The sequence below is a fragment of the Bacillus altaicus genome, assembly GCF_042136375.2.
GTDB classification, from domain to species: Bacteria; Bacillota; Bacilli; order Bacillales; family Bacillaceae_G; genus Bacillus_A; species Bacillus_A cereus_U.
This window is the reverse complement of the sequence record NZ_CM143394.1, coordinates 3,972,549-4,086,637: the sequence shown is the minus strand read 5'-3', so window position 1 is coordinate 4,086,637 and position 114,089 is coordinate 3,972,549. Positions and strand designations below refer to the sequence as shown.

The following is a 114,089-nucleotide window of genomic DNA, read 5'->3' as shown; positions in this document are numbered from 1 at the left end:
TATAGTGCTAGATTTAAAAATGTATGTAAACGGTGAATGGATAGAGTCTAGTAATCAAGAGAAAAGAACGATTATTAACCCTGCGAATGGCAAGGGTATAGCATATGCACCTGAGGGAACGATTGAGGATGCAAAATACGCGATAGAAGTGGCAAGAGCGGCTTTCGATAGCGGAATTTGGTCAGAGACATCCACTGCTGAAAGGGCATCGTATTTATTTAAAATAGCAGATGAAATTGATAAAAATATGGAAGAATTAGTGTACCTTGAAACAATGGATAATGGAAAAACGTACCGTGAGGCAGAAGGAGATATTGGAGATGCAGCGGCTTGTTTTCGCTATTATGCCGGATTGATTACAAAGCCAGATGGTCAAACATATCATGTAGCCGATCCGATGCAAGCGATGGTTGTAAGAGAGCCAGTTGGTGTTTGTGGATTAATTGTTCCATGGAATTATCCGCTATTGATGAGTGTATGGAAAATTGCACCTGCTTTAGCAGCTGGAAATACAATTGTGTTTAAACCTTCTGAAGTGACACCAATCACTGCAACAAAGCTATTCGAAATCCTTGAAAAAGTCGGGCTACCAAAAGGTGTTGCCAATATGGTAATGGGGGCCGGTCCAATAGTAGGAAATGAAATTGCAGCGAGTAATAAAGTGGATATGATTTCCTTTACAGGTGGAACAAAAACAGGTAAGCACATTATGAGAACAGCGGCAGATAATATGAAAAAGATTTCGTTAGAACTTGGAGGGAAATCTCCAAATATTATTTTTGCAGATGCAGATTTTGAGACCGCTATTGATTATGCTCTATTCGGTATTTATGCAGGTAGCGGACAAGTATGTTCAGCTGGATCAAGAATCCTTGTAGAAGAAAAGATTTATGATAAATTTGTTAATAGTTTTGTAGAGCGAGCACAGCAAATTAACGTTGGACCTGGTGATAATCCAGAATCGGAAATGGGGCCACTTGTAAGTCAAGAACATATGGAAAAAGTATTACGTTATATTGAAATTGGGAAAGACGAAGGTGCAAACGTTGCTTGCGGAGGTAGACGAATAATGGAGGATGGAAAAGGTGAGGGTTTCTTTATTGAACCAACAGTCTTTGTCAATGTAAAACCTGATATGCGCATTGTCCAGGAAGAAATCTTCGGTCCTGTTGTAGTAATTCAAAAGTTTAAAGACGAACAGGAAGCAATTGAGTTGGCAAACGGTACAGACTATGGCTTGGCTGGAGGTGTATTTACGGTTGATGGTGCAAAAGCAATGCGTGTGATTCGTAAACTTCGCGCAGGAATTACGTGGATTAATAGCTATCATCCAACATATAATGAGGCACCTTGGGGCGGATATAAGCAAAGTGGTATAGGTCGTAGTCTAGGAACGTTTGGTTTAGAAGAATTTCAAGAAATTAAGCAGATTAATATAAATCTAGAAGTAGAACCTATTGGTTGGTTTGCAAATAAAAAAAATGTAGGAGTGAAATAGATGGGAACGAACGTAGAAAATAAATTGAATGAGCAAGATGTAAAAGGTTCAAATGTAAATGAGTATATTACGAAAGTACTACAGTTAATTGAAAAAGAAAAGGTTACTGAAGAAGAGGCAAACTGGATTCAAAAAGAAACAGTAGACGGATTTAGAGAGCATGTAAACCCTGGTTTTCTTGCTTATAGAAAAACAGTAACAAAAGATGGACAATTTGCAGCAGTAGAATGGTCAGATGAAGGATCTTGCTTCATGGATATTAATGGTAAAAAATATATTGACTGTTTAGGTGGATTTGGAATTTATAATGTTGGTCACCGTAATCCGAAAGTGGTAAAAGCTGTGACAGATCAATTAAAACGTCAAGCATTGCACAGCCAGGATTTACTGGATCCACTTCGAGCAATGCTTGCAAAGATTTTAGCGGACATTACACCTGGTGATTTGAAATATTCCTTCTTTACAAATAGTGGAACAGAAAGCGTAGAGGCAGCATTAAAACTAGCAAAAATGTATAGTGAACGAACAACTTTCATTGCTACAACTCGTGCCTTCCATGGTAAGAGTCTTGGTTCCTTATCAGGAACGGCAAAAGGAATGTTCCGTAAGCCATTCTTACCATTGATTCCGGGTTTTCGTCACGTTCCATTTGGCGACATTGAGATGATGAGAAAAACATTTGAGACATGTGCATTAGTAGGAGAAGATGTTGCAGCAGTTATTTTAGAACCAATTCAAGGAGAGGGCGGTATTATTTTACCTCCAGAAAATTATTTGAAACAAGTACGAGAGCTTTGTGATGAGTTTGGATCACTCCTTATTTTTGATGAAGTACAAACTGGAATGGGACGTACAGGAAAAATGTTTGCTGCAGAATTATATGATGTTGTGCCGGATATTATTTGTCTTGCGAAGGCGTTTGGTGGAGGGGTAATGCCAGCGGGAGCTATTGTTGCGAAAGAAACAGTATTCAAGAGTTGGTTTGAAAATCCATTTATGCATACAACAACATTTGGAGGAAATCCTCTTGCATGTGCTGCTGCAATTGCAACAATCCATGTATTATTGGAAGAGAAATTACCGGAACGAGCTATGGAAGTTGGGGAGTATTTCTTAAATGGATTGAAACAAGCAGCAGAAGGGCACGAAGATAAAATCTTTGAAATTCGTGGACAAGGTTTAATGATTGGGATTGAATTCCATAAAGACGAGATTGGTTATGAAGTGTCAAAGGCGATGTTTGATCAAGGAATTCTTGTTGCGGGAACATTAATTAACTCAAAAACAATTCGTATTGAACCATCCCTTACAATTAGTTATGAAGAAGTAGATACAGTTATTAATACGTTTAAATCTGTGCTAACTCAAGTAAAAGTAAAATAAATTTCGTATAAGGTTATATGTGAATTCAAACGATTGAAACTATAATTAGAATAGATTTACTTATATTTTATTACAGGAAGGCAGTGTAACGAAAAGTTATACTGTCTTTTTATTACATTTTTTGTAAGTATTTACATATAATATGTTTTAGTGTACTATTTAACTAACACACTAAGACAGGAGGGGAGAAATGAAAATCGAGTTTTCTCCAAATACACCAATTTATATTCAGGTAATGGAATGCATAAAGAAAGAAATTGTAACGGATCATTTATTGCCTGGCGATAAAATTCCCTCCGTACGTGAATTAGCGAGTGAATTACAAGTAAATCCAAATACGATTCAGCGAACATTTCAAGAACTAGAACGGGATGGAGTTGTTGTAACACGTAGAGGAATGGGGCGATATGTAACGAATGAAGGGGAGAAAATTATGGAGCTACGAAAAGATATGGCGAAAGAATTACTTCATTCTTTTATAGATGGAATGGACAATTTAGGTTTTTCCGAAGAAGAAATTCTTTCCATTCTTCGTTCTTCATTAAATAAGAAAAGGGAGAAGAACGAATGACAGAGCTATTAAAAATAGAAAATCTATGGAAGCGATACGGATTGAAAGCAGTAATCCGGGAATTAAGCATAGAGATTACAGAAGGAAAAATCGTTGGGCTTGTTGGAGATAACGGGAGCGGGAAAACGACATTATTGAAAATGATTGCAGGGCTGCAGCATCCTTCAGAAGGTAGCATAGCAATTAACGGTAAAAGAATAGGGTTAGAGACGAAAGAAATCGTTTCTTTTATGTCTGATAAGCCAGTCTTTGATGATTGGATGACTGTAAAAGATGCATTATTTTTCTATCGAGATTTTTATAAAGAGTTTGATATTCAAAAAGCGGTAGATACGATTGCAGAATTTAAAATACCGTTAGAAGAAAAAATTACAGCATTATCAAAAGGTATGGTTGAAAAGCTGCAAATTATTTTAACGTTTTCTCGAAAAGCGAAGTTATATGTATTAGATGAACCACTTGGCGGGATTGATCTTGTTTCTAGAGAACATGTACTTGAGCTAATCCTTAAATTTTATCGTGAAGATTGTACGCTGCTTATATCGACTCATTTAATAAGAGAAATCGAAAATATATTTGATGAAGTAATCTTTTTGAAAGATGGAGAAATAATATTGCATGAAAATGTGGAAGAACTACGATTTCAAAAGGGTAAAGCAGTACATGAGCTGTTTAAGGAGGCCTATGGGAAATGAGTCAGCTTTTTCGGTATCTGTATAATTGTAATAAGAGAAAGATAGCCATTATTTACTTCGGATTTATTACAGTTTCATTAATTCTTTTATTTAATATGAAAGGAGTTTCAGGAGTTAGAATTTCAGGTAGGCAAGATATAATCATTATTATATTTTTTATCGTACTAAGTATAAATGGATTTGCAATTCTTCTAACAGGTATATCGTCTTTTCGAAAAATGCTAAAAAACTCTATGCTACGTTATACTTCTATTTCAGCACAAAAGTATATATGTGCAAATGTTTTATTTTGTGTACTACTCTTTATGATTTTGCTAGGAATAGGAATCATTTTTCTATACTATTTTTCTTTAAATATTTACAATGGAAAAACAGATTTAGGTGTTCAGCAAGCAATCCACAGTTTATATGATTATGGAATATTACATCATATGTTATCTATTTTCTTATGGGGACTAGATTTTATTAATATGCTAGTTTCTATTTATTTAATTATAGTAATTGTAAAACTATTCAATGTGAAATCATCGATGAACAAGATTGTTTGCGTAGTTTTATTCGTCGTTTTTATCGCATTTAATGGGGGAATAACGTATATTTTTCAGCAAATAGAAAAGTACGTGTTTGCTATAAATAATATTGGATTTATAGATCAAGATGGTTTTTTAAATACATCATTCTATTCTGGTACAGAGATTACAGTTTTAAATCTATGTTTTAATTGTTTATTAACAATTATATTACTAGTAGTTACAGGTCGTATCATCGATAAAAAACTAGAAGTCTAAAGGAGGAGTCAGCATTGGGAAACGTAGTAGTGAAATTAGAAAATGTTCGAAAAAAGATTGGTAAGACAGAAATTATTCGTGGCTTATCATTTGAGGTTCAAGAAGGAGAAGTATACGGGTTCTTGGGACCGAACGGTAGTGGTAAGACGATGACAATTCGTATGATGACAGGTCTTATTTCGATGACAGAAGGTGATATTACAATTTGTGGCCATAGTATTCGCACAGAGCGTGAAAAGGCGCTAGAGCAAATTGGAGCGATTGTAGAAAATCCCGAGCTATATGATTATATGACAGGAATGCAAAACTTAAAGCAGTTTGCAAACATGGCAATTACCCCAATTAGTAAAGAGCGTATCGCTGAAATTATAAAGCTTGTTGATTTAGAGCATGCGATTCATAAAAAGGTGAAAACATATTCACTTGGAATGAAACAACGCCTAGGAATTGCACAAGCGTTACTTCATCAACCCAAAATATTAATTTTAGATGAACCGACAAATGGATTAGATCCAGCTGGTATTCGCCAAATTCGTGACTATTTACAACGATTAGCGAAGGAAGAAAATATTGCAGTCATTGTATCAAGTCATTTATTAAGTGAAATTGAATTAATGTGTGACCGCGTCGTTATTATAAAGCAAGGTGAGTTTGTGCAAGAGTATAACTTACATGAACAAGCGAAGCATGATGAAACGGTAGTTGTAGCGTTTGAAGTAGATCAAGTTCAGAAAGCAAATGAAATCATTAAAGGTAAGGAACAAGGGAATGTAATTGTGACACCTATAATGAAAGAAGAGATTCCGCAAATTGTAAAAGAGCTAGTAAATGCTGATGTACTCGTATACGGTGTTACTGTTCAGAATAAAACGTTAGAGGATGAATTCTTAGCGATTACAGGGGGAGTGAAAGCGTAATGTTTAAATTAATTCAAAATGAATTTTTGAAGTTACATGCGAAAAAAGGTATGTACATTTTAATAGGTGTAATTGCAGCATTGGAGATTTTGGGAGTTTTAGCGATGCTGAAATGGGGAGGAGGACATGAGTTTAAAGGATCATATTTAGACTTTGTAAGTTCAGAGATTGGTTTAATTACCTTATTTGCAACAATTTTTGGAATTACGATTGCTTCTCGTACAATTACTGATGAGTTTCAAAAAGGTACAATTAAGCAGTTATTAATCCGTCCAAGAAAACGAATTACAGTTTTGTTCTCTAAATATATTACAGTGTTACTTACTATATTATTTATCATATTTGCTAGCACGTTAATCGCAATGATTATTGGCGGAATTGTAATGGATGGTGGTAAAACAGAATTAACGTTAGGAATCGTAATGAAGTCTATTTTATATCAAGTACTTTCACCGTTCTTCTTTGCAACGCTTGCATTTTTCTTAGCAAACGTATTTAGAAATTCTGTATTACCATTAATTATTACGATGTTCCTATTTTTCTTACAAGGACCAATTAATATGGTACTAATGATGTTTGCAAAAGGTGTAGCGAAATTTGTGGTGTTTTTCCATTTAAATTTAAGTGTGTACGACAGCAATAAATTAGTAAGTGGCGGAGTAGAACCGCCATTTACAGAATTTACGTTTACAACTTCATTGTTACTTGTAGTTGCATACTTTGCTGTATTACTTGTAGCATCAAGTGTATTATTCCAAAAACGTGACGTATTATAAGAGAAAAAATCCCCGTTAACACGGGGATTTTTATTAATTAGCTCTTTTTTTAATCGTTTCACGTTCACAGCATTCTGTATTTTTAAGCTTCTTTTTGGTTTATAAAATGCAGCGAACACATATTTATTTAAGGATATAACTGTCACTAAGTTGAAGAATAGATCAGCTAAATCCTATACTACTTGAATTGTAGTAACTGAACTTAAAAATACCATGTCAATTATAGCAATACGTTTATCAATGAAGTCGTTTTAATAGATATGTTGTTTGAAAGAATCTGAGAAAAATAGGAAGATTTTCAACTATATTCATATTATAATTTAGTTATTCGGCCATTTGTGGGAGAAGGGCTACCCATAAAACACTGAATAAATGTCCACTTTATATCATCTCTGGAGGTGTTCAATATGCAATATGCATTTTCACGTATAAGGCTACGTAGTTTTTTTGGATGGATGATTATAGGGATGTTCCTGACGATGATTCCATTAAGTTTATCAAATGCTTCTGACAATACGATAGAGTTCCTGTCACAAATATCAATCTTTTTCGCATTTCCACTATTGTGGCTATATTTAAAAACAAGTAAAAATAATGTTGTTTTTAAAAGTTTTTTTGATAAGCCCGGACGTTTACATTGGGGGTTAATTGTATTAGCAACGATAATGGGAATGATTTTTTCAGTCGGTATATCTCAAATTCAATTTTATATTTTAGCACATACTGTACCTAATTTCTTAGTTACCATGTTAGAAGATGGAAATGTAATTAATACGAGTAACATATACATGACAATATTTACTTTCATTTCAGCATGTGTATTAGCCCCAATAATGGAAGAGGTTATTTTTAGAGGGTTTTTCTTACAACGAATGGCTTACAAATGGGGGATTAAACGTGCAGTTATTATATCCTCTCTTATTTTTGGACTAGGCCATTTTGATGTTATCGGTGCTTTCATGTTCGGTGTTATTATGTGCCTTCTATACATAAAGACAAAAAATATATGGACGAATATTGCTGTGCATGCTCTAAATAATTTGATTGCAACGAGTATGCAATTTGTAGGTGGAGATGGAAGTGACGCAATCTCGATTACTGAATTACAAGCACAAAGTAATTTATGGATCGGCATTGGTCTTGCGGTTGTCGGGTTACTTTGGTTAATCCCTTACATTTGGAAACAATGGCGTACAGTAAAAGAAGTTGGTGTGCCACCGATTCGTTTCATAAATGAAGAAAAAGTAGTGAATACGTCAGAAGAAAATGAAATATATAGCCAAGTGATAGTAACAGATAGATTGATGGCTGTAGAACTAACTGATGAAGCTGTAAATAAGCTTCGGTTAGAAGAAAATGATTATGTAACAGTTTCTGTAGAAGAAGATAAAATTGTTATAAAGAAAGCGCATAATAGATAATTAAAAAGTAGCTCCTAAAGAGCTACTTTTTAATTTGTAATAATCTCTACACGAAAATTATTACCATTTTTTACATATTTAATATCTGTAACGATCCGAACGGTTTTTAGAAGTTCAACTTTTTCACCAATTCGAGGGATGGTCGGAACATTGTCCCAAATACCAAGCAAGTCATCTAATTGTGCCGTTTTTTCATAAAACCAGATTTTCAATGTAAAGCCCCTTTCTCGAACTTTGTGTATTTTAATACATGATATATCATTTTTATTCTCAATGTAAGAGGTTTTTACTCTTTTTTGTGAATAAAGATGAATTAATCTTCTGGGAAGATATGTTCAATATCCGGAGTAAGAGCTACTTCTGATAATACGATATGAGAAACTGTCGTTGCATATGAAGAAACATCATTGATAAATTCTTCAAGTTCAACGAGTGAAGGAACAGAGATTTTTACAATGTAGCATAAGCTTCCTGTTACTCGGTAACAAAAACTTGCAGATGGGTAAGACTGAATAAACTGTTGCATACGTGTTGTATCACCATTTTTTAAAGTGATTTCTAAAATACAATCTAAAACAAGTCCTGCTTTTTTATAGTTGATATCGATTGTGTATTTTTGAATAATTCCTTCACTTTCAAGTTTACGAACACGTTCTGTAGTAGACGGAGCGGATAAGTTTACTCGTTTTGCCAATTCGCGCATCGAAAGGCGACTATCAGTATATAATTCATTTAAAATTTTTCGATCAACACGGTCTAATTGCATTTGTAAATATACCTCCAGTAAAATGATAATTTTTGTAAAGGAAAAATATAAATTAAGATTCATATGAAATGTAAAGTGAACTTTATTTATTTTACAATAAAAAAGAAGGGAATAGGAGGGGAAATGATGGAGAGAATTACATTATCAAATATAGGAGATACAAAGTTTCAAAAATTATTAGGGCATAATCCGGATATATTAAATTCGTGGAGTACGTTAGAGAATACACTGTATAGTACAGGGACCCTTTCCACAGAGTTAAAGGAGCAAGTAAGAAGAACATTAGCGTTTGGGAATGAATGTCCGTACTGTATGGCAAAGGGAAAGCCGGATGATATACAAAAGATAGAAGAAATTAGCGTAGCCGTTACTTTTGCACATGCATTTGTTCATAAGCGAAAAGCGATAGATGATAATATGTTTCATGTATTAAAACAATATTGGACTGAAAAAGAAATTGTAGAGCTTTGTGCCTATATTTGTTTTATTACTGCGTCACAGCAACTTGGTTTTCTGTTTCAATTACAGCCCAATTAACTAGGAGGATAATATGCTTAATCACGCAGCACTTATAATCATTGATGTACAGGAAGCATTTAACTTACCGTACTGGGGCACAAGGAATAACCTTTTTGCGGAAGAAAATATAAAAATTTTGTTAGAAGAATGGAGAAAAAGAGAATTACTAGTTATTCATATTCAGCATGTGAATAAAGAAAATGTGGAGTCAATGTTTCATCTAGATGCAGAAACAGTACGTTTTAAAAAAGAAGTGAGGCCATTACCAGGTGAGATTATTATTCAAAAGGTTGTTAACAGTGCGTTCATTGGAACAAATTTAGAAGAGATATTACGAGTAAAAGATTATACTTCTTTAGTAGTTGTAGGGTTAACGACAAATCATTGTGTAGAGACGACAACACGGATGTCAGGTAATTTAGGATTTACAACGTATGTAGTGAGTGACGCGACGGCTACTTTTAACCGCATCGGTCCAGGTGGCACAGAGTATAGCGCAGAGGATATTCACAATATGACGCTTGTAAACTTGCATGATGAATTTGCTACTATTGTGACGACGAAAGAAATATTAAAAACTATTTCGATAAAATAATTGCAGAATTATGTAGAAAAAAATAAGAATATTTCGTATAATCTAAGTATAATCATTTTGAAAATAGGGGTGTCATCATATGGAGCAAATTCCAGTAAAGAAAATAGAAGAAGTACTCGTTTTAGCAGGAGATGATAAACAAAAGCAAAAGGAATTTTATGAATTGCTCTTAACAACGGAGTTTTATGTTGCTGGTTCATTAGAAGCAGAGGACGGGGCAACAGAAGGCACACTTCGTTTACGTCATTTCCAAGGAGAGGGTAGATGGATTGTTCCATTCTTTACACAATTGGAATTTGTAAAAGCTGTGTTGCCAGAAGGGACCCCCCTTATTACGATACGTGGAAAAGAATTATTGGGTAGCATCGAGAAAGATGCGACAGCTGTATTAAACGTTGGAACAGATATGAGTAAAACATTTATTCCAGAAGAAATTGCAGAGATAGCATCAGGACGAATCTTTAATTATTATAAGTAAAAGGAAAAGCTTAGCGGCTTTTCCTTTTTAATTTGAACAGGGAGTGTCTATACCAGAAGAAATAGAAACAGTTTTGTTAGTTGTATTTATTGTTGCTGTAGCTCCGAGGGGAATACCGATATTTGGACTTATATGTCCAATCGGTAAACCGAATAAAACAGGTATATTATATGGCGTGAAATATTCATATAATATTGTTTGCAATGATTGGGACGGTTTAGAAGGGTTGCAGCCGTGACAACTTGTAAAAATAACGCCACTGCATTCATTAAACTGTCCAGATAAAAGTAGTTGATTTAACATCCGGTCAATGCGGTACGGTTCTTCACCAATATCTTCAAGCAATAAAAGTTTATTTGAAGTATTTATCTCATAGGGCGAGCCAATTATACTTGTTAACACAGTTAAATTCCCTCCAACTAATGTGCCTGTAACTGTACATAGAGAGGTAGGTACGATACATTCTGATGCATATAAGATAGATGAATACGGATGGAATAGTTGATTGAAAGAAGATAAAGAGAGAGAATCGATACCTTTTCCTAATTCTTCAATCATTGGACCATGAAAAGTTACAAGCTCTGCATAACGTGAAAAGGCAGTATGTAAAGCCGTAATATCGCTATATCCCCAAAAAATCTTTGGATTCCGTTGAATAATTTCATATTGAATGTAAGGGAGTAAACGAGCGCTGCCGTAACCACCTCGTGCACAAAAGACTGCTTTGACCTCAGTATTTGTAAATGCTTCATGTATATCATCAAGACGAACTTGATCACTTCCAGCTAAATATCCATACTTTTCATAAACACTCTTCCCAATTATTACGAATAAACCCATCTCTTGTAATACGTTCACACCTTTTAATACATTCGCAAGTGTTGGTGGGCCAGACGGTGCAATAATCATTACTGTATCACCTTTTTGCAACGCATTTGGATAAATCATTGTTCTCAGCCTCCTTCTCTTTCAATATATTCGCTTGAGCGAAAGTTCAATCCTTGTAAAAGAAGGGGAAAGCATGTCATATAAAGAAGGTATAGGGAAAGTAGGAGGGAAAATGATGTTTACAAGCCGAGTAATAGATATATTACAAATTAAGTATCCGATCATTCAAGCAGGTATGGCAGGAGCGATTACAACGCCAGAACTTGTTGCAGCTGTGAGTAATAGCGGAGGATTAGGTACGCTTGGAGCAGGGTATATGAGCCCAGAACAAATCCGTGAAGCGATTTATAAAATAAGGGAACTAACAAATAAGCCTTTCGGTGTTAATTTACTTTTAACGAAAGAGATACAGATAGAAGAAGAGAAGGTAAACGAGGCGAAAGTATTAATTAGTGGAGTGAATAGAGAATTAGGTATAGAGGAAGAAAAGACTTTAAAACTTCCAAAAAGCTATAAAGAACAATTACAAGTATTATTAGAGGAAAAGGTACCAGTCGTTAGTTTTGTATTTCAAACGTTAGAAAAAGAAGAAATAGATGATTTGAAAAAGGAAGGGATAAAAGTTATCGGAACAGCTACCCATGTAGCGGAAGCGAAAGCACTTGCTAAGTTAGGGGTAGATATTATCGTCGGGCAAGGTAGCGAGGCAGGAGGGCATAGAGGAACGTTTATTGGGAAAGAACAAGATGCGATGATTGGTACATTTGCATTAATCCCGCAATTAGTAGCGGAAGTACCTCATATCCCGATTGTTGCAGCAGGTGGTGTAATGAATGGGCAAGGGCTTGTTGCGGCATTTGCGTTAGGGGCAGAAGCTGTTCAAATGGGATCAGCCTTTTTAACGAGTGAAGAAAGTATTACGCATGACGTGTATAAAGATGCGATTTTACATAGTACAGATACGAGTACAACGGTAACCCGTGCGTTTTCCGGGAAATATGCACGGGGTATTCGTAATGAATTTATAGAGAAACATGAAGGAAGAGAAGAGAATTTACCGATGTATCCAGTGCAAAACGTATTAACTTCAAAAATACGTCAAGAAGCAGCGAAGCAAAATAAGGAAGAGTATATGTCGCTTTGGGCGGGACAAGCATCATCATTAGCACGAACGGAATCAGCTCAGCACGTAGTGAAACGTGTCATGAAAGAAGCGGAGAACGTAATTGAACAATTACAAGATGTATATAGAAAAAGACCACTTGAATAATTCAAGCGGTCTTTTCGTTAGTTTGCTTTATAAAATTGTTGGATAGCTTCGTCGATGTAAACCCAGCCTTTCCAACCTAAGTGCATATGATCTTTTAAGAAGTACTTATCATATTCATGATTTGAGAAATCAGCAATTGGATAACCAGCTTGTTTAATTTGCTCATGAACTTTATTGTAGTATAATTCGCGTTTTTCTTTCGAGAAGCCAGCGTAATCATACCAAGGACCTTTTACAGGAACAGAAATGAAGAGCGGTTTTGCACCAGATTGTTTTAATAAATCAAGTACAATTTGTAAATCTTCATATTCTGGTGATTGGTCATAAGCATCATTTTTTAAGTAACCTTCACGTTGCTTTAATTTCTTCTTAATTTTGCTATTGAAGTAATCATCTTCGATACCATATTCGTTAGAGCCTGATTCTACGGCACCTGTTTGATCAGCATGCTTACGAGCTTCTTCCCAGTTCATTTGTTTCAATGATGGATCAAGCTTTTCTTTATGCGGCTTAATATTAAACATAACTGTAAATAAATCTTTACGATCTAGAATGTTACGATAAATATAAGCGAAAGGTTTAGCAGCAAGTGCTTTTACTTTATACTTTGTATCATCGTAGGCGATACCTTCAAGCGAAATTTTTAATAAAGTTTCTTTTTTAACAATCTCAAAGTTTAATAAGCGTTTTGCAATTTGTTTTTTCATTTCAGGTTTTAAATCATCGTTGAAAATGAAGTGGTAACCTTGTTGTTTTGAAAAGTTAGGTGCAAAGTGTGTCTCATCAATACCTTGTGGTACAAACCATTGCGGAGAAAGAACGAATATCATTTTCTTATCTTTCAATTGATCCATTGTAGATGCGAAGTTTAATACATGTACAAGGTCTTGTGTTCCGCCGCGCCCAAGTAGGAATGGTGTGAATCCTTCAGGCTTTACTTTGAAATAATTCGATGGATGGAAAGCATCCATACGTGCGAATTCCGATGAACCGTACATCGGAAGATATTTCGGGTCTGCTAACATCTTTTGCTGTAAAATCATACTTTGAATCTTTTCTTCTTTTAAAGAAGTCGCAGCTTGTTCTACTTTCTCATCACTTAAAAGTGGGAGTAGGAAGCGCGTAGGAATAAGTAAGAATATAGCAAAAAGGGCCAATGCTAAAAGCATCGGACCAAATTTTACTTTGTTCATCGGATTTCTTCTAACTTTTTAATAACCATATTTGGTGTAGCCCACTCATCGCGGTCAAAATCAGAAATAGAAACTTCAATCTCTAAACGCTCTTGGAATTCTACTAATAAAGATACTACAGCGAAAGAATCAAGAATACCTTCTTCAAATAATTGAACATCTAAGTTTTCTTTCACAATATCGTTTTCACATACTTCTTCTAAAATATCTAATACTTGCTCTTTGAATTCTGCCATTTTTAAAATCTCCTTTATATCCGAAATATATTATATGTGCAACTTCTTAATAGTATAAGAAGGGTGCATTAAAAGTATCTGTTAAGGTGTCCAGAGAAGATCAGGAAACCGAAACATACAACGTGGAACGTAATTACAATCGCAAGGACATGCGTAAATTTATTATTTGGCCAAAACTTATGCTTCTTGTTTTTTCGTTCGAAAATATCGAAAAAGATAAACAAGGCAGCGTGATAAAGACCATAAATAATGTATTGATACACATGCTCACCAGTAATATGCCATATTCCCATGATGAAAAAGTTTAAAAATGCACCGATATACGAAATTGTGTAACGGTTTTTAATTAACTTTTTCTTCGTTGCAAAAAAGACGAAACGCATGTAAATAAAGTCACGGAACCAGAATGATAAGGTCATGTGCCAGCGATTCCAGAAGTCTTTAATGTTACGACTAATGAATGGTTTATTAAAGTTTTCTGGAATTTTAATTCCCATCATATAACTTACACCAATTACAAATGAGCTATAACCAGCAAAGTCAAAGAATAAATATAAGCTATAGCTATACATGTAAATCATATTTGATAGGATTGTATCTTGCTGAGCGAATGCCGGATCCATAAAATATTGCTTTATTAAGTAAGCAATAATAAATTTATACAAGAAACCTTGGAAAATACGGTTTAGCCCTGTATATAGTAAGTTTTGATATTCTTCTGCACTAGGTGGCTTTTGAATATCTTTTTGGAATCTGCGGTAACGATCGATAGGTCCCGTTGAGATAGCCGGGAAGAATAAAATGAATTCCCAAAAATTAAAGAAGGAAAGTTCTTTAATTAAGTTATCACGAACTTCAAATACCATTTGTACTGCTCTAAATGTTACATAGGACATTCCTAAAAATACAACAAACTTTAGCTCAGGTACAAACGGTGCGATTTTCGCCAAAATAAGCGGTAAAATCGATAAAATAACAGCTATACAAAACGTGAATGTACTATTATTTTGTTTTCTTAATAATAAATAGCCTTTAATAAGGGCGTATTGCCAAATAATAAATGCTGCTAACATCATTGCTTGCTTCGGTTTATCAGAGAAGATAATAACGAGCATTACTAATGTTAAAACGGCATTATATTTACGCAACATTTTACCTTTTAATCCAGCTATGATAGTAGGTATTAATAAAATGCCTACTATAGCGAAAAAATAAAATGATCCATATGCGGTCATGCTGTAACCTCACTCAATAATTTTTTGCGATCTACCTTTCCATTTGGTGTCATCGGAATAGAAGATTGATACATGAATTTACGTGGAATCATGTAGTTCGGTAATCGCTCATTGAGTTCTTTTTTAATTGCAGATGTTAATTTGAATTCTTTTTCAAACGAATGTTCTCCAGGAACAACAACCGCTAATAAATAATCGTATTTCTCACCTTTTTTAATTGGAACAATAACTGCTCCTTCTACGTAAGAACACGCACGAAGATGATGCTCAATTTCTTCTAATTCCATTCGATAACCATGAAGCTTAATTTGGAAATCAAGACGACCATGATAGAATAGAAGACCATTTTCTACATAGCCAGCATCGCCTGTTTTATAGGCACGCTCACCGTCAATCATAGTAAATGCTTTTTCTGTTAATTCAGGACTTCCTAAATATCCAACGCTTACACTTGGACCGACAATTACGATTTCACCTTTTTCACCGTCAGATGCAATTGTACCATCTTCTTTCATAATAAGAAGGCGACAGTCTGATTTACAGTAGCCAACTGGAAGTGATTTGTATTGATCAAGCACTTCTTCTGTAACGTGAATACCTGTTACAGCAACAGTAGCCTCTGTTGGACCGTACGTATTCATAATTGTTGCTTTCGGGAAACGCTCAATTAATTTTCTAGCCACTTCATTTGGTAACACTTCACCGCAGAATAAGAATGTTTTCATGTTTGGTAGCATATTCTCAGAGAAAGATGCTTCCATTAAACACATTTCAGCGAAAGATGGTGTCGAAGTCCATACTTGAATATCCGATTGCTCTAAAGAAGCAAACAAGTCTTTTGGACGTGCAATCATATCTTTATCGATTGCCCAGAGTGTACCACCTGTTACTAATGATGGGTAAATATCCATTACAGATAAATCGAATGAGAAAGGTGCTTGGTTTAAGAATACTTGCCCTGTTTGTAAGTTGAAATCTTCTACAGCCCATTTTGTAAAGCTAACAAGGCAGTTATAAGTAATCTGAACCCCTTTCGGATTACCTGTACTTCCTGATGTGTAAATAATGTAGAAGTTCTCATCACCTTTTACCGCATGTTCAGGATTTGGAATGTTCCCTTTATGAGTAAAGAAAATATCTTTTAAGTTGTCTTCACTTACAATGCGAACTGGTAAATCAGTTACAGTTACTTCTGTTCCTGATAAAAGTAATTTCGCACCAGAATTTTCAGCGATACGTTGTACACGATCAGCTGGGATAGATAGATCTACAGGAATGTAAGCATGTCCAGCTTTTACACATCCTAAAAAGTTAATAATCATTTCAGGTTGCATATGGCCATAAACCATAATTGGTGAACGATCATCTGGATACTCAGAAGAAATCCAATGTGCTAACGCATCAGAATCTTCCTTTAATTGTTTGTACGTAATTTTCGCATCTCGCCAAACAAAAGCGGTTTGATCAGGCGTTACTTCAGCCCACTTTTCAATTTGTTCTAATAACTTCATAACGTTCCCACCCTAAAATTCGTTGTAAATAAATGTACTTGTGTTTGTATCATGGAATCCATACAACCAAAGCAATGCAAATAAAATTGCAAGGTAATAAACCGTCTTTGCAACCCATTGTGTGAGTGGTTGAGACCATATCTCTTTTAATCTTTCCATGTCTTTCCCTCTCTTAATGAAATAATAGCTCTTTGTAGGTATCATGTCCTACATTATTGTGAAAAAAACAAAATCCCACATTTTAGGTAAAAATAAGACAAAAGGCTCTTTTCTGATATTAGCACTAAATACTAAAAAAGAAAATCCCTAACTTAGCAATTATATTACATTCAGCATGAATTTGTAATGGGTTTGACATGTAAATAGGAAGTGGATTGTGTGAATACATAAAAGTGGGTTGTGAGAAGGCATGAAAATATAATATTTGTTTTGTTATTCCTGAATTGGAGGGGGCTAATAATCACTGGTTACTTAGTACAGTTTCAAGGTATAGAGCCTTTTAAAAGGAGGTAATTATTATGAAAAGAGAGTGGAGGAGTTTTATTTCAGAAGAAAATATCATGAAATGGAGACGGCATTTTCATAAGTATCCGGAATTATCGTTTCATGAAAAAGAAACTTCGCAATTTATATATGATACATTATGTTCATTTTCTTATTTTGAAGTAACAAGACCGACTAAGTATAGTGTACTAGCAATTAAAAGGAGCGTGAAAAAAGGAAAAGTAGTTGCTGTTCGAGCGGATATAGACGCATTACCAATTCAAGAAGAGACACTAAAGCCATATGGATCGGTTAATAAAGGTGTAATGCACGCATGCGGGCACGATGCACATGCAGCTATTTTATTAAGTACAGCAGAGACGATAGCAAATATGAAGGAAGATTTTGTAGGCGAAATTCGTCTGTTCTTTCAGCACGCAGAGGAAGTGTATCCCGGTGGCGGACAAGAAATGGTGGAGGCCGGTGTTATGGACGGCGTCGATTATGTAGTAGGTTTGCATGTTATGTCTGGATTAGAAAGTGGGAAGATAGGAATTGTATATGGCCCTATGATGGCAGCACCAGACGTATTTACAATTGAAATTTTAGGAAAGGGTGGTCACGCGGCACGACCAGAAGAAACGATAGATCCTATTGCTATCGGAGCACAAATTATTACAAATTTACAACATATCGTATCAAGAAATACAAGTGCTTTTATGCATAGAGTAGTGTCAGTTACACAATTTCATGGGGGGATGGCCGATAATATCATTCCAAACACAGCAGCTTTAATGGGAACTGTTCGATCTTTTAATCAAGCATTAAGAGAGGAAGCAAAAGAGAAAATTGAGCAAATTGTGAAAGGAATTACAGAAGCACATGGAGGGGATTATACATATACGTATCGTTACGGATATGATCCAGTTGTTAATAATGAGTACATTGCGAAAATAGTAGAAAAAAGTGCGATAAAATTGTTCGGAAATCAGCGTATTGTGTATCTTGAACCTTCTATGGGAGGAGAAGATTTTTCAGCGTATTTAAGAAAAGCACCTGGTTGTTTCATTAAATTAGGAACAGGGAATAAAAATATTGATACTTGTTATCCACATCATCATCCGAAATTTGATGTGGATGAATCGGCTTTAATTAATGGAGTGGAACTATTTTTAGAGACAACTATAAGACTACTAGAAACTGATAAAGCATAAAAAAAGGCAACTGCGCTCTATCGCAGTTGCTTTTATTTCTTCCGTCAGAGAGGGCTGAGAAAGAACTATGCTCATTTATAGTATATGAATAGCTAACGGACAAGCTTGTACATTTTAACTATTTTTTAAAAAATAGTTATTGACTTTGATAATCAATTTCAATTAATCTAATGGTATAATTGAAATTGATAATTGTTATCAATGAAACAGATGAGGAACCTGAATGAGAAAAACATTTCACCTTTTACGAAGGGAATTAAAAAATAAAGATGTTAATAAGCATATTGAATGGCAACGAAATATAATTCGTTCTGAATATGTAGATGAGAAGAGTACACTTCCAACAGAAAAAGAGATACAAGGTAAAAGGAGAGGTTCAGTTGAGTAAGTTAGTAATGATTTTTGCAAGTATGAGTGGAAATACGGAGGAAATGGCTGATCATATTGCGGGTGCAATTCGTGAAACAGAAAATGAAATTGAAGTCATTGATATTATGGATTCACCAGAAGCTTCTATATTAGAGCAATATGACGGTATTATTTTAGGCGCTTATACTTGGGGAGATGGTGATCTTCCGGATGATTTTTTAGATTTTTATGACGCAATGGATTCTATTGATTTAACTGGGAAAAAAGCGGCAGTATTCGGGTCATGTGATTCAGGTTATCCAAAATACGGGGTAGCGGTTGATATTTTAATAGAAAAGCTGCAGGAGCGCGGGGCAGTAGTTGTGTTAGAAGGATTGAAAGTAGAATTAACGCCAGAAGATGAAGATGTAGAAAAATGTTTACAGTTTGGAGCTGAATTTGTAAAACACCTTTCTTAATGGCAGAAGGGAGATGAAGAGCAATTGCATGAAAAAATCGCAATCAAAACGATGACAGATTACCATTTGTATGATTTTATGCGTTGTCCACACAAATTTTATTTCCGTCATATAAAAAGAAGAGAACCATCTTCATTTGAATGGCAACAAATAGCACAAATAATTGTAAATCAAATTATTAATGAATATTACACGGTACCTGCCGGGCAACAAACAAAAATTTTTCTTTTAATACTTTTAGAAAAGTATTGGAAAAAAGTAAGGGTTAATATGTTTGCTTCAAAGGCGGAGTATTATATTGTTTTAGCGAAGCTAACAGATCACTTATTACAGTTTGTTGAAAGAGATGAGAGTCAGGCGCCGCCGTTATTTTTATATGAGAAGTTTCAAACATATATGGAAGAGTTAGGTGTTCATATTTCATTGACATTTGAAGTTGGTGAGTGGAGTACAGAATCATTTACAATTAAAAAGTATGTTATTGATGCAAATGAAGAAATGCTAGCTCTTTGTCAGAAGTTAATGACTGTGTTTAGTTATAAAGCTTTCGGCATTCTTCCAGGAAAAATCGAAGTGATTAATTTAATAGAAGGAACTAAGTATGAGTACATTCCAAAACAGGAAGATATTATAACTGGAATGGATGATTTATTTAGAATGAAAGAAATGCTGCAACAACCTGAGCACTACACAGAGCGTAATTTTCGTTCTGAGTGCATGAGCTGTGCCTTTCGTAGTGAATGCCAAGAGGAAGAAGTAAAGGAAGAAGCGGCGCAGAAGAAAAAAATCATACATTAAAGGATGCAATTTTGCATCCTTTTTTGTTATTGACATGAAAAGCTTTTCATCATTTACGGTATATTTGTAGTAGATTTTAATAAGGGGAGGAATAGTCAATGAAAGATGAAACGAAAGTATTTCAATGGTTAAAAGAACAGAATGCTCCTTTTGGAATTCAACTGCAAATTTTACAGGCGTTTCAATTGTATAAAGTTATTGTTGAAATGGATAAAAAGTTAATGATGTATGAAGAGAGAGAGTATAGGGAGAGAATTTAATCTCGTCCCTGTAATATTGCCTTCAATTGTTCTTTACTCTTGTTTAATTCTATTTCGTTATTTGTTTCAATGTTATAAATGAGGTTATGTAGTAAAGGGCTGTATTGATAAAAGGTAGTGATGCGGTGAATGAGTAATGGATCGCGGTGAGAAACAAGTGCACTGTAGTGTTTATATACAGATGTAGTAAACTCATGACCGAAATCATAATATAGCCCAGCAAAATCAAAAGCGGGATCGCCAATTTGAGCATCTCCAAAATCGATAACACCTGAAATGGTTTTGTTCAGGTTGTTAAATAAAATGTGATGATGTGTAAAGTCAGCATGAATGATTGTATTTTGAAAGGTAGATTTAGCTATATAGGCAAAGAAATTTTCGAATAAACGATTTAAGGCTGACTTCTGTAATGAAGTAAGACTGTTAGTAAGATATTGATTTAATTTTGTGTGTAGTTCTTTCCAGTAGGTAAGTGTTTTTTCGATAGGGAATCCTAACGTTGCAACATGCTTTAAAGGAATACTATGTAAAGCCGCAAGGAAAGTGGCTAATTGTGTAATAATTACTTCAAGTTCTTCTTTCTCTAACTGGGCAACTATTTCAGTTTTTAACGGTTTACCATGAATGAGAGGATAATAGCTACAAAATGGAACAGTATCACAATTATTATTATACAATACGCGATACTTAGGGATTTCGATTCTTTGTAATGAATGAGAAAGAATGGTACACAGCTCCTTTTCTAACGGAATTCGCTTTGCATATTCAAGTTTTCTCGGAAAACGAAACAGTAGCTCGTCATTTATAATAACCGCTATATTATCCCAGCCCTCTTCATTTTGCGCATATGAATGTATAGAAAGACCCGGCAGAGCTTCTTTTATATATTGTTTGTAAGAGTCCATAATCGTTCCTCGTTTCTAAGTTAAAGGTAGGTTATTCCACTTCATAATATCAGAATTTTCTTTCTATATGTTAAAATATAACTATCATTATGGAGGAGGGCGGGGTGTATTATGAAGAAAAGAATAGTAATCATTTCTCTATGTATCACTTTTGGATTGTTTTGGTCATATAAAGAGACGGTTTTTGCCACCTTTAAACCGATAGATCGCTACGAGTTAAATAAGGAATTAAAGAACAAAAGTATAGACACTTTAACTCATAAAGAAAAGAAAAAGGTAGGAGAACACTTTGTGACAGCGCAACTAGCAGTGTTTGAGTTTAATAATAAAGAAGATGTGAAACGAAAAGGTGAAGAAATATTTGTAAATAGAGGGTATGAACAGTTAATAGAAAATTATTACCCAAATCGTTTTCGGGATTTAGAGTATAAATTTACAAACGAGGAGATACGTGAAGAGACAGATGAAAGTTTTCGCTATCATGCTGTAGCGTACGTTACTGGTATTGAAAATGGCAAGAGAAGTGAAATGAAATTAAATTATGACATGAAAATTGTAAAGGTTAATAATTTATTCATGGTGTTAGAACAAAAACAATATGTACAATAAAAAACCCTCTAGAAGCAGAGGGACTTTAAAGATTTTCATTTTGTTGACCAAGTTCTTTTTGAGCAATGTATAAATTTCCTTGCTCAACTTGTTTCAGTGTATGAACAGAATCTCCTGCATATCCTTTTTCTGTTTTAACAGTTCTTTTTGAACGATTTGAATCTTGTTTCTTCATATAATAGACCACCCTTCCTTAAAAATAGACGAAAATGATGAGCACGAGTAATACAGCTGCGAAAATGGTAATGCCCATTAAAAAAGAAGTATTTTTATATTTAGGTGGCTTATGTACATCTTGCCGATATCCAGGTGAAATTTCAGGGGCGAATTCTTCATCGAATGATTGTTTCTTTTGTTTTTCGTCCATATGTATCCACCTTTCTTTTTCATTATGTTACACGTTACAAGAAAAAATATGCATGAAGAAAACAGCCGCTATATCATTAGCGGCTGTTTTCTTCATGCATATTTTCTTTGTACTTGAAAGAGACGGATAAGCAGGAAGATTGCTCCAAATGCTAGACCGATAATAAGACCGATCCAATAACCTTTTGCTGCCCAGTCAGTATAAGTTGCAAATATGTAGCCAAGAGGTAGACCTATTACCCAATAAGCTATTAATGTCATAATTAAGGCAACATTTACGTCTTTATAACCACGAAGTGCTCCTTGTACTGGAGTTGCAATCGCATCTGAAATTTGAAATAAAATCGCGAATATAAGAAATTCTTTTGCTAAATGATGGACATTTGCATTTGTCGTATAAATAGAAGCAATTTCATCATCAAAGAAATAAAGAAGGATTGAATATAAAAGAGCGAAAGCAAGAGCTAATCCAATTCCGATAAATCCATATTGTTTCGCATTATTGTATCGTTTTGCTCCAACTTCAAATCCAACTGCTATCGTCATTGCCATTGCTAAACTTAAAGGAGTCATATATAACAAGGAAGCAAAGTTCATAGCTGCTTGATGTGCTGCTATTGTTGTCGTACTAAAATTACTCATCATAAGTGTTACCGCAGCGAAAATACTCGTCTCAAAAAAGATAGCAAATCCGATAGGGACGCCAAGTTTCAGGAATTCCTTCCAGCTTGTAAAGGAAGGGCGGTATAACTGTTTAAAGATATTGAAAGAAGCGAAAGGCTCTTTCGTACGAATAATAATGACGGTAATAATTAAAATACACCAATATGTTGCTGCAGAAGCGATTGCCGCACCAACACCACCGAGTTTTGGAAAGCCAAAGTGACCAAAAATTAATAAGTAATTTAATACTACGTTAATTGGTAATGATAGTAATGTAATAATCATCGTTGTTCGAGTTTTTCCTAACGCATCAATAAATCCACGTAAGACGGTGTAAGTAAATAAAGGGATAATTCCAATCGCGATAATACTTAAAAATTGTGCTGCAATACGTTCCACAGGTTCTTCTAATTGCATGCCATTTAAAATAGGTGAAACAGCGAAGAATCCGATAAGGATAACAACAAAACTAGCACAAATTGCTAAATATACTGCTTGTATGACAATGTGGGGAACGTCCTCCTTTTTCTTTGATCCAACGAGCTGTGCAACAATAGGAGTAGTAGCCATTAAAATTCCTGTTAATCCGGTACTAACTGGAAGCCATATACTTGTTCCGATAGCAACACCCGCTAAATCAATAGGACTCGCATGTCCTGACATTGTCGTATCAAAAAAGCTCATTGCAAATAATGACATTTGCGTTACAAAAATCGGGAAAAAGAGTAATAAAAATTGCTTTAACTTTTGTGAGAATGAAGTAGTTTCTTTCATAAAATCCCCTTTCAACGTAAAAAACAAACTCTTATTATCATACAATTTAATCAAAAAATAGAAAAGAAATAAGCGTATACAACAAATGAAATCAATAAAAAAAGGATGCACTTTGAAAAGGGATAAGGTATTATGATAAGGTGTGAAAAAATTACATATTCGTTATTAAGGAGGCACTACTTGTGGCTGATTGGTTAATTGGAATAATCATGGGTGCTGTTGAAGGGTTAACAGAGTTTTTACCAGTTTCATCAACAGGACATATGATTTTAACAGGTCATTTACTTGGATTTGACGACGATAGAGCGAAAGTTTTCGAAGTTGTTATTCAATTGGGATCGATTTTAGCAGTTGTTGTTATATTTTGGAAGAGATTGTGGTCTTTAGTTGGTATAGGAAAAGTAACAGATGGCCCATCGTTAAATTTATTACATATTATTATTGGGATGATTCCTGCCGGCATACTTGGCGTATTATTCCATAGTGCAATTAAAGAAGTTTTATTCGGTCCAGGACCGGTTGTTATTAGCTTAGTAGCTGGTGGTATTTTAATGATTGTTGCTGAGAAGTTTTCAAAACCAAGTACAGCAAGAACGTTAGATGAAATCACATATAAACAAGCATTTACAATCGGAATGTTCCAATGTTTAGCGCTTTGGCCAGGATTTTCTCGTTCTGGATCAACAATAAGTGGTGGTTTATTAGCTCGCGTGTCGCATACAGCAGCAGCTGAATATACGTTCATTTTAGCAGTACCAATGATGGTAGCTGCAAGTGGCTTAGATTTAATCAAGAGCTGGGATATATTAAGTGCAGCTGATATACCGTTATTTGCAACTGGATTTATTACAGCATTCGTTGTTGCGATGCTTGCAATTGTTTCATTCTTAAAATTATTAGGTCGTGTAAAACTAACACCGTTCGCTTATTACCGTTTCATTTTAGCTGCGGTATTCTATTTCTTCATTATGTAAAATAAAAAACCTGCCGAACTCGGCAGGTTTTTATTTTACTACTTTTTCAATCATACTTTCCATTACATGTTCCCAAAGAGAAGTATCATCAGCTAATGTAGCACGGAAATTAGCATACATTTCTTTTTGTTTTTCCTCGAATGTTGGATCTTCTTTTTCAGGTAATGTAGCGCGCATTGAAGTTACTAATTCTTGTACTTTTGGAGCGCGTGGTCCAAAGACGGCTTGTTCCTTTCCATCTTTATCAATGAAAATAAAGATTGGAATCGCACGTGCTGTTCCATTTGTTAAATATTGATCCATTAATTCTAAGTTTTCATCGCGAATTAATAATCTCATATCAATATTTGCAACTTCAGAAATTCGTTTCATAACAGGTACACATAAAAGAGCATCGCCGCACCAATCAGCTGTTAATACGATAACACGCCAGCCATCATTTTGGCGTTCTTCTAATATAGGAAGTAATTCATTTGGAATTAAAAAGTTATTGTAAATGTGTAGTAGCTCGTATTGGTTTACTTTCATTTCATTCACATATGTATCAAAGGACATACCTTTATCAGCCCATTGCTGTAAATTCATAATTAACACCTCTTTAGTATGATTTGTTTTCATTGTACCAATTTTTATATAGAAAAGCTTGTATTCTTACTCTTTCTTATCGCTTAATAATTTGTTTAAGACGAACAGGAATAGTACGATGCATAATTCAGCCATGTTGGACATTTGTACGCTATCTATTCAATCATCGGCAGTATGAATGACGAACCAATCTAGCGTAATTTCAATGATTGAGAAAAGGGCAATCGAGAGCCAATTTGGCATGTTTGTCATCATTGAATATAGCAGTGCTTTAAAGAAGATCAAGATAAAGAAGGCAATACCATCTAAGAAAAGGATAAATAAAAAGAAGAGTAGTAGAGCTGTTCGTGATGAGTATTCTATACCTGTAATGTGAAAGATTCCTACATATACAAAGAATATAAAGGCAAAAAATATAATGAGAAAAAGAGAAATAATACTAATGATAATTGTTTTATCTTTTAGGCTAAAATTAGAGAACTTTTCCTCCTCATCCATTAGATTCACTCTTTTTTCTGGAAAATCAATTTCATTGTAACATGAAATATATATTAAAAAACTACGAATTATGGGAAAATAAGGTGACAAAAAGTAAGATTTCATGTAAAATTATTAATAAGGTTTTTATTTAACTAAATGAAATAAAAGGGGCTGTCAAAGTTGTCTCAAAATCGAGAGCAATTAATGGAAGAACTATCGACAAATGTTTTTTCTATGTTTCGCACGTTGCGTAATGATATTGGAAAAATATTTGGTGGTTACATACCGTGGAATGAGTTCATTGTCCTTAGAATATTGAACCGTACGAATAAAGAAATGGTATCACGTGTAGCTAATGAGTTAAATGTGTCGAATAGTCATATTACAGCTGTTACAGAAAAATTAATTAATAAAGGCTTTGTAACTCGTTCACGTTCTACATCAGATCGCCGAGTTGTATATTTAGAGATTACAGAACAAGGGAAAGAGTTAGTTGCGAAAATGGAAGGTGAGAAAAAGAAATATTTACAAGAAAGATTCTCCTCACTTTCAGAAGACGAAATGAATGTAATGATATCTATTTCTAAAAAACTTATTTAAGTAGTTATAAACAAGAAAACGCTTACTTAACAACAAAGAAGACCTTCCCTATATACGGAAGGTCTTCTTTCGTGTGTAATAGATGATAAAAAATAAAATGTGTATGAAAAAAGATAGAGCGCCATACTACTAATAAAGGAAGGAGGGGGAAATATGACAAATCGTAATGGTAGTAAAGGTAGCGGAAATCAAGGTTCACCGAAATCAGGGCAATTTCAGCAGGAGTTTAGTGCTGAATTTGAAACAGGTAATGATAACAAAGGAAAAGAATATCGTTCGAAAAAAGGAAGCAAGTCAAAAAAGGAGTGAACATTTTCACTCCTTTTTGATTTAAGATGCTGCAGATTGATCCGTATTATATTTTTCTTCTGATTTTGAAACAATCATTGCGCAAATTGTATCGACCGCATTCTAGACATGTCTAGAATGCGGTCGATACCGATAATTAAAGCAATACCTTCTACTGGTAGATTTACTTGATTTAAAACCATCGTAAGAATTACAAGTCCAACACCTGCAGTACCGATACTAGCTAGTACAGCAGTTAATACAACCATTGCTAATTGCTGAAATAAGCGAAGAGAGTTGAATTATGTATTTGGAAAATAAAATAGACCATCACATGATGGCCTAGGGAAGGGGACAATTTATGTCAATTTAATTAGGGATGGAAAGCTGCCCAAAGACACTGGGGAATGTCTTATAAATTAGGGAGGAACAGCTCCAATACGTATACTATAAAAGGTGGATATGACCTAGATGTGAACATAGAGTGAAAGAGAGAGGGAGTTTTAAATAAAAGATAGAAAGAACAAAAAAATAAGACCATCACATATAGGATGGTCAAGGGAAGGGGACAATTTATGTCAATTTAATTAGGGATGGAAGCTATTCAAAGACACTGGGGAATGTCTTATAAATTAGGGAGGAATAGCTCCGATACGTATACTATAAAAGGTGGATGTGACCTAGATGTGAACATGGAGTGAAAGAGAAAGGGAGTTTCAAATAAAAGATAGAAAGAACAAAAAAATAAGACCATCACATATAGGATGGTCAAGGGAAGGGGACAATTTATGTCAATTTAATTAGGGATGGAAGCTATTCAAAGACACTGGGGAATGTCTTATAAATTAGGGAGGAACAGCTCCGATACGTATACTATAAAAGGTGGATGTGACCTAGATGTGAACATGGAGTGAAAGAGAAAGGGAGTTTCAAATAAAAGATAGAAAGAACAAAAAATAAGACCATCACATATAGGATGGTCAAGGAAGGGGACAATTTATGTCAATTTAATTAGGGATGGAAAGCTGTTCAAGACACTGGGGAATGTCTTATAAATTAGGGAGGAACAGCTCCGATACGTATACTATAAAAGGTAGATGTGACCCTCGTGTGAACTTGGAGTGAAAGATATGGGAATTTGAAAAGGGATAAAATAGTTGTTGTAAGAGTTATAGTATAAGTGGAGATATAATAGAAAATATTCTTTTGTAAAACGATAGGAGTCTGAATATAAATAAAAGTTGAAATCTATGAAAAAAAGGATTATGCTCAACTATATTATGAGAATATAAGGTTTATCCTGCTACTTGTAGGCTCTTAAAGAGTCTTTATTTATGAGGGGATAAAAGCTTCACTTGATAAAGGGAGTTAGTGATATGGAAGTAGCAAAAAAACAAGGGTTGTATAATCGCTTTATACGATTAAATCCACCACAAATTTTAGCATTAGGCTTTTTTTGTTTAATTGTGGTCGGAGGATTGTTATTAAAGTTACCGTTTGCAACGAAAGTACATATTAGTTGGGTAGATGCCTTCTTTACAGCTACGTCGGCAGCGACTGTAACCGGTTTAGGAGTTGTAGATACTGCAAGTACGTTTACGATGTTTGGTGAAATTGTTATTATGTTTTTAATTCAAACGGGTGGTCTCGGTCTTATGACGATTGCCATTTTAATAGTTTGGGTATTAGGTAAAAAAATCGGTTTACGTCACCGATTATTAATTGGAGAAGCATTTAATCAAACAAATATTGGTGGTCTTGTGAAATTAGTGAAACGTGTCTTTATTTTTTCTATTTGTATTGAGCTAATTGGAGTTATCTTTTTATCGATTCGCTTTATTCCAGAGTTTGGTTTTGGAAAAGGTTTATACTATAGTATTTTTCACGTTATTGCGTCATATAATAATGCCGGCTTTGCGCTTTGGCCAGATAATTTAACAAGATATGTAGGAGATCCTATTATTAATATTGGGATTTGTTCTTTAATTGTAATAGGAGGGTTAGGATTTACGGTATTAATTGATATATGGTATAGCCGTAGTTTCCGAAAATTATCACTGCACTCCAAAATCATGATTGTTGGAACGATAGCACTTAATGTTATTGCGATGATTGTGATTTTTGTATTGGAATATAATAATGTGAAGACTTTGGGACACTTATCTTTAAATGAAAAGTTATGGGCTTCGTTCTTCCAAGGAATTACACCTCGTACAGCCGGTTTTAACACGGTAGATTATGGTGGGATGGAAGAGTCATCGATACTATTTACGATGGTATTAATGTTTATTGGTGCGGGCAGTGTATCGACAGGCGGTGGAATTAAGTTAACGACATTTGTTATTTTAATTACATCAGTTCTTTCTTTCTTTAGAAAGAAAGAGGATTTTGTTTTATTTCAGCGTACGATTAAAATGTCGACAGTAACGAGAGCGTTAGCAATTGTCGTTGCTAGTCAAATACTTATTTTTACAGCGGTATTTGTATTAATGCTTACAGAAGACTTCAGTTTTATTCAGTTATTATTTGAGACAATTTCAGCGTTTGGCACAGTAGGGTTAACAATGGGGATTACTGCGAAGCTATCGGCGTTTGGGAAATGTATTATTATGTTTGTTATGTTTTGTGGATTAATCGGACCGTTAACACTTGTGTTCTCTTTGGCACGACCAGCGAAACAAAAAATTAAATATCCATCAGAAGATGTATTTACAGGATAAGGTATCCCGCATGAAGCGAGATACCTTTTTCTTTTTAAAAAAGAGAGAACAATAAACCAATAATCGCCGCTCGGAATAAAATCGCAATAAGTGCAGCGATACCACCAATAATCGCTGCGGTGCCACCAGTTACAGTAGCTCCACGATTATAAGCGTAAATACCAAGTAGAACAGACACAAGACCAAATAGTGTTGGGAATGTGAATAATGATAATATTGCTAAGGCAAGAGCAATAAAACCAGCAGTCGATCCAGCTGCAGACGATCTTACATCATCGTTATCTTTATCATCATAATCGATACGCTGTGGTGCAACTTCAGCTGCGTATTCTTCTTTATAATCACTATCTATTCGATCTCTTTTTTTATATTCATCAAATTTCTCAGTCAAAGTAAAGACTCCTTTCATAACAAGGTTCAATAGTAGTATGTTTCTCTTTACTGTTTTTATCCGAACTTGTCCAGGGAGTAATATCCAATTGGAAAGTGAAAAATGTTTTTTCAAAATAGGAAAACTTAGTATGACTTCCTCTATTTTGGAAAGTATAAAAAAGAATAATGAGGAAAGGGTGTAGTACATAATGGAACATCCAATTGAAAATTTAATGAAAACAGCAATGACAAATTTAAAAGAGATGGTAGATGTAAATACGATTGTTGGAAGTCCGGTTTCAACAGCTGACGGAAATGTAGTATTAACAGTATCTCAAGTGGCTTTTGGTTTTGGAGCTGGTGGAAGTGACTTTAAAGGGGATTTTATTTCTGAAAAACATAACGGCGGACAAGGGCAGCATAAAGAGAACAAGCAAAGTCATCCATTCGGAGGCGGAAGCGGGGCTGGGGTTTCCATTAGCCCAGTGGCTTTTTTAGTAGTTGGTTCTAACGGTGTACAAGTATTGCATCTCAATAGTGGTACACATTTAATTGAAAAAGCGTTAAATACTGTACCAAGCACTGTGGATAAATTTGTGAATAGTCGTCACAAGTGAACTTGCATTTTTTAGGAATTATGATATATTAGAAAAAGTGCGCTTTAGGATGATCGGAATAATTGAACTGTAAATATATATGATGTGTGGAATAAGGGAGAGGAATTTATGATTAATATCAAAAACTTAGTAGTTGGCTTATGTATGTTAGTAAGCGGTTTTGTTGTATATGTAATAAAAGAAAAAGCTCCATTCTAAAACAGACAAACCGTTAATGTCTGTTTTTAATTTGTAAAAAATATTGACAAGTTATTGTATTGGTGTTAAAATTTTAATTCGTGTCTCGGTTAAAGCTAGTATAAAGTAAATAAATCTTATGAATATAATACGAAAAGTTTGCGAAAGATCGGGTAGTCTTACCAACAACTTTTGTGAACAAACCCTATAAATTGTATATGTAAGCTTTATATGTATACTAGTGAATCAAGGAGCGGTCAGTGGAACCGTAATGATGAGAGAGAGGTAGGGCTTTCATCCAGTATATGTTACTTTCCCGTTAGGTGAATATAAAAAAGAGGGCTCCTTTTGAAAAGGAGCCCTCTTTCTATAAATAAATTGAAACTATAATCAGTGAGACCATTCCCGTTAAATGTTAGCTCGCAAATAATGTGATAAAAATGATTAAGTGCGGTTTTCAACTTGCTGACAAATTTCATCTGTTGTTAAACCATGTGCTTTAATTACAGATCCTTTTATCGATGTATCTGCAATGCCCATCATATTAGAATCTTGCCCGGTTACAACGCAACAATCGCACCCATGAGCATCATTTTCAGAGTTAAGTGAAACGACTTCATGTCCTTGTTGCTGAAGAGCTTGTTGAACATCTGTTAAAGAGTTCTCAACACCAATTCTAGCCATAATTTTCACCTCCTACCATCTAGTTGCTAGTATGCTCAAGTCCATAGCATATATTTATGAAAAGATGGTAGGAAGAGAATATTTGTTTAGTCGTTATATACACCAGTAAGCATTTGACTAACGAATTGATCATTTAATGTATCTTGTGCTGAACTGTTATTAGATTGAATATCGATTGAAGCTGTGTAGTTGTTATGTTTCCTACTATTTGGTTCTACTTCAACGTAATTATCGAATTTACAAAATCCTTTCGTATCCATTAGATCAAATAGTTGTAGCATTTCTACTACCTCTTGTCTCGTTCCTTTAATTTGTACACACGCCATTGTTATTTCCTCCTTCAATTTGACAAATTGTTTTTTAAAAATAGGATTATGATTACTAAATGAAAAATATGAATGTTATTTTTAGACAGCGTTATTTTTATTATTTTCCCCCTTTTTCACCAAAAGTCGTTGTATATTCCCGGATTTATAAAATCGGACGTCCGTTTATTGAATACAATAGATTCGTATCAATTGGCGAAAACCCTTCTTTTAAACAAATATTTTTTTTAGTAGAATTTGACGAAAAAAATTTTTTGACTTTTTGTAAACGTTAACAATGTTATTAAATCAATATAAACAAAGATGTACGTACGATTAAAAATTAAAAATTTTCTAAAAATTCACTTGATTTATTTGAAAAGGAGAGTAGACTAGGAAACAATAAAAAACTCATAGAACATAGGGGGCGCTTTCAAGTGAACGAGCAGTGGATTTTCTTAAATGGAGAATTTGTTCCAAAAGACGAAGCAAAGGTTTCAGTATATGATCATGGCTATTTATATGGCGATGGAGTGTTCGAAGGAATTAGGGTATATAGCGGTAATGTTTTCCGTTTGAGAGAGCATCTTGTCCGGTTATATGAATCAGCGAAATCCATCATGTTAGAAATTCCATATACGTTAGAAGAAGCGATGAAAATCGTTGTTGAAACGATTCGACAAAACAAACTATCTAATGGATATATCCGCCTCGTTGTATCAAGAGGACCTGGGAATTTAGGATTAGATCCCGATTCTTGTACGAAACCAAATGTAGTAGTTATTGCAGAGCAATTGTCTTTATTTCCACAAGAATATTATGAAAAAGGGATTCCGATTATAACAGTTGCAACGCGCCGTAATCGCCCGGATGTTTTATCGCCGCAAGTAAAATCTTTAAATTACTTAAATAATATTTTAGTTCGCATTGAGGCGAAATTAGCTGGAGTACAAGAAGCACTTATGTTAAATGACCAAGGATATGTAGCTGAAGGCTCTGGAGATAACGTATTTATTGTGAAGGGAAATAAATTAATTACACCACCAAGTTCTGCTGGAGCGTTAGAAGGTATTACACGAAACGCGATTTTAGAAATCGGCGAAAAACTTGGATATGACGTAAGAGAAGAATTATTTACAAGGCACGATGTATATGTAGCTGATGAAGTGTTTTTAACAGGAACAGCTGCTGAAGTAATTGCTGTTACGACAGTAGATGGAAGAACGATTGGTTTAGGGAGAACAGGGCCACATACGAATCGTTTATTAGAAGAATTCCGTAAATTAGTTGTAGAAGATGGAGAGAAAATTTACGAAGAAAATAAAGTTGGATAATAGCTCTTTATGAAATGATAAAGCGTTGATAGGGAGGAGTAGTTGACTGTGAAGCCTCACAGAGAGTCGGTGGTTGCTGGAAACCGATGGTTCACGTCAACGAACATCACCCTTGAGTGCTAAGCTGAAGCGTTTGTTTAGGCTTAGACGGTAGCTCCGTTATTAGCTAGACTCATATCCCGAGTCACTGAGGCAAGAGTAATCTTGCGAAGAAGGGTGGTACCGCGAAATCTTTCGTCCCTTCAGCACATAGCTGGAGTGTGGACGTAGGATTTTTTTATTTTATAAATGGTTTAAAAAAGGGGGCTTATAAGAAAAATGTCTTCAAAAACGGAAGAGAAACTGGCAACTGGTGCACAGCTATTGTTAGAAGCGCTAGAAAAGGAAGAAGTAGAAGTGATTTTCGGGTATCCAGGTGGTGCGGTTTTACCTCTATATGATGCGCTTTATGATTGTGAAATTCCGCATATTTTAACGAGGCATGAGCAAGGTGCAATTCATGCTGCTGAAGGATATGCAAGAATTACAGGGAATCCAGGAGTGGTAATTGCAACAAGTGGACCGGGTGCTACAAATGTTATTACTGGTCTAGCTGACGCGATGATTGATTCATTACCGCTTGTTGTATTTACAGGGCAAGTAGCAACAACGTTAATCGGAAGTGATGCTTTCCAAGAAGCAGATATTATGGGGCTTACGATGCCGGTGACAAAACATAATTATCAAGTGCGAAAAGCATCGGATTTACCCCGAATTATTAAAGAAGCATTTCATATCGCTAGAACGGGAAGACCGGGCCCAGTCGTAATTGACCTTCCGAAAGATATGGTAGTAGAGCAAGGCGAGAGATGTAGCGACGTACAAATGGATTTACCAGGATACCAGCCTAATTATGAACCGAATCTACTACAAATAAACAAATTATTACAAGCGATTGAGGTCTCAAAAAAGCCATTAATTTTAGCTGGAGCAGGTGTATTGCATGCGAAAGCATCGAAAGAATTAACAAGCTTTGCTCGCAAATATCATATTCCAGTTGTTCATACATTACTTGGTCTTGGTGGGTTTCCGCCAGACGATGAACTATTTCTAGGGATGGGAGGAATGCACGGTTCATATACCGCAAATATGGCGTTATATGAATGTGACTTACTTATTAATATAGGTGCAAGATTTGATGATCGTCTTACTGGGAATTTAGCTTATTTTGCTAAAGAAGCGATTGTCGCACATATAGATATTGATCCAGCGGAAATTGGGAAAAATGTGCCGACTGAAATCCCTATTGTTGCGAGTGCGAAGCAAGCATTAGAAGCTATACTCACTTTTAAAGAAGGGGAAGTAGATCACAATGATTGGCTTTCGTTATTGAATAGTAGAAAAGAAAAATACCCTCTTTCTTACAAAGAACATGCAGAACGTATTAAACCTCAATATGCAATTGATATGCTATACGAGATTACGAAAGGAGAAGCGATTGTAACAACAGATGTTGGGCAACATCAAATGTGGGCAGCTCAATATTATCCATTGAAAAACCCAGATAGATGGGTAACTTCTGGAGGATTGGGAACAATGGGCTTTGGGTTTCCAGCAGCAATAGGTGCACAAATCGCAAAGCCTGAAGAACTAGTTATTGCAATTGTGGGTGATGCTGGATTTCAAATGACCTTGCAAGAACTTAGTGTGTTAAAAGAGCATTCTTTACCGGTTAAAGTTTTTATTTTAAATAATGAAGCTTTAGGGATGGTAAGACAATGGCAAGAGGAATTTTATAATAGGCGATATTCGTACTCCTTACTTTCATGCCAACCAGATTTTGTCGCACTTGCCAATGCATATGGCATAAAAGGTGTTCGTATTGAAGACCCACTTCTTGCAAAGCAACAATTACAGTATGCAATTGAATTAAGAGAGCCAGTCGTAATTGATTGCCGCGTACTTCAATCTGAAAAGGTTATGCCGATGGTTGCCCCAGGGAAAGGGGTTCACCAAATGGAGGGAGTGGAGAAAAGGTGAAGCGAATTGTAACAGCGACAGTTCGAAATCAAAGCGGTGTGTTAAATCGAATTACAGGTGTTATGACACGTAGACATTTTAATATTGAAAGTATTTCAGTAGGTCATACGGAATCATCGGATATTTCGAGAATGACGATTGTTGTACACGTTGAAAATGAACAGCAAGTTGAGCAGTTAATTAAACAACTTCATAAGCAAATCGATGTACTGAAAGTATCAGATATTACAGAAGAAGCGATGATTGCTAGAGAACTTGCACTTATTAAAGTAGCGACGTCTGTAGCAAGAGCAGAATTATATAGTTTAATTGAACCGTTCCGAGCCGCTGTAATAGACGTTGGAAAGGATTCCATAGTGGTGCAAGTAACAGGTACTCAGGAGAAAGTAGAAGCGTTAATTGAATTACTTCGTCCATACGGTTTGAAAGAAATTGCTAGAACAGGTGTAACAGCATTTACACGTAGTATGAAAAAACAAGATAAACAAGTTATGTTAATTCAATAATTATTTAAAAAATAGGGGGAAATGAAAATGGCGAAAGTTTATTATGAAAAAGACGTAACGGTAAATGTATTAAAGGAAAAGAAAGTAGCAATCATCGGATATGGATCGCAAGGCCATGCGCATGCGCAAAACTTACGTGATAACGGATTTGATGTAGTAGTAGGACTGAGGAAAGGGAAGTCATGGGATAAGGCGAAAGAAGACGGTTTTTCTGTATATACAGTAGCGGAAGCAGCAGAAAAAGCAGATGTAGTAATGATTCTACTACCTGATGAATTACAGCCGGAAGTATATGAAGCTGAAATTGCACCAAACTTACAAGGCGGCAATTCTCTAGTTTTCGCGCATGGATTTAATGTTCACTTTGATCAAGTAAAACCGCCAGCTAATGTAGATGTATTTCTAGTAGCACCGAAAGGTCCAGGACATCTAGTACGTCGTACGTTTGCGGAAGGTGGAGCTGTTCCTGCATTATTTGCAGTATATCAAGATGCAACAGGAGTTGCGACTGAAAAGGCACTTTCATATGCAGATGGAATTGGAGCGACGAGAGCAGGTGTATTAGAAACAACGTTTAAAGAAGAAACAGAAACAGATTTATTCGGAGAGCAAGCTGTACTTTGCGGCGGAGTGACTGCACTTGTAAAAGCGGGATTTGAAACGCTAGTTGATGCTGGCTATCAACCTGAACTTGCATATTTTGAATGTTTACATGAACTGAAACTAATTGTTGACCTTATGTATGAAGGCGGACTTGAAAATATGAGATACTCAGTTTCAGATACAGCGCAGTGGGGTGACTTCGTATCAGGGCCACGTGTTGTTACTGAAGATACAAAGAAAGCGATGGGGGAAGTATTAGCAGAAATTCAAGATGGTACGTTTGCAAGAGGTTGGATTGCAGAGCATAAAGCAGGAAGACCAAATTTCCAGGCGACAAATGAGAAAGAAAATGAACATGAAATCGAAGTAGTTGGACGTAAATTACGTGAAATGATGCCTTTTGTACAGCCCCGAGTAAAGGTAGGGATTAAATAATATGAAGCAGATTTTGTTCATGGATACGACGCTTCGTGATGGCGAACAATCACCAGGAGTTAATTTAAATGAACAAGAGAAATTACAGATTGCGAGGCAACTAGAGAGACTTGGTATTAATGTAATGGAAGCCGGATTTGCAGCGGCTTCTGAAGGTGATTTTCAATCGGTAAAACGTATCGCAAATACCATTCAAAATGCTACGGTTATGAGTTTAGCTAGAGCAAAGGAAAGCGATATTCGAAGAGCATATGACGCAGTGAAAGGTGCTGTATCTCCTCGTTTACACGTATTTTTAGCTACGAGTGACATTCATATGAAATATAAGCTTTGTATGTCGAAAGAAGATGTATTAGATAGCATTCAGCGCTCGGTTACGCTCGGAAAATCATTATTTCCAACAGTACAATTTTCAGCAGAAGATGCGACAAGAACATCGAGAGCATTTTTAGCTGAAGCAGTAGAAGTAGCGATTCGTGCAGGAGCGAATGTAATCAATATTCCTGATACAGTTGGATATACGAATCCAGAAGAATATTATTCTCTTTTTAAATACTTAAAAGAATCCGTTCCTTCGTATGAAAAAGCAATTTTCTCTTGTCATTGTCACGATGATCTTGGGATGGCAGTAGCGAACTCGTTAGCTGCAGTTGAAGGCGGAGCGTTACAAGTAGAAGGAACGATTAATGGAATTGGAGAAAGAGCAGGAAATGCAGCCTTAGAAGAAGTCGCAGTTGCTCTCCATATTAGAAAAGATTTCTATGAAGCAGAGTCTTCTATGACGTTAAAAGAAATTAAAGCGACAAGTACATTAGTAAGTCGTTTAACAGGTATGGTTGTACCAAAAAATAAAGCGATTGTTGGAGCAAATGCGTTCGCTCACGAATCAGGTATTCATCAAGATGGTGTTTTAAAAGAAGTGACGACATATGAAATTATTGAACCGGCGCTTATAGGTGAATCTCAAAATCTATTTGTACTTGGAAAACATTCTGGACGTCACGCATTTACGGAAAAAATGAAAGAATTAGGCTACGAATTTACAAACGAAGAACGAGATGCGGTGTTTGCAGCATTTAAAAAATTAGCTGATCGAAAAAAGGAAATTACAGAAGAAGATTTACGTGCGCTTATGCTTGGTGAAGCAGCATTTTCGGCACAACAATATAGCATTACGCAATTGCAAGTACACTTCGTATCAAATAGTACACAGTGTGCAACAGTTGTACTAAAAGATGCGGAAGGGAATATGTACGAAGATGCAGCAACTGGTTCTGGAAGTATTGAAGCGATATATAATGCAATTCAAAGAATTTTAGGATTAGAATGTGACTTAGCGGATTATCGCATACAATCTATAACACAAGGTCAAGATGCACTTGCACATGTTCATGTTGAATTAAAAGAAGGAACTCATCAAGTATCAGGTTTTGGTGTTGCGCAAGACGTATTAGAAGCATCGGCGAGAGCGTATGTTCATGCGGCGGGAAAATTAAAATCTTTTATTACTCTTGTGAAGTAACTGTTTGATAAGTGAGGGACTCGTCCCTTACTTATCAAAATATATTTCTGAAAAATCAGATAAAAAAGGGGTGTTTTAATTGGAGAAACGTATCGTTTGTTTAGCGGGTGATGGTGTTGGTCCGGAAGTTATGGAAAGCGCGAAGGAAGTATTGCATATGGTAGAGAGGCTATATGGACATCATTTTCATTTACAAGATGAGTACTTTGGCGGAGCTGCTATCGATTTAACTGGGCAACCATTACCACAGCGAACACTTGCCGCTTGTTTAGCGAGTGATGCGGTTTTACTTGGAGCGGTTGGTGGACCTCGGTGGGATGATGCGAAAGAAAGGCCAGAGAAAGGATTATTAGCTTTAAGAAAAGGACTTGGTGTATTTGCGAATGTTCGCCCTGTAACAGTAGAAAGCGCAACTGCACATTTATCGCCATTAAAAAACGTAGATGAAATTGACTTCGTTGTCGTTCGTGAACTAACAGGTGGTATTTATTTCTCTTATCCAAAAGAAAGAACGGAAGAATCGGCAACTGATACACTTACGTACCATCGTCATGAAATTGAACGTATCGTGTCGTATGCTTTTCAATTAGCGAGTAAGAGAGAGAAAAAAGTAACGTCTATTGATAAAGCGAATGTTTTAGAATCTAGTAAACTATGGAGAGCTGTTACGGAAGAAGTAGCTCTTCGTTATCCTGATGTTGAATTAGAGCACATTTTAGTAGATGCAGCTGCTATGGAGTTAATTCGGAATCCAGGACGTTTTGATGTAATTGTAACCGAAAATTTATTTGGTGACATTTTAAGTGACGAGGCTTCTGTATTGGCAGGGTCATTAGGAATGCTTCCATCAGCGAGTCATGCGGAAAACGGGCCGTCTTTATATGAGCCTATTCACGGATCAGCACCAGATATTGCAGGGAAAAATAAAGCGAATCCAATTGCGATGATGCGTTCAGTTGCGATGATGCTCGGACAATCATTTGGATTAACGAGAGAAGGGTATGCAATTGAATCCGCAATTTCTGCAGTTCTTAAATCTGGAAAAGTTACAGCTGATATTGGGGGAGATGCGACGACAACTTCATTTACGAAAGCGGTTATTCAAGAAATGGAAGAGCAAGCGCTAGTAGGGAGAGGACGATAATGGGCAAAAGATTACTAGATAAGCTTTGGGAAAGACATGTAGTTGCAACGAATGAAAATGGATTGGATTTATTATATATCGATCTTCATCTCGTTCATGAAGTAACGTCACCGCAAGCCTTTGAAGGCTTGCGGCTGGCAAATCGAACTGTCCGCAGACCGGAATTAACGTTTGCAACTATGGATCATAATATTCCAACGAAAGATGTTTGGAATATTACCGATCGTATTGCGAAGCAGCAATTGGATACACTTCGTGAGAACTGTAAAAAATTTCAGGTGCCATTAGCTGATATTGGTGATGAAGAGCAAGGAATCGTTCATGTTATAGGACCAGAACTTGGACTCACGCAGCCAGGGAAAACGATTGTTTGTGGTGATAGTCATACAGCAACCCACGGTGCTTTCGGAGCGTTAGCATTTGGTATTGGTACGAGTGAAGTAGAACATGTATTAGCAACGCAAACGTTGTGGCAACGAAAGCCGAAAGCGATGGGAATTGAATTAAAAGGAAAGTTACCAAAAGGCGTTTATGCAAAGGATATTATTTTGCATCTCCTTTCAAAGTACGGTGTAGCAGTTGGAACTGGATATGTAATGGAATTTTACGGTGAGACGATTCATGCTATGGAAATGGAAGAGAGGATGACACTTTGCAATATGGCAATTGAAGGGGGAGCGAAAGCTGGCATTATTGCACCAGATGAGAAAACATTTTCTTATGTAAAAGGGCGTGAATATGCACCGAAAGACTATGAAATGTTTACGGGAAAATGGTCGGAGCTTTATACAGATTCAGATGCAATTTATGATTTACATATTTCGGTAGATGTTACGGATTTAGCACCGTATGTCACTTGGGGAACAAATCCTAGTATGGGTGTTCGAATTGATGAAAAATTACCAGAAAAACATGATAAAAATGATGAAAGAGCATATTCGTATATGGGATTGAGTCCTGGACAAAGTACTTTTGAAATTCCAGTTCAGCATGTTTTCATTGGGTCTTGTACAAATTCTCGATTATCTGATTTAGAAATTGCAGCATCTGTTGTAAAAGGGAAAAAAGTGAAAGACGGTGTGCGAGCCCTTGTTGTGCCTGGTTCTAAAAGGATAAGAGAAGCAGCGATGCAAAAAGGATTACATCACATATTTGAAGAAGCGGGATTTGAATGGAGAGAGCCTGGATGCTCAATGTGTCTTGGAATGAATCCAGATCAAGTGCCTGAAGGAGAACATTGTGCATCTACTTCAAATCGTAATTTTGAAGGAAGGCAAGGGAAAGGAGCACGAACACATTTAGTAAGCCCAGCTATGGCAGCAGCGGCTGCGTTATATGGTCATTTTGTTGATATTAGAAAGGAGAATTATGATGGAGCCATTCCGTATTCATAAAGGTACTGCCGCATTACTTATGAATGATAACATTGATACAGATCAAATTATTCCGAAGCAATATTTAAAGAGAATTGAAAGAACGGGATTTGGAAAATATTTATTTGATGAGTGGCGTTATGATAATGAGCGCCATGAAAATCCTAATTTCCCTCTTAATGCGCAAGAACGAAAAGGAGCAAGTATATTAATTACGGGTGATAATTTTGGGTGCGGTTCTTCAAGAGAACATGCTCCGTGGGCACTTGCTGATTATGGTTTCCGCGTTATTATCGCCGGGGGATTTGCAGATATTTTTTATATGAATTGCATGAAAAATGGTATGTTACCGATTGTAATGGATAAAGAAATGCGTGAACAACTTGCGAAAACGGATGCGAGTGAACAAATAGAAGTAGATTTAGAGAATGAGGTAATTACAACGAATACGCATAGGTTTCATTTCGCAATCGAGAAAATGTGGAAAGAGAAATTATTAAATGGTCTAGATGAAATTAGCATTACGATGCAATACGAACGAGAAATTGGAGAGTATGAAAGAAAGATAGCCTTATATTAATAAATAACGGAATATTAAAAATCTATTTACATTCAGAATTAACTGTTATATACTATGTGAAAATCAGAGGAGAAAGGGAGTAAGTATTATGAATATCGTGCAATCTATTAAAATGCTTACACAACTACATCATCATACATGAAACCCTTGAACCTAACGTGAAAACGTGTAGGCACAAGGGTTATTCCCGTTGTACCTACACTCTACTAAAGAGCCTTGTAGGTATTTTTTCTACAAGGCTCTTTTTATTTTCGGTTTAGGTGAATGGAATGAGCATACATTAGAGAGGGAAAGGTGTGTGAAATGAGATGGAAAAGTGGAAGCGGGCAAATCCGAATGGAACGAGGGATTACTTATTCGAAGAATGTACGTTAGTTGAAGAAGTGGAACAAAAATTAAGACGGACCTTTTTAGGTAGAGGTTATGAAGAAATAAGGACACCTACAATTGAATTTTACGATGTTTTTGCATTTCAAAATAGGCCGATAGATGAAGAAAAGATGTATAAATTTTTTGATGAAAAAGGGCGGATTATCGTTTTACGCCCAGATATGACAATTCCTTTAGCAAGAGTAATTGGAACGCAGAGATGGGACACTCCTCTTAAAGTTACATATAGTGGAAATGTATTTCGGGCGAATGAGTCTCTTTCTGGAAAATATAATGAAATGGTACAAAGTGGTATTGAAATTATCGGGATTGATAATGTAAGAGCGGAAATTGAGTGTGTCATAAGCGTAATTCAAGCACTTCAAAAATTGAAGGTACAATCTTTTACAATTGAGATTGGGCAAGTGCAGTTATATAAATGTATTGTAAAAAAACTCTCCATTCATGATGAAGAAGAGAAGTTACTTAGAACATATATTGAGAGTAAAAATTATGCCAGTCTCTCAAATTTTATCGAAGAAAAAAAATTAGATCGGTGTGATGAAACAGTAAGATTACTTGAGAAATTACCAAGGTTATTCGGGAGTTTAGATGTTGTTGAGGAAGCAGAAAAACTCGCCTCAAGTAATGAAATGAAAATGGCCATTGCAAGAGTGAAAGAAATATATGAAACAATTGAACAGTTAGGATATGGCTCTTACATATCAATTGATTTAGGTATGGTTCAACATTTGGATTATTATACGGGTGTTATTTTCAAAGGGTATATATATGAAATTGGAGAAGAGATTGTTAGTGGCGGAAGATATGATGAGTTAATTGGAAATTTTGGAGAGATGATGCCAGCGGTTGGGCTCGCGGTGCAAGTAAATCAAATAGTTAAGGCACTTCAAGAGCAGCAAGAACCATATAAACGAAAGAGAATAGATATTATGATTCATTATGAGTTAAATAGATTAGCAGAAGCGGAAAGGTTACGAAATTTACTTCAAAAGGACGGGAAGAATGCCCAGTTATCTTTATTCTCTAATTTAAACGATACTTTTCAATTTGCAAACAAGAATAAAATAATGACAGTCGTTGAGGCGAAGAGTGAGTCACTAGTGGAATATGTATGGAGAAAGAAATGGATCATCCAGAAAGAAGGGGAGGCTTCATGCGTAACATTCAAATTGCGTTAACGAAAGGAAGATTAGAAAAGCATGTTATTCCACTGTTTGAGAAAATTGGGATTGATTGTTCAGAGCTCAAAGATAAAGGAAGAAAACTTGTGTTTAAAAGTAAAAACACAAACATTTCATTTATTTTAGTGAAAGCGGTAGATGTTGCTACGTATGTAGAACATGGCGTAGCTGATATTGGAGTCGTTGGAAAAGATATATTAATGGAATGTGAGAAAGATATATATGAGATGGTGGATTTAGGAGTAGGCGTGTGTAAATTTTGTGTCGCTTCTATTCCTACGTATAATCCGAAGAGTTATCGAAAAAAACGAATTGCTACGAAATATCCGCACATTACTTCTACATATTTTCATGATAAAGGGGAGGATGTAGAAATTATTAAAATAGAAGGATCTGTAGAGATTGCTCCACTTCTAGGTTTGGCAGATGCAATTGTTGATATTGTTGAAACAGGAAAAACATTACAAGAAAACGGGTTAATTGTATTTGAGGAAATGTGCTCTATATCAGCTCGAATGATTGTGAATAAGGCTGCATTGAAAACTAAAAAAGACGAAATATTCGGTATTATAAATATGATGGAACAAGAAATTTTGTCAGGGAAATAGGGGGACTTTAAATGGAGATAGTTTGTGAAGATTTCGAAGAGGCTTTATCGAAAATAAAATTGCTACGAGAAAGCGCTAATATAATAGAAGAAACTGTTCAAAGAAGTGTAAGTGAAATTGTTCAAAACGTAAGAAAGAGTAAAGATGAAGCTGTATCGTCCTATACAAAAAAGTTTGATGGTGTAGAGATAAAAGATTTTCGTGTAAGTGCAGAAGAAATAAAACAAGCAAGTAAGTTTGTAGAACAAGCTTTTTTAGAAGCGTTAGAAGAGGCAAAGAAAAACATTGTCTCGTATCACGAAAAGCAAAAAAGACAATCGATGTTCGATTGCGTGAGTGAAGGGATAATTAGAGGACAGCTCATTCGGCCGTTAGAAAATGTAGGTGTATATGTGCCGGGCGGGACAGCTTCGTATCCTTCATCAGTATTAATGAATGTATTGCCAGCAAAACTCGCAGGAGTGAAAAAAATTGTAATGGTAACACCGCCGAGGCAAGGAGGAATTGATCCGCATATTTTAGCTGCTGCAAGTCTTGCAGGTGTAGATGAAATTTATATGGCCGGTGGTGCTCAAGCAATTGCTGCTCTAGCATATGGAACGGAATCGATTCCTAAAGTAGATAAAATAGTAGGACCTGGAAATTTGTATGTTGCTCTAGCGAAGCGAGAAGTATATGGGATAGTCAATATCGATATGATTGCTGGACCATCAGAAATTGTAGTTATCGCAGATGAAACAGGAAATGCCGAATATATTGCTGCTGATTTATTATCACAAGCAGAGCATGATGAAAGAGCGACTGCTATTTGTATTACAACGAATGTACAGCTTGCTAAAGAAGTAGAAAGAGAAATAGAAAGACAGCTAGAGACGTTACCAAGAAGTGAAATAGCTCGTGAGTCAATAAAAAGAAATGGAGCAATTTTTATTGTCCCTTCTTTAGCGGAGGCGTTTCATTTATCAAATGAAATCGCTCCAGAACATTTAGAGTTACACATAAAAGAGCCAATGAATGCTCTAGCTTATGTAAAGCATGCTGGATCAATTTTTCTTGGACCATATGCACCTGAACCGCTCGGAGATTATTTGGCGGGGCCGAATCACGTATTACCGACAAGTGGAACAGCAAGGTTTTTCTCTCCGTTATCCGTCGATGATTTTGTGAAAAAATCAAGCTTCGTTTCTTATACGGAAGAAGCGTTAAGAAGTGTACAGCATCATATTGTAGAACTTGCAAATAAAGAAGGTTTACATGCACACGCAAGAGCAATCCAAATTAGATTTAAGGAGGAAGAATAATGCGCCAATCTAGTCAAGCACGTGAGACGAATGAAACAAAGATTAAGTTAAGTTTGCAGCTCGATGAAAGTACGAATGTTTCTGTGCAAACGGGAGTTGGTTTTTTTGATCATATGCTAACTTTATTTGCTAGGCATGGAAGATTCGGTTTGCAAGTTGAAGCTGAAGGTGATGTATTCGTTGATGCGCATCATACGGTTGAAGATGTTGGAATTGTACTCGGAACTTGCTTGAAAGAAGCATTGCAAAATAAAGAGAGGATTAACCGTTACGGCTCAGCGTATGTACCGATGGATGAATCTTTAGGATTTGTCGCGATTGATATAAGCGGGCGCTCATATATTGTATTTCAAGGTGAATTAACAAATCCGAAGCTTGGAGATTTTGACACAGAATTAACGGAAGAATTTTTTAGAGCGGTTGCCCATGCTGCCAATATTACGTTACATGCTCGCATTTTATACGGAAGCAATACACATCACAAAATTGAAGCTCTATTTAAAGCGTTCGGTCGAGCGCTTAGAGAGGCAGTCGATAAAAATGCCAACATTACTGGTATAAATTCAACGAAAGGGATGTTGTAATTGATTACTATTATAGATTATGGAATGGGGAATATTCGCAGTGTGGAACAAGCATTAAAATATATTGGAGCAGAGTACATCGTAACGGATGATAAAGAAGAAATATTGAGAAGTGGTGGCGTTATTTTACCGGGAGTAGGCGCATTTCCGAAAGCGATGGGCATTTTAGAAGAAAAAGATTTAGTATGTGTGCTAAAAGAAGTTGGAAGTTCAGGAAAACCGCTTCTGGGTATTTGCTTAGGAATGCAGCTTTTATTTGAAAAAAGTGAGGAACTACAAGACTGTAACGGATTAAATTTATTGCCAGGTGTCATTAGAAAGTTAAAAGTTCCATATAAAATTCCACATATGGGGTGGAATAAGTTAAAGAAAGATGGAGAAATACCGCTTTGGAATGGAGTAGAGGACGGTTCTTTCGTATATTATGTCCACTCTTATTATGCAGATTGTCCAAATGAAATTGTGTATGGGGCAAGTGAGTATGGAGTGCAAGTACCTGGTTTTGTAGCAAAAGGAAATATATTTGGCGCACAGTTTCATCCTGAAAAAAGTGGTGAAATTGGAATGCAAATGTTAAAAAATTTCAAAGGAGTGGTAGAAGCATGGAAATCTTCCCAGCTATCGATTTAAAAGAAGGGCGATGCGTAAGGCTGTATCAAGGAGAGTTTAGTAAAGAAACGGTGATGAATGAAGATCCAGTCGCACAAGCAATCATATTTGAAAAACTTGGAGCGAAAATACTACACGTTGTTGATTTAGATGGAGCAATTGCTGGGGAGTCGGTAAATTTACCTGTCATTGAAAAAATATGCAAGGCGGTACGTATTCCGGTGCAAGTTGGAGGAGGAGTTCGGTCACTCGCGGCAGTGGAGAAGTTGTTGTCAGTAGGTGTAGAAAAAGTAATATTAGGAACGGCTGCCCTTTATGATAAATCATTTTTAGAAGAAGCAGTTCGTCTATATAACGAGCAAATCATAGTTGGAATTGATGCGAAAAATGGTTTCGTAGCAACGAGGGGCTGGTTAGAAGTATCTGAAATTTCTTACATCTATTTAGCGAAGCAAATGGAAAGTTTAGGTGTTCAAACGATTGTTTTTACAGATATCTCAAAAGATGGGACGCTTGCAGGGCCGAACTTTGAACAATTAGAGTTACTGCAAAAAAGCGTGGATATTCGTGTAATTGCTTCTGGAGGAGTGGCATCTATTCAAGATGTGAAAAGATTAAATGATATGAATATATATGGCGTCATTATTGGGAAGGCACTTTACGAGAAAACGATTGATTTAGAAGAAGTACTAGAGGTAGCAAAACTATGTTAGCGAAACGAATTATTCCATGTCTAGATGTGAAAGAAGGGCGGGTAGTAAAGGGTGTAAATTTTATAGGGTTACAAGACGTCGGTGATCCTGTTGAAATAGCCGCATTATATAATGATGCGGGAGCAGATGAAATCGTATTTTTAGATATTACTGCGACGCATGAAGGACGAAAAACGATTATAGATGTTGTAGAAAAAACTGCTTCAAAGGTATTCATTCCTCTCACAGTTGGCGGGGGGATTTCAAATGTGAGAGATATGTACAATTTACTAAGAGCTGGAGCGGATAAAGTTTCAATAAACTCAGCGGCAGTGAGAAATCCGAAGTTAATTCAGGAAGGTGCAGAACATTTTGGCTCACAATGTATTGTCATAGCAATTGATGCTAGAAAAGTAGCAGAAGATAAATGGAATGTATACGTAAATGGCGGAAGACTTGATACGGGAATGGATGTAATAGAATGGGCGAGACGCGTTGCCCAGCTCGGAGCAGGAGAAATTTTATTGACGAGTATGGATGCAGATGGAACGAAAAACGGATATGATCTTCGTTTAACAGAAGCAATTTCAAACAGCGTTTCTGTCCCAGTAATCGCATCAGGTGGATGTGGTCATGTGGATCACATTATAGAAGTATTTCAAAAGACAACAGTTGATGCAGCATTAGCAGCATCAATCTTTCATTATGGTGAAGCGACTGTACAGGATGTAAAGCGAAAATTAAGAGAAGCAAACGTTGAGGTGCGGTTATGAAACCTAACTTTGCAAAAGGTTTAATACCGGTAGTTGTTATCGAGGAAGATACGAAAGAAGTTTTAATGTTAGCTTATATGAATGAAGAAGCGTATGACAAGACGCTGGAAACGAAAAGAACATGGTTTTATTCCCGTTCGAGACAATCGTTATGGAATAAAGGAGGTACATCGGGAAATGTCCAATATGTGCAATCACTTTATTTAGACTGTGATCAAGATGCAATCGTTGTTGTCGTAAAGCAAGTAGGGCCTGCTTGCCATACGGGAGAAAAAACGTGTTTTCACTACAAAATTATATAGGGGGATACATATGGAAGATATCCTTAAGTTATTATTTGAAACAATTGAAGAACGAAAGAAAAATCCACTCTCTGAATCATATACGAATTATTTATTTTCAAAAGGTGAAGATAAAATTTTAAAGAAAATTGGTGAGGAGTGCACCGAAGTAATTATTGCGTCTAAAAATAATGATAAAGAAGAAATAGTAAAAGAAATGGTTGATGTGTTCTATCACTGTTTTGTTCTATTAGCCGAAAAAAATATTCCATTAGAAGATGTCATGCAAGAAATGAAAGAAAGAAATGGAAAGCTTTCGCGAGTAGGGGACAGAAGAGAAATAGATACATTATAAGGGGGAATATGGATGAAAGTGGACTATCACATTCATTTAGAAGAAGGGCCATATTCAATAGGGTGGCTAGCTAAAATAAATGATGCGCTACAATATTTTGAACCGCTTAAAGAAGAAAAACATTCTATGGAATGGCTTATGAAAACACAAGAACGCCTGCAAAGACGTGTGAAGGAAGGTCCATTTACAGCGAAATGGATTGATTTATATTTAGAAGAAGCTGTGCGAAAAGGTATAAAAGAAGTTGGTATTGTCGATCATTTATATCGTTTTCATGAAGCGAAAGGATATTATGAAAAGTATGTAGATATTAGTGATTCTAAGCTTGGTCGCCTGCAAAAAGAATGGTTAGATCAAGTAAGAGTAACGTCTATTTATGATTTTACAAAGGCGATTGAAGAGGCAAAAGAGCGATGGAGTAAACGAGGGATAACGCTCAAACTTGGAATTGAAGCGGATTATTTTATCGGGGGTGAACAAGAGTTAAAAGGTTTACTAGCATTAGGAGACTTTGATTATGTAATCGGTTCGGTCCATTTTATAGATGGATGGGGATTTGATAATCCAGATACGAAAGAGTATTTTGGTACGCATGAGTTACATACTTTATATCACACGTTTTTCGCTACAGTTGAAAGTGCTGTTCGTTCCGAGCTTTTTGATATTATAGCTCACCTCGATAACATAAAAGTATTTAATTATCGATTGGATGAGAATGAACAGCTTTCTTATTATAAGGAAATTGCTCGTGCGTTAGTGGAAACAAATACAGCAACAGAAATAAATGCGGGATTGTACTATCGATATCCTGTGCGCGAAATGTGCCCAAGTCCGCTTTATTTACAAGTATTAGCTAAGCATGGAGTTCCGATTACTCTATCCTCAGATGCCCATTATCCGAATGATTTAGGAAAGTATGTGGAAGAGAATATAAAGACATTACGCAATCATGATATTTCTCACATAGCTACATTTACGAAACGAGTAAGAACGATGAGATTGCTTGAAGAAGAAGGAATAATTTCAAAATGAAACACGATTTTTTGATGAAAATTACCCTTTTTGTTCAAAATAAGAAAGAATGAAAAGGAGGATAAAAAATGGCGAAACAACAAAATAAACAAAACGTACAAGCGGCAGATCAAGCCTATACTTCTGAAACAAATAATACTGCTAACTCAGTTATTGAGGAACAAATTAGCGATACAGTTGCAGAAGGAACAATCGATGCGAAGCTTGGGAAAGAATCGCAAGAAAAAGCGTAAAAAGAGGGGAGAGTTGCATCTCCTCTTTTTTTATGGAAAAGTGTCGATTTTCAAAACTATAATCAAATTCCTTGGTTTTTATATGTAGATTTCTTACAATGAAATATAAGAGATATCATATTTTGTATAGAAGAGGTGTTAGTAGTGGCGAAAATATTAGTAGCAGGGAAAATTCCAGAAATCGGATTAGAATTATTGAAAAATCATGATGTAGAAATGTATAATAAAGAAGAATTAATTAGTGTAGAAGAGTTAGCAGAACGTGTAAAAGATAAAGATGCACTTTTAAGCTTACTTTCTACGAAGGTATCGAAAGAGGTTATTGACGCAGCACCAAACTTGAAAATTATCGCAAATTATGGTGCTGGTTACGATAATATTGATTACACATATGCTGGAGAAAAGGGTATTGCTGTTACAAATACGCCGAAAGTATCTACAGAGGCAACAGCAGAATTAACGTTTGCACTTCTTTTAGCAGCTGCACGTAGAATTCCTGAAGGTGATACGTTATGTCGTACAACTGGATTTAACGGATGGGCACCGTTATTTTTCTTGGGCCGCGAAGTACACGGTAAGACAATCGGAATTATTGGCCTTGGAGAAATCGGGAAGGCAGTTGCAAAGCGTGCGAGAGCATTTGGAATGAATGTTTTATATACAGGACCAAATCGAAAGCCTGAAGCTGAAAGTGAACTGGAAGCGACATACGTAACGTTGGAAGAATTATTACAAACAGCGGACTTTATTACAATTAACTGTGCTTATAATCCGAAATTACATCATATTCTTGATGAAGAACAGTTTAAAATGATGAAGAAAACAGCATATATTATAAATGCTTCACGTGGACCAATTATGAATGAATCAGCACTTGCTCATGCACTAAAAACGAATGAAATTGAAGGTGCAGCTCTTGACGTATTTGAATTTGAACCGAAAATTACAGAAGAGCTAAAAGGATTAAAGAATGTAGTACTTGCTCCTCACGTAGGAAATGCAACATTCGAAACACGTGATGCAATGGCTGAAATGGCAGTAAGAAATATTTTAGCTGTATTAAATGGTGAAGAACCTGTAACACCTGTAAATCAAAAAGTATTAGTTACAAAATAAAAAAGAAACCTTCCGAAATACGGAAGGTTTTTTTATTTTTCTTTATTCGCTTTTTTAGAAGGTCTTTGTCTAATAAATTGAGATAACATATACAAAATGTATAGTGGAATGGCAATGAATAAGAAAACAGAAATGTTGCCAAAACTTGTTTGGTACATTGTGATAATAATTCCAACTAAAAATAGTGTAATAATTATGCTATATCGTGGAATTGGTACATCTTTTAAACTTGGGATACGAACACGGCTCACCATTAAAAATGCGAACGTTACGAATACGGTAATGAGAACGATTTTTGGAATGGTATGTGAAAATAATGTTAAGAAAGCAACAAGCCCTCCTGCTGCAGTAATCGGAACTCCAGTGAAATATTTCATAGAAGTAGATGATGGCGTTACATTAAATCGTGCTAAGCGATATGCTCCGAACAGTGGGAATAATCCCGCTATGTATAGTCCAATGATGCCATAGTTGGAGAAAGATGTGTAATACATTAACACAGCAGGTGCTGCGCCAAATGTTACAACATCCGCGAGTGAATCAAGCTCTTTTCCCATTTGTGAATCAACGCGTAATAAACGAGCGACACGACCATCAAGACTATCTAACATCATCCCGATCAGTACTAAAATAGCAGCTGATTTATAATATCCTAAAGATGCATAGCCGATTGACAAAAATCCGCTATATAAATTCCCGAGCGTAAATAAGTTTGGAATAGCTGCTCTATACAAAATCTGATCCCTTGCTTTCTGTTATAAATTCTTAATTAGTGTATGAAAGTTTACTTATTTTATCATACCATAAATTTCTTTCTCATACGAAAAAAATTCCCAATTTGTGAAAGATTTGAAGTGTAAGTAAAAAAGAAGCAACTTTTCACAAAGTTGCTTCTTACATTATTCAAATTTCGTTGTCATCGTTCCAGTTTTATATCGATTGTTAGGATCGAACCGTAATAAATCTCCATAAATCAGTTTGTCAGAGAGTTTTAAATCTGTTTTTGCTTTTTCAATATACGGCTGACATAGCGCTACATCTGCCTCTTCACCGGAGCTTTTTTTGTAGCACATATTTTTTGTGTACACATAATCCTCTGTTACAAAACTACCATCGCGCATTACCATAAGAGGATCTTTTTCTTTTATAAATAAGTCAGTTCCAAATTCAACTGATTGATTCGTTTTAATACCAAGTAAATGAAGTAAAGTTGGTTTAATATCAATTTGACCAGATACTTTAGAGATGACTTTTCCTTCTTGGCCAGGCACATGAATAATGAGAGGGACGCGTTGTAATTGCATAGAATCAAACGGTGTAATAGCGTCTTTCCCAAGGAACTGAGCCATAGCTGCATTATGGTTTTCAGAAATGCCGTAATGATCACCATAAATGACAATAACGGAATTATCATATAGTCCTTCGTCTTTCAATTGTTTAATAAATAATTTAAGAGCTTCATCCGTGTAACGAACGGTTGGGAAGTAGCGATTTAAAACACCACTTTCGGAATTAAATTCATCAACATATTGATCTTCTGGATTTAGAAGAAATGGAAAATGGTTTGTTAACGTAATAAATTTCGTATAGAACGGTTGTGGTAAAGATTTTAACTTTGGAATAGATTGCTCAAAGAACTCTTTATCTTTTAATCCCCAACCGACAGACATTTGTTCCGTTCCTACGTAATCATTTAAATTAAAGTAACGATCATATCCAAGCGCAGGATACATTACGTCACGATTCCAAAACGTTTTATCGTTTGAATGGAAGACAGCAGAAGAATATCCGTATTTCTTTAATTGTTCTGGTGTGGCAGTGTATTCATTTGTTGCATGAGTAAAGAATACAGAACCACGGTCTAACGGATAAAGGGAATTTTCAACGATAAATTCAGCATCAGAAGTTTTACCTTGTCCCGTTTGATGATAGAAGTTATCGAAATAAAAACTATCTTTAATAAACTCATTTAAAAATGGAGTAATCTCTTTTCCATTTATTTTTTTATTAATAACAAAACTTTGTGTAGATTCCATTGAAATTAAAATTACATTTTTACCCTTTGCAGCTCCAAATAAGTTTTTATCAACTTGCTTATCTTTTGAGTCTGTATAGTTTTTAATTTCAGAGAACCCGTCTCCACTTGCAAATACACGCTCAGCTGAAGACTTAGATTGAAGTGTAATATCAAATAGATGATATGTGTATAACCCTAAATTTTTCACGACAGTTTGACGATCAAATGAGCGTGAGAACATTTGTGGTTTATATATAACTGAAACAACAATTTGTAGTGCTAATAATACTGTTACACCGCTAAAGAAAGTTCGCTTCTCAGAGCGAGAAAGGGGTGTTTTATCACCAAATGATGGGAATTTACGCGAAATAAACATTAAAATAATTGCGTCTGCAAATAAAAGTAATGTTTTATACGTAAAGAGTTCTTTTATACTCGTCCCTAAGTCAGCCATATTATTTGTTTGGAATAAAACAGGGAAAGTAACAAAATCGTTATAGAACCCGTAAAACATTGCATTTCCAAATAAAATAAATGACAGTATAAAACTAATTACAATAATAATTCGGTTTCGGTACTTAGATGCAAGTAAAGCGAAACCAAAAAATAAAAGTAACGAAGCTAGTGGGTTAATAAAAAGCATAAACTCTTCAAAGAAGTTATCAATTCTAATATCAAATGCTAGCTTGTACACAATATATGTTTTTATCCATAATAAAACGACTGCAACGAGTGCAAATCGTAATTTTGGAAACAGACGTTGTAGCATAATATACTCCTCTCTTAAAAGCATGACAGTTCCTGTGAGTTTGTTTGAAAATCGTCTCACTATATATATACGAACAGTCCTTTATTATTATGATTATTATACTATGAGTATCATTATACGAAAATAAAGGAGAGTTGTGGGCTTTTTTTGCAACAATTGAGTAGAAAAAGCGAAGTAGGAGACAATAAAATGGAATTTCTATGTATGATTATTATCATTCGTTAAACATGGAAAGTATCGCGTAATGATACGGAGGTTATGATGCGGAAATTATTATATTTTATAGTATGCATTAGTTTTATGCTTTTTGTTTCACCGAGTGTATCAGTAGCACAATATGATGCACCGCTCATGGAAGATGCTCTTTATTCTGTGTTATTTCCAAAAATGAATGAAGCGATTGAGAAACAATATGGAAAATTAAAACCGTTTGATTGTCCTAAAATTATTAGCCTAAAAAAACTTTATAGCGGTACATATTTATTTCAAGCAGTAATTGAAATAACGAAATATGAATCAGGAATAGGTGGAAAAGTACTTCCGCCGTTTGAGAAGATAAGTATGACATTTAACAATGAAGAAGGAGAATGGACTGTTACAAAAATTTCTATAAAGCGCTTACCAAATGACACGAAATTAAACTGTAAAAAAACAATATAAAAAATTGTTTGACAAATAAAATGGTCCTTTGGTATTGTTAATAGCAACAATTAGATGTTTGAAAATTAAATAGACTTACCTCATCTACTCTCAAAGGTAGAGGCCGCGATAGGAAAGAGTAAGCTATGGGAGATTTAGTGGAATCTGTGATCATAGGTTGAAAGGGACTATTGCCGAAATATAAGAATAACCACGTTATTCATATATTGGGACTGCATTGAATAAATGTAGTACTGTCATAATATTTATTTTATGAAGAGCTATTTGGAGATGTTGATGCGGTTTCTTATTTTGAGAAGATAACAACTCGTTTATTTTTTCAATATATATTTTTCCTAATAAGAAACGCGTGTGAACATTGTTCCGCGCGTTTTTTGTCTATCTAAAAGCGTGCTGCAATGAATAGAAGATTGGGGTTATGAGTTTTAGAGGAAATAAGGGAGGAATTCAAATGTATTTACACGGCACAAGCCGAATCAATGGGCAAGGACACTTAGAAATTGGAGGGTGCGATACGACGCAACTAGCAAAACAATACGGAACACCACTTTATGTATACGATGAAGAGTCAATTCAAGGGAAATGTCGTGCGTTTCATCGTGCTTTTAAAGAAAGTGGTTTCTCTTATCAAGTAGCATATGCTAGCAAGGCGTTCTTGTGCATGGAGATGTGCCGAGTAGCTCGTGAAGAAAATATGTCTTTAGACGTTGTCTCTGGAGGAGAATTATATACTGCACTTCAAGCAGGATTTCCGGCATCGCGCATTCATTTTCACGGAAATAATAAAACAGAAGAAGAAATGATTATGGCTCTTCAGGCGAATATTGGTTGTTTTGTGGTAGATAATTTCTTAGAATTAGAAATTTTACATGATTTAGCAGTGCAACATGGGAAATTTGTGAACATATTAATCCGTGTAACGCCTGGAGTAGAGGCACATACACACGAATATATAACAACAGGTCAAGAGGATTCGAAATTTGGGTTTGGTGTTTCAAATGGTCAAGCGATGCAAGCAATTGAGCTAGCTTTGCAAAAATCAAGTTATAATGTGCTAGGAATTCACTCGCACATCGGATCGCAAATATTTGAAACGGCTGGTTTTGTTCGAGCAATTGAAGTACTACGTCAATTTTTAGAAGAAGTGAGAGAGCGAACAAACTATGTGGTGAAAGTATTAAATGTCGGCGGAGGTTTCGGTATACGTTATACGGAGTCTGATACACCGTTAACACTTGAAACGTATGTGCACGCTGTAACAAGTAAGGTGAGAGAGCTGTTTACATTATGTGAATATCCGCTTCCTGAAATATGGATTGAGCCAGGGCGTAGTATTGTAGGGGATGCGGGAACAACAATTTATACAGTCGGAGCGGTGAAAGAGATTCCAGGCATAAGAAAATATGTTTCAGTCGATGGTGGGATGACAGATAATTTAAGGCCGGCTCTATATGGAGCGCGTTATGAGGCGATATTGGCGAATCGAGGGAATGATGAAAATGAGGAACTTGTTTCGATTGCTGGGAAATGTTGTGAAAGTGGAGATATGCTGATTTGGGATATTAATCTTCCTAAAGTTGCTTCTTCTGATTTACTAGCGATTTCTTGTACAGGGGCATATGGGTACTCGATGGCTAATAATTATAATCGTATTCGTAGACCGGCTGTAGTCTTTGCAAAAGGCGGAACATCACAAATTGTTGTAGAACGTGAAACATATGAAAATATTATTGGGAACGATCGCATACGTATTAAAGAACTTGTTTAAAAATGAAAAAAGGAGTTGTTCAGGATGGGCAATTCCTTTTTTATAAAATAAAATAATTAAAATATATCGGAAAACTAGGATTGAAAAAAATCAGAATTGTGATAAAATACAAATACAAAGCTTATCAAGAGAAGCTGAGGGAACTGGCCCTACGAAGCTCGGCAACCTGCTTATAGAAAGCAAGGTGCTAAATCCAGCAAAATGGAATCCATTTTGAAAGATAAGGTAAAATATATTACCGAACAGTCTTTTCGAAATGGGAAAGATTTTTTTTATGAATAAAAAGGGGGGCTGTTTGCGTGAGCGTACGGGAACATTTTGATGAAGTATCTGAGAAAATTCAAGCGATGCTTGCTGATATGAAATATGGTTCAATTACAATTGTGGTGCAAGATGGAAAAGTAATTCAATTAGAAAAAAGTGAAAAAGTACGTTTAAAGTGAAAAGCGCTGACTAGAAAAACTAGAGGCGGTTTTAATCTATTTTAATAGGTTAAAACCGTCTTTTTGCTTTTACAGGGGGAAGAAACATGTTGACGTATGAAAAGTGGGAAGAAAATCGTGTTTCATTTTCAGAAGAAGATGAAACGAAAGGCGCGCTATCCGTATTAAGTTGGGCTTATAAAGAATATAAAGATGAAGTTGTATACGCGTGTAGCTTCGGAGTGGAAGGCATGGTTTTACTGCATCTTATAAACCAAGTAAATCCATCTGCTAAAGTTGTATTTTTGGATACAAATGTTCATTTTCAAGAAACGTATGAATTAATTCAAAAAGTACGAGAACGATTTCCTTCATTAAATATTATAGAAAAACAGCCGGAACTTACACTTGATGAACAAGCGAAGTTGCATGGTGAGAAACTATGGGAAAGCAATCCGAATCTCTGTTGTAAGATCAGGAAGATTTTACCGTTAGAAAAATCACTTGCAGCGGAAAAAGCGTGGATATCGGGTTTAAGAAGGGAACAATCAGAAACGCGTAAGCATACAAAGTTTATAAATCAAGATCATCGTTTTCAATCTATTAAAGTTTGTCCGCTTATCCATTGGACGTGGAAAGAAGTGTGGCGATATGTATATAAACATAACTTGCCGTACAACCCATTGCATGATGTTGGATATCCAAGTATTGGGTGTGAGAAATGTACGCTACCTGTAGGAGCCGATGGTGATTCAAGAGATGGTAGATGGGCCGGGAAAATGAAAACTGAATGCGGTCTTCATTACCAATAAGATGAATCTTGAAATAAAGCTAAGAGGGGATATAGAAAATGACTACAATAAACGAATTAATAAACCGTGTAGATGAGACATACGACGTATCACAAATTGAAAAAGAAATTAAATTAGACAACATTGCGTTAAGTGATTTAGAACTGCTAGCGACAGGGGGATATAGTCCGCTTACTGGTTTTTTAGGAAAAAAAGATTATGATTCGGTTGTAGAAACGCTTCGTTTAGCAAATGGTAGCGTGTGGAGTATACCAATTACATTACCGGTAACAGAAGAAGTAGCAGAGGGACTGAAAGTTGGAGAAGAAGTAAAACTTGTTAACGATGGAAATGTATGTGGTGTTATTCAAATAGAAGATATTTTTGTACCTGATAAAGAAAAAGAAGCGTTACTTGTATATAAAACGACGGATGAGGCTCATCCAGGAGTAAAAAAATTATATGAGCGACCAAACGTTTACGTTGGAGGAGCTATTATTCTTACAAAACGTTTTGGGAATAATCCATTTCCTTCTTATCATTTAGATCCAATTGAAACGAGAGAAGAATTTAAAAAACGTGGCTGGAAAACAGTAGTCGGATTTCAAACGAGAAACCCGGTACATCGTGCTCATGAATATATTCAAAAGTCTGCTCTTGAAATTGTAGACGGTCTCTTTTTAAATCCACTTGTTGGGGAAACAAAGTCAGATGATATTCCTGCTGATGTAAGGATGGAAAGCTATGAAGTACTACTTCAAAACTATTATCCGAAAAACCGTGTCTTTTTAGGTGTATTTCCTGCAGCAATGCGTTACGCAGGACCAAGGGAAGCGATATTTCATGCACTAGTAAGAAAGAACTTTGGTTGCACCCACTTTATTGTAGGGCGTGATCATGCCGGGATAGGAGACTATTACGGAACATATGAAGCGCAGGAAATCTTTACGAATTTTACAGTAGAAGAGTTAGGGATTACGCCGTTATTTTTTGAACATAGTTTTTACTGCACTAAATGTGAAGCAATGGCTTCAACGAAAACGTGTCCGCATGGAAAAGAAGACCGTGTCATCTTTTCAGGTACGAAAGTACGAGAAATGTTAAGAAATGGTGAGATTCCGCCGAGTACATTTAGTCGTAAAGAAGTAGTGGAAGTGCTGATTAAAGGTTTGAAAAAAGAAGTAGTAACAGAATAGGGAGAGAATGAGATGGATACGAATATTACTTGGCATACAGCTTCTGTTTCAAAAGATGAGAGAAGAGTGAAGAATGGGCATCACAGTTTTGTAGTTTGGTTTACTGGTTTATCAGCTTCGGGTAAATCTACAGTAGCGAATGCGGTTGCTCGTAAACTGTTTGAAAAGAATATCGGAAATTATGTGCTAGATGGGGATAATATTCGCCACGGTTTAAATAAAGATTTAGGTTTTTCTGAAAGTGATCGTATGGAAAATATAAGACGTATTGGTGAAGTGGCGAAGCTATTTGTAGATCAAGGAACTGTTGTCCTTACAGCGTTTATTTCACCATTTCGAGTAGACAGAAAACAAGTTAGAGATCTATTAGCGGCAGATGAGTTTATTGAAGTCTTTGTGAAGTGTCCGATTGAAGAGTGTGAGAAACGTGATCCGAAAGGACTTTATAAAAAGGCGAGAAAAGGTGATATTAAAGAGTTTACGGGAATTGATTCACCGTATGAGGAACCAGAACAAGCGGAATTAATTGTAGAAACGCACAAGTATTCTATTGAAGAATGTGCAGAACAAATCGTGAAATACTTACAAGAGCGTAGTTTTATATAGGGGGATTAAAAATGAGTTATGAAAAAGTATGGGCTAATAATGAAAAATTAAATCAGACTGAGAAAAACAAATTAGAAAAAGATGGATTGGAAATCTTTAATGATATTCCATACTACGCAGAAAATGGATTCGAATCTATTCCGAAAGAAGAGTGGGACGCATTTAAATGGGCAGGATTGTATTTGCAAAGACCGAAAGAAGCTGGCTATTTTATGATGCGGGTAAATATTCCTTCAGGGATTATTACAAATGCACAGGCAGAAGTGCTAGCTTCCATCGCTGAAGATTATGGGCGTGATGTGTTAGATATTACGACAAGACAGGCGATTCAGTTTCATTGGTTAGAAATTCAGCAAATTCCAGATATTTTTAAAAGATTAGCGAGAGTTGGTTTATCTTCAGCAGGGGCATGTGGTGATATTACGCGTAATATTACAGGTAATCCACTTGCTGGAATTGATGCGAATGAACTATTTGATACAACATCCATTGTTAAAGAAATATACGATTACTTCCAACATAATGAAGAGTTTTCTAACTTACCACGTAAATTTAAAATGTCTATTAGTTCTAACATTTATAACTCAGCAAACGCAGAGATTAACTGTGTTGCATTTACACCTGCTACGAAAGAAATAGATGGTGAGAAAAAAGTTGGTTTTCATATAAAAGTAGGCGGAGGCTTATCAGCTCGTCCGTACTTAGCGGAAGAATTAGATGTATTCGTTTTACCAGAAGAAGTGAAGGCAGTATCGATTGCAATTGCTACTATATTCCGTGATTTTGGATATCGTGAAAAACGCCACTTAGCACGTTTGAAATTTCTTGTCGCTGACTGGGGCGCTGAGAAATTTAAAGAGAAACTAGTAGAATATACAGGCACATTGCAAAGTAAAGGGGAGAGTGCTCTCAAAGGCTGGAATGCAGGATACTTTTATGGCGCCCAGGATCAAAAACAAGAGGGGTTAAAATATGTCGGTTTTAATGTGCCGGTAGGACGTTTACATGCAGAGGAAATGTTTGAGATTGCAAGAATTGCAAAGAAATATGGAAACGGACAAATTCGTACTTGTAACTCACAAAACTTTATTATTCCGAATATTCAGCCAAAAAATGTTGCAGGATTATTAAGTGAACCGTTGTTTGAAGTGATTTCTGCAAATCCGAAATCATTTATTGGTCATGCGGTTTCATGTACTGGTATTGAGTATTGCAATCTTGCGTTAGTAGAAACGAAAGAAAGATTACACAAAATCGCAGAGTACTTAGATACACAAATTGCACTTGATGTTCCGATTCGAATTCATATGGTAGGATGCCCGAACTCCTGTGGTCAACGTCAAATTGCTGATATTGGTTTGCAAGGGATAAAATTGAAAACGAAGGAGAAGGGAATCGTTGAGGCGTTTGAAATATATGTGGGCGGAACGCTATTAGACGGAGGAGCATATAACGAAAAATTAAAAGGGAAAATAGATGGAGAAGACTTACCGGATGTTCTCGTGTCCTTTTTAAGTTATTTCCAAAAGAATAAATTACTAGCCGAAACGTTTTATGATTTCGTAGGACGTGTTGGAGTGGAAGAATTACAAATTGTACTAAATCGTGTATTAGAAGAAGTAATAGCGTCTTAGGAGGGACAATATGGATTTATATCGATTTGAAGCTGTATTAGCGAATAGTGTTGTTCCAATAGTCGTTGTTGCTCAAAGTGAAGAACAAGCATTTAAGCTTGCGGAGATAGAACTTGAAAAATACTTTTTACCGCTACCAGAAGTGAAGGAGATTTCTTTGTTTGAAAAAAAGAAGATTCGAAAAGGGGCGGCATTTGTTATTCATGAGTAAGGAGTAGTGTAATACGAAATAATAGTAACTTCCATTCGTGATGAAGAGTGGAAGTTTCATTTTATAGTAGAAATGAGGAGAGATGATGGGGAAGGTTTATATCGTTGGGGCGGGTCCTGGTGATCCAGATTTAATTACTGTTAAAGGGTTGAAATGTATCGAGAAGTCGGACGTTATTTTGTATGACCGTCTTGTGAATAAAGAGTTACTTTCTTATGCAAAGCCAGAAGCAGATTTAATTTATTGCGGGAAACTCCCGAATTATCACACGATGAAGCAAGAGACAATTAACACATTTCTTATTAAATATGCGAAAAAAGGAAAAGTTGTAACGAGGCTTAAGGGCGGAGATCCATTTGTATTTGGAAGAGGTGGAGAAGAAGCTGAAGCGTTAGCAAAGCAAAATATCCCATTTGAAATTATTCCTGGTATTTCAGCTGGTATAGCTGCTCCTGCTTACGCTGGAATTCCAGTAACGCATCGCGATGCAAGTGCAAGTTTTGCTGTTGTGACAGGGCACCGGAAAGAAGGGGCTAAAGAGGAAGTGAAGTGGGAAAGTTTAGCGAAAGGTGTAGATACATTAGCGGTCTATATGGGGGTTAGTAATTTACCTTACATATGTGAACAACTAATAAAACATGGAAAAGATCAAAGTACACCTGCCGCTATTATTGAGTGGGGAACGACATCTATGCAGCGTACTGTTACAGCGACGTTAGGAACAATTGTAGATGTTGCTAAAAAAGAACAAATTCAAAATCCGAGTATGATTGTTATTGGAGAAGTTGTCCGTTTTAGAGAAAAGATACATTGGTTTGAGAAACAAACGGAAAATGCATATCAAGTAAGCGGAGTATTGTAAAATGAAGGCTGTTATATATATATGTCATGGAAGCCGTTTGAAAGCAGCAAAAGAAGAAGCGGTTGCATTTATTACGTCATGTATGAACTATGTAGAGGCAAATATTCAAGAAATTTGTTTCTTAGAGCTAGCGAGTCCTTCTATTGAAGAAGGATTTCGTACATGTGTGAAGCGTGGCGCTACAGAGATTGTCGCTATTCCTGTTTTTTTATTAGCGGCAGGACATGTAAAGAAAGATATTCCGCTTGAATTACGAAAGTTAAACGAGGAATATCCGGATATCAAAATAGTGTATGGTAATCCATTTGGTGTATCAGAAGTGCTTGTAAAAGCGGTATATAACGGAAGTGGCATTAAAGACTATGAAGAAGAAGTAACACTTTTGCTCGTTGCAAGAGGGAGTAGTGATCCGGAAACTTTACAAGACATAAAGTGGATTTCTTCTTTATTTCAAAAAGAAGAGAACATTAAAGCGGTGGAAGTTTGTTATTTAGCAGCCGCGGAGCCGAAGTTTGATGAGAAGTTGAAAGAAATTGTAGAACAAAAAGAACGGAACATTGTTGTGTTACCTTACTTATTATTTACAGGCTTACTCATGAAACATGTTGAGAAAGAAGTGCGTCAATATGAGTCGGAAGAGATAAAAATAAGTCCATATTTAGGAAAGAATGTAGCGTTTCGAGAGATGTTAATTCAGAAAACAGAGGAAATATTGAAGGGAGATCAATATGTATCCACTTACAGTGCGAGTTGATAAGAAACGTGTTGTTGTCATTGGTGGAGGGAAAGTAGCAGGGTTTAAAATTATTCCTTTACTAAAGCAAGGTGCGGATATAGTTGTGGTAAGTACAGAATTAGATGCGAATTTAGTGAAACTTGTAGAAGAAAAGCAAATTCGTTGGTATCAAAGAGAGTATAAGAAAAGTGATATTAAAGATGCTTTTTTAGTAGTTGCAGCGACTAGCGATTCGGTATTAAATGAACAAATTGCTGAAGATGCCTCGGTAAATCAATTGGTAAATGTTATTACGAATCCGGAAAGTGGGAATGTTCATTTTCCGGCGGCAATTCATCGTGGACTACTTAATGTAGCTGTGTCTACTGGAGGGGCAAGTCCGAAACTTGCAAAAAAAATTCGTGATGATATCGCAAATAAATATGATGAGAAGTATGAATCGTATCTTGATTTTTTATATGAAGTTAGAATAAAAGTGAAAGAATTACAAGTAGAGAAAAGGCAGAAAAATATATTATTACAAGAAGTATTAAAGTCTATATATGTTCAAAATGAACAAAAGAGAGAACTCTTTTTACAAGAATTAGAGGAAAAAGTTCATATAGGATAGTAAATAAAGAGAAACTTTAATCAGTGAGGTGTCTAGTACCCACTATTTATGAGTCCTCACCACTCGGGGGGAATTGTACTTTACAACTATAAGAATATAATTTATAATCACAAGTAACTTCAAAAGATGAAATCGATGAGCAAGAAGAGTACGTATATTTGATGCGTTCAGAGAGCTGGGGTAAGGTGTGAGCCCGGTACGATAAAATATACAGAATGGGCTTGCGAGAGGTATGCTGAACATTGCAGTAGGCAACCCGGGTTCCGCCGTTAAAAGGATAGAGTATCGGATTTTTCCTGTACTTGAACAAGTGGGATTTATTGATCCAATTGAGGTGGTACCACGGTATTTATATTACATATATCGTCCTCTACATGCATATTTGCGTGTAGGGGACTTTTTTATTTTTTAAAGGAGGTGTGCGAGTATGAAATGAAAGTGTATAATTAGTAAAAGTTTAAATATTCAGAAAAGGAGAATTTATGATGAAAGAAACACAGCAATGGACGTCGAAAATAGGCTTTGTACTCGCAGCAGCGGGAGCCGCAGTAGGTCTTGGGGCAATATGGAAGTTTCCATATGTTGCAGGTAATGGCGGGGGAGGCGCATTCTTCCTTGTATTCTTACTATTAACTATATTTATTGGTATGCCTCTTCTTGTAGCTGAATTTGTTATTGGCCGTAGTACTCAAAAAGAGGCAGTTACAGCTTATAAAGTATTAGTACCAAATAGCAAGTTATATCCTTGGATTGGTCGTATGGGGGTTGTTACTTGTTTTAGCGTACTATCTTTTTATAGTGTTGTAGGTGGATGGATTTTACTTTATTTATACTATAGTGTCACAGGTAGTTTCTGGAACGGAGTAGTCGATTATGGGCAATTGTTTGCTGAAACAATTGCAAATCCAGTAAGTGCGATTGGGGCGCAATTCATCTTTATGCTTTGTACCATTTTTGTTGTTAGTAAAGGTGTGGAAAAAGGCATAGAAAAGGCAAGTAAGTACATGATGCCGCTATTATTCATTTTATTTATTGCTATCATTATTCGTGCGTTAACACTTGATGGTGCTATGGCTGGGGTAGAGTTCTTCTTAAAACCAGATTTTTCAAAGCTTACAGCAGATACGATTTTATATGCGATGGGACAATCTTTCTTCTCACTAACGGTAGGTGCCTCGGTAATGGTAACGTATAGTTCGTATTTAAAGAAAGAAGAGCATTTAGCTAAATCAGCAACATCTATTGTAAGTTTAACTGTATTTGTTACAGTACTTGCAGGATTAGCGATTTTTCCGGCGATTTTCGCATTAGGAGTTAAACCGACAGAAGGACCAGGGCTACTGTTTATCGTTCTTCCTGCTGTCTTTGCGAAAATTCCATTTGGACAATTTTTCTTCATTATGTTTTTAGTTTTATTCTTCTTTGCGACTTTAACATCTGCGATTTCAATGCTTGAAATTGTAGTAGCATCTGTTGCGAAAGATAATGAGAAGAAGCGTCCGTCAGCTTCGTTATTAATTGGTATTCTTATTTTTGCAGTTGGAATTCCATCAGCGTTATCGTTTGGAATTATGAGTGATGTGAAAATATTTGGTAAGACATTCTTTGATTTCGTCGATTTTTCGGTAAGTAATGTATTACTGCCATTAGGAGTACTAGCCATTTCGCTATTCGTACCAAATAAAATGAGTAAAGAGTTATTAATGAAAGAGTTAGAAGTTACGGAAACGAAAGGGAAAACATTATTTAACATTTGGTTCTTCTTACTTCGTTATGTTATTCCTGTAACTGTAATTATCGTATTTTTAAATGCGATAGGCGTATTTAAAATGTTTGCATAATAAAAAGACGGAGATCTCTCCGTCTTTTTATTATGTTGTAGAAGTATTTAATAAGCGATTATATGCTTTATAAGCTGTGACAACGGCGATAAATGATCCAATTAAAAATAACGCTGAGCCGCCGAATGTAAATAACCGGCCGATGTATGTTTCTCTAGCTTCTTCTATTTCTTCTTGCAATTGTGTATTCATATTTACCACCCCGCAAAATATAGGCATTTAGTTGTAGTTTATGTGAAATGCCTAAAAAGTGTGAAATGGTAGTAAAAAAACTCGGTATGCACCGAGTTTTTTATAATCCAATATAAGGAGATGGATCGACAGCGTTTGTCTTACCGACATTCCATTCTCCAAGGTGAAGTTCGAAGTGTAAATGTTGACCGAAAGATTGTCCAGTATTCCCCATAAATCCAAGTTGATCACCTTGTTTTACAGTTTGTCCATTAGATACAGAACGGCTACTCATATGTGCATATACAGTTGTATATGTTTTTCCGTTTATACGGTGAGATAAGTATACAACGTTTCCGTAACTAGATGATAATTCTGAACGGATAACAACGCCATCTGCAGCAGCTACGATTGGTACTGTCCCTGAAGCGGCAATATCGATTCCTTTATGGTTATCTAAAGAACGTGTACCAAATCCTGAAGTTTTCGATCCGGCTGCTGGTTTAATAAATCCACCTTTGTTCGTATCTTGCGGTGTTGGTGCGGATTGTGTGCTTTCTTTAGCAGAAGCGGCGGCTTGTTTTTTTGCTTCCTCAGCCTTGCGTGCCTCTTCAACTTTACGCGCTTCTTCTGCACGTTTTTCTTCTTCAATTGCTTTTTGAACAGCTTGACGCTGGTTTTCTAAAATGCCTTTTGACTCTTCTAATCCTTCAATCTCAGAATCTACTTTTGCTACTTTCGTATGTAGATCGTTAATAAAAGTTTGTTGCTGTTGTTGGTTATTTTGTAACTCTTGTTGTTTGTGTACTAATTTCTGTTCGGATTCTTTCAGTTGTTGCTCTTTTTTCTCAACAGCCTCTTTTTCGGTCGTCACAGCATCTTGATCACTTGTTTGCTTTTTTACAATATCTGTATCGTTATTTAAAATTAAACTTACAGAATACATATTATCAACAAGATCGGCAATATTTGCAGAACTTGTTATTACTTCTGTAATGATACTCGTACGAGGCTTTTCTTGCATAGATTGTAGTCGTTGTTTAATAACTTCCTGCCGTGTATCTATGTTCGTTTGTAATTGCTCTATATGTTTCTTTTTTTCAGTAATAACTTGCTGTGTGTTGCTAATTTCTTTTTTTGTATCTTTTAATTCAGCTTCGTTTTTATTAATAGAAGTAGTTAATTCGTCGATTTTCTTTTGTAATTCCTGGATTTCTTTTTCTATTTGTTCTTTCTCAGCTGATTTATTTTGTAAGTCATTTTGTTTGCCTTCTAATTCGGATTGAATATTAGATAATTTATTTTCATTCGTTTCAGCGTATACGGGTGAAAGTAATGGGGAAACGAAAATCGTTCCAGCTGCTAAAACACTAAATGCTGCAAATTTCTTTTTCATTGTTGTCTTGCTCCTTTCCCTATGAATGTATATATCATAAGAAGAAGAAGGGTGTCTATCGTTGTAATCATAATGTAAAGAAAACTTTATAAATTTGCTAAGTTTTGTCGGAATTTAGCATCTTTTCGTAGTGTTTGTCATAAAGTTAAAATTCTTGAATTTATAGAAAAAGGTATCAATTTTGATTTTTTTAGAAAAAAATCATGGAAAATGATGGAGTTTTCCATGATGAAACATTACTTTAAAAACCTATAAATCACTAGTGAGGAATCGATTTCATGTGAGGTTTTCTGACATGAGGTTTATTTTTGTCAAGAAAATTATTTGCGTTCGGGCAAACTTATTTTGTTGTCAGATTTAAAATTTTGATTTATGATTTTTAACAGGGACAAAATGTAGTGAATTGTCGAATAATATGTAATACTCTTAATTTCATGTTTTATAGAGATAGAATGAGAGATAGAGTGACACATCGAAGAGGGGGTTACCACAAGTATGAAAAGAATAGGACTTGCATGGCAAATTTTAATAGGACTTGCGCTTGGTATTGCAGTTGGGGCGATTTTCTTTGGAAATCAGGAAGTGGTGAAGTACTTACAACCAATTGGTGATATTTTCATCCGATTAATTAAAATGATCGTTGTACCGATTGTTGTAGCGAGTATTGTTGTTGGGGTTGCTGGTGTTGGCGATGTTAAGAAGTTAGGCCGACTAGGCGGAAAAACAATTCTTTACTTTGAAATTATTACAACGATTGCGATTGTTGTTGGTCTATTAATAGCGAACATTTTCCAACCTGGAAAAGGCGTTGATATGGATAAATTGACGAAAACAGATATTTCAAAATATACAGCTACGACAGAGCAAGTACAAAGTCATTCGTTCGCGGATACGTTTGTAAATATTGTTCCGACGAACATTATGAAATCATTAGCTGAAGGTGATATGCTTGCTATTATCTTCTTCTCAGTATTATTTGGTTTAGGTATAGCAGCAATTGGTGAGCGTGGTAAACCAGTGCTACAATTTTTCCAAGGTGTAGCAGATGCAATGTTTTATGTAACAAACCAAGTTATGAAGTTTGCACCATTTGGTGTATTCGCATTAATTGGTGTTACAGTTTCTACATTCGGATTAGCTTCTTTAATTCCCTTAGGGAAATTACTCATTGTAGTATACGGAGCAATGATCTTCTTCGTTGTAGTTGTATTAGGACTTACAGCGAAAATATTCGGTATTAACATTTTCCAATTCTTTAAAATTTTAAAAGACGAGCTGATCTTAGCGTACTCTACAGCAAGTTCAGAAACAGTTTTACCGAAAATTATGGAGAAAATGGAGAAATTCGGTTGTCCGAAAGCAATTACGTCTTTCGTTATTCCGACAGGTTATTCATTTAACTTAGATGGATCAACTTTATATCAAGCAATTGCGGCAATTTTCTTAGCTCAAATGTACGGTATTGAATTATCCATTACACAACAAATTACATTATTACTTGTATTAATGGTTACATCAAAAGGTATCGCGGGCGTACCGGGCGTATCATTCGTTGTATTATTAGCAACACTTGGTACAGTAGGTATTCCAGCTGAAGGTTTAGCGTTTATTGCAGGTATTGACCGTATTCTAGATATGGCTCGTACGGCAGTTAACGTTGTAGGTAACTCTTTAGCGGCTGTAGTTATGTCTAAGTGGGAAGGTCAATATGACGCTGAAAAAGGACAAGCCTATTTAAAAGAGATATCTGAAAAGGGTCAAGCGGCTTAATTATGATTTGAAAAGCTCTCACATATTATGTGAGAGCTTTTCTGTATGTAGAAGAGGAGAGAAAGTTATGAAACGTAAGTACGGTGATGGTTCTACGTGGAAGCGATTAATAGAGAAGACATACACAGTAAAACAAGCTGAAGCAGGTATGTTAGGAATATTGGATATAAAAAAGGTGAGAGAGCCTAGTTATAAAGAATACAATAGTAAAGAGCTTTGTATTGCAGGTGATGGGTATACATGGATGCAATATTTTATAAACGGGAAAAACTTTGCAATTACAGCTATGTTAGACAATCAAAAACAATTAGTACAATATTATATCGACGTGACGAAAGAATATAAAATAGACGAGCGTGGTTTACCTTATTTTGATGATTTATATTTAGATGTAGTATTGTTACCAAACGGTGAGATTTATGTATTGGATGAAGAGGAGTTAGAGGATGCTTATAAAATTGGTGATGTTACAAAGGAAGAATATGAGTTAGCATGGAATACAACAAAATGGATTATAGCGACTATAAAAAATAGAAAATTTTATTGGATCTCAATATTGGATAAAGAAATCGAAAAGTTAAAATGATTGGTTTATTCATATTTTTGTATAATTACCAAAAAAATCTATACAAAAAATAATTGACTTTTGTTTTGTAAGCGAGTAAAGTTAGGAAAGAAATTATTATTAAAAAATAAATATGAAACCTTCTTATAAAGAGAGGCGGAGGGACTGGCCCTACGATGCCTCGGCAGCGGACTCGATTTCAGAGTGCTGTGCCGAATCCAGCAAGCATGTGCTTGAAAGATGAGAAGAGTGTTTCTTATAGATGTATAAGACCTCTTCTCATCGGAAGAGGTCTTTTGTTATTCATTAGAAAAGGTTGAAAACTAGGGAGAGATGATACTTTGAAAGAAACGAGAGGAAATGGTTTAGCGTTATTACCACTTGGAATATTTTTGGCGCTATTTATTGGTTCTGGAATTATTACAGGTGATTTCTATAAATTGCCGATACTTGTAGCAATTTCAATTGCTGTAGGAATTGCTTTAGTGATGAATCGTAAAGAAAGCTTTAATGTGAAAGTAGAACGATTTGCTAAAGGTGCAGGAAATCCGGATATTATGATTATGGTATTAATTTTTGTACTTGCAGGGGCGTTTTCTGAAACAGCAAAAGGAATGGGCGGAGTTGATTCAACTGTTAATTTAGCGTTATCTATTTTGCCACCAGGATTTATCGTTGCTGGAATTTTTGTTATAGGGGCATTTATTTCATTAGCGATGGGAACTTCAATGGGAACAATTGCAGCACTAGCACCAATTGCTGTAGGTATTAGTGGGCAAACTGATATCTCAATTGCACTTGCGATGGCTACTGTTGTGGGCGGAGCGATGTTTGGTGATAATTTATCATTTATTTCAGATACAACAATTGCTGCTGTTCGTTCACAAGGAACAGAAATGAAAGATAAGTTTAAAACGAACTTTTTAATTGTATTACCAGCCGCTATTATTACAATTGTACTATTAGTAATAATTACTTTAGGAAGTGATACACAAGTTAAAGCCCATAGTTTTGACTGGATAAAGATTTTACCGTATGCAGGAGTACTTATTACCGCGCTACTTGGCTGGAATGTACTTATTGTGTTAACTGGTGGAACTATATTATCTGGCGCTATCGGTCTTATAGATGGAAGTTACACGTTGGAGAGTTTCTTTAAAAGTGTAACGACTGGAATGGGCGGTATGATGGAGTTAGTATTACTTGCCATTTTAATCGGTGGTATGGTCGAACTGATCCAATATAATGGTGGTATTCAATATTTAATGAATCTTTTAACGCGTAATATTCGTTCGAAAAAAGGAGCAGAGTTCGGTATTGCTGGCTTAGTGAGTATGACGAATATGTGTACAGCAAATAATACAATATCTATCATTTTCACAGGTCCGCTTGCGAAAAATATTGCAGATGAATATGAAATTGATCCACGAAAATCAGCGAGTGTACTAGATTTATTCTCTTGCTGTATACAAGGATTAATTCCGTACGGTGCACAAATGTTAACAGCGGCAGGGTTCGCCGCATTATCTCCAATTGAGCTGTTACCATATGCGTTTTATCCGATTTTAGTTGGAGTATGTGGAATCATTTCTATATTAATTGGTTTCCCGAGGTTTTCTAAAGTGGCGGAAAAAAAAGAGTATCATAAAACAGCATAACATAAAGAGACATTTATTATTAGCAGTTGAAAACGCTCGGAGAACATTCTCTGAGCGTTTTTTATTATTTATAAATCCTTTTTCAAATAGTAGTGTTTATAATCTCTTCCTACGTTATCGAGGATACCATACTCTTTATAACCGTATTTTTTATAGAAATCTAATGCTTGAAAGCTTAAAGTGTCAACTTTTATAAAATCACAACTTCTTTCTAAAGCGATTTTTTCTACTTCTAATAACAGTTTAGTTCCATACCCTAATGCACGTATATCTTCATCGATGATAAAAGAGTGAATCTCTAACCAATTCCAACAGACTTCACCTAATATTCCCCCGCATATTTTACCATTTTCATCTTTAAGAAATAAATGAATCTCTAAGTATCTGTCTCTTAAATCAGATGGAAAGTGCTTTAAATTATATTCATAAAGCTGATTGTTTATATAGTTTTTAGCGGCGGTATTGATTTCTTTCGTAATGTGTAAATTCATGATATATCCCCTTTAATTTAAATGTAGCCTTCCGAATCATTTTAACATAATTTTCTTAATAATATGTTTAATGTAATTTAATAAACGTTTGTATGTATTGCTAATTTTTTGGACGCGCAAGTTGAGATTCTCATCCGTTATTGAATAAGAATTTTTCTGTATCTATACGCATCGCATACATGTTCGTTTTGCAAAAGGCTGAATTCAACTCGGTCTTAAGTCTGAGTCGAAAACAGTTCTTAAGCTCGTTATGAAAAAATGAAAAAATAGTTAAGATAAGAGTATCAAATCGAAGGGAGGCAAGCACAAGATGAAACAATTTCTAGCGTTTATCGCGGCCGGTATTTTGGCTTTAATTGCTCTTGGTAGTCTTGCTGGTATTGTAGGATTCGCCATTGGAGCAGGAGTTGTGTACTGGAGCTATAAATCATTTGTGCGAGCTAAATCATTTTTTGGAAAGTTAGCTTGGGGTATTGTTGGTTTGATCGGCTTGTCCATTGCACTTTCTCATTCCCCAGCATTAATCGGTATCGCAGCATTAGTAGTTTTATACTACGGATACCGTGAGTGGAAAAAAGGAAAAAATGTAGTTGTTGATTCTGCTCCAGAAAGTGCTAAACCATATAGCAACTTTGAAGATGAGTGGAACAAGTTAATGAAAAACTAATATAAAATAAATCAAATTATAAAGTAGAAGAGAGGAAGATTATAATGAAACAATCTTTATTCGGACGTGTACGCGATGCAATTTTAGCTGATTTTCATAATGTGTTAGATGAGAAAGAAAGAAAAAATCCAATTGCTATGTTAAACCAATATTTACGCGACAGTGAGCGTGAAATAACAAAAATTGAGAAGTTAATTCAGCGTCATAAAACATTAAAATCTAACTTCGCTCGTGAGCTTGAGCAAGCACGTTATTTCGTTAATAAAAGATCAAAGCAGGCTATCATCGCACAAGAAGCAGGCGAATTGCAATTGCATGAACGTGCATTAGAAGAAGTAGCGTATTATGAAGGGCAAGTAACTCGCTTAGAAGAAATGTATGCTGGTGTTGTAGAGCAAATTGATGAGTTAGAGCGTCGTCTTTCAGAAATGAAAAATAAATTAAAAGAAATGAACGCAAAGCGTATGGAATTAATGGCACGTGAAAATATGGCGCATGCAAACCGTCGTATGAATACTGCTATTCATAAAATGGATGAAAATAATCCGTTCTTACGATTCGAAGAAATTGAAGATCACATTCGTGACATAGAGCTTCGTGTAAATGAAGAGCATGAGCGTGATACATTTGATATGAAAATTGCAAAACTAGAGCGTGAAATGAAAGAGAAAAATGAAGTATCGTTAACGAAAGAAGTAACAAAATAATTGTAGTATATAATAAAACAGGCTTATGATATAGTGATAGGAGAAAAGGTGTTGGAAAGCAATGCCTTTTCTTCTATGTATATGTGACAAAGAGGGGGGGGAGCTGAAATGAAGAAGCACTTTTCAAAAACACAATTTATGGGGATGCTCCTCATCATATTTGGATTCGGTCTTTTTCTTGATATGATACTTGGACATTTTGAACCAGGTGGTCTAATATTTGCATTTATTATGATTATGTTTGGAAGACATTATCGAAAGAAGAATCGTTATGTAAGAGGGAATGTATTTTTATTTGTCGGTGGTATTGTATTCTTATTCTTCTTATTTTCATCAGCAGCATTCGTACTTGTTGTGTTTGCTTGTTTAGCTTTAATTGGTTATCAACTTATTCAACAAGGACATCAGCAAAAAGCAATGAAAGTTGAAATTAAAGAAAAGGGATATATAGATGAAGAAAAACAAATATATCGTACAGAACCGTATATAAAAAATATGTTTGTAGGTAATGTACGAATGATGGATCATATTTATGAAATAGAGGATATTAACGTCCAATATGGTGCTTGTGACGTCGAGATTGATTTAACAACTGCTATGATTCCAGAGGGGGAAACGGTTATTGTTATTCGGGGCGTCATTGGTAATATTCGTTTATATGTACCATATGATATTGAATTGTCTTTAAATCATTCTGTTATTGTTGGGCGAGTGCTCCTGCCAGGACATGAAGAAACTGGATTTAACCGTAATGTTACGTTTAGAACAGAACAGTATAAAGAAGCCCTTCGTCGTATTAAAATTATTTCTTCGCTTGTCGTAGGAGATACGGAAGTGAGGAAAGTATAATGAAAAAACAAAGGAATATTTCGTGGATGTATATTCGTTATTCTATGTTGTCCTCTGTGAGTATCGCACTTATTTGTACAATTGTATATGTATGGAAAAGTGAGCAACAAGTTTATGATTTACTATGGAAAGAATCCATTGCTTCTGTTCCAATTGGCTTGTTTATTATGAGTACCAGTCTTCTTATCGGAGGAATTGTAGGATATGCAATCGGTTATTATATAGAGCAGCGTATACAAGGATTAAATACTTTTCTATTTGAAGTAGAGCGAGGGAATTTTCCGAGTGATGTTTCATTTACTGCGGATGATGAATTTCATGAAGTGGAACGAAAAGTAATTGGTCTTGCTCGTCGCTTAGAGGAGCAAGCTGGGCTATTTCAAAAAGTAACGAATGAACGAGCCCATTGGAATGAAGAGATGAGACAAGAAGCGATTTCTCAAGAAAGGCATCGATTAGCGAGAGAGCTGCATGATTCTGTAAGTCAGCAGCTTTTTGCAATGTCGATGATGATGTCAGCCATTAATGAACAAGTAGCTGAAATTCCAGACACGACGCAAAAACAGTTGCAGCTTGTTGAAAATATGGTTGTAAATGCACAATCAGAAATGAGAGCATTGCTCCTTCATTTACGCCCAGTGCAGTTAGAAGGTAAGAAACTAACAGAGGGTATAGAAGAATTATTAACAGAGCTGTCTAGAAAGCAACATATGAAAATTGAATGGTTAATTGAAGCGATTCAATTAAAAAAGGGTGTAGAGGATCATTTATTCCGTATTGTACAAGAGGCGCTGTCTAATACATTACGGCATGCGAAGGCAAAGAAAACCGAAGTACGCCTTCGTAAAATTGATCAATATGCGATTTTGAAAATTATTGATGACGGCGTTGGGTTTAAAGTTGGTGTTAATAAGGCTGGTTCATACGGTTTAAGGTCAATGCAAGAGCGAGTTCATGAAATTGGTGGTACATTAAAAGTTCTTAGTTTTCCGAATAAAGGTACGCAAATAGAAGTGAAAGTACCGATTATGATTGAGAGAGGGGGAGAATCATGATAAAAGTATTATTAGTTGATGATCATGAAATGGTTCGAATGGGTGTATCAGCATATTTATCAACGCAGCCAGATATTGAAGTAGTTGGAGAAGCTGAAAATGGAAGAAAAGGTTCAGAGTTAGCTTTGCAATTAAGACCGGATATTATTTTAATGGACCTTGTTATGGATGAGATGGACGGGGTTGAAGCAACACACGCTATTATTCAAGAATGGCCAGAAGCAAAAATTGTAGTTGTAACGAGCTTTTTAGATGATGAAAAGTTATATCCTGTTATTGAGGCGGGAGCGACAAGTTATTTATTAAAAACATCAAGAGCGAGTGATATTGCAGACGCTGTACGAGCTACTTATGATGGGGAAACGGTATTAGAGCCGAAAGTTACTGGCAAAATGATGTCTCGTATGCGTCAGAAGAAAGAACAACCTTTGCATGAGGAGTTAACAGAAAGAGAGTCTGAAATTTTGTTATTAATTGCAGAGGGGAAAAGTAATCAAGAGATTGCAGATGAGTTGTTTATTGCCCTTAAAACAGTAAAGACACATGTGAGTAATATATTAAATAAGCTAAATGTAAGCGACCGGACACAGGCGGTTATTTATGCGTTTAGACACCAATTGACGAAATAAGAAAGAAGCTTTGACTAGATATGGTCAAAGCTTTTTGTTGACGGTTAGTTATGTAAGCGTTATCATTAAGGTGTTAACAGTACATACAAAGGGGAGAGAGTGTATGTTAGTTCAAACGATATTTGGAATGGATGAAACGAAAAAATTAGGTAACTATGTGAATGCGTTGCAAGCACTTTGTGAACAATATGATATTGAAACAGATCGTATTGCAATTATTGAGGCGACAGAAGCATATTATTTATTTCTAGTAAAACAAGAAGATTGCTATGATGTTGTAAAAGTAGAAACAGTGGATACGAATATTGATTACTATACGAAAGCTTATAAAGTAAGTAGCTTTAATCATACTTCTTATCAAATGTAAAAAACTCCCGAAATGGGAGTTTTTTTATGATACTTTCGATTCAGATGAATGATCCGTTAATGGTACTGCTTTGGCGCCACTTAATTTTGCGATAGCAAAACCGATAATAGCCCCAACTAATGCTGGTACTAACCAGCCAATTCCTTCATTATATAATGGAATAAACTCGAAATAAGATGTGATAGATGAAACAGGAATATTCCCTTCTTTTAATCCATCAAATACGCTCACAACTGCAGATCCAATTAACGCACCTACATAAACAGAACGATATCCCCCGAAATATTTATGAAGTAATGATAGTAATACGAGTACAATCGCAATTGGATATACAACAAGTAAAATAGGAACAGAGATTGCGATAATTTTTGTTAAACCTAAGTTGGCAACTAATAGTCCTAATGTGCAAATGACACTTGCTAACATTTTGTATGAAAATTTTGTTAATAATGTTGAGAAGTATTGACTGCATGCAGATACAAGTCCAATACATGTTGTTAAGCAAGCGAGTGTAACGATAAGAGATAATAGAATTAGACCATAGGGACCAAGTAATTGTTGTACGATAACGGTAAGTAGCTGTCCGCCATTTGTTGCGTATCCGAGAGAGACACTAGTTGTACCAAGCCAGCCAAGTGCACCATATACAAGTACGAGACCGGTAGCGGCAATAAGTCCTGCTTTTGCTGTTGCGATGGCAATGGATTTACGGTCATTCACACCTTTTGAGCGAATTGCATTTACAACGATAATTCCAAATGCAAGTGCTGAAATGGTATCCATTGTTAAGTATCCTTCCATAAAACCTTTGAAAATTGGAGAAATTTGATACTCTTGCATTGCTGGTCCGGATTGCCCGAGGGGTGTAAATACACCCTTAACGAATAATAAGAAAATAGAGAGTAATAAAATAGGTGTTAATACGCTTCCGATACGATCGACGAGTTTAGAAGGATTTAAACTAAGCCAAAATACGATAGCAAAGAAGATGACTGTGTATAAAAATAGCGCTAGGCTGCTAGAGCGAATAGTTTCTGGTAAGAAAGAACTAACTCCCATTTCATAAGCGACATTAGCAACACGTGGGATGCCCATAGATGGACCGATTGCAATGTATACAACTACTGTAAAGAATATTCCGAATGACGGGTGAACATGACTTGCAAGTTGTTGCATACCATTTCCTGATAGAGAAATGGCGATAACAGTAAGTAGCGGTAAGCCGACTCCTGTTAGTAAAAAACCAATCATTGCTGGCCAAAAGTTTTCACCAGCATTTTGTCCAAGCATTGGAGGGAAAATTAAATTACCTGCTCCAAAAAATAAAGAAAATAGCATAAGACCTGTGAAAAAAATATGTTTTTTTGATACAGTGTTCATTGTTTTTTGCCTCCTTTTTTGTAAATTCATTGTAAGAACACAAAAAACTCGTCCCTTAAGAAAGGGACGAGTTATATTTACCCGCGATACCACCCTAATTTATACATGTAGAAATATATTTATATGTATACGGCTTACAACGTACAACATGATACGTGTTCCTTGTAACGGGGGACGACCGGTAAGAACTTACTTCAGCATTCGGTTCTACTTCTCGGAGATGATTTTCGGTTGCGAACTGAGCATTGGCTTTCAGCAAAATACCAACTCTCTGGGGAACAGCTCTATAACATACTCGTTCTCGTCAATGAATTTTTATTCAAGTATTCTGACAACATTTTCACATGTTTTTTTTAGAAAGTCAACATATTTTTTGGGAAATACCCTTTCCTGTAGAAATATAGCTGAGAATATAAGGGTTAATGCTATTTGTGAAAATGCTGTAAAACATTATAGAGAATTGTAAAGTTTATAGAGAAAATCCATATTTATAGGAATAAGGAAGGAATTATTTGAATTTGCAGAGAATAATACAACAATCCACTTGCTGGAAAGAACAAACCAAAAGAGGTGACTGAAATGCTTGCGATGGGAGTATTATTTGGCATTATTGCTATAATTGGTTTTATGTGGTTATATTATTCGCGTTCGTTTAAACAAGCAGAAGTTTTACTCTTTCAAAAAGGTAGTTTGTTGACAAATCAGTCTAGATATTTAGTATGTCCGAAGTGTGGAAGTGCACAGGCCAGGAGTGGAGGATATCAAGAGTGTTGCAAAACTAGATTATGAAAGAAGGAAGCCTCACATTATTTTGTGAGGCTTCCTTCCTTACAATTTTTTCGCGCTCCAAATTGTCCAACGATCTCTTTCGATGATAGGAGAGACGTTCTGTAATGCCGTTTGGATATGATGTAGAAGTTGAGAAAGTTCATTATCTGTTAATTCATATAGAATGGATCGTCCGGTTCGAGGAGATAAATCTTGCAGTAATGCTTCTACAGAATCATGTGTTTTTCGTACTTCCCATTGTGTTTGTATGGGGAATACTTGAAGAGAATATTTTTGTAATTCTTGCTGTATGGTAGTGGTTTTTGGTCTTCTTTTTGATTCTATTTCAATGAGTTTTGGAAATACAGAGAAAAAATATCCACGAATGTGTTCAGGATTTCCTGGAATTGTACAATCTTCAATAGTTCGGTCTTGTAAAATAAGTGTACCGTCTTTTTTTAATATGCGAGAAGCCTCTCTTATAAATGTAGGAATATCTTGTAAGTGATGAATGACTGCACGTGAAATGATAAGGTCGAATGTTTCGTTAGGGTATGGAATATTATGCGCATCACCGTGAATGAATGAAATGTTTGGGAAGGCATTACAATTTTCTTTTGCAGCTTGTAATATTTCTTTTGAAAAATCAAGCCCAACAACACTTTTGGCACCCATAAGAGCAAGTTCTTTCGTATAAATGCCGCCACCACAACCTATATCAATTACTTTTTTATTTTGCACATCTGCAATATTGTGTATTGTGTCCTGCCATGAAATATGTGCGTTACGATTTGCATACGTATACTTATTATTTGCATCATGAAAATTAATGGACATTGTAAAATCCTCCCTTCAATGTATAGTATAGCTCATTCTATATAATGTAACGTTTTTGTTTTATGTATGAGGATTATAAGAATTTCTTATTGGAAAAGGAGAATCGATTTGAAAGGGAAATATTTAATGTTTTTATGTGTTATTTTACTCGCGTCGTGTGGTCAAGCCGAGCAAAAGAAGGAATCGAAACAAGTAGAGGAGACAGTGAATGAAGTGAAAGAACCATTACAAGTAACTGTTATGCAAAAAGGTAAAGAAGAAAAAAATTTAAAGAAAATGGATGCGGAGTTGGTGGTGGATATTATAAACAAAGCGGAAAAACAAGAAGTAACGGGTAGTTTTGGTGAACCGGAATATGAAATACAAATTAGTAGAGATGGAAAAAAAGAAACATATTATGCATGGTTAAGAGGAGAAGACCGCCGAGGATGGGTGCAATATAAGAAAGATATGTATATGCTGAACGAAAAAGATACGGAAAAACTTTTGGCTATCTTTCCAAAGATTCTAGAACAAAAAGAAGATGAGATGCAAGTAGGGCCTTTAACGGAAGTAACGAAAAAAGATTTGCAGATTACCGCGTTTCATATTAAAGCAGGCGATCAAAAAATAAATTATACGGTACGTTATACGATTTCACAATCACTATATAATAAGTTAGCAAAGGAACAAGAATATTATTTGCAATTGATTTTCCCGGAAAAGGTTCAAAAATTAATTGGCGCAAAAGATAGTGAAATGATTTCAGCTGAAAAAGTAAAGGAAGGGTATAAACAGTATGAATTGAATGTTACTGTTCCGATAAAAGATGCTTCAGAATCACAATTAAAATCATTAGAAACTTATTATGATAATTACGATTTACAAATATTAAATAGTAAGAAAGAAAAAGTAGGAGCATTTCAAAACATTATTCAAATTGTTAAAGAGTATGGTGAAAAAATGAATTTACAAAGATAAAGTGAAACTTTAATCAGTGGGGGGCATCCCCCGCTGATTATTAGCACGAATCCCGCCTAACTTCTTTGCTCCAGCCGAATTTTGAGGTGGGATTCTTACTGCCCGCAAATAGCGGACAGTAAGAATCATAAAGTCTATATGGCCTTTCCTAGGAAATGATAATAGAGGGGAAAGATCCCCTCTATTATTTTGCTTTTGCAGATGGTTCATTCATTGATTTTCGTGTAATTAGAAAGGAAATCATAAGAGCAGAAAGAATAATAAGGGCTATAAATAAGTGATTTGGCAACCAATCTAATAATAATACGTAACTGACGGTATAAAAAATAAGAGTTGAAGCTAAAAACGATAGCGCGCCTATCATAAGAGATTGTAATTTCATTTGTATTTACCTCCTTTTATTTTTATTTTTGGCTAAAAATGGATGAAATAAACATTATTTCTAACAATAGAAAAAAATATGTCATAATAGAGAAAAAGAATAAGTTTTGATGAGTGTATATGGCTCAGTAAAGCGAGATAAAGGAGAGGAATATGAAAAAAAATAAAAAAGGATTATGGGGAGTTATCGTTGCAATAGGGTTATTTTTACTGTCTAAGTTAAAATGGGTATTTGCCATTTTTAAGTTAGCAAAATTTTCAACAGTATTTAGTATGTTTTTATCGCTTGGTGCATACGCAGTCATATATGGTTGGAAGTTTGGGGTAGCACTCGTTTATTTGTTGTTTGTACATGAGATGGGGCATTTATGGGCAGCGAGAAAGAAAGGTATACCAACATCGCCAGCAATCTTCATACCTTTTATGGGGGCTCTTATTGGGATGAAAGAGATGCCGAAAAATGCAAAAGATGAAGCATACATTGCCTATATGGGACCTCTTTTCGGATTGCTTTCATTTTTACCCGCGATTCCACTTTATCTGGTAACGAAAGAGCCATTTTGGGCGCTTATTATTTTACTTGGCAGTATGATTAATTTCTTTAACTTAATTCCAGTTTCTCCGTTAGATGGTGGACGAATAATTTCAGTTGTAAGTACGAAAATTTGGGGAGCAGGGCTAGTTTTACTACTCGGCTATTCTATTTACTTCAAGAGTATTTTAGGAGGATTTATTGTTATTATCGGTTGTATGGAACTATATAGAGTAATAAAGAGAGATGAGCCGATTAAGGAATTAGGATATAAAATCGATGGAATGAAAGACTATGTTGCTAGGCTTGAAGAGGAATTAAACGAAACTGGTGCGGTGCATCGAACGATTTATATGATTCACCATGAGATGAATGTATTAAGACAAAGAGAACGTGAAAAAGAATTAAAAACAGGAGAACTTCAAAAGATTGAAGTGCTAGAGTACCTTTTACCAAAGTTTGAGCCGCTTGATTATGTCCCATATGAAGATGAAAAAGAAATGCATACAATTCATATAAGAGAAGCATTTGAAATGTCAGAAAGAAAATTAAATGAATGGGAAACAGAAAAAGAACAACAAGAAAATTATTATAAAGTCGATACGAAAACGAAATGGACAGTATTTGCTTGTTATATCGGATTAATGGCTATACTCGGTTATACAGCTTATGAAGGTTATGTTGTTTTACAAGAGCATTTACCAAGGAGAAGTTTGTAGGGAAATAGTGTCGAAATGACAAGAAGGATTTAAACAGGAATTACATTTCTACGAGAGAATGTTACAAGTGTAACAGTACATTGTAATATTCATAGTAGAAAAGGGGCTCTGTATATGAAGAGATTGTTAAGTGTATTGGTAACTATTACTGTGATGGCAATAGCGAGCTATAGTCTTATGAAAGTACTATTATATTATGGGAATAAGTCTGCTGGAGTAAATACAGTAGCACAAATAGAAGAGGTACAAGAGAAGAAGACACTCGATTTTGTTCGTACGACACATGAAAGTTATAATAATTTCTTGAATTATGGTAAGGCAGAGAAATATACAGATGGGGACTGGAAACATTTTAAAAAATGGTTTCAAGGGCAAGAAGCCTCTTTAAAAAATATACATAAAGAAATAAAAAGTGAAAAAATAAAACGCGATGTGAATAGAAGTTATGAAATTGTAAAGAAAGGTGTGGAGCTTCAGAATATTGAGTATGTAGTCTATGCTCATCGCGTATATCATGACTTGGATATACTTGTGAATAAATATAAAGGTGAAACGAATGTATGGGGGTATACAGAGTTTGGAGATGGGCAGAATATAAAAAGGATTGAACAAGCAATACAAACAAAGTAGTAGGCTAGCTAGAATTCTAGTTAGCTTTTTTTTTGAGCACAATTAATGTGGGCTAATAATTAGTGGCGGATGGTAGCACGCCACACTAGTTAAAATTTATTTAATATGTGAATTGTTCATATATTTTTCACAAAAACACCATGTTAATAGTGATTAAAATCACAATATGTATTATACAATTCAGTTAAACTAAAAACAGTTAAGGAAATAGAGGAGTGGGATACAATGTTAAGTGCAAAAACAATTGAAATCGTAAAGTCAACAGTACCGTTATTACAAGAAAAAGGCGTTGAAATTACAACGAGATTTTATCAAATTTTATTTTCGGAACATCCGGAGTTATTGAATATTTTTAACCATACGAATCAGAAAAAGGGAAGACAACAACAAGCGTTAGCAAATGCTGTTTATGCAGCTGCAACGTACATTGATAATTTAGAAGCTATTATTCCAGTTGTAAAACAAATCGGTCATAAGCATAGAAGTTTAGGTATTAAAGCAGAGCATTATCCAATAGTAGGTACATGCTTGCTACGAGCGATTAAAGAGGTCGCAGGCGCACCTGATGAAGTTTTAAATGCATGGGGAGAAGCCTATGGCGTCATTGCTGATGCATTCATTAGCATTGAAGCGGATATGTATGAAGAAGCTGCACATAAAGCAGGTGGATGGAAAGATTTCCGCAACTTTGTGATTGTTAAAAAAGTGAAGGAAAGCGACGTTATTACATCATTTTATTTAAAACCTGAAGATGGCGGGAAAGTTTCTTCATTCATCCCAGGACAATATGTAACGATTCAAATAAATATTGAAGGTGAAACATATACGCATAATCGTCAATATAGCTTATCTGATGCTTCTGGAAAAGAATATTATCGTATTAGTGTAAAGAAAGAAAAAGGTGTAGATACACCAGATGGTAAAGTATCTAATTACCTACATGATCATGTAGGAGAAGGAGATGTCTTACCAGTAAGTGCACCAGCGGGAGATTTCGTATTAAATATGGATTCAACATTACCTGTTGTACTAATTAGTGGTGGGGTAGGTATTACACCGATGATGAGCATGTTAAATACGTTAATTGAACAAGAATCAAAGCGTAATGTATGCTTTGTACATGCGGCGGTAAATAGTAATACACATGCGATGAAAGAGCATGTTGAGACAGTAGAAAAAGAGTATGAACAAGTTAAAGCATATACTTGCTATTCTTCACCGACAGAGCAAGATGTCGAAATGAAGAATTTTGATAAAGAAGGATTTATTGAACGTGAATGGTTACAAACTATTATTCCAACGACTGAAGCAGAATTTTATTTCTGCGGTCCAGTAGCATTTATGAAACATATAAATGCTGCATTAATTGATTTGGGTGTTAAACAAGAGCACATTCATTATGAATTTTTCGGTCCCGCAGCAAGCTTACAATAGATTAAATTTGAACAAGCGAAAAACGAGGTATTATTTTACCTCGTTTTTCGCTTGTTCTCTTAATAATCGATTTACTGTTTCACGGCGTACACCTATGAGCTGACCAATTTCAGTTTGTGTTAATATTTCATAAATAGGGATGTCACCTAAATATAAGGTGAACCATTCTTGTAAACGATGGAGGCGCTCTTTAGGAGAGACGGTTGTTAATTGATCGATACGCTGTTGCATCATTCGTAACTTCGCTTGTAATTGCATAGCGATATTTGCATATGATGCAGGATTTTCCTGAAGTTGATCGTACCATTCATTACTAATTATAGGCTCAACTTCTGTTTTCATTAAAGCGATAGCTGTACCATGATATTCCTTCGGTGAAATTAAAGAATGGTGTGGTATCGTTTCACCAGGAACGATAATATTAAATAAAAATGCTGTTCCGTTTTCTTCTAATCGAATAACTTTTAATAAACCTGTTTTTATAAAGTATAAAGGACCGTCCTCACCTTGACGGAATAATATATCTCCCTTATGTAGAATCAATGTTAGCCCCCCCATTAAAACATTTCTATTTCTTATATTTTAGCGTATATGTATAAAGATAATATGCTTTTTAAACAGCAATTTCATTGACGAAATGTATGCTATTACAGTAGTATACTATTTAGTGTGTAATAGTACTAGCAATGAATACGCTGTAGGGGGTTTAGTATATTGTTAGATGCGATGAAGATGACGGATATGAGAATTCCGGCGAATGCTATCATTCATGTAGAAGAGATGAAAGGTGGAGTCGTTTTATCCGTTGAAATAGACGGCCAAATTATTTATACGATGGCTTATGATGAGGAAACAGATAGTTATGCTGAATTATATGATCGAAACGATAAGAGGGCGTGCCAAGTACATGAAGACTTTATGGGATGGTCACTTCTTCACTAAAAAGATGTCAATATGACATCTTTTTTTATTGAATCGATAGATTATACAAAGAAATGAAATATAAGGATAAAATTTGTAATAAATGATTTTGCATTGTTAGCACTTTGTAACTGTAAGATAACTGTTTTTTCGCTATCATAAAGATAACAGTCATAGCTATAGGAGTGATCAACTTGAAGAAAGTACATATTTCAAATTTTACGCTATTAAGTGTTTGTTTAGTTTTATTTGTTCTCCTAGGAGCCTTTTTATATTCATGTGTATAAGAAAAAACGCATTCTAGAAAGAACGCGTTATAAAAATGAAGTAATGATTAATCTAGTTCCAAGAATAATTAATGTGATACGTAATAAATTAATTACTGCATTACCACTTAATTTTGTGTTAATATAAGCCCCGATTTTTCCACCAATCCATGCACCAGGAATAAGAATTAATGCATAAGCCCAGCTGACATTTCCTAGAGAGATGTGAGTTAAAGAACTTACAATTGCTGAGAGAAATACGATAAACATTGAAGTTGCTACAGCAATGTGTGCTGGGAACGCAAAAAGGAGCATCATCGCTGGCACAAGTAAGGCGCCACCACCGATTCCGAATAATCCGGATATAAATCCAACTATAAAGGCAATAAAGATAGCGAGAAATGGTGGGAATTGATAGTCTACAGTATTTCCTTCTTTATCTGTAAAAGATCGCTTAATTACAGTCATATTTGATAGGGAAAGAGGTTTTAATTTGTCTCGTAGTATAAGAAGAATGGAGACGAATATAAGAAAAATCCCAAAGTATAAAGAAAATGTATCTTGGTTTAAAAATTTGTTTGCCCATGATCCGATAATACCACCAGGGCCACTCCCGATAAATAAAATAAGTCCACTTTTATAATCTACCCGTTTATGTTTCATATAAGTAAGGGTAGAAGACAGCCCTGTAAAAACGACTGTTACCATTGAAGTTCCTACTGCGAGTTGTGGTGATAAACTGTGTAATCCAATTAATAACGGAACGATAATAATTCCGCCTCCAAGTCCGACGAGGCTTCCAACTGTCCCGGCGATTAATCCGATGAAAAGTAACATGATGTATTCCAAAATTGCCAACTCCTCTATATAACTTATCCATCAATCATTATACACGCTTTTTAATAAAAAATAGGTTTGTTCACAAAAAAGTCGTCTTCCTAGAAAAATAAGGAAGACGACTTTTGATTAAAAGATTAAGTGTAATAAGTAGTAAAATAATGCAGCTAAAGAAGCTGAGATAGGAAGTGTAATAACCCATGTAATTAACATGCGTTTTGCAGTTCCCCATTTTACACCTTTCACACGATGTGAAGCACCAACCCCTAAAATAGAAGAAGAGATAACGTGCGTTGTACTAACTGGTAAGTGAATGAATGTTGCACCGAAAATAACAAGTGATGATGATAAATCGGCAGCTACACCATTTACAGGACGAATTTTCATAATTTGTCCACCGACAGTTTTAATAATTTTCCATCCACCGACAGAAGTACCAAGACCCATTGCGATTGCACAACATAATTGTACCCAGAACGGGATGTCGTCAGAAGTATGATAGTTATTGGCCATAAGAGCCATCGTAATGATTCCCATTGCTTTTTGTGCATCATTCGTACCATGTGTGTAAGCTTGTAATGCTGCAGTGAAGATCTGGAATATACGGAAGTTCTTGTTCGTTTTCGTTAAGTTAAAGTTTTTAAAGACCACTTTAAAAATACTATATACGATGTAACCAATAACAAAAGCGATAATCGGTGAAATGATTAAAGCTTCAAGAATTTTTATAAACCCTTTATAGTTTAATGAGCTAATACCAGCAGCAGCAATTGCTGCACCAGCGATTGCACCAATGATTGCATGCGAAGAACTACTTGGAATGCCATAGTACCAAGTGAGCAAATTCCAGACTATTGCCGCAAGCAAAGCAGCTAAAATTACAAGTGAACCATTTGGCAAGGCAAACGGGTCAACGATATCTTTTGTAATCGTTTTTGCTACACCTGTAAATGTCATCGCACCTAAAAAGTTCATAATAGCTGCCATAACAATTGCATGTCTAGGCTTTAGAGCTTTCGTTGAAACAGCCGTTGCAATAGCGTTTGCTGTATCGTGAAATCCATTGATAAAGTCAAAAGCTAAAGCGCAAATGACTACTAAAACGGTCAGTATCAAGAGTGTATCCATGATCAAACTCCTTACGCGTTCTTCATAATGATTGTTTCTAATACGTTTGCAACGCTTTGACAGCTATCAGCTACTTCTTCAAGCTCTTCGTAAATCTCTTTAAATTGAATAATCTTAATCGGATCTTTCTCACGAGAGAATAAGTGCTTAATCGCATGACGGCGAATATCATCACATTGTGACTCGTAATCCTTAATCTTAATCGCATTTGTACGAATATCGACTAGTTTCTTTTTAGACAGTAGTTCAACAGAATTTGCAATCTCAATTGCACATTGATTAATTGCTTCAACGAATTTAATCATGTATTCATCAGCTTCTGTAATAGAATACATTTCGAATAGACTAGCACTGTGATCTAATCCGTCTAATACATCATCCATACTCATTGCAAGCTGTAGGATGTCTTCACGTTCAATAGGAGTAATAAACGCTTTGTTTAGCTCCATAATGATTTCGTGAATGAATGAGTCACCTTTTGACTCATACTCTTTCATGCGCATAGAAAACTCTTTTAAATCGCTAGCATTTTTAATTTTATACTCCACGAAAAACTGCGCGCCTTCTTTTAAATTTTCGGAAACATTCATTAGCATTTCAGAAAATTTATCTTTCTTTGATTTAAAGACCATTATTGTTACCCCCACAAAAGTAATATATGTAAAATATATTGGCTAATCAATTCTAACAAAAAACTGTCGTTTTTTAAAACATTTTATCGAAAAGTTTACAAAAACTTAACATAACTCTCATTGTTGTATTAATAATATTAATACTGAATAGTGAATATCTTACTTGTAGAATGTCCTTTTCTTGCAAAAAGTATGAATGTGAAAGAAAAGCTTTACACTATAGGAACGACTACGTTATTATAATAAATTTAAAAGGAGGTATATTCTTCCTTTTAAAAAGAAGAGTGTAAACAAATGAAGGAAGTGAACGAATGAAATTGAAGAACACTCACTTTAAAAAAACGCTTGAGTGGTTCAATAAGAGGAAGAAACTACGCAATTCATTAATTGTATTGGGAAGTTTACTTGCTACTCTATTTATTGTTGTAAATATAATAATTTCCATTCAAGATATATCTGAATTAAAACAAGCTGTTCCACAACCGACTTTAATTTATGATGCAAATAATGAAGTTGCGACTAAATTAGCTTCTTCTAAAACAGAAGGGGTCAAAAGGAAAGATATTCCTGATATTATGGTTCAAGCAATTGTTGCAGTAGAAGATAAGGAATTTTTTAGTCATCATGGTATTTACTATAGTGGAATCATAAGTGCTGTATTTAAGAACATTACAGCCGGTGAAGTTGTGGCAGGTGGTAGTACAATTACACAACAACTTGCGAAAAATGTATTTTTAACGCAAGACCGTACATTCTCGCGTAAAATAAAGGAATACTTTCTAACGAAAAAAATAGAACGTACTTATACGAAAGATGAAATTGTTGAAATGTATATGAATCAAATTTATTTTGGTGAAGGTGCTTGGGGGATAAAAAGAGCAGCTAAATCTTATTTTGATAAAGAAGTAAAAGACTTAACGATTTCAGAAGCTGCAACGATTGCAGGATTAATTAAAGCGCCATCTGCGTATTCACCGTATAAAAACTTTAATAAATCAATTGAAAGACGTAATGTCGTATTAGGTTTAATGAAGGAGCAAGGATATATTTCTGAAGAACAATATAGTCAGGAGAAAGAATCAGGTCTTGTATTACGACGTGGTGTTGACGATAAATATAAGGGGAAATATTCTCAATACGTAGATTATATTGTTAGAGAAGCGATGGACAAGTATGAATTAACACAAAATGAAATTTTAGCAGGTGGTTATCGTATTTATACGGAACTTGACCCGAAAAAACAACAAGCGGTTGAAGATGTTGTGAATAATGATAGTTATTTTAAAGATAGTGGTTCAGATCAGCTTATGCAAACTGGAGTGGTCCTTATGAATCCAAAAACTGGCGGTGTTCCGGCTTTAGTTGGAGGTAGAGGTCCTTATCAATTTTTACAGTTTAATCATGCAACACAATTAAAAAGACAGCCAGGTTCAACGTTAAAGCCTCTTGCAGTGTATGTACCAGCGTTAGAGCAAGGATATGAAGTATACGATGTCTTAAAAGATGAACCATTTAATATTAAAGAATATGCACCACAAAATAGTGATCATATGTTCCATGGTAATGTAACGATGTATGAAGCAGTGGCAAAGTCATATAATGTTTCAGCAGTTTGGCTATTAGAGCAAATTGGATTAGATAAAGGATTGAAATCTTTAGAGCGGTTTGGTATTCCATTAGATCCTGAAGACCGTACGTATCCGATTGCTTTAGGAGGTATGCATGTAGGGACTTCACCATTTGTAATGGCTCAAGCGTATAGCGCACTTGCAAATGATGGTGTCCAAGTAGAAGCTCATGCCATTAGAGAAATCCAAAATGCTGAAGGGGAAACAATTGGAAAATGGTATAAGAAAGAAACTCGTGTGACGAACGAGAAAGTTGCCCAAAAGATGACATACTTATTAAAAGGTGTTATTGAAAGGGGAACAGGTGAAAAAGCGAAAGTTAATAATATCGATACCGCAGGCAAGACAGGGACTACCCAGCTTGTAAATGGACCAAGCACTGGTGCGAAGGATTCGTGGTTTGTTGGATACACACCGGATTTAGTAGGTGCGATTTGGGTAGGGTATGATAAAACGGATAGTGAGCATTATGTGCCAGGAGGCAGCCAAATTACAACGACAATGTTCCGGGACATTATGAAGAAAGCGAATGGAAATCCAACTCAAAAGGCATTTCAGTTATCACTAATACCTGAGGCGGATTATACAAAACAATTAAAAATGATTGAGGAAGAAAAACGAAGGAAAGAAGAAGAGAAAAAACGAAAAGAAGAGGAACAACAAAGAAAAGAACAGCAAAATGAATGGATAGATAAAGTAAAAGAGTGGATTCCATTTTGGTAAAAAAAGAGGCGAATAACGAGTTCGCCTCTTTTTTATGAGAAATGAGTGATTTTATCTCGATTCAAAATGTGGCAACAGAAAAGAAGTTAGGTGAGAATCGAGCTGCCTATAAAAATCTGATTGGTTTAACTTAATAATCAGTGGGGATGGGAAAAGCGCCACTGATTACAGCTTCAGTTTATTTATTTAGCGTAACATTGGTCCTGCCGAAGGATTGAGAATCAAACGTGACGGTTATTATTCCTTTACTAATAGGTTCATATGGTAATTCCTCTTCGAAAATTCCAGTATTTTCATTATGGATAGAGAGTGTTATTTCATCAACATCTTTATTTTTATATTGATCTTTAATCGTTTCAGCGATTTGAAGTAGGTTTTCATAACTAGAAGCTTCTGTAACAAGCATTCCTTTTATAACTTTTTTTTCATTTTGTGTGGAAGAGGAATACGGGATGTTGTTTTGTTTTGTATACAGAAGTTCGTATGGAATTGTTTTTCTTTCTGCTTTTGAAACATTTGAATAATTTAGAGTTAAAAGAAACCCTATACATAAAATTATGCAAACCATAAGAACAAACCAAAAACGTGTCAGTGATATAATTCTCATTATCATCCCTCTTTCATGTCTTTGTCTTCACTATTTATCATACAAAAAGAGGATTAAGATAGAGTAAATTTGAGGTAAAGAAACGTAAAGAAGGAGCACTTATCTTCCAAAATAAGTGCTCCTTTTTATTAAAAGAGAGATTTAACATGCAATCAAAATAATACAAATTACTATAAATTAAATATTCTTGGTCGTTCAAAAATAAGATGAAAACTAAAATTAGTAAATTCGGAAGACTGATAGTGTAGCTGTTGTGTCACCAGTATTAGGAATGGAAATAGTATTTGCTGTAGGTTGTATAGAGATTGTTGTACCAGCTGTTAAAGTAACAATTGTGGAGAAAGAAACCGCACTACCGATAACGTTAGTTGAAAAATTACGAGTAGGTGGTTGACCGTTGAATGAAATACCGAATCCAAATGGTGAAGAACCGGGGAAGGTTGTAGATGCTGAGAAACTAATATCGTATACCCCTGTTTCTAAAATAGTTAAAGTATCTGAAGTGTCATTAAAAAAGAGATTATTTAGTTCGAAAACTTGATTGAATTGGATAGTTGTTCCAGGTGATATAGTTTGTGGATTAGAATTTCCTATTGCAGCTATAGTTACAGGTAGTGGTGTGCCCGACGGTCCAGTAGCGCCAGTAGCACCTTGAGCGCCAGCTGGCCCTTGAATACCTTGAGAACCTTGAGGTCCAGCCGGTCCTTGAATGCCTTGAGAACCTTGAGGTCCAGCCGGTCCTTGAGCGCCAGCTGGTCCTTGAGCCCCTGCTGGCCCTTGAATACCTTGAGGTCCTTGAGCACCAGTAGTACCTTGAGCGCCAGCCGGTCCCTGAGCTCCTTGAGGCCCTTGAGGTCCAGTAGCTCCCGTAGCTCCCGTAGGACCTATTGCTCCTCCGCCAAGGCAACCTGATCCATATTGCACTAGGATAGCTTGAATTTCTGTAATGAGCTTAACGAGTTTATCGATAGTACAGCAATCGATTTTGAATAACTTAGCAATATACAATAAATAATTAAGCAGACTTTGTAGTTCAACGTATAATGCTCCGCATGAGAAAGGTGATGTCTTTAGGATAGTTAATAAGTTAGTAATAATAGAGTTTCCGATTTGTTCTTGTGCAGGTGATAAATCTAAGCAACTGAGGAATTTTTGAAGATTATTTAGGAGATCAATTAGTTTATCAATATTATCTTGAGAAGGGTTTGGAAATACAGCTTGAATATTTTGACCAAGAGCTTGAAGAAGTCTAACATACTCTTTAAGTTCGGACTTAGAGATATTAATATAACTGCAAGCTCTTACTTCGCAACAATCATTACCATAGAATACTTTCCCTTTATTTTTGTTGGACATTTTTTCATTCCTTTCTTTTATAGAATAAATAGTCTTTACTATATAATAAAATGAAAATTAAACTGAATTCGTGATGGACAAACTACTATTTCAAAAAAATAAGAAGTTTACCCATCTTGCGAAAACAAAGAAAAATTAAGAGGTAGAGAAAGATTTATATAAGTAAAAAAAGAATAGGCTATAATAAAAAAACTGCACGCCAATTGTTAGGTTATATATAACAATTGGCGTGCAGTTCGTGGAACAGTCCAACATTTTTAACGATTAATTCTTTCGTGGTTTGTTTTAGGTAAAATTGGGATAGAAATAGTGAAAGTTGTACCATTTTGATTACTAGTAACTTTTAATGTGCCATTATGATTTTGAATAATTTTCTTCGTTACTGATAATCCCAGTCCCGTTCCTGAGTCTTTTGTAGAGAAAAACGGATCAAATATATATTCTTGAATAGCTGGAGGAATGCCGGTTCCATTATCTTTGAAAGTAATACGAACAAAATTATCTAAGCGATAACTAGTAATTTGAATAGAAAGAGGTTCTTCACCTTGAGCGTCGACAGCATTTTGAAATAAATTTAAAAAAACTTGCACGAGTTCATGGCGATCAATATTGACGAGTACACCATCTAATTCGGTAGAAAAATCATAGTCAATAGAAATGTTATGCAAAAAAACTTCACTAGCAAGTAGTTGTTGAATATACTCGCGTAAAAACGTATTGATTGGAAAATGTTCTCTAGTAAATTCACGCGTTTTTGAAATAGCTAAAAATTTTGTAATAATACTATTGGCACGATCTAATTCAGGGATGAGTAGACTTTTAAACAATTCTTTATTGGATGGAGAAACGCTATCTTGTAGAAATTGCAAGTACCCACGTACCGTTGTAAGGGGATTTCGTACTTCATGTGCAATCCCAGCTGCAATTCGCCCAGCTAGGGAAAACTTTTCGGCATCACGTTCTGTATTTAAATAATGAAATACACTAATAACTCGAAAAATCTCCCCATTATAATCACGAATAATACGGTTATTTACGATGCCATAGTTTTTGTCTAACACTTCCTCATTATATATTTCGGTTCCCGTTTTTAACGTTTCAATAGCTTTAATTTGTTCTTCAGGTAAGTTTAGTAATTGTTGAATTGGTTTCCCAATTATAGAATTTCGTATTACACCAAAATCATCTGCTGCAGCCTGATTACATAATGTAATGTTACCTTTATTATTAATAAAAGTGACGTGATGCGAGAATGCATCGAAAATATGAACAAAATGTTTTTCTAGTTGTTCAAATAAAAATAGTGAATCGCAAGTAAGCTGAAAGGTAGGCTCTTTATCTTTTTGTTGTATGTGTTGAATAGAATGAGATGTTCTCGTTTTTTTTATTTGTAAACCAATATGTGGATTTTTATATGTGAAATGATGTGGTAATTGATTTACAAGTTCTTCATATAACCGTACTTTATTTTCCAATTCTTTTATTCGATTTTCATGAGATAAAATAATATCGTCTTGAAGCATAAATAAATAACTCCTCAATTTAAAAATTCTTCCATCTAGTATATCATATTTTTATACGGATACTCTTAAAGAAAGAGCGACTTTATGAAAGTGATTGGATGGTATTTTTGTGAAGTAATATAGAATGAATGTAAGCTGAAGTTGGGAAGGGAGGAATTCGTTTGTTTTTTATTGGAGTGACGGGATGGGGAGATCATGATTCTTTATATAGTAATCCCTATGAAAATAGAAATAAATTGCGAACTTATAGTGAACATTTTCCCATTGTGGAAGTAGATAGTTCATTTTATGCGATACAACCTGAGCGGAATTATACAAAATGGGCGATGGAAACGCCGAAAGATTTTTCTTTTATAGTAAAAGCTTATCAAGGAATGACAGGACATATGAAAGGGGAAATCCCTTTTTCTACGTTCGATGAGATGTTTGATGTGTATAAACAATCAATTCTTCCTTTAATAGAAACGAATAAATTAAAAATGATTTTATTTCAATATCCACCATGGTTCGATTGTAAAGTGAAAAATGTAGATTTACTTCGATACACGAGAGAAAAAATGGAAGATTTCCCATGTGCAATAGAATTTCGAAATCAAACATGGTTTTATCCAGAAATGAGAGATAAGACGTTACAATTTTTAGAACAAGAAAAATGGATTCATACAATTTGCGATGAGCCTCAGGCAGGAATAGGCTCAGTACCGCTTGTATTAGAGGCAACAAACTCAGACATGGCGTTAATACGTTTTCATGGCCGGAATGTTCATGGATGGCTTGACAAAGGAGAAAATTGGAGAGCGGTTCGTTGTTTATATCGATACAATAATAATGAGTTGAAAGAATGGGTAAAACGATTAGAGCAATTGAAAAAAAAGACTAAGGACATATACGTTTTGTTTAATAATAATTCGGGTGGGGATGCGGCGGACAATGCGAAACACTTGATGGAAATGGCGAATATTACATATGGCGAGCCGAAACCAGAGCAATTAAATTTATTTGAATAAATACAAACAAGAAAAGCACTGTACAAACAGGGGGAATGTACAATGCTTTTCTATATGAAAAAGAGGGGTAACAATGTTACTGAGCGTTTGGTTGATTCATCAATTGTTGGCTTCACAATAAATGATAATGGTTATCATTATCATAGTCAATAGTTTTTCGGAAAATAAATAAAAAACTTTTGATATTTTGAAAATAAATAAAAAAAGAACAGCGATTACTGCTGTTCTTTTCCATTGACGAATTGTTGTAAATCAAAAGGAGTTATCGCTTGGATAAATTCCTTTGAGATAAGTGTTTGAACAAGAGTGCTTTCAGAAATTGTAGCACCTGTTTTCTTTTCATAAGATTTCTTTAATAAATCAAGTTTTTCAGCCGTTTCTTTCGGTAATTCAATTGTTAATGTGTTCATAATTTCTCCCCCTTACTATTAGATTACCACTACAGTATAGGAGAGACAAGAAAAGAGAATATGAAACATAAAAAAGGTTACCAAATTTACAAATGGTAACCTTTTTTATGTATAAGAGTTATTAAGCAATACCGATATACTTTAAAGTTTTTGATGGAGTACTGTGATCAAAGAAGTGTTGTAAAAATGCAATATCAACACCTGATTTGTATGCACAATAGCCCCAAGTTTTTCGAAGTGTATGTGAGCTAATCCCTTCTAATCCAACTTCTTTTGCAGCTTTGTTTAAAATGTACCATGCATGTTGTCTCGTAATAGACTTTGTTCCTTTTTGAGACTTTAATAATGGTTCATTACGTTTCCAAGTTTTACGTTCTTTCATGTAGTCTTCGATTGCGTGCTGTAAGTCTTCATTTACAGCAAACCATTTATGTTTCTTTACTTTTTCATTGTAAAATAAAATGGAATGGCGAACATTTTCATTTTCATCGATTACATCACTAACTTTTAATTGTAAGATTTCACTTACTTTTAAGCCAGAATTTACAGCTAATACGAATAATAAGCCATCACGTTTCGAAGATTGTAAAAGTATATTTTTGATAGTTTCTAATTGTTTTTCGTTTTGAATAGGTTGTCCTGCTTGTTTCATTTCACGCACTCTCCTCTTTTATATGTGTAAAGGAAAGGATTAACTTGTTTCTTACTATAAAGGGAGAGTGTGAATTTCATGTGAACTCCTAGTGAAATTAAGACAAATTATTTGACTTCTTTCACTTTTTGTAAATTAAAATAAAATACAACGCTATTAGTGGTATTATACACACCGTATTCGGCGCGATGGAGATCTAAAATGTTTTTCACAATGGATAACCCAAGGCCAGTACCTCCAGTATGACGGCTACGAGAAGCGTCTAAACGGTAGAAGCGATCCCAAATTTTTTCAAGGCTTTCTTCTGGAATAGGATTACCTGTGTTTTCAATTTCGATTTTCACTGTATCTTCCGTTTCTACAACAGAGACGTGTATTTTTTCACCATCTGGAGTATATCGAATTGCATTGCTAAGTAAGTTTACAACGACTTGCTCAATACGGCTACGATTTGCTTTAACAAATAGAGAAGAGTCAGAGTGGATGTCCACTTGTAAATGTTTTTCCTCCATACTAAATAATAATTTTGTATAGACTTGTTGAATTAATTCACCGATCGAGAATGTTGACATTTCTAGTTTGTACGTACCTGATTCTAGTTTTGCTAATTCTAACATTTCAACAATGAGCCTGTTCATATTATCTGTCTCTTCCAAAATAACATTTGTATAATATGTCGTATCTTTACTTACGCCATCTTGAATACCTTCAGCGAAGCTACGAATAACACTAAGTGGTGTTTTTAATTCATGAGATACACCAGAAATGAATTCTTTTCTCGTTTTTTCCAATTGACGTTCGCGTTCAATATCTTGTTGTAATTTTGTATTGGCAACATTTAATCGGTCGATTCGATCTTTTAAATTTACAGAGAGTGTATTAATACTACTTGATAAACCGCCAATTTCATCGTCTGCTGTAACAGGTAACTTCTCGCTAAAATCAAAGTTGGCCATTTTTTTTGTAACGCGATTTATCTTAATTAATGGTTTAACAATGATTTTTGAGTAGTAGAAGGATAACAAAATAATAACGAGAAACACGATAATTAAGGCATAGACATAATAATCTTTTAAAACGAGCATCGCTTCATTAACAGGTTGTAAAGATGCTATCACAAAAGCGTACTCCTTAATTTCTCCGTTTTCCATAATAGGCTTTACAAAGACACTGTTTTTTATATTTTCCCCACTATCTAAAATATACGTGTTTAATTGATTTGAATTAGAAGTACCTTGTCTAATAGTTCTTGCAAAATATTGAACAGCTTGTAATGTTTCAAAATCCTTTGCAAGACGAACCTCAGTCTTGGAAGGAAGCTGTAATTTAGATATTACCCCAGTAAAATGGATTGGAGAACCAGTATTATCATATCGATTTTTAAGTTTATTTTTAGATGGATTACCACTAATGGATTGAAAATCTGAATTGAATTGTTCATTTTCCCATCTAGTATTATTAGTTATTAATTCTTGAGGGGTTATTATATTATTCGGTTGGAGTAGTCCGTCTACATAAATTATTCCATCTTTTTTTAATCCTAAGTTTGCGAATTTATTATATTCTTCTGGTGTTAAAAGATTGTTAAGGGGGATGGAATAGGTTTTATTATTGTTAGGGTTAATCACATCAATGTAAAAACTGTTTTCACTTTTAATAATTCCGTTAGAATCTAAAAATTGAATTTCGGCATTTGTTTTATCATGAAATTCTTGTTTTAACTTTCTAGTTTCCTCAAAGCCTTGGTCGCTTTTCTCGTAATTATCTACGAATTTTTCAAAAGCCGTTTGAACGGTTTTTACTTTCTTATTAATATAGAACTTCTCTAAAAATAGAGATTGTCCAAGGAAAAAAAGGAGAAATATGATTGTAAATAAAGTTGATGTTAATAAAAATAGTTTAAAGACGATGCTTCTGTTCTTCACTGTTTCACCTCGTATGAAAAATACTGTAATATAAATGATTTCTTAATTATAACAAAGGTTACAAAAAAGTAGAGGGGATAAATCTGTCTCTCTCTAAAGTAGTTTTTTATAGAAAGTCACATAAAGAGAAGGTGCAGTGACTGTCGAAGTATTTTAGCATAAAAAAGAACTCGCCAGACGTATGACAAGTTCTTTAGTGTGCTATTGCTGAATTGCTGCATCTAAAGCGATTTCAATCATTTCGTTAAATGTAGTTTGACGCTCTTCAGATGTTGTTTCTTCACCAGTGAAGATATGGTCGCTTACTGTTAATACAGATAATGCGTTTACACCATATTTAGCTGCTAATGTGTAAAGAGCAGTCGTTTCCATCTCTACTGCTAATACACCGTAATCTCCAAGTTTTTTAACCATGTCCATGCTCTCACGATAAAATACATCTGCTGTTAATACGTTACCAACACGAACGTGTAATCCTTTTTCTGTTCCAGCATCGTAAGCTTTCTTTAAAAGATCAAAGTTTGCAGCAGGAGCAAAATCAAAACCTGGGAATGTTAAGCGGTTCATATTAGAATCTGTACAAGCCGTCATCGCAATAATAATGTCACGTACCTTAACATCTTTTTGAATTGCACCACATGTCCCAACACGAATTAAATTTTTCACTCCGTAGCTTTGAATTAATTCGTTTACATAAATAGAAATAGAAGGAACACCCATGCCTGTACCTTGAACAGATACACGCTTTCCTTTGTAAGTTCCAGTGAAACCTAACATGCCACGCACGTTGTTATAACAAGTAACATCCTCTAAAAATGTTTCAGCAATATATTTTGCACGTAATGGATCACCAGGTAATAGAATAGATTCAGCAATTTCGCCTTGTTTTGCTTCAATATGTACACTCATGAAAAATCCTCCTTATAATGTATTGATAGAAATCAATATCATTTGCATTATACACTACGACTCCTTTCAATTAAAATCTTTTTTATTTGTAATATGTGCAAAAGAGGAGGATTTCATAAATCATAATCTAGAATATATATTTAAGAGGTTTTGCATAGATAAAAACAATGAAAATGGTAGGTGATATTTTGAAAAATCTTGTCATTGGGCTTATTGCACTAGTACTTATTGTGGCAGGAGGATTTTACATAAAAAAATATCAAGAAACTGTAGAAACGACCGGAGATGTTCAAGAAGTGAAATGGGATGTAAAAAATAAAAAGGGAAATGAAAAAGTCGATATTTCGTTTCAATTGCTAAATAAAATGAATAATGAAGTTCGTGGTGTGAACGATCAAATTCGAGCAGTGATAGTGGATGGGAATTTGAAAAACATACAACAAACGAAGCCTATATTTGCTGGAAATGGATCGTATAAGCTATCTTCAGATGTAGCAAAAGGTGAAGAGTACACGATATTTTTGTATGAAGATGAAAACAAGTCCGTGGAATCATTTTCTAAGAAAGATTTTGATGAAGAAAAAAAGGAGAAAAACAAGGACAAGAATAAAAAGAAACTACCTGTCGATACTGTACTTACAAAAAATATAGGAGAGCATCAAGTGTCTCTTTTATTTGGTGCATTACATCCGAATGAGGCAACGACATTAACATTTCAGTTTCAAGCGAAAAAGGGAGAAAAGCTGAAATTAAATTCAGGGAGAGGTGAAGTCAACGCTATATATATCGTTGATGAAACGAGGAAACATTTTTTATATGCCATTCCTGTTGATACGGATGAACAATTACAATATCGTATTACATTTCCAGAAGAAGGAACATATAAAATATGGGGGGATTTCTATATAAATGGTAAGAAGTATGAAAAGGAGTTTAGTATACAAGTGCAAAAACGAAAAAACAGCTAAGTACTTAGCTGTTTTTTCGTTTTCCTATTAATTTTGTTACAGAGAGCATTGTAATTGGTAAAGAATGATTCTTTCGAAATGCTAAATATTTTCCACTCCATGCAGGTTTGTATTTTTCTTTGAAATGTCGTAAACCGCTGAAGCTATATGTGTAACGAACGTTATTAAATATTGCAGCAGCAACTCGTTCAGACCAGAACGATTGCGTTGATAAACCGACATTTGAGAGTGGTGCCATACCAATATTAAAGGAATGGTATTCATTTTCTTTTGCCCAGTGGAATAAGTGGATAAAAATTGCATCCATAATTCCGCTAGGGGCATCTGGATAATAACGCATTAAATCAACAGATAATATGCCACTTTGATATACTGGCATAAAGGTTGTGAATGCAATGATTTTTCCCTCTGCATCAGATAATGTAGCGATAGGGGCACGACTAATATACTCACGATCGAAGTACCCAAGTGAAAATCCTTTCTCTTTTTTTCCGCCGAGCCAAGCATCAGACACTTTCTTTAGTTCCTCATATAATTCGTCTGAGAATGGTGGCTCATGAATAGAGAATGTATAACCTTCTCGTTCAAAACGGTTGAAAGTAGCTCGCATACCAGCACGTTTTTTTCCTGTTATTGTAAAGGTATTTAAATCAACGACAGCCTCTTCGCCAAGTTTAAAGAAGTTGTAGCCGAAATCGTGGTATAAGCTCATCCATTTGCTTTCAATTTGATAGAATACGCAAATATACCCAAATCGATCAGCCTCAGCTAAAAATTCTTGCAACACAGTGCGGTAGGAGGCTGGATCACCAATTGGATCACCTAGTACAACAAGACGTTTTCCAGTAATTGAAAAGAGAAGAAGTGCTTTTCCGTCACTACTGAAGAAGAACTGTTTATCTCCTAAAAAACCTAAATGACTAAGTACGTTCCCACCATGTTCATCTAAGAAGTTTTCTAACCTTTTATCATTTGCTGGTTGCCCGGGAAATTGACTACGGTAACGATTGGCAATTAGTGAACCGATAAGTAAAAAAGTAGGAACGAAAAAGGCTGCTGCTAATGCACTTCGTTTAACTTGTGTAATATTTCGAACGACAAAATCAGGTTGGAATGCTTCTTTTGCACCCGCAAATAAAATACCTAAGTTTTTATATAAATATAACGTAAGTAATAAGAAGATAAAAACTTTTACGATGTCAGAAAGAGAGACTTCCATTTTCTCGCGTGCAAATCTTTTACGAAGCATATACAACACAGCAAGTACGATTAATAAAATAAAGGTTTCTTCAATATCAATTCCTTTTAGGGTATTAAAGATTGCTGCTCCAATTAAAGAAACAATCGTCATATAGTAAGAACGCTTTGTTCCATAATATATGCCTCGCGAAAGAATCAGGAGGAGAATACCGAATGTTAATGATAAGCTAAAAGAAAATTGAATAAGGTGCTTTGGAGCTAAAATATGTAAGGCGTGAGCTCGATTTATACTAGTCGGTAAAATTGTTGATAGAATAACCATTAAGCCAGCGAATACGGTTAAAGCGGCGGATGCCCATGAACCTAATTTCCCTAAAAAATCACGTTGTAAAGTCCAAATTACACCAGTTGTTTCTAACGCAGGTGCAATAAATGGTTTATCCTCAATTTTTTTTATGGCCGCGCCAGTCATTTCAAATGCTGCAAAAATGAGACCAAGGCAGAATGGTAAGATGTAATAGACAAGTCGATATAATAACATAGCGGGTAGTAATACGCCTGTATCAACTCCGTATTGTCCTAGTCCGGTTAAGAAAACAAGATCAAATGAACCAAGACCACCAGGGACAAGGCTTACGACACCAGCTAAAGCAGCAATTACATAAACACCTAAAAACTTTTGAAAGTCGATATCAATTCCAAACAATATTAAAATGACGTACATAACGATACCAGCAGATACCCACTCGACTAATGACACTAATGAATATAAAACAGTTGGATTTTTCTCTTCTTCTTCAGTTTCTTGTCCGTCTAGCTGTTTTGGTTTTCTATTTTTAATTTTAGAAAACCCAATATATATAGGAACGAAAAGAGCAAAGAAGATAAGAACAGGCCATAACCACGGTTTTTCGTGCAGAATAAAACTAGTGTCTAATATTCCAATAAGGCCGAGGAATGACAGAATGGCTAATCCGTTAATAAAAGCGGTTGTCATCCAAGCAATGCTTTTAATAAGTTTCCCATTCTCTTTTATATGTGGACGATATAGCATTGTACGTACACCGGCACCAACAAGACCACCAAAACCGATAAATCCATTTAAAGTGTTTGCAATCCATGAGATACGGAAAATCTTTTGTACAGGTATATCTGCTTTTAAGTAACGAAGCATAACAAAGTCATAAAAGAACATTGTTGAAACGGCAAATGCACCGAGTGTAATCGCTAAAAATACCCCACCAGTTGGAATGTTTTTAATTGTTTCAATTGCTTCTAAAAAAGAAATGCCTGCTAATTCTTTTTTAGCTTGAAAGAAAACAATTGTTAAGACAACAAATGGGAAGATTATTTTCCCGATTTGTAAGAAACGTTTCCATGAAAACGACATAAATACAACTCTCCTTGTGTAAGAAAACTGAGACAATAATATTATTATGACAAACTTCAAGAAAAATAAAAAGGTAAATTCCTGTATAGGGAAGCTATTTTTTATATAGGTTATATTTAAAAGAATATTTCGTTTATCGAAAAATTAAGTTAAGATAAGATGAAAGAAGGAAGAGAGGGGAAGTAGATGATTATAATAGGTTATGCAGGATATGAGTTAGAAAAAGCAAAACCGAATACATCAGAAGATTTTTTTAATAGATCTGAAGTGACATATATATTAAATAATCAAGAGAAAACCTTTTCTGTCTTATATGTTCGATATTTTGAAGAAATTTTACAAGAAATTATCCCTTTTGAAGGAAATCCAGTTTATAAAGTAGAAGAACAAGACGTATATTTACGAGATATTGTAGCGATTGCTTGTTTAGTGAACAATAAAGAGCTACGCGGGCAGAAACGCTTGTATCTCAATGAAGTAACAGAATTTCAACGATACTTTGACGAGGGAACAGTGGTGAAAGTACAAGAAATATTAGCTGAATTACATAAAAATAAAAGAGTAGAAATAACGTAAAACGGCAAAGGAGAGAGAAGCCATGTCTAATTTGATGGTTGAAAATCAAACAGAACAAGTTTCTATATTTTTAGAAGATGTAATTTCCTTGATAACTAATTATGTGAATTATCATACGTTACCTTCTTTATTGGAGGAGACACCAACAGGAAACGAGCAATATTATAAAGGTATATTAGCATCAATAAGAAGACTTCTTGTTTTTTGTGAAGAAGGACTTGATGCATGTTTTGTTTTGTTGAATGGCCAACCATTTCGAAAGACCGCAGCTGAAAAAGTTTTATATAAGATTTACCATCAAGTAATTGCAGAGTTTTTTTCGCCAAAGAATGATCATTGGTATGAAAATAGTCGTTCTGCTTATACAGGGAAAAATTCTATTGTTTTTCAGCAAATCCCTCCTGGATCTATAGAACGAGTGATGAAGGAGTTAGAAGGGAAATTTCAATTGATGCGTGAAGAACTAGAATATTATGAGACAGATTACCAAACAAAAATGTTGCACAAATATTAATTAAGGAAAAGAAGCTAAGGACACTTAGCTTCTTTTCCTTTTGTCCAGTTATATAAGGGATTTTAATTGAATATAGTTAAAGTGAATAGCATCAAGGAGGTGTGACATGAGTCAGCAAGGTGTATTTACAGATTACTTTCATGAAGTAGAAAGCTGGTGTGAAAGTGTTCTTCAAGTATTAGATAGCCGTGCAATGGAAGTGTATGATGTCCATATGCTTGCTTATAAAATTCAAACGTTATTAGAGCGTATGAAAGAGCATGAATACGACACAGATGCCGAGTTTATGTATGAAATAAGTGATGATGTAGAACATATTCAACACCATTTACAGGAAGTATTTATGCAAGAAGGAGAGGAATATGAACTATGTGAAAGAGGGGATAGCGAACGAGCTGTTCCGATTGGGGGGCATACCCTTCCGCCATTACCTTATCCATATAATGCGCTAGAACCGTACATTTCACGAGAAATTATGATGTTACACCATGATAAACACCATCGTAGTTACGTGGAAGGATTAAATAAAGCAGAGAAGATGATGGAAGAAGCGAGAAAAACAAATCAATTCGATTTAATTAAGCATTGGGAAAGAGAAGCGGCTTTTCATGGATCAGGTCATTACTTACACACGATATTTTGGAATAACATGAAAAAAGATGGTGGTGGAAGTCCGAGAGGGGCTTTTTCACAACAAATTGAGCAAGATTTCGGAAGTTTTTTACGTTTTCAAAAGCATTTCACAGAAGCAGCTTCTAAAGTGGAAGGTTCAGGATGGGCGATTCTTGTATGGGTACCCCGTTCAGGAAGGTTAGAAATTTTGCAAAGCACGCTTCATCAATTGTTTACACAGTGGGATACGATACCACTCCTTGTACTGGATGTATGGGAACATGCGTATTATTTACAATATCAAAATCGAAAAGATGAATATATTAAAAACTGGTGGAATGTTGTAAATTGGCCAGATGTAGAAAAGAGATTTGAAAGTGCGAAGCAAATTGAATGGACACCGTATTAGACGCATATCCCATGCGTCTTTTTTAGTGGAGGTGGAAGGAAGATTTCGTTCATATTTTAAAAGGCCAAGCATACACTTGTACAAAAAGTGCCAAAAGGACGTGGGGGGAAATATGAGACGAATTTGTATAATAATTACGCTAATTATAATGTACGCAAGCGTTATGCCGATTCCTGCATATGCAAAAATGAACGGTGGTGTCAGTGCTCGTAACGCAGTCTTAATGGAACAACAATCCGGTCGTGTGCTATATGGAAAATTAGAACATGAGCCACAAAAAATTGCTAGTATAACAAAAATTATGACAGCATTGTTAGCTGCAGAATCAGGAAAAATGAAAGAGTTAGTATCGGTTAGTAGTGAAGCGGTACGAGTAGAAGGGTCGGCAATTTATTTAAAACCTGGACAAAAAGTGAAGCTAGAAGATTTAGTTTACGGATTAATGCTTAGATCTGGTAATGATGCAGCACAAGTAATTGCTGAAAATGTGGGAGGGAGTATAGAAGGGTTCGTATATTTAATGAATGAAAAGGCGAAAGAAATCGGAATGAAAGATACACATTTCTCAAACCCGCATGGCTTGGATGGGGATGGATCGCATTATTCGTCGGCTTATGACATGGCATTATTAACGAAATATGCAATGGGGAACGAGAACTTTAAGAAAATTTTTGGAACAAAAACGTATAAATCAGATTCTTGGGATTATCCGTGGAAAAATAAACATAAGCTTGTGACATCTTATTATGAATTTGCAACAGGGGGAAAGACAGGTTTTACGAAGAAAGCAGGACGGACGCTTGTCACAACAGCTTCAAAAGATGGACTAGATTTAATTGTCGTAACTTTGAGTGCTTCTAGTGACTGGGATGATCATATGAATTTGTTTGATAAAGGCTTTGAACGCTATAAGCAAGCGAAAGTTTTAGGACAAGGAGCAATCGCTGAAATAAATGAAAAGAAATATGCCAATCATGTTTATACGAAAAATAGTTTTTCTGTACCTTTAACTGAAGAGGAAAGAAAGAGCGTGTTATTGAAAGTTGAGCTCGATAAAAGTGAAAAACTTACGGATGGAGTAAAGATTGGGAAGACAGAAATTTATGTAGGGAACGAGAAAGTTGGAGAACGAAATTTGTTTTACAGTAAACGAAAGTTAGTAGCTACAACGGGAATGTATTGGAATAACGTAAAAGAAATCTTCTCTTACATGATAGGTGTTGGGATAGATGGTTAATCTCGTATGGGCAGCGATGGCAGTTATAGGGATTGTGTATGCCATGATAAATGGAACGATGGAAGAAGTGACCAAAGCAATATTTGAAGGGTCAAAAGATGCTGTAACGATTTGTATTGGACTTATTAGTGTTTTAGTATTTTGGCTCGGTTTAATGAAAATTGCTGAGGAAGCTGGATTGTTAAAGAAGTTAGTATCACTTTTTATGCCGATAGTAAAAAGATTATTTCCAGAAATACCGAAGGATCACCCGTCAATGGGATTCATTTTATCAAATATGATGGCGAACTTTTTTGGGTTAGGTAATGCAGCAACACCTTTAGGTATTAAAGCAATGGAACAACTGAAAGAGTTAAATGGTGGAAAGGATTCAGCAAGTCGTTCTATGGTGACGTTTCTAGCATTAAATACTTCAGCAATTACATTAATTCCGACTACTGTCATTTCGATTCGAATGACTTATGAATCAGCAAACCCTACTGAAATCGTTGGCGTAACATTTATAGCACAAGTGTTATCGATGATTGGAGCGATTTGGATTGACCGCTATTTTTACCGGAGAAGGAGTAGAAAGGGGCGGAAAAAATGAGTATTGTAAATACAATTTCATTATGGGTAATTCCTTGTGTAATTGGTTTTATCCTTTTGTATGGCACGATAAAGAAAGTTCCAACGTATGAATCGTTCGTTGAGGGCGGAAAAGAAGGGATTCAAATTGCGGTTTCCATTTTGCCGTTTATGGTTGGAATGCTTGTATCTATTTCTATTTTCCGGGCATCAGGTGCTTTAGATGCGATGATATCGGTAATGAAGCCGATGTTAGACCTTATTCATGTACCAGCCGAAATCGTTCCACTTGCACTTATACGACCGATTTCGGGATCTGCTGGTTTAAGTATTACGACCGATTTAATCGCTACATATGGGCCAGACTCGTTTATTGGTAGGTTAGCTTCAACGATGCAAGGTAGCACAGATACGACTTTTTATATATTAACAGTATACTTTGGGGCTGTCGGTATTAGAAAAATGGGAGATGCATTAAAGGTAGGACTTTTTGCAGATTTAATCGGAATTATTTGTTCAATTGTGTTTGTTTCCCTATTGTTTCGGTAATGCTATTCATTTTTTGCGCTATTTCGCTTATAATACGTATAAGACCACTATTAACGTGTAGTTTAATAGTGGTTTTTTTATGCGGTATTTTTGACAAAATGGTGAACTTTTATCGTGGACAACATGAAAAAGTGTAAATAATAATAAAGGGTGAAAACGTGATATAGCCTTTATACGTTTATTATCATTGCTATGTTGTTAAAGATAGGCGAAGTAAATGGCATAAAGCTTAGGCGGTTGCCAAGTCTTTCTAATGTAAGGTAAGATAAATTCGAGGTGAAAAAAAGAAATGGAACGATTACAAAAAGTGATTGCGCAAGCAGGTATTGCATCGAGAAGAAAGGCTGAGGAATTAATTCAGCAAGGAAAAGTGAAAGTTAACGGGAAAATAGTGAAGGAGTTAGGAACAAAAGTAACTCCTCAAGATAAAGTAGAAGTAAATAACATCCCTCTTGAAAAAGAAGAACCTGTTTATTTTTTACTATATAAACCAACTGGTGTAATTTCAAGTGTATCAGATGATAAAGGAAGAAATGTTGTAACAGACTTTTTCCCTGAAATTAGACAACGTTTATTCCCAATCGGACGCTTAGATTATGATACGTCTGGCGTATTATTGATGACAAACGATGGGGACTTCGCAAATATATTAATGCATCCGAAATATAAAGTTGAAAAAACGTATGTTGCGAAAATTAAAGGGCCATTAACAGGTGAGAAAATTCGCATGTTAGAACGAGGTGTTGCATTAGAAGATGGGAAAACAGCACCAGCACAAGTGAAAATTATTTCTTGGGACAAGCGTAAAGAGATGGCGATTGTACAATTAACGATTCATGAAGGACGTAACCGTCAAGTACGCCGCATGTTTGAAGCGTTAGATTGTAAAGTAATGAAATTAAAACGTGAACGTTATGCCTTTTTAGAAGTGGGTAGCTTGCGTCCTGGTGATGCAAGAGAATTGACACCACATGAGGTGAAACAATTACGTGCATTGGCTTCTACAAAGCCTCGCTAATCTATATTGTGAAACTTTCACCAGTGGAATGCTCCGCTGGTGATTTATTAAAAAATACATATATTTATCACTCGTCGAAGAGAGGGGAGACAATATGAAAAAAAATCGCTTATTATTTCGTGTTATCATTTTGCTCATTTTAAGCGGTGCGGTAGGGTTTACGCTATATCAAGGATTTTTTACTGATAAAGAGAAAATGCAAATTGGAAAAGAAGCACCTAACTTTGTTGTAACTGATTTAGAAGGAAAGAATATTGAATTAAAAGATTTAAAGGGAAAAGGTGTATTTTTAAATTTTTGGGGAACTTGGTGTAAACCTTGTGAAAAAGAAATGCCTTATATGAATGAGTTATATCCGAAATATAAAGAAAAAGGCGTTGAAATTATTGCCTTAGATGCAGATGAAACGGATATCGCAGTGAAGAACTTTGTGAAACAATATGATTTGAAATTCCCAGTTGCAATTGATAAAGGGCAAAAAATCATAGGTACATATGGAGTAGGCCCATTACCAACAACCTTTTTAATTGATAAAGAAGGCAAGGTAGTAGAGCAAATTATAGGTGAGCAAACGAAGGAACAATTGGAAGAGTACTTAAAGAAAATTACTCCATAATTAAGAAAGCCTTTACATAAGAGGTGCTTACGTATAGCACCTTCGCTTTAAGAATTCTGAGTATTGCGGTAACTCTAAGCTGGAATATACAATAATACATATAGATAAAAGGGCGGTGAGAGCTTTGAAAGAAATTAAGTGTGAATGTGGACATGTTAATCCGATAGGAACCATTTTTTGTGAAGCATGTGGGAAACCATTTGAAAGTAATGAAAATATGAAATTATTGGATATGAGATATGAGGGGAGTGCCCGGAGATCTCTCACACATACAAAAACGATAGTCGATAAAATTTGGAGTTTTTTCTCTTCTGTAAAAGTAGGTGTATGGTTAATTGTAATAACTTTAGCTGCATCGGCAATAGGAACTATCTTTCCCCAAGAAATGTACATAACTCCAGGAATCGAACCAGCTGAATATTATAAGACCGAGTATGGATTTTTAGGACAATTATACTATCAATTAGGATTTAATAATTTATATGGATCATGGTGGTACATGATTTTAATTGCTTCCATTGGTATTTCACTTGTTATATGTAGTTTAGACCGTGTCATTCCTCTTTATAAAGCTTTAAAAAAACAAGGGGTGAAAAGACACCCAAGTTTTTTAAAAAGACAGAGAGTGCACGGGACTGGTACGCCGTATGAAGGTGACTTAGAACGAGTTCAAATTAATTTAAAGAAACGTAATTATAATGTGAAAGTGGAAGACGGGAACGTTTTAGCGGAAAAGGGACGTTTTTCCCGTTGGGGTCCATATGTAAACCATATTGGTCTTATTATCTTTCTATTCGGTGCAATGCTACGTTTTTTACCGATTATGTATGTAGATGAAGCACTTTGGTTACGTGACGGTGAAACGAAAGAAATACCAGGAACAGATGGTCAATACTATTTGAAAAACGAAAAGTTTATCAAGGAAGTTTATGATAAGAGTAAGGATAAAGAAGTTTTTGATGAAGCAATTGATCGTGTTGGTGATAAAATGATTGCGAAAAACTTCCAAACAAATGCTGTATTATATAAAGCGGTAGGAGAAAATATAGCGGGTCAAAAACCAAAATTAGAAAAGGTAAAAGAAGCTGAAATTCGAGTGAATGAGCCACTGAAATTTGATCAATTTGCTGTTTATCAAGTGGATTACAAAGAAAGTGAGTTTAAAAGCATGTCTTTCCATTTGCAAAACAAAGAAAATAATCAAAAGTGGGGACCGATTAAAGTAGATTTAGCGAATCCTACAGAAAAATATGATTTAGGAAATGGGTATTCTCTAGAACTATTAAGCTATTTTCCTGATTTTTATTTTGATGAGAGTGGAAGGCCGAATACGAAAACGAAATTACCGAATAATCCTGCATTCGTCTTTAAAATGTTTACCCCGGAAACACCAGATGGTGAAGTTAGTTTCGTCGGTATTCAGCAAAACATAGAGCCTGACGGGAATAATAAATATAAAATGTCATTTGCAGGTGTGGAAATGCAAAATGCAACAGCTCTTACAGTAAGAAAAGATTTGACGCTTTGGATTCTCGGTATTGGAGGATTTATATTTATGGTTGGTGTGATTCAAGGTATGTATTGGAACCATCGCCGTATTTGGATACAACGTGTTAATGATGAATGGTGGGTTGCAGGCCATACGAATAAAAATTGGTTCGGCTTAAAGAAAGATATTGAAAGAGTACTAGAAGGAACAGCGATTCCACAACCACACGATAAAATGAATGATAAAAAAATTAGTTAAGGTGGGGAAACGATATGGTACAAATAAGTAGTAATTTTCTGTTCGCCGCGTTCATCTTATATTTAATTGCGACTTTATTTTTTGGAGGAGCAATTAAAGAAAAAGGTCATAAGTGGGCAAATGTAGGTATAACTATAGCAATTTTAGGATTTATTGCGCAAATAGTATATTTTGTTACAAGATGGATTGCATCAGGACATGCACCAGTTAGCAACTTTTTTGAATTTGGTACATTTTTCGGCATGATGCTTGTGGGAGCTTTTATCATTATGTACTTTGTATATCGTGTAAGTATTATTGGCTTATTTGCTTTACCGGTAGCTCTTTTGTTAATCGCTTATGCAAGTATGTTCCCGAGAGAAATTTCACCGCTTATCCCATCTTTAAAGAGTAATTGGCTACATATTCATGTAACGACAGCGGCAGCGGGACAAGCAATATTAGCAATTAGTTTTATTACAGGCGTAATGTATTTACTGAAAAATGTAGATCAATCAACAAGAAGTAAGCGTACATTTTGGTTAGAGACAGTAGTTTTCACACTTGTTTGTACAGTTGGATTTATTGGAGTAACAACGGTATTTTCTAGTATGAAATACGAAGCGAAGTTTCAATGGATTGATAAAAATGAACAACAAGTTGAGATGAAGTATAATCTCCCTGCTTTAGTTGGACCGCATGAAGGGAAATTAATGACGGAAAATAAATTAGAGCCAACAGTTGAAGTCCCAGCGATTGTAAATGCGAAAAAATTAAATACTGTTATTTGGTCCGTGTTAGTCGGAACACTACTTTATATTGTATTAAGACTTGTTTTACGTAAGCGAGTGTCAGCTGCACTTCAGCCGTTAGTAAAGAATACGAATAGTGATTTATTAGATGAAATCGGATATCGTTCTATTGCGATAGGATTCCCAGTGTTTACATTAGGAGCGTTAATCTTTGCAATGATCTGGGCTCAAATTGCTTGGACGCGCTTTTGGGGTTGGGATCCAAAAGAAGTTTGGGCGCTTATTACTTGGCTCTTTTATGCTGCGGTATTACATTTACGTTTATCTAAAGGATGGCATGGAGAAAAATCCGCCTGGCTTGCAGTAATTGGTTTTGCAATCATTATGTTTAACTTTATTGTAGTAAACTTAATTATCGCGGGTTTACATTCATATGCATAGAGAAATAAAATAGGAGAGTGTATGTCACTTTCCTATTTTATTTTTGTCAAATTTTCTTCTTTTTTGAGAAAAACATGACAAAGTAGTAGTTGATTCTGTAAAATGATGTCGAGGACCCAATATACTGTTCAAAAAAAATACATAGTTTTGGAAAAAAAATGAACAAACTTTATTATTCTTGTGAAGCATAATATGGGAAGTGGAACGTTAAAAAGTGCTTAATTAAACGAGGATAGGTGCAACATTATATTGTAGAAGGGTAGGTGTAAACCGTTGTGGTAAAAGTACGCAGCGGGTAGAAATGGAAAATGAATCAAGAATTTTAATTGTAGACGATGAGGATCGTATTCGTCGTTTATTAAAGATGTATTTAGAAAGAGAGCAATACACAATTGAAGAAGCGGATAATGGTGATACAGCTTTAGAAATGGCGTTACAAAATGATTATGATTTAATCCTATTGGATATTATGATGCCTGGTAAAGATGGTATCGAAGTGTGTAAAGGGATTCGTGAGAAGAAAGCGACGCCAATTATTATGCTGACAGCAAAAGGTGAGGAAGTAAATAGGGTACAAGGGTTTGAAGTTGGAACTGATGATTATATTGTAAAGCCGTTTAGCCCGCGTGAAGTAGTACTTCGTGTGAAAGCGGTATTACGCCGCGCTGTACCAACGACATTCTTTACACAAGATACAACGACGAAAGATGTTACTGTGTTCCCTCATTTAGCAATTGATAATGATGCGCACCGCGTTACAGCGGATGGTAATGAAGTAAACTTAACACCGAAAGAATATGAATTGCTATTATTCTTAGCGAAAGCCCCGGATAAAGTTTTTGACCGTGAGCAATTGTTAAAAGAAGTATGGCAATATGAATTCTTCGGAGATTTACGTACAGTTGATACGCATGTAAAGCGTTTACGTGAAAAGTTAAGTAAACAATCACCAGATGCAGCGAAGATGATTGTTACCGTTTGGGGCGTTGGTTACAAGTTTGAGGTTGTGAACGACTGATGCTTTGGAGAAGTGTAGTAGGGAAGTTATGGATGACCATATTACTTCTCGTTTCGTTTGTTCTTGGATTTGTTGCTATTTTACTTTCACAGTTTTTTAGAACGTATTATGTTGATATGAGTGAAGCTAGGCTTCAGAAAGTTGCAACAAGTGTCACGGAATTAATTGAAGAAGGTGCCGATGTAAAAACGATTGAGGATATTGCTTACAAATTTTCTGATCCACTTTCAAGGATTATCATTGTAGAAGATGGTAAGGAAATTTCTTCTTCGCCGAAACAAGAAGGATTAGTTACTCTTACAATAGATGATTTGAAAAATGATAAAGAATTAGCAGCTGTTTTTACAGATAAAAAGGATATTAAGAATAATATTAGAAAAGCTTCTAATAGTAGGAAGAATAAGAACACTGAAAATGATATTATGATCGTCGGGAAACCAGTACAGTCAAAAAATCAAAGTGCGGTGTTTGTATATGAATCATTGCAAGTTCCAATACAAGGTATGGAGAGAACGACTGATTTTATTTTCTTATCAGCCGGGATTGCGATTATTTTAACAACTTTCTTTGCATTTTTCTTATCTACTCGAATTACGGCACCGCTTCGTAAAATGCGTGAGGTTGCATTTGAGGTAGCGCGCGGGAAATTTGATACGAAAGCCCCTATGGTGTCGCAGGATGAAATTGGTGAGCTTGCAACTGCTTTAAATCAAATGGGGAAACAGTTGAAGTTTAATATGAATGCCCTGCAGCAAGAAAAAGAGCAGTTGGCTAGCATTTTGAGTAGTATGGCAGATGGTGTTATTACGTTAAATCAAGAAGGTGAAGTCGTTGTTATCAACCCACCGGCAGAACACTTCTTACAAGTTTGGCAAGAAGAAAAAGAAGTGGAGTTAAGTAAAAAACTGCCTTCTGAACTTGTTGAACTATTCCATCTCGTTGTAGAAAGTGAGCAACAACAAGTTGTTGAAATTAATTTGCAAAAAGGTAACTACGTAGTTCTTATGACACCGCTTTACAATCAGACAAAAATTCGTGGAGCTGTAGCAGTATTGCGAGATATGACGGAGGAGCGTCGTCTTGAGAAAATGCGTCAAGACTTTATTGCGAATGTATCACATGAACTTCGTACACCGATGGTAATGCTTCAAGGATATAGTGAAGCAATTTTAGATGATATTGTGCAAACGAAAGAAGAAATTAATGAGTTTGTTCAAATTATTTATGATGAATCTGTTCGTTTAGGTAAACTTGTAAATGAGTTATTAGATTTAGCCCGTATGGAAAGTGGACATGTAGAGTTACATATAGGTGAAGTAGATATTCATCCATTTGTTGAAAAAATTGGCCGTAAATTCCAGGGGATTGCAAAGGATAAAGAAGTCCAATTAACAGTGGATTTCCAAATTCCAATTGCACAATATCCGTTTGATGCAGACCGTATGGAACAGGTACTGACGAATTTAATTGATAATGCAATCCGTCATACAAATGCAGGTGGACATGTTACACTTGTAATTAATACGAAAAATAGTGGCCTTACTTTCGAAGTGCAAGATTCAGGTGCTGGTATTCCAGAAGAAGATATTCCGTTCTTGTTCGATCGATTCTATAAAGCTGATAAAGCGAGAACTCGCGGGAAAAAAGTTGGAACAGGACTCGGGCTTGCGATTGCTAAAAATATTGTTCAAGGTCATGACGGGAAGATTTTTGTATCAAGTGTCGTTGGAGAAGGAACTATATTCTCTGTATATTTACCAAATCGTATAATTTAGATATATATGTTTTTTAAAGTTGATCATGAATAAAAGCTTTACTGTTTTTTTATTTTTTTGTAAGTGCAATTAAATAAAGAATGGTAGAGTTTTTTTTCTTTAATAATCAGAATGAAAATAAAAAGAGAGGTGCCATAATGAAATGAAACTGTATACAAAAACAGGTGATAAAGGGGAAACGAGTGTCATAGGTGGCCGAGTGGATAAAGATCATATACGTGTAGAAGCTTATGGCACAATTGATGAGGCGAATTCTCATATCGGATATGCCATGTCTAAATTACAAGAGGAATGTTTTCGTAACATTTATAGCGAACTTGAAAATATTCAACATGAACTATTTGATTGTGGAGGGGATTTAGCAATAGTAGAGAAGAAAATCCCTTATAAAGTAACGATAGAGATGGTCGAGTATTTAGAGAGACGAATTGATTCGTATACAGAAGAAGCGCCGCCGTTAGAGCGTTTTATTTTACCAGGCGGTAGCGAGGTATCGGCTGCACTACACATTGCACGTACAGTTATAAGAAGAGCAGAACGTTGTATAGTGTCATTGCAAAAAGAAGGAGAAACCAATGAAATTGTTCTAAAGTATGTAAATAGGTTATCTGATTATTTATTTGCGCTTGCTAGAGTAATAAATGCACGTTTACAAGTGAAAGATGTGGAATATAACCGCAGTGCACTTGTTTTTCGTAATAAAGAAGAGAAGGAAGTGGAGTAATTCACTTTCTTTTTTTGTATACTTTTTTCTGTAATATCCCACAATAGAGAAGGTATGACGGTTATTAGAAAACGGAGGATGTATATGAAAGCGTTAAAATGTGGCGTGTTGATATTGAGTATATTATTTTTATCTCAATTACATGTTTACGCTGAAGGGAATCAGTGGATATGGCCTGTTGATGGGCAGATAAGTGATTATTTTGGGACAAGACATGGGAAACACTATGGTATTGATATAGCTGCGCCTATTGGAACGCCTGTTGCAGCTATTCAAAATGGTAAGGTGACAAAGTCTTATTTTTCAAGTAGTTATGGAAATGTTGTGTTTATTAAACATGGAGAATATGAGGCTGTTTATGCGCATTTAAATAAGAGATATGTAGTTCAAGGGGATAACATTTCAAAAGGAAAGCTAATTGGAGAGGTAGGGAATACAGGAGAATCGCGAGGAGCGCATTTACATTTAGAAGTGCATCAAGGGAGATGGACGATGGAGAAAAGGAATGCGATGAATCCGTTGCTTGTTTTAAATGAACAAAAAAATCAAGTCGTGTCATCATCACTATATGTTGTACAAAAAGGTGATACTTTAGTTGGCATTGCTCGGAAATTTAGTATGACAGTTGAGGAAATTAAAGTGAGGAATGGATTGCGACAAGAGCAAATCTATCCGAATCAACAACTATACGTTAAGTAAAGGAAACGTCCCAAAAGCATAACTTTTGAATAAACTTACTTTCGTCTTAGTTAAGATTGCGATAGTAAATGAAATTATATCGACTTAATAACAAAATGCGACAATAAGAGCAACCTATTCTTAACGAAAAACCGTCCCAAAAGATCTTTTGGGACGGCTTCTTTTACCAAAAAATAAAGACACATATAAATCCAGAAATAGCTAAGTAGCTATATAAGTAAAAGACTTTTGTTCTTGTTTTTTCTTTTGTCCGAAATAGTACGATAGTTGGTTCGATTAGACCAATTGTAAGACAAAGTAAACCAAGAAGCATAAAGCCAATTGAAAGAGAATACAGGGCGATTTGTGGTGCTTGAAATGGAATCATCCATTTTAATAAAAATGCAATAAGTGCAGTGTAACAAATGCTACCGATGTATTTATTCAATGGTGTATCAGAACGGAAACCAGGAAGTTTCTTGGAAAAAGGACGGGAAACAACTTCCGTTTGTAAAGATGTATGTTCTTCAATTATTTTTTGAGCTTCTTTTCCTTTTTGGAAAAGGGATAAAATCCAGTTTCGCTCACCTT

Annotated in this window: 126 protein-coding genes, 2 pseudogenes, 3 riboswitches and 3 other annotated features (1 of these 134 only partly in view); of the genes and pseudogenes, 89 read left to right on the top strand and 39 right to left on the bottom strand. The window is 35.3% G+C overall.

Annotated elements, in window-relative coordinates:
- The first annotated feature begins 4 nt into the window (after positions 1–4).
- From ACE38F_RS21145 to ACE38F_RS21110, 8 genes are all read left to right on the top strand, one after another.
- A complete protein-coding gene (locus ACE38F_RS21145) occupies positions 5–1,498 on the top strand; it encodes an aldehyde dehydrogenase family protein (RefSeq protein WP_215555677.1) in 1,494 nt (497 codons plus the stop codon).
- Positions 1,499–2,881 carry a putrescine aminotransferase gene (locus ACE38F_RS21140; RefSeq protein ID WP_215555678.1) on the top strand — a complete coding sequence of 461 codons (1,383 nt, stop codon included), beginning with the start codon at positions 1,499–1,501 and terminating at the stop codon, positions 2,879–2,881.
- Between the two features lie 190 nt (positions 2,882–3,071).
- Positions 3,072–3,452, top strand: a complete 381-nt coding sequence (locus ACE38F_RS21135) for a GntR family transcriptional regulator (protein ID WP_215555679.1) — start codon at positions 3,072–3,074, stop codon at positions 3,450–3,452.
- On the top strand, positions 3,449–4,147 hold the full coding sequence (locus ACE38F_RS21130; protein WP_215555680.1) for an ABC transporter ATP-binding protein: 699 nt from the start codon (positions 3,449–3,451) through the stop codon (positions 4,145–4,147). The genes ACE38F_RS21135 and ACE38F_RS21130 overlap by 4 nt, the downstream gene beginning before the upstream one ends.
- Entirely contained in the window at positions 4,144–4,935 is a 792-nt protein-coding gene (locus ACE38F_RS21125) for an ABC transporter permease (RefSeq protein ID WP_193645780.1), read from the top strand. The genes ACE38F_RS21130 and ACE38F_RS21125 overlap by 4 nt, the downstream gene beginning before the upstream one ends.
- Positions 4,936–4,949: 14 nt before the next feature.
- The gene (locus tag ACE38F_RS21120; protein ID WP_002158711.1) at positions 4,950–5,852 is read left to right on the top strand and encodes an ABC transporter ATP-binding protein; all 903 of its coding nucleotides are present in this window, start codon (positions 4,950–4,952) and stop codon (positions 5,850–5,852) included.
- Positions 5,852–6,628: an ABC transporter permease gene (locus ACE38F_RS21115; protein ID WP_215555681.1), complete on the top strand. Its 777-nt coding sequence runs from the start codon at positions 5,852–5,854 to the stop codon at positions 6,626–6,628. The genes ACE38F_RS21120 and ACE38F_RS21115 overlap by 1 nt, the downstream gene beginning before the upstream one ends.
- Before the next feature lie 407 nt (positions 6,629–7,035).
- The gene (locus tag ACE38F_RS21110; protein WP_375369838.1) at positions 7,036–8,049 is read left to right on the top strand and encodes a CPBP family glutamic-type intramembrane protease; all 1,014 of its coding nucleotides are present in this window, start codon (positions 7,036–7,038) and stop codon (positions 8,047–8,049) included.
- A gap of 29 nt (positions 8,050–8,078) precedes the next feature.
- On the opposite strand, the gene ACE38F_RS21105 is transcribed toward ACE38F_RS21110, so the two are convergent.
- On the bottom strand, positions 8,079–8,261 hold the full coding sequence (locus ACE38F_RS21105; protein ID WP_000707108.1) for a DUF3913 family protein: 183 nt from the start codon (positions 8,259–8,261) through the stop codon (positions 8,079–8,081).
- 101 nt (positions 8,262–8,362) lie between these two features.
- Positions 8,363–8,815, bottom strand: a complete 453-nt coding sequence (locus tag ACE38F_RS21100; RefSeq protein WP_375369837.1) for an Lrp/AsnC family transcriptional regulator — start codon at positions 8,813–8,815, stop codon at positions 8,363–8,365.
- 123 nt (positions 8,816–8,938) lie between these two features.
- On the opposite strand from ACE38F_RS21100, the gene ACE38F_RS21095 reads away from it, so the two are divergent.
- From ACE38F_RS21095 to ACE38F_RS21085, 3 genes are all read left to right on the top strand, one after another.
- The gene (locus ACE38F_RS21095) at positions 8,939–9,352 is read left to right on the top strand and encodes a carboxymuconolactone decarboxylase family protein (RefSeq protein WP_375369836.1); all 414 of its coding nucleotides are present in this window, start codon (positions 8,939–8,941) and stop codon (positions 9,350–9,352) included.
- A 13-nt stretch (positions 9,353–9,365) separates the two neighbouring features.
- On the top strand, positions 9,366–9,929 hold the full coding sequence (locus ACE38F_RS21090; protein ID WP_375369835.1) for a cysteine hydrolase family protein: 564 nt from the start codon (positions 9,366–9,368) through the stop codon (positions 9,927–9,929).
- A gap of 79 nt (positions 9,930–10,008) precedes the next feature.
- Complete coding sequence (locus ACE38F_RS21085; RefSeq protein ID WP_002201223.1) at positions 10,009–10,407, top strand: SseB family protein; 399 nt, start codon at positions 10,009–10,011, stop codon at positions 10,405–10,407.
- 27 nt (positions 10,408–10,434) lie between these two features.
- Here the strand turns inward: ACE38F_RS21085 and ACE38F_RS21080 are convergent, their stop codons facing one another.
- Positions 10,435–11,355, bottom strand: a complete 921-nt coding sequence (locus ACE38F_RS21080; protein WP_375369834.1) for a S66 peptidase family protein — start codon at positions 11,353–11,355, stop codon at positions 10,435–10,437.
- 73 nt (positions 11,356–11,428) lie between these two features.
- Here ACE38F_RS21080 and ACE38F_RS21075 point away from each other — a divergent pair, with 73 nt between their 5' ends.
- Positions 11,429–12,565, top strand: a complete 1,137-nt coding sequence (locus ACE38F_RS21075; protein ID WP_375369833.1) for an NAD(P)H-dependent flavin oxidoreductase — start codon at positions 11,429–11,431, stop codon at positions 12,563–12,565.
- Between the two features lie 17 nt (positions 12,566–12,582).
- Here ACE38F_RS21075 and dltD read toward each other — a convergent pair whose 3' ends face one another.
- From dltD to ACE38F_RS21050, 5 genes are all read right to left on the bottom strand, one after another.
- On the bottom strand, positions 12,583–13,758 hold the full coding sequence (gene dltD, locus ACE38F_RS21070; RefSeq protein WP_375369832.1) for a D-alanyl-lipoteichoic acid biosynthesis protein DltD: 1,176 nt from the start codon (positions 13,756–13,758) through the stop codon (positions 12,583–12,585).
- Positions 13,755–13,994 (bottom strand): D-alanine--poly(phosphoribitol) ligase subunit DltC, encoded by a 240-nt coding sequence (gene dltC, locus ACE38F_RS21065; protein WP_002011622.1) that lies wholly within the window; start codon positions 13,992–13,994, stop codon positions 13,755–13,757. The genes dltD and dltC overlap by 4 nt, the downstream gene beginning before the upstream one ends.
- 68 nt (positions 13,995–14,062) lie before the next feature.
- Positions 14,063–15,229, bottom strand: a complete 1,167-nt coding sequence (gene dltB, locus ACE38F_RS21060; RefSeq protein WP_375369831.1) for a D-alanyl-lipoteichoic acid biosynthesis protein DltB — start codon at positions 15,227–15,229, stop codon at positions 14,063–14,065.
- Positions 15,226–16,740, bottom strand: a complete 1,515-nt coding sequence (gene dltA, locus ACE38F_RS21055) for a D-alanine--poly(phosphoribitol) ligase subunit DltA (RefSeq protein WP_375369830.1) — start codon at positions 16,738–16,740, stop codon at positions 15,226–15,228. The genes dltB and dltA overlap by 4 nt, the downstream gene beginning before the upstream one ends.
- A gap of 12 nt (positions 16,741–16,752) precedes the next feature.
- Positions 16,753–16,899 carry a teichoic acid D-Ala incorporation-associated protein DltX gene (locus ACE38F_RS21050; RefSeq protein ID WP_002011626.1) on the bottom strand — a complete coding sequence of 49 codons (147 nt, stop codon included), beginning with the start codon at positions 16,897–16,899 and terminating at the stop codon, positions 16,753–16,755.
- Between the two features lie 359 nt (positions 16,900–17,258).
- On the opposite strand from ACE38F_RS21050, the gene ACE38F_RS21045 reads away from it, so the two are divergent.
- The 5 genes from ACE38F_RS21045 (at position 17,259) to ACE38F_RS21025 (ending at position 20,322) form a co-directional block, all read left to right on the top strand.
- Complete coding sequence (locus ACE38F_RS21045) at positions 17,259–18,437, top strand: amidohydrolase (RefSeq protein ID WP_375369829.1); 1,179 nt, start codon at positions 17,259–17,261, stop codon at positions 18,435–18,437.
- A gap of 223 nt (positions 18,438–18,660) precedes the next feature.
- Entirely contained in the window at positions 18,661–18,825 is a 165-nt protein-coding gene (locus ACE38F_RS21040; RefSeq protein ID WP_215555692.1) for a hypothetical protein, read from the top strand.
- Positions 18,818–19,264: a flavodoxin gene (locus ACE38F_RS21035; RefSeq protein ID WP_375369828.1), complete on the top strand. Its 447-nt coding sequence runs from the start codon at positions 18,818–18,820 to the stop codon at positions 19,262–19,264. Before ACE38F_RS21040 ends, ACE38F_RS21035 begins: the two co-directional genes overlap by 8 nt.
- 24 nt (positions 19,265–19,288) lie before the next feature.
- Positions 19,289–20,062: a hypothetical protein gene (locus ACE38F_RS21030; RefSeq protein ID WP_375369827.1), complete on the top strand. Its 774-nt coding sequence runs from the start codon at positions 19,289–19,291 to the stop codon at positions 20,060–20,062.
- 98 nt (positions 20,063–20,160) lie between these two features.
- A complete protein-coding gene (locus ACE38F_RS21025) occupies positions 20,161–20,322 on the top strand; it encodes a hypothetical protein (protein WP_002149564.1) in 162 nt (53 codons plus the stop codon).
- On the opposite strand, the gene ACE38F_RS21020 is transcribed toward ACE38F_RS21025, so the two are convergent.
- A complete protein-coding gene (locus ACE38F_RS21020; protein ID WP_375369826.1) occupies positions 20,319–21,227 on the bottom strand; it encodes an aminoglycoside phosphotransferase family protein in 909 nt (302 codons plus the stop codon). The two genes, ACE38F_RS21025 and ACE38F_RS21020, sit on opposite strands and share 4 nt — an antisense overlap.
- A 111-nt stretch (positions 21,228–21,338) precedes the next feature.
- Here ACE38F_RS21020 and ACE38F_RS21015 point away from each other — a divergent pair, with 111 nt between their 5' ends.
- A complete protein-coding gene (locus ACE38F_RS21015; protein ID WP_375369825.1) occupies positions 21,339–21,836 on the top strand; it encodes a biotin transporter BioY in 498 nt (165 codons plus the stop codon).
- A 25-nt stretch (positions 21,837–21,861) separates the two neighbouring features.
- Here ACE38F_RS21015 and ACE38F_RS21010 read toward each other — a convergent pair whose 3' ends face one another.
- From ACE38F_RS21010 to ACE38F_RS21000, 3 genes are all read right to left on the bottom strand, one after another.
- Entirely contained in the window at positions 21,862–22,011 is a 150-nt protein-coding gene (locus tag ACE38F_RS21010) for a hypothetical protein (RefSeq protein ID WP_000743737.1), read from the bottom strand.
- A gap of 18 nt (positions 22,012–22,029) precedes the next feature.
- A complete protein-coding gene (locus tag ACE38F_RS21005) occupies positions 22,030–22,203 on the bottom strand; it encodes a hypothetical protein (RefSeq protein ID WP_000343684.1) in 174 nt (57 codons plus the stop codon).
- 92 nt (positions 22,204–22,295) lie between these two features.
- Positions 22,296–23,639, bottom strand: a complete 1,344-nt coding sequence (locus ACE38F_RS21000; RefSeq protein WP_375369824.1) for an MATE family efflux transporter — start codon at positions 23,637–23,639, stop codon at positions 22,296–22,298.
- 182 nt (positions 23,640–23,821) lie between these two features.
- Here ACE38F_RS21000 and uppP point away from each other — a divergent pair, with 182 nt between their 5' ends.
- Positions 23,822–24,613 carry a bacitracin resistance undecaprenyl-diphosphatase gene (gene uppP, locus ACE38F_RS20995; protein WP_341307303.1) on the top strand — a complete coding sequence of 264 codons (792 nt, stop codon included), beginning with the start codon at positions 23,822–23,824 and terminating at the stop codon, positions 24,611–24,613.
- 30 nt (positions 24,614–24,643) lie between these two features.
- On the opposite strand, the gene ACE38F_RS20990 is transcribed toward uppP, so the two are convergent.
- The gene (locus ACE38F_RS20990; RefSeq protein ID WP_215555699.1) at positions 24,644–25,231 is read right to left on the bottom strand and encodes a thioredoxin family protein; all 588 of its coding nucleotides are present in this window, start codon (positions 25,229–25,231) and stop codon (positions 24,644–24,646) included.
- 33 nt (positions 25,232–25,264) lie between these two features.
- Positions 25,265–25,696 (bottom strand): annotated as a pseudogene (locus ACE38F_RS20985) (regulatory YrvL family protein).
- A 162-nt stretch (positions 25,697–25,858) separates the two neighbouring features.
- On the opposite strand from ACE38F_RS20985, the gene ACE38F_RS20980 reads away from it, so the two are divergent.
- Entirely contained in the window at positions 25,859–26,278 is a 420-nt protein-coding gene (locus ACE38F_RS20980) for a MarR family winged helix-turn-helix transcriptional regulator (RefSeq protein WP_375369823.1), read from the top strand.
- A 153-nt stretch (positions 26,279–26,431) separates the two neighbouring features.
- A complete protein-coding gene (locus ACE38F_RS20975) occupies positions 26,432–26,587 on the top strand; it encodes a hypothetical protein (protein WP_000184931.1) in 156 nt (51 codons plus the stop codon).
- A gap of 21 nt (positions 26,588–26,608) precedes the next feature.
- Here ACE38F_RS20975 and ACE38F_RS20970 read toward each other — a convergent pair.
- A pseudogene (locus tag ACE38F_RS20970) lies at positions 26,609–26,844 on the bottom strand (cation:dicarboxylate symporter family transporter); the annotation flags it as partial.
- A gap of 1,098 nt (positions 26,845–27,942) precedes the next feature.
- Here ACE38F_RS20970 and ACE38F_RS20965 point away from each other — a divergent pair.
- The gene (locus ACE38F_RS20965) at positions 27,943–29,286 is read left to right on the top strand and encodes a TrkH family potassium uptake protein (protein WP_002140965.1); all 1,344 of its coding nucleotides are present in this window, start codon (positions 27,943–27,945) and stop codon (positions 29,284–29,286) included.
- A 34-nt stretch (positions 29,287–29,320) separates the two neighbouring features.
- Here ACE38F_RS20965 and ACE38F_RS20960 read toward each other — a convergent pair whose 3' ends face one another.
- Positions 29,321–29,695, bottom strand: a complete 375-nt coding sequence (locus tag ACE38F_RS20960; RefSeq protein WP_375369931.1) for an imidazole glycerol phosphate synthase — start codon at positions 29,693–29,695, stop codon at positions 29,321–29,323.
- 172 nt (positions 29,696–29,867) lie between these two features.
- Here ACE38F_RS20960 and ytfJ point away from each other — a divergent pair, with 172 nt between their 5' ends.
- Together ytfJ and ACE38F_RS20950 are read left to right on the top strand one after the other, a co-directional pair.
- Positions 29,868–30,275, top strand: a complete 408-nt coding sequence (gene ytfJ, locus ACE38F_RS20955; RefSeq protein ID WP_375369822.1) for a GerW family sporulation protein — start codon at positions 29,868–29,870, stop codon at positions 30,273–30,275.
- Positions 30,276–30,383: 108 nt separating this feature from the next.
- A complete protein-coding gene (locus ACE38F_RS20950; RefSeq protein ID WP_000608225.1) occupies positions 30,384–30,473 on the top strand; it encodes a hypothetical protein in 90 nt (29 codons plus the stop codon).
- A gap of 423 nt (positions 30,474–30,896) precedes the next feature.
- On the opposite strand, the gene ACE38F_RS20945 is transcribed toward ACE38F_RS20950, so the two are convergent.
- Complete coding sequence (locus ACE38F_RS20945) at positions 30,897–31,136, bottom strand: YkuS family protein (RefSeq protein WP_002011725.1); 240 nt, start codon at positions 31,134–31,136, stop codon at positions 30,897–30,899.
- A gap of 86 nt (positions 31,137–31,222) precedes the next feature.
- Positions 31,223–31,462 (bottom strand): DUF3911 family protein, encoded by a 240-nt coding sequence (locus tag ACE38F_RS20940; RefSeq protein ID WP_002011724.1) that lies wholly within the window; start codon positions 31,460–31,462, stop codon positions 31,223–31,225.
- A 59-nt stretch (positions 31,463–31,521) separates the two neighbouring features.
- Here ACE38F_RS20940 and ACE38F_RS20935 point away from each other — a divergent pair, with 59 nt between their 5' ends.
- From ACE38F_RS20935 to ACE38F_RS20835, 21 genes are all read left to right on the top strand, one after another.
- Positions 31,522–31,737 carry a hypothetical protein gene (locus ACE38F_RS20935; protein WP_341307300.1) on the top strand — a complete coding sequence of 72 codons (216 nt, stop codon included), beginning with the start codon at positions 31,522–31,524 and terminating at the stop codon, positions 31,735–31,737.
- Between the two features lie 141 nt (positions 31,738–31,878).
- Positions 31,879–32,775, top strand: coding sequence for a branched-chain-amino-acid transaminase (gene ilvE, locus ACE38F_RS20930; protein ID WP_002030649.1), 897 nt, complete (start codon positions 31,879–31,881; stop codon positions 32,773–32,775).
- Between the two features lie 16 nt (positions 32,776–32,791).
- Positions 32,792–33,020: a binding site (T-box leader), on the top strand.
- A 73-nt stretch (positions 33,021–33,093) separates the two neighbouring features.
- The gene (ilvB, locus tag ACE38F_RS20925) at positions 33,094–34,794 is read left to right on the top strand and encodes an acetolactate synthase large subunit (protein WP_341307299.1); all 1,701 of its coding nucleotides are present in this window, start codon (positions 33,094–33,096) and stop codon (positions 34,792–34,794) included.
- Entirely contained in the window at positions 34,791–35,300 is a 510-nt protein-coding gene (gene ilvN / locus ACE38F_RS20920) for an acetolactate synthase small subunit (protein ID WP_000822948.1), read from the top strand. Before ilvB ends, ilvN begins: the two co-directional genes overlap by 4 nt.
- Positions 35,301–35,327: 27 nt before the next feature.
- On the top strand, positions 35,328–36,338 hold the full coding sequence (gene ilvC / locus ACE38F_RS20915) for a ketol-acid reductoisomerase (protein WP_215555705.1): 1,011 nt from the start codon (positions 35,328–35,330) through the stop codon (positions 36,336–36,338).
- A gap of 1 nt (position 36,339) precedes the next feature.
- Positions 36,340–37,860, top strand: coding sequence for a 2-isopropylmalate synthase (gene leuA / locus ACE38F_RS20910; RefSeq protein WP_341307298.1), 1,521 nt, complete (start codon positions 36,340–36,342; stop codon positions 37,858–37,860).
- A 79-nt stretch (positions 37,861–37,939) separates the two neighbouring features.
- A complete protein-coding gene (leuB, locus tag ACE38F_RS20905) occupies positions 37,940–39,004 on the top strand; it encodes a 3-isopropylmalate dehydrogenase (protein WP_215555707.1) in 1,065 nt (354 codons plus the stop codon).
- Positions 39,004–40,398 (top strand): 3-isopropylmalate dehydratase large subunit, encoded by a 1,395-nt coding sequence (leuC, locus tag ACE38F_RS20900; protein WP_375369821.1) that lies wholly within the window; start codon positions 39,004–39,006, stop codon positions 40,396–40,398. The genes leuB and leuC overlap by 1 nt, the downstream gene beginning before the upstream one ends.
- Positions 40,376–40,957 (top strand): 3-isopropylmalate dehydratase small subunit, encoded by a 582-nt coding sequence (leuD, locus tag ACE38F_RS20895; RefSeq protein WP_215555709.1) that lies wholly within the window; start codon positions 40,376–40,378, stop codon positions 40,955–40,957. Before leuC ends, leuD begins: the two co-directional genes overlap by 23 nt.
- Positions 40,958–41,265: 308 nt before the next feature.
- Complete coding sequence (locus ACE38F_RS20890) at positions 41,266–42,528, top strand: ATP phosphoribosyltransferase regulatory subunit (RefSeq protein ID WP_375369820.1); 1,263 nt, start codon at positions 41,266–41,268, stop codon at positions 42,526–42,528.
- Positions 42,504–43,139, top strand: coding sequence for an ATP phosphoribosyltransferase (gene hisG, locus ACE38F_RS20885; RefSeq protein ID WP_002202661.1), 636 nt, complete (start codon positions 42,504–42,506; stop codon positions 43,137–43,139). Before ACE38F_RS20890 ends, hisG begins: the two co-directional genes overlap by 25 nt.
- 11 nt (positions 43,140–43,150) lie before the next feature.
- A complete protein-coding gene (gene hisD / locus ACE38F_RS20880; protein ID WP_375369819.1) occupies positions 43,151–44,440 on the top strand; it encodes a histidinol dehydrogenase in 1,290 nt (429 codons plus the stop codon).
- Complete coding sequence (hisB, locus tag ACE38F_RS20875; protein WP_375369818.1) at positions 44,440–45,024, top strand: imidazoleglycerol-phosphate dehydratase HisB; 585 nt, start codon at positions 44,440–44,442, stop codon at positions 45,022–45,024. The genes hisD and hisB overlap by 1 nt, the downstream gene beginning before the upstream one ends.
- The gene (hisH, locus tag ACE38F_RS20870; protein ID WP_215555713.1) at positions 45,025–45,654 is read left to right on the top strand and encodes an imidazole glycerol phosphate synthase subunit HisH; all 630 of its coding nucleotides are present in this window, start codon (positions 45,025–45,027) and stop codon (positions 45,652–45,654) included.
- Complete coding sequence (hisA, locus tag ACE38F_RS20865; RefSeq protein ID WP_215555714.1) at positions 45,627–46,346, top strand: 1-(5-phosphoribosyl)-5-[(5-phosphoribosylamino)methylideneamino]imidazole-4-carboxamide isomerase; 720 nt, start codon at positions 45,627–45,629, stop codon at positions 46,344–46,346. The genes hisH and hisA overlap by 28 nt, the downstream gene beginning before the upstream one ends.
- Positions 46,340–47,098: an imidazole glycerol phosphate synthase subunit HisF gene (gene hisF / locus ACE38F_RS20860; RefSeq protein ID WP_375369817.1), complete on the top strand. Its 759-nt coding sequence runs from the start codon at positions 46,340–46,342 to the stop codon at positions 47,096–47,098. The genes hisA and hisF overlap by 7 nt, the downstream gene beginning before the upstream one ends.
- Entirely contained in the window at positions 47,095–47,400 is a 306-nt protein-coding gene (gene hisI / locus ACE38F_RS20855) for a phosphoribosyl-AMP cyclohydrolase (RefSeq protein ID WP_131229879.1), read from the top strand. Before hisF ends, hisI begins: the two co-directional genes overlap by 4 nt.
- 10 nt (positions 47,401–47,410) lie before the next feature.
- The gene (hisE, locus tag ACE38F_RS20850) at positions 47,411–47,734 is read left to right on the top strand and encodes a phosphoribosyl-ATP diphosphatase (protein WP_002086729.1); all 324 of its coding nucleotides are present in this window, start codon (positions 47,411–47,413) and stop codon (positions 47,732–47,734) included.
- 12 nt (positions 47,735–47,746) lie between these two features.
- On the top strand, positions 47,747–48,766 hold the full coding sequence (locus ACE38F_RS20845) for a histidinol phosphate phosphatase domain-containing protein (protein ID WP_002030669.1): 1,020 nt from the start codon (positions 47,747–47,749) through the stop codon (positions 48,764–48,766).
- A gap of 68 nt (positions 48,767–48,834) precedes the next feature.
- On the top strand, positions 48,835–48,999 hold the full coding sequence (locus ACE38F_RS20840; protein WP_002030670.1) for a YozQ family protein: 165 nt from the start codon (positions 48,835–48,837) through the stop codon (positions 48,997–48,999).
- 135 nt (positions 49,000–49,134) lie between these two features.
- Positions 49,135–50,115, top strand: a complete 981-nt coding sequence (locus ACE38F_RS20835) for a 2-hydroxyacid dehydrogenase family protein (protein WP_375369816.1) — start codon at positions 49,135–49,137, stop codon at positions 50,113–50,115.
- A gap of 32 nt (positions 50,116–50,147) precedes the next feature.
- Here the strand turns inward: ACE38F_RS20835 and pssA are convergent, their stop codons facing one another.
- Positions 50,148–50,849, bottom strand: a complete 702-nt coding sequence (pssA, locus tag ACE38F_RS20830) for a CDP-diacylglycerol--serine O-phosphatidyltransferase (protein ID WP_002011698.1) — start codon at positions 50,847–50,849, stop codon at positions 50,148–50,150.
- A gap of 165 nt (positions 50,850–51,014) precedes the next feature.
- Positions 51,015–52,901 (bottom strand): LTA synthase family protein, encoded by a 1,887-nt coding sequence (locus ACE38F_RS20825; protein ID WP_375369815.1) that lies wholly within the window; start codon positions 52,899–52,901, stop codon positions 51,015–51,017.
- A gap of 261 nt (positions 52,902–53,162) precedes the next feature.
- On the opposite strand from ACE38F_RS20825, the gene ACE38F_RS20820 reads away from it, so the two are divergent.
- From ACE38F_RS20820 to ACE38F_RS20765, 12 genes are all read left to right on the top strand, one after another.
- Positions 53,163–53,561 (top strand): DUF3888 domain-containing protein, encoded by a 399-nt coding sequence (locus ACE38F_RS20820; protein WP_002158658.1) that lies wholly within the window; start codon positions 53,163–53,165, stop codon positions 53,559–53,561.
- A gap of 89 nt (positions 53,562–53,650) precedes the next feature.
- Positions 53,651–53,832, top strand: a riboswitch (Lysine riboswitch).
- Between the two features lie 180 nt (positions 53,833–54,012).
- Complete coding sequence (lysA, locus tag ACE38F_RS20815; protein WP_375369814.1) at positions 54,013–55,329, top strand: diaminopimelate decarboxylase; 1,317 nt, start codon at positions 54,013–54,015, stop codon at positions 55,327–55,329.
- Between the two features lie 118 nt (positions 55,330–55,447).
- Positions 55,448–55,556, top strand: a riboswitch (SAM riboswitch).
- A gap of 72 nt (positions 55,557–55,628) precedes the next feature.
- Complete coding sequence (locus tag ACE38F_RS20810) at positions 55,629–55,772, top strand: YezD family protein (protein WP_000116159.1); 144 nt, start codon at positions 55,629–55,631, stop codon at positions 55,770–55,772.
- An 86-nt stretch (positions 55,773–55,858) separates the two neighbouring features.
- Positions 55,859–56,563 carry a phosphoadenylyl-sulfate reductase gene (locus tag ACE38F_RS20805; protein WP_375369813.1) on the top strand — a complete coding sequence of 235 codons (705 nt, stop codon included), beginning with the start codon at positions 55,859–55,861 and terminating at the stop codon, positions 56,561–56,563.
- Positions 56,564–56,601: 38 nt separating this feature from the next.
- Positions 56,602–57,738, top strand: coding sequence for a sulfate adenylyltransferase (sat, locus tag ACE38F_RS20800; RefSeq protein ID WP_375369812.1), 1,137 nt, complete (start codon positions 56,602–56,604; stop codon positions 57,736–57,738).
- 12 nt (positions 57,739–57,750) lie between these two features.
- On the top strand, positions 57,751–58,344 hold the full coding sequence (cysC, locus tag ACE38F_RS20795) for an adenylyl-sulfate kinase (RefSeq protein WP_144508267.1): 594 nt from the start codon (positions 57,751–57,753) through the stop codon (positions 58,342–58,344).
- Positions 58,345–58,355: 11 nt separating this feature from the next.
- Complete coding sequence (locus tag ACE38F_RS20790) at positions 58,356–59,978, top strand: nitrite/sulfite reductase (protein ID WP_375369811.1); 1,623 nt, start codon at positions 58,356–58,358, stop codon at positions 59,976–59,978.
- A 10-nt stretch (positions 59,979–59,988) separates the two neighbouring features.
- On the top strand, positions 59,989–60,189 hold the full coding sequence (locus ACE38F_RS20785) for a DUF3906 family protein (RefSeq protein ID WP_098763022.1): 201 nt from the start codon (positions 59,989–59,991) through the stop codon (positions 60,187–60,189).
- An 85-nt stretch (positions 60,190–60,274) separates the two neighbouring features.
- Positions 60,275–61,051, top strand: a complete 777-nt coding sequence (gene cobA, locus ACE38F_RS20780; protein WP_375369810.1) for a uroporphyrinogen-III C-methyltransferase — start codon at positions 60,275–60,277, stop codon at positions 61,049–61,051.
- A 1-nt stretch (position 61,052) separates the two neighbouring features.
- Entirely contained in the window at positions 61,053–61,805 is a 753-nt protein-coding gene (locus ACE38F_RS20775) for a sirohydrochlorin chelatase (RefSeq protein ID WP_375369809.1), read from the top strand.
- Positions 61,780–62,397 (top strand): NAD(P)-binding protein, encoded by a 618-nt coding sequence (locus tag ACE38F_RS20770; protein WP_375369808.1) that lies wholly within the window; start codon positions 61,780–61,782, stop codon positions 62,395–62,397. Before ACE38F_RS20775 ends, ACE38F_RS20770 begins: the two co-directional genes overlap by 26 nt.
- A 126-nt stretch (positions 62,398–62,523) precedes the next feature.
- Positions 62,524–62,771 (top strand) — a binding site (T-box leader).
- Between the two features lie 111 nt (positions 62,772–62,882).
- Complete coding sequence (locus ACE38F_RS20765; RefSeq protein WP_215581105.1) at positions 62,883–64,238, top strand: sodium-dependent transporter; 1,356 nt, start codon at positions 62,883–62,885, stop codon at positions 64,236–64,238.
- A 30-nt stretch (positions 64,239–64,268) separates the two neighbouring features.
- Here ACE38F_RS20765 and ACE38F_RS20760 read toward each other — a convergent pair whose 3' ends face one another.
- Positions 64,269–64,430 (bottom strand): hypothetical protein, encoded by a 162-nt coding sequence (locus ACE38F_RS20760; protein ID WP_002158647.1) that lies wholly within the window; start codon positions 64,428–64,430, stop codon positions 64,269–64,271.
- 100 nt (positions 64,431–64,530) lie between these two features.
- Entirely contained in the window at positions 64,531–65,805 is a 1,275-nt protein-coding gene (locus ACE38F_RS20755; protein WP_375369807.1) for a murein hydrolase activator EnvC family protein, read from the bottom strand.
- 495 nt (positions 65,806–66,300) lie between these two features.
- Between ACE38F_RS20755 and gltP the strand changes: the two genes are divergently transcribed.
- The 3 genes from gltP (at position 66,301) to ACE38F_RS20740 (ending at position 69,798) form a co-directional block, all read left to right on the top strand.
- On the top strand, positions 66,301–67,575 hold the full coding sequence (gltP, locus tag ACE38F_RS20750) for a glutamate/aspartate:proton symporter GltP (RefSeq protein ID WP_375369806.1): 1,275 nt from the start codon (positions 66,301–66,303) through the stop codon (positions 67,573–67,575).
- 67 nt (positions 67,576–67,642) lie between these two features.
- On the top strand, positions 67,643–68,161 hold the full coding sequence (locus tag ACE38F_RS20745) for a ribonuclease FAU-1 family protein (protein WP_341307280.1): 519 nt from the start codon (positions 67,643–67,645) through the stop codon (positions 68,159–68,161).
- A 120-nt stretch (positions 68,162–68,281) separates the two neighbouring features.
- Positions 68,282–68,387: riboswitch (SAM riboswitch) on the top strand.
- 94 nt (positions 68,388–68,481) lie between these two features.
- Positions 68,482–69,798, top strand: coding sequence for a Na+/H+ antiporter NhaC family protein (locus ACE38F_RS20740; protein ID WP_375369805.1), 1,317 nt, complete (start codon positions 68,482–68,484; stop codon positions 69,796–69,798).
- A 68-nt stretch (positions 69,799–69,866) separates the two neighbouring features.
- Here ACE38F_RS20740 and ACE38F_RS20735 read toward each other — a convergent pair whose 3' ends face one another.
- Positions 69,867–70,289, bottom strand: coding sequence for a GNAT family N-acetyltransferase (locus ACE38F_RS20735; protein WP_375369804.1), 423 nt, complete (start codon positions 70,287–70,289; stop codon positions 69,867–69,869).
- A 310-nt stretch (positions 70,290–70,599) separates the two neighbouring features.
- Between ACE38F_RS20735 and ACE38F_RS20730 the strand changes: the two genes are divergently transcribed.
- The 6 genes from ACE38F_RS20730 to ACE38F_RS20705 all read left to right on the top strand — a co-directional run bounded on the left by ACE38F_RS20730 (position 70,600) and on the right by ACE38F_RS20705 (position 74,563).
- Positions 70,600–70,956, top strand: coding sequence for a lmo0954 family membrane protein (locus ACE38F_RS20730; protein WP_002011676.1), 357 nt, complete (start codon positions 70,600–70,602; stop codon positions 70,954–70,956).
- A 44-nt stretch (positions 70,957–71,000) separates the two neighbouring features.
- A complete protein-coding gene (locus ACE38F_RS20725) occupies positions 71,001–71,663 on the top strand; it encodes a PspA/IM30 family protein (RefSeq protein ID WP_375369803.1) in 663 nt (220 codons plus the stop codon).
- A 108-nt stretch (positions 71,664–71,771) separates the two neighbouring features.
- Complete coding sequence (gene liaF / locus ACE38F_RS20720) at positions 71,772–72,512, top strand: cell wall-active antibiotics response protein LiaF (RefSeq protein WP_375369802.1); 741 nt, start codon at positions 71,772–71,774, stop codon at positions 72,510–72,512.
- Positions 72,512–73,567: a sensor histidine kinase gene (locus tag ACE38F_RS20715; RefSeq protein ID WP_375369801.1), complete on the top strand. Its 1,056-nt coding sequence runs from the start codon at positions 72,512–72,514 to the stop codon at positions 73,565–73,567. The genes liaF and ACE38F_RS20715 overlap by 1 nt, the downstream gene beginning before the upstream one ends.
- Positions 73,564–74,196: a response regulator gene (locus ACE38F_RS20710; protein ID WP_075308725.1), complete on the top strand. Its 633-nt coding sequence runs from the start codon at positions 73,564–73,566 to the stop codon at positions 74,194–74,196. The genes ACE38F_RS20715 and ACE38F_RS20710 overlap by 4 nt, the downstream gene beginning before the upstream one ends.
- A 10-nt stretch (positions 74,197–74,206) precedes the next feature.
- The gene (locus tag ACE38F_RS20705) at positions 74,207–74,563 is read left to right on the top strand and encodes a DUF3992 domain-containing protein (RefSeq protein WP_375369800.1); all 357 of its coding nucleotides are present in this window, start codon (positions 74,207–74,209) and stop codon (positions 74,561–74,563) included.
- Positions 74,564–74,587: 24 nt separating this feature from the next.
- Here the strand turns inward: ACE38F_RS20705 and brnQ3 are convergent, their stop codons facing one another.
- The gene (gene brnQ3, locus ACE38F_RS20700) at positions 74,588–75,943 is read right to left on the bottom strand and encodes a branched-chain amino acid transport system II carrier protein BrnQ3 (RefSeq protein WP_375369799.1); all 1,356 of its coding nucleotides are present in this window, start codon (positions 75,941–75,943) and stop codon (positions 74,588–74,590) included.
- Positions 75,944–76,002: 59 nt separating this feature from the next.
- Positions 76,003–76,260 (bottom strand) — a binding site (T-box leader).
- 262 nt (positions 76,261–76,522) lie between these two features.
- Here brnQ3 and ACE38F_RS20695 point away from each other — a divergent pair.
- On the top strand, positions 76,523–76,732 hold the full coding sequence (locus ACE38F_RS20695) for a hypothetical protein (protein WP_000880631.1): 210 nt from the start codon (positions 76,523–76,525) through the stop codon (positions 76,730–76,732).
- A gap of 39 nt (positions 76,733–76,771) precedes the next feature.
- Here ACE38F_RS20695 and ACE38F_RS20690 read toward each other — a convergent pair whose 3' ends face one another.
- On the bottom strand, positions 76,772–77,548 hold the full coding sequence (locus ACE38F_RS20690) for a class I SAM-dependent methyltransferase (protein WP_341307275.1): 777 nt from the start codon (positions 77,546–77,548) through the stop codon (positions 76,772–76,774).
- A 108-nt stretch (positions 77,549–77,656) separates the two neighbouring features.
- Here ACE38F_RS20690 and ACE38F_RS20685 point away from each other — a divergent pair, with 108 nt between their 5' ends.
- Positions 77,657–78,508, top strand: a complete 852-nt coding sequence (locus tag ACE38F_RS20685) for a hypothetical protein (RefSeq protein WP_375369798.1) — start codon at positions 77,657–77,659, stop codon at positions 78,506–78,508.
- A 184-nt stretch (positions 78,509–78,692) separates the two neighbouring features.
- Here the strand turns inward: ACE38F_RS20685 and ACE38F_RS20680 are convergent, their stop codons facing one another.
- On the bottom strand, positions 78,693–78,890 hold the full coding sequence (locus tag ACE38F_RS20680; protein WP_000776287.1) for a hypothetical protein: 198 nt from the start codon (positions 78,888–78,890) through the stop codon (positions 78,693–78,695).
- A 152-nt stretch (positions 78,891–79,042) separates the two neighbouring features.
- Between ACE38F_RS20680 and ACE38F_RS20675 the strand changes: the two genes are divergently transcribed.
- The 3 genes from ACE38F_RS20675 (at position 79,043) to hmpA (ending at position 82,204) form a co-directional block, all read left to right on the top strand.
- Positions 79,043–80,140, top strand: a complete 1,098-nt coding sequence (locus tag ACE38F_RS20675; RefSeq protein ID WP_341307273.1) for a site-2 protease family protein — start codon at positions 79,043–79,045, stop codon at positions 80,138–80,140.
- Between the two features lie 114 nt (positions 80,141–80,254).
- Positions 80,255–80,770: a hypothetical protein gene (locus ACE38F_RS20670; RefSeq protein ID WP_375369797.1), complete on the top strand. Its 516-nt coding sequence runs from the start codon at positions 80,255–80,257 to the stop codon at positions 80,768–80,770.
- A gap of 225 nt (positions 80,771–80,995) precedes the next feature.
- Entirely contained in the window at positions 80,996–82,204 is a 1,209-nt protein-coding gene (gene hmpA / locus ACE38F_RS20665; protein ID WP_375369796.1) for an NO-inducible flavohemoprotein, read from the top strand.
- 30 nt (positions 82,205–82,234) lie between these two features.
- On the opposite strand, the gene ACE38F_RS20660 is transcribed toward hmpA, so the two are convergent.
- The gene (locus ACE38F_RS20660) at positions 82,235–82,747 is read right to left on the bottom strand and encodes a Crp/Fnr family transcriptional regulator (RefSeq protein ID WP_341307271.1); all 513 of its coding nucleotides are present in this window, start codon (positions 82,745–82,747) and stop codon (positions 82,235–82,237) included.
- Between the two features lie 171 nt (positions 82,748–82,918).
- Here ACE38F_RS20660 and ACE38F_RS20655 point away from each other — a divergent pair, with 171 nt between their 5' ends.
- The gene (locus ACE38F_RS20655; RefSeq protein ID WP_000883004.1) at positions 82,919–83,146 is read left to right on the top strand and encodes a hypothetical protein; all 228 of its coding nucleotides are present in this window, start codon (positions 82,919–82,921) and stop codon (positions 83,144–83,146) included.
- Positions 83,147–83,439: 293 nt separating this feature from the next.
- Here the strand turns inward: ACE38F_RS20655 and ACE38F_RS20650 are convergent, their stop codons facing one another.
- The 3 genes from ACE38F_RS20650 to ACE38F_RS20640 form a co-directional block, all read right to left on the bottom strand.
- On the bottom strand, positions 83,440–84,240 hold the full coding sequence (locus ACE38F_RS20650; RefSeq protein WP_215555741.1) for a sulfite exporter TauE/SafE family protein: 801 nt from the start codon (positions 84,238–84,240) through the stop codon (positions 83,440–83,442).
- A 117-nt stretch (positions 84,241–84,357) separates the two neighbouring features.
- Positions 84,358–85,356, bottom strand: a complete 999-nt coding sequence (locus ACE38F_RS20645; RefSeq protein WP_002149443.1) for an inorganic phosphate transporter — start codon at positions 85,354–85,356, stop codon at positions 84,358–84,360.
- Between the two features lie 11 nt (positions 85,357–85,367).
- Positions 85,368–85,988, bottom strand: a complete 621-nt coding sequence (locus ACE38F_RS20640) for a DUF47 domain-containing protein (protein WP_002086688.1) — start codon at positions 85,986–85,988, stop codon at positions 85,368–85,370.
- A gap of 311 nt (positions 85,989–86,299) precedes the next feature.
- Between ACE38F_RS20640 and ACE38F_RS20635 the strand changes: the two genes are divergently transcribed.
- The gene (locus tag ACE38F_RS20635; protein WP_341307270.1) at positions 86,300–88,339 is read left to right on the top strand and encodes a transglycosylase domain-containing protein; all 2,040 of its coding nucleotides are present in this window, start codon (positions 86,300–86,302) and stop codon (positions 88,337–88,339) included.
- 178 nt (positions 88,340–88,517) lie between these two features.
- Here ACE38F_RS20635 and ACE38F_RS20630 read toward each other — a convergent pair whose 3' ends face one another.
- The 3 genes from ACE38F_RS20630 to ACE38F_RS20620 all read right to left on the bottom strand — a co-directional run bounded on the left by ACE38F_RS20630 (position 88,518) and on the right by ACE38F_RS20620 (position 91,825).
- A complete protein-coding gene (locus ACE38F_RS20630) occupies positions 88,518–88,946 on the bottom strand; it encodes a hypothetical protein (RefSeq protein WP_341307269.1) in 429 nt (142 codons plus the stop codon).
- Positions 88,947–89,165: 219 nt separating this feature from the next.
- On the bottom strand, positions 89,166–90,302 hold the full coding sequence (locus tag ACE38F_RS20625; RefSeq protein ID WP_375369795.1) for a Gly-Xaa-Xaa repeat protein: 1,137 nt from the start codon (positions 90,300–90,302) through the stop codon (positions 89,166–89,168).
- 257 nt (positions 90,303–90,559) lie between these two features.
- Positions 90,560–91,825, bottom strand: a complete 1,266-nt coding sequence (locus ACE38F_RS20620) for an ATP-binding protein (protein ID WP_375369794.1) — start codon at positions 91,823–91,825, stop codon at positions 90,560–90,562.
- Positions 91,826–91,986: 161 nt separating this feature from the next.
- Here ACE38F_RS20620 and ACE38F_RS20615 point away from each other — a divergent pair, with 161 nt between their 5' ends.
- Positions 91,987–92,832: a DUF72 domain-containing protein gene (locus ACE38F_RS20615; protein WP_341307266.1), complete on the top strand. Its 846-nt coding sequence runs from the start codon at positions 91,987–91,989 to the stop codon at positions 92,830–92,832.
- Positions 92,833–93,047: 215 nt separating this feature from the next.
- Here the strand turns inward: ACE38F_RS20615 and ACE38F_RS20610 are convergent, their stop codons facing one another.
- The 4 genes from ACE38F_RS20610 to deoD form a co-directional block, all read right to left on the bottom strand.
- Positions 93,048–93,242, bottom strand: coding sequence for a DUF3924 family protein (locus ACE38F_RS20610; RefSeq protein ID WP_002149425.1), 195 nt, complete (start codon positions 93,240–93,242; stop codon positions 93,048–93,050).
- A 121-nt stretch (positions 93,243–93,363) separates the two neighbouring features.
- Positions 93,364–93,894 carry a tyrosine-type recombinase/integrase gene (locus ACE38F_RS20605; protein ID WP_000806236.1) on the bottom strand — a complete coding sequence of 177 codons (531 nt, stop codon included), beginning with the start codon at positions 93,892–93,894 and terminating at the stop codon, positions 93,364–93,366.
- Between the two features lie 107 nt (positions 93,895–94,001).
- Positions 94,002–95,819, bottom strand: a complete 1,818-nt coding sequence (locus ACE38F_RS20600; protein WP_215555747.1) for a sensor histidine kinase — start codon at positions 95,817–95,819, stop codon at positions 94,002–94,004.
- A 201-nt stretch (positions 95,820–96,020) separates the two neighbouring features.
- Positions 96,021–96,728, bottom strand: a complete 708-nt coding sequence (gene deoD / locus ACE38F_RS20595; protein ID WP_002158622.1) for a purine-nucleoside phosphorylase — start codon at positions 96,726–96,728, stop codon at positions 96,021–96,023.
- Positions 96,729–96,901: 173 nt separating this feature from the next.
- Between deoD and ACE38F_RS20590 the strand changes: the two genes are divergently transcribed.
- On the top strand, positions 96,902–97,696 hold the full coding sequence (locus tag ACE38F_RS20590) for a hypothetical protein (protein ID WP_375369930.1): 795 nt from the start codon (positions 96,902–96,904) through the stop codon (positions 97,694–97,696).
- Positions 97,697–97,700: 4 nt separating this feature from the next.
- On the opposite strand, the gene mprF is transcribed toward ACE38F_RS20590, so the two are convergent.
- Complete coding sequence (gene mprF, locus ACE38F_RS20585; RefSeq protein ID WP_375369793.1) at positions 97,701–100,286, bottom strand: bifunctional lysylphosphatidylglycerol flippase/synthetase MprF; 2,586 nt, start codon at positions 100,284–100,286, stop codon at positions 97,701–97,703.
- Between the two features lie 186 nt (positions 100,287–100,472).
- Between mprF and ACE38F_RS20580 the strand changes: the two genes are divergently transcribed.
- The 14 genes from ACE38F_RS20580 (at position 100,473) to ACE38F_RS20515 (ending at position 113,519) form a co-directional block, all read left to right on the top strand.
- Positions 100,473–100,862 (top strand): hypothetical protein, encoded by a 390-nt coding sequence (locus ACE38F_RS20580; protein ID WP_215555749.1) that lies wholly within the window; start codon positions 100,473–100,475, stop codon positions 100,860–100,862.
- A gap of 22 nt (positions 100,863–100,884) precedes the next feature.
- On the top strand, positions 100,885–101,376 hold the full coding sequence (locus tag ACE38F_RS20575) for a YpuI family protein (protein WP_002158618.1): 492 nt from the start codon (positions 100,885–100,887) through the stop codon (positions 101,374–101,376).
- Between the two features lie 106 nt (positions 101,377–101,482).
- Positions 101,483–102,397: a superoxide dismutase gene (locus tag ACE38F_RS20570; protein WP_002030730.1), complete on the top strand. Its 915-nt coding sequence runs from the start codon at positions 101,483–101,485 to the stop codon at positions 102,395–102,397.
- A 112-nt stretch (positions 102,398–102,509) separates the two neighbouring features.
- Positions 102,510–103,634: a D-alanyl-D-alanine carboxypeptidase family protein gene (locus ACE38F_RS20565; RefSeq protein WP_341307264.1), complete on the top strand. Its 1,125-nt coding sequence runs from the start codon at positions 102,510–102,512 to the stop codon at positions 103,632–103,634.
- The gene (gene spmA / locus ACE38F_RS20560) at positions 103,627–104,223 is read left to right on the top strand and encodes a spore maturation protein SpmA (protein ID WP_016094459.1); all 597 of its coding nucleotides are present in this window, start codon (positions 103,627–103,629) and stop codon (positions 104,221–104,223) included. The genes ACE38F_RS20565 and spmA overlap by 8 nt, the downstream gene beginning before the upstream one ends.
- Positions 104,220–104,750: a spore maturation protein SpmB gene (gene spmB, locus ACE38F_RS20555; RefSeq protein WP_002201161.1), complete on the top strand. Its 531-nt coding sequence runs from the start codon at positions 104,220–104,222 to the stop codon at positions 104,748–104,750. Before spmA ends, spmB begins: the two co-directional genes overlap by 4 nt.
- A 289-nt stretch (positions 104,751–105,039) precedes the next feature.
- A complete protein-coding gene (gene rluB, locus ACE38F_RS20550) occupies positions 105,040–105,768 on the top strand; it encodes a 23S rRNA pseudouridine(2605) synthase RluB (RefSeq protein WP_341307263.1) in 729 nt (242 codons plus the stop codon).
- Between the two features lie 94 nt (positions 105,769–105,862).
- On the top strand, positions 105,863–106,384 hold the full coding sequence (gene resA, locus ACE38F_RS20545) for a thiol-disulfide oxidoreductase ResA (protein WP_002064495.1): 522 nt from the start codon (positions 105,863–105,865) through the stop codon (positions 106,382–106,384).
- Between the two features lie 124 nt (positions 106,385–106,508).
- The gene (gene resB, locus ACE38F_RS20540) at positions 106,509–108,131 is read left to right on the top strand and encodes a cytochrome c biogenesis protein ResB (protein WP_375369792.1); all 1,623 of its coding nucleotides are present in this window, start codon (positions 106,509–106,511) and stop codon (positions 108,129–108,131) included.
- Between the two features lie 14 nt (positions 108,132–108,145).
- Positions 108,146–109,303: a cytochrome c biogenesis protein ResC gene (resC, locus tag ACE38F_RS20535; protein WP_193645865.1), complete on the top strand. Its 1,158-nt coding sequence runs from the start codon at positions 108,146–108,148 to the stop codon at positions 109,301–109,303.
- Positions 109,304–109,604: 301 nt separating this feature from the next.
- Positions 109,605–110,321: a DNA-binding response regulator ResD gene (gene resD / locus ACE38F_RS20530; protein ID WP_215555753.1), complete on the top strand. Its 717-nt coding sequence runs from the start codon at positions 109,605–109,607 to the stop codon at positions 110,319–110,321.
- Positions 110,321–112,096, top strand: coding sequence for a sensor histidine kinase ResE (resE, locus tag ACE38F_RS20525; RefSeq protein WP_375369791.1), 1,776 nt, complete (start codon positions 110,321–110,323; stop codon positions 112,094–112,096). The genes resD and resE overlap by 1 nt, the downstream gene beginning before the upstream one ends.
- A gap of 142 nt (positions 112,097–112,238) precedes the next feature.
- Positions 112,239–112,820 carry a cob(I)yrinic acid a,c-diamide adenosyltransferase gene (locus ACE38F_RS20520; protein WP_215555755.1) on the top strand — a complete coding sequence of 194 codons (582 nt, stop codon included), beginning with the start codon at positions 112,239–112,241 and terminating at the stop codon, positions 112,818–112,820.
- Positions 112,821–112,904: 84 nt separating this feature from the next.
- A complete protein-coding gene (locus tag ACE38F_RS20515; RefSeq protein ID WP_215555756.1) occupies positions 112,905–113,519 on the top strand; it encodes a peptidoglycan DD-metalloendopeptidase family protein in 615 nt (204 codons plus the stop codon).
- Positions 113,520–113,682: 163 nt separating this feature from the next.
- On the opposite strand, the gene ACE38F_RS20510 is transcribed toward ACE38F_RS20515, so the two are convergent.
- A protein-coding gene (locus ACE38F_RS20510) for a hypothetical protein (protein WP_002149409.1) crosses the window boundary here: on the bottom strand, positions 113,683–114,089 show its 3' portion. 280 nt of this gene lie beyond the right edge of the window; 407 of the gene's 687 nt are visible here — the last part of the coding sequence; its start codon lies beyond the right edge, outside the window — the gene reads right to left on this strand; it ends in the stop codon at positions 113,683–113,685.

Excerpts from the sequence above, each read along its gene's own strand:
- ACE38F_RS20765 (WP_215581105.1), top strand. The coding sequence starts at position 62,883 with ATGAAAGAAACACAGCAATGGACGTCGAAAATAGGCTTTGTACTCGCA.
- liaF (WP_375369802.1), top strand. The coding sequence starts at position 71,772 with ATGAAGAAGCACTTTTCAAAAACACAATTTATGGGGATGCTCCTCATC.
- cobA (WP_375369810.1), top strand. The coding sequence starts at position 60,275 with ATGGGGAAGGTTTATATCGTTGGGGCGGGTCCTGGTGATCCAGATTTA.
- ACE38F_RS20745 (WP_341307280.1), top strand. The coding sequence starts at position 67,643 with ATGAAACGTAAGTACGGTGATGGTTCTACGTGGAAGCGATTAATAGAG.
- ACE38F_RS20690 (WP_341307275.1), bottom strand. The coding sequence starts at position 77,548 with ATGTCCATTAATTTTCATGATGCAAATAATAAGTATACGTATGCAAAT.
- ACE38F_RS20965 (WP_002140965.1), top strand. The coding sequence starts at position 27,943 with ATGGAAGTAGCAAAAAAACAAGGGTTGTATAATCGCTTTATACGATTA.
- ACE38F_RS20715 (WP_375369801.1), top strand. The coding sequence starts at position 72,512 with ATGAAAAAACAAAGGAATATTTCGTGGATGTATATTCGTTATTCTATG.
- ACE38F_RS20645 (WP_002149443.1), bottom strand. The coding sequence starts at position 85,356 with ATGGATACACTCTTGATACTGACCGTTTTAGTAGTCATTTGCGCTTTA.
- cysC (WP_144508267.1), top strand. The coding sequence starts at position 57,751 with ATGGATACGAATATTACTTGGCATACAGCTTCTGTTTCAAAAGATGAG.
- ACE38F_RS21140 (WP_215555678.1), top strand. The coding sequence starts at position 1,499 with ATGGGAACGAACGTAGAAAATAAATTGAATGAGCAAGATGTAAAAGGT.
- ACE38F_RS21125 (WP_193645780.1), top strand. The coding sequence starts at position 4,144 with ATGAGTCAGCTTTTTCGGTATCTGTATAATTGTAATAAGAGAAAGATA.
- spmA (WP_016094459.1), top strand. The coding sequence starts at position 103,627 with ATGGTTAATCTCGTATGGGCAGCGATGGCAGTTATAGGGATTGTGTAT.
- ACE38F_RS20990 (WP_215555699.1), bottom strand. The coding sequence starts at position 25,231 with ATGAAAACAAATCATACTAAAGAGGTGTTAATTATGAATTTACAGCAA.
- ACE38F_RS20845 (WP_002030669.1), top strand. The coding sequence starts at position 47,747 with ATGAAAGTGGACTATCACATTCATTTAGAAGAAGGGCCATATTCAATA.
- ACE38F_RS21010 (WP_000743737.1), bottom strand. The coding sequence starts at position 22,011 with ATGAAGAAACAAGATTCAAATCGTTCAAAAAGAACTGTTAAAACAGAA.
- ACE38F_RS20640 (WP_002086688.1), bottom strand. The coding sequence starts at position 85,988 with ATGGTCTTTAAATCAAAGAAAGATAAATTTTCTGAAATGCTAATGAAT.
- ACE38F_RS20590 (WP_375369930.1), top strand. The coding sequence starts at position 96,902 with ATGGTAGGTGATATTTTGAAAAATCTTGTCATTGGGCTTATTGCACTA.
- ACE38F_RS20680 (WP_000776287.1), bottom strand. The coding sequence starts at position 78,890 with ATGAAATTACAATCTCTTATGATAGGCGCGCTATCGTTTTTAGCTTCA.
- ACE38F_RS20575 (WP_002158618.1), top strand. The coding sequence starts at position 100,885 with ATGTCTAATTTGATGGTTGAAAATCAAACAGAACAAGTTTCTATATTT.
- ACE38F_RS21130 (WP_215555680.1), top strand. The coding sequence starts at position 3,449 with ATGACAGAGCTATTAAAAATAGAAAATCTATGGAAGCGATACGGATTG.
- ACE38F_RS20605 (WP_000806236.1), bottom strand. The coding sequence starts at position 93,894 with ATGAAACAAGCAGGACAACCTATTCAAAACGAAAAACAATTAGAAACT.
- ACE38F_RS21110 (WP_375369838.1), top strand. The coding sequence starts at position 7,036 with ATGCAATATGCATTTTCACGTATAAGGCTACGTAGTTTTTTTGGATGG.
- ACE38F_RS20730 (WP_002011676.1), top strand. The coding sequence starts at position 70,600 with ATGAAACAATTTCTAGCGTTTATCGCGGCCGGTATTTTGGCTTTAATT.
- deoD (WP_002158622.1), bottom strand. The coding sequence starts at position 96,728 with ATGAGTGTACATATTGAAGCAAAACAAGGCGAAATTGCTGAATCTATT.
- leuC (WP_375369821.1), top strand. The coding sequence starts at position 39,004 with ATGGGCAAAAGATTACTAGATAAGCTTTGGGAAAGACATGTAGTTGCA.
- ACE38F_RS20820 (WP_002158658.1), top strand. The coding sequence starts at position 53,163 with ATGCGGAAATTATTATATTTTATAGTATGCATTAGTTTTATGCTTTTT.
- ACE38F_RS20785 (WP_098763022.1), top strand. The coding sequence starts at position 59,989 with ATGGATTTATATCGATTTGAAGCTGTATTAGCGAATAGTGTTGTTCCA.
- ACE38F_RS20935 (WP_341307300.1), top strand. The coding sequence starts at position 31,522 with ATGAAAAATATGAATGTTATTTTTAGACAGCGTTATTTTTATTATTTT.
- spmB (WP_002201161.1), top strand. The coding sequence starts at position 104,220 with ATGAGTATTGTAAATACAATTTCATTATGGGTAATTCCTTGTGTAATT.
- ilvB (WP_341307299.1), top strand. The coding sequence starts at position 33,094 with ATGTCTTCAAAAACGGAAGAGAAACTGGCAACTGGTGCACAGCTATTG.
- ACE38F_RS21115 (WP_215555681.1), top strand. The coding sequence starts at position 5,852 with ATGTTTAAATTAATTCAAAATGAATTTTTGAAGTTACATGCGAAAAAA.
- ACE38F_RS21045 (WP_375369829.1), top strand. The coding sequence starts at position 17,259 with ATGAAAAGAGAGTGGAGGAGTTTTATTTCAGAAGAAAATATCATGAAA.
- rluB (WP_341307263.1), top strand. The coding sequence starts at position 105,040 with ATGGAACGATTACAAAAAGTGATTGCGCAAGCAGGTATTGCATCGAGA.
- hisI (WP_131229879.1), top strand. The coding sequence starts at position 47,095 with ATGAAACCTAACTTTGCAAAAGGTTTAATACCGGTAGTTGTTATCGAG.
- leuA (WP_341307298.1), top strand. The coding sequence starts at position 36,340 with ATGAAGCAGATTTTGTTCATGGATACGACGCTTCGTGATGGCGAACAA.
- ACE38F_RS20945 (WP_002011725.1), bottom strand. The coding sequence starts at position 31,136 with ATGGCTAGAATTGGTGTTGAGAACTCTTTAACAGATGTTCAACAAGCT.
- ACE38F_RS21000 (WP_375369824.1), bottom strand. The coding sequence starts at position 23,639 with ATGAAAGAAACTACTTCATTCTCACAAAAGTTAAAGCAATTTTTATTA.
- ACE38F_RS20620 (WP_375369794.1), bottom strand. The coding sequence starts at position 91,825 with ATGCTTCAAGACGATATTATTTTATCTCATGAAAATCGAATAAAAGAA.
- ACE38F_RS21075 (WP_375369833.1), top strand. The coding sequence starts at position 11,429 with ATGTCATATAAAGAAGGTATAGGGAAAGTAGGAGGGAAAATGATGTTT.
- ACE38F_RS20890 (WP_375369820.1), top strand. The coding sequence starts at position 41,266 with ATGGAAAAGTGGAAGCGGGCAAATCCGAATGGAACGAGGGATTACTTA.
- gltP (WP_375369806.1), top strand. The coding sequence starts at position 66,301 with ATGAAAAGAATAGGACTTGCATGGCAAATTTTAATAGGACTTGCGCTT.
- ACE38F_RS21015 (WP_375369825.1), top strand. The coding sequence starts at position 21,339 with ATGAAGAAAAGAATAGTAATCATTTCTCTATGTATCACTTTTGGATTG.
- ACE38F_RS20960 (WP_375369931.1), bottom strand. The coding sequence starts at position 29,695 with ATGAAAGGAGTCTTTACTTTGACTGAGAAATTTGATGAATATAAAAAA.
- ilvC (WP_215555705.1), top strand. The coding sequence starts at position 35,328 with ATGGCGAAAGTTTATTATGAAAAAGACGTAACGGTAAATGTATTAAAG.
- ACE38F_RS21085 (WP_002201223.1), top strand. The coding sequence starts at position 10,009 with ATGGAGCAAATTCCAGTAAAGAAAATAGAAGAAGTACTCGTTTTAGCA.
- ACE38F_RS20940 (WP_002011724.1), bottom strand. The coding sequence starts at position 31,462 with ATGGCGTGTGTACAAATTAAAGGAACGAGACAAGAGGTAGTAGAAATG.
- ACE38F_RS20775 (WP_375369809.1), top strand. The coding sequence starts at position 61,053 with ATGAAGGCTGTTATATATATATGTCATGGAAGCCGTTTGAAAGCAGCA.
- ACE38F_RS20770 (WP_375369808.1), top strand. The coding sequence starts at position 61,780 with ATGTATCCACTTACAGTGCGAGTTGATAAGAAACGTGTTGTTGTCATT.
- ACE38F_RS20975 (WP_000184931.1), top strand. The coding sequence starts at position 26,432 with ATGACAAATCGTAATGGTAGTAAAGGTAGCGGAAATCAAGGTTCACCG.
- ACE38F_RS21025 (WP_002149564.1), top strand. The coding sequence starts at position 20,161 with ATGAAAGATGAAACGAAAGTATTTCAATGGTTAAAAGAACAGAATGCT.
- ytfJ (WP_375369822.1), top strand. The coding sequence starts at position 29,868 with ATGGAACATCCAATTGAAAATTTAATGAAAACAGCAATGACAAATTTA.
- ACE38F_RS20825 (WP_375369815.1), bottom strand. The coding sequence starts at position 52,901 with ATGCTACAACGTCTGTTTCCAAAATTACGATTTGCACTCGTTGCAGTC.
- hisE (WP_002086729.1), top strand. The coding sequence starts at position 47,411 with ATGGAAGATATCCTTAAGTTATTATTTGAAACAATTGAAGAACGAAAG.
- ACE38F_RS20625 (WP_375369795.1), bottom strand. The coding sequence starts at position 90,302 with ATGTCCAACAAAAATAAAGGGAAAGTATTCTATGGTAATGATTGTTGC.
- ACE38F_RS20675 (WP_341307273.1), top strand. The coding sequence starts at position 79,043 with ATGAAAAAAAATAAAAAAGGATTATGGGGAGTTATCGTTGCAATAGGG.
- ACE38F_RS20725 (WP_375369803.1), top strand. The coding sequence starts at position 71,001 with ATGAAACAATCTTTATTCGGACGTGTACGCGATGCAATTTTAGCTGAT.
- ACE38F_RS20950 (WP_000608225.1), top strand. The coding sequence starts at position 30,384 with ATGATTAATATCAAAAACTTAGTAGTTGGCTTATGTATGTTAGTAAGC.
- dltA (WP_375369830.1), bottom strand. The coding sequence starts at position 16,740 with ATGAAGTTATTAGAACAAATTGAAAAGTGGGCTGAAGTAACGCCTGAT.
- ACE38F_RS21135 (WP_215555679.1), top strand. The coding sequence starts at position 3,072 with ATGAAAATCGAGTTTTCTCCAAATACACCAATTTATATTCAGGTAATG.
- mprF (WP_375369793.1), bottom strand. The coding sequence starts at position 100,286 with ATGTCGTTTTCATGGAAACGTTTCTTACAAATCGGGAAAATAATCTTC.
- ACE38F_RS20580 (WP_215555749.1), top strand. The coding sequence starts at position 100,473 with ATGATTATAATAGGTTATGCAGGATATGAGTTAGAAAAAGCAAAACCG.
- ACE38F_RS20840 (WP_002030670.1), top strand. The coding sequence starts at position 48,835 with ATGGCGAAACAACAAAATAAACAAAACGTACAAGCGGCAGATCAAGCC.
- resE (WP_375369791.1), top strand. The coding sequence starts at position 110,321 with ATGCTTTGGAGAAGTGTAGTAGGGAAGTTATGGATGACCATATTACTT.
- ACE38F_RS21090 (WP_375369835.1), top strand. The coding sequence starts at position 9,366 with ATGCTTAATCACGCAGCACTTATAATCATTGATGTACAGGAAGCATTT.
- dltB (WP_375369831.1), bottom strand. The coding sequence starts at position 15,229 with ATGACCGCATATGGATCATTTTATTTTTTCGCTATAGTAGGCATTTTA.
- resD (WP_215555753.1), top strand. The coding sequence starts at position 109,605 with ATGGAAAATGAATCAAGAATTTTAATTGTAGACGATGAGGATCGTATT.
- ACE38F_RS20565 (WP_341307264.1), top strand. The coding sequence starts at position 102,510 with ATGAGACGAATTTGTATAATAATTACGCTAATTATAATGTACGCAAGC.
- ACE38F_RS21080 (WP_375369834.1), bottom strand. The coding sequence starts at position 11,355 with ATGATTTATCCAAATGCGTTGCAAAAAGGTGATACAGTAATGATTATT.
- dltC (WP_002011622.1), bottom strand. The coding sequence starts at position 13,994 with ATGGCAGAATTCAAAGAGCAAGTATTAGATATTTTAGAAGAAGTATGT.
- ACE38F_RS20790 (WP_375369811.1), top strand. The coding sequence starts at position 58,356 with ATGAGTTATGAAAAAGTATGGGCTAATAATGAAAAATTAAATCAGACT.
- ACE38F_RS20635 (WP_341307270.1), top strand. The coding sequence starts at position 86,300 with ATGAAATTGAAGAACACTCACTTTAAAAAAACGCTTGAGTGGTTCAAT.
- hisD (WP_375369819.1), top strand. The coding sequence starts at position 43,151 with ATGGAGATAGTTTGTGAAGATTTCGAAGAGGCTTTATCGAAAATAAAA.
- ACE38F_RS20805 (WP_375369813.1), top strand. The coding sequence starts at position 55,859 with ATGTTGACGTATGAAAAGTGGGAAGAAAATCGTGTTTCATTTTCAGAA.
- ACE38F_RS20520 (WP_215555755.1), top strand. The coding sequence starts at position 112,239 with ATGAAACTGTATACAAAAACAGGTGATAAAGGGGAAACGAGTGTCATA.
- ACE38F_RS20610 (WP_002149425.1), bottom strand. The coding sequence starts at position 93,242 with ATGAACACATTAACAATTGAATTACCGAAAGAAACGGCTGAAAAACTT.
- dltD (WP_375369832.1), bottom strand. The coding sequence starts at position 13,758 with ATGAACAAAGTAAAATTTGGTCCGATGCTTTTAGCATTGGCCCTTTTT.
- ACE38F_RS20695 (WP_000880631.1), top strand. The coding sequence starts at position 76,523 with ATGCTTGCGATGGGAGTATTATTTGGCATTATTGCTATAATTGGTTTT.
- ACE38F_RS21050 (WP_002011626.1), bottom strand. The coding sequence starts at position 16,899 with ATGGAAAGATTAAAAGAGATATGGTCTCAACCACTCACACAATGGGTT.
- brnQ3 (WP_375369799.1), bottom strand. The coding sequence starts at position 75,943 with ATGAACACTGTATCAAAAAAACATATTTTTTTCACAGGTCTTATGCTA.
- hisA (WP_215555714.1), top strand. The coding sequence starts at position 45,627 with ATGGAAATCTTCCCAGCTATCGATTTAAAAGAAGGGCGATGCGTAAGG.
- hisB (WP_375369818.1), top strand. The coding sequence starts at position 44,440 with ATGCGCCAATCTAGTCAAGCACGTGAGACGAATGAAACAAAGATTAAG.
- sat (WP_375369812.1), top strand. The coding sequence starts at position 56,602 with ATGACTACAATAAACGAATTAATAAACCGTGTAGATGAGACATACGAC.
- ACE38F_RS21095 (WP_375369836.1), top strand. The coding sequence starts at position 8,939 with ATGATGGAGAGAATTACATTATCAAATATAGGAGATACAAAGTTTCAA.
- ACE38F_RS21020 (WP_375369826.1), bottom strand. The coding sequence starts at position 21,227 with ATGGACTCTTACAAACAATATATAAAAGAAGCTCTGCCGGGTCTTTCT.
- resC (WP_193645865.1), top strand. The coding sequence starts at position 108,146 with ATGGTACAAATAAGTAGTAATTTTCTGTTCGCCGCGTTCATCTTATAT.
- ACE38F_RS21100 (WP_375369837.1), bottom strand. The coding sequence starts at position 8,815 with ATGCAATTAGACCGTGTTGATCGAAAAATTTTAAATGAATTATATACT.
- leuD (WP_215555709.1), top strand. The coding sequence starts at position 40,376 with ATGGAGCCATTCCGTATTCATAAAGGTACTGCCGCATTACTTATGAAT.
- hisF (WP_375369817.1), top strand. The coding sequence starts at position 46,340 with ATGTTAGCGAAACGAATTATTCCATGTCTAGATGTGAAAGAAGGGCGG.
- ACE38F_RS20515 (WP_215555756.1), top strand. The coding sequence starts at position 112,905 with ATGAAAGCGTTAAAATGTGGCGTGTTGATATTGAGTATATTATTTTTA.
- lysA (WP_375369814.1), top strand. The coding sequence starts at position 54,013 with ATGTATTTACACGGCACAAGCCGAATCAATGGGCAAGGACACTTAGAA.
- ACE38F_RS20755 (WP_375369807.1), bottom strand. The coding sequence starts at position 65,805 with ATGAAAAAGAAATTTGCAGCATTTAGTGTTTTAGCAGCTGGAACGATT.
- ACE38F_RS20735 (WP_375369804.1), bottom strand. The coding sequence starts at position 70,289 with ATGAATTTACACATTACGAAAGAAATCAATACCGCCGCTAAAAACTAT.
- ACE38F_RS20630 (WP_341307269.1), bottom strand. The coding sequence starts at position 88,946 with ATGAGAATTATATCACTGACACGTTTTTGGTTTGTTCTTATGGTTTGC.
- resA (WP_002064495.1), top strand. The coding sequence starts at position 105,863 with ATGAAAAAAAATCGCTTATTATTTCGTGTTATCATTTTGCTCATTTTA.
- ACE38F_RS20570 (WP_002030730.1), top strand. The coding sequence starts at position 101,483 with ATGAGTCAGCAAGGTGTATTTACAGATTACTTTCATGAAGTAGAAAGC.
- ACE38F_RS20670 (WP_375369797.1), top strand. The coding sequence starts at position 80,255 with ATGAAGAGATTGTTAAGTGTATTGGTAACTATTACTGTGATGGCAATA.
- ACE38F_RS21040 (WP_215555692.1), top strand. The coding sequence starts at position 18,661 with ATGAGAAAAACATTTCACCTTTTACGAAGGGAATTAAAAAATAAAGAT.
- ACE38F_RS21005 (WP_000343684.1), bottom strand. The coding sequence starts at position 22,203 with ATGGACGAAAAACAAAAGAAACAATCATTCGATGAAGAATTCGCCCCT.
- hisG (WP_002202661.1), top strand. The coding sequence starts at position 42,504 with ATGCGTAACATTCAAATTGCGTTAACGAAAGGAAGATTAGAAAAGCAT.
- ACE38F_RS20710 (WP_075308725.1), top strand. The coding sequence starts at position 73,564 with ATGATAAAAGTATTATTAGTTGATGATCATGAAATGGTTCGAATGGGT.
- ACE38F_RS20760 (WP_002158647.1), bottom strand. The coding sequence starts at position 64,430 with ATGAATACACAATTGCAAGAAGAAATAGAAGAAGCTAGAGAAACATAC.
- hmpA (WP_375369796.1), top strand. The coding sequence starts at position 80,996 with ATGTTAAGTGCAAAAACAATTGAAATCGTAAAGTCAACAGTACCGTTA.